Here is a 115,343-nt window from a genome sequence, read left to right as displayed (position 1 = left end):
GAGGAAAAGCTCGCCCGCGCCTTAATAATGAGTCACCTAGGAGCGATTTATATCAAGTCCCACTACCCACCACTTTCTGCATTCTGTGGTAACACTGTAACCAGTGCAGCGGCCTCTATGGCCATGGTATATATTGCTGGCGGCTCCTTCGAGCAATCCTGTTTTGCGATTCAAAACGTCATTAGTGATAGCTCGGGCATGGTCTGTGATGGTGCAAAAGCCTCCTGTGCCATGAAAGTCAGTACATCATCCAGTGCTGCGGTGCGGTCATTTTTAATGGCATTAAATAGTCAAAATGTTTCAGGCCAAGGCATCATCGCAACCGATGTGGAAAAAACCATAAAAAACATTGGTAAAATGATCCTTAATGGTATGTCATCCACTGATGTCACCATTATTGATATAATGTCAACGTAATAATTTTAACCTAATGATTTTAAATAAATTAATGATAAAAGGTTGAAATGGTGAAGCTGATAGATTTAACCCCAAATGATTGGGACATACTCAAATCCATCGAGAATATCGTTGATGGCATTGCCGCCATGTATGGCCAACATACTGAAGTGGTGCTGCACAGTTTGGATGCAAAACACCCGTCTGTAGTCAAAATTGCCAACGGCCATATTACTGGACGTGAAGTAGGTGCCCCCATTACCAATCTTGCTTTGCTTAAACTTAAAGCGGGTCAGGATATTTCCGATGCTTACCTAACAAAATGTGCCAATAGTAAGACGCTCAGATCCATCACCACGGTTATCCGTAACAGTAAAAATCAGCCAATAGGGCTTTTATGCATCAATACCGATATGGATGCCCCGCTGCAATCGGTACTACGCACTATGATGCCAGAACACTTGTTTAACCATGAACTCACCAGTTCACCCGAGGTATTTGCCCGTAATATTGATGAAGCACTCCATAGCACTATCGATAGTATTAACCATGAAGTACGTTCCAACCCTACCGTATCAACTTCACAAAAAAGTCGCGAAATTGTCAATCAACTCCATGAATTAGGGATTTTCGAGCTTAAGGACAGCGCCCAAGTCGCGGCCACTCGATTGGGTATTTCGGTGCATTCGATTTATCGCTATCTGCGGGAAATCAAAGCCAATCAAGCGGAAAGTGAGAAAAGCCTCGTCTAAATAGAAAGGGCTAAAGTGTAAATAACCTTAGCCCTTTAGTTTTATTGTGCTTGTTATTGGGTAGCTTGCTCGCTAAAGCCCATCATATTCCATGCCTGAACTGTGCCATCGGCCATTAAAGCAATGGCATCAAGCAAATTACTGCGAATATCGCGCATTTGGCTCAAATCAACGGCTTGCTTATCTAGCGTCACCGCAGAATCGTCCCCCATCCATACTGCAATCGAGCCATCTTGGTGTTTAACCGTAAATCCTAAACCCGTGGGAAAAATATCCGTTGCTTGAGTAATGTCAGTTTTGGGCCCAGAGTGACCATCAACCACAGTGCCATCCTGCTTTAAAAAGGCAAATTCCCGTTCGTAGGTCACCACTTTGCTCACCTGAGTGACCTCTTGATAACGTGGCTGCTTTTCTACCAATTCCCATCCTTCCCAAGCGATAGCCGTATTATCCCCACGTAGCGCGACAAATCCCTTATCAAAGGGATAAACCTGATGCACGCTTTGCAACTTATCCTTAAGAACTGACGTATCAGCACCATGGAATTTATTACCCCAAACGATAAGTTGTCGACTGATGGTTAAGGCGGCAAACGCGTCATGATTTGCAAAAATATCAATCACTTTATTGGCGCGATTTGGGTGAGATAAGCGAGCAGGAAATGGAACATGATATTCTGTTAAATCCCCCTCCCCCCATGTATAAACACTGCCATCCGCCAACAGCGCCGCAAAGCCATTATCAGTATTAACCACTTTTACGGCTGGCATTAATTGGCTAAGCTTTGCCACTTGCTCACGGCCTTTTTGATCCGCTCTTACCCTACCCCATGAGACCAACCTGCCCGTCGCTGTCATCGCGGTAAAAGCATTATTGTTAGCATAGAGTAGTTTCACATTGTTAAGCTCTGAGGCCACTTGGCGACTATCGCCACCATAATCAGCCTGCCCCCATGTCACTACTGTCCCATCCCGTTTTAAGGCGGCAAAAGCACGATAGTTAACAGATACAGACACGACATTCGTCATCGCTGGCGCGGCGTGTTTACCAGAGCTTAGCTCGGCAGTAGCTGCATCTTCAAAAGACCAACTTACGACACTTCCATCTTGCTTAATGGCTGCATATAGCCCCTTAGCCATAACAAAATCGCGCACATCATTCAGTACAGGTCTCACCCCTCGAGTCCAAGGCATAAATTCATCCCCCATTCCCCAAGGGATAAGTTTGTCGTCATGGGTTAATGCTGCAAAGCCGCAGGTATCCTCAGCCGCATACAACCGTTTTACATTAACCAGAGGCTCTTGGGCGTTATTGATATCGCCACCACAGTCTGCATCGCCCCATGCCACCACAGTGCCATCTTGTTTGAGCGCCGCAAATGCACTGAGATTACTGTAGATTTGACTCACTTGGGCTAACTTGGCGGGCATCCGGATTTTGGTCGAATCGTCAGCCACCTGAAGATTATCCGGAGTAGCAGTGAAGAAGTTATTCGCAGAGGATGGTGGTCTGTGAGCCAAGATCGTGTCGGAAATTTGCTGCTTTAATTCGGGCGATATCTCAGAATCTTGCTTATCGATGATTAAGTTAACCACATGACCTAAGGCAAAAATTGCCAACGCCACACCAACCCACGAGACCTGTTTTTTTTCCACAACTATATCCTTATCGTAACTGCAAACTCTCACTGAGTTTAAACTGGAGCATAACGTCGACTGAGTACGCTAACTATGAACTGCGGATTGTAACTAAAACAGGCCTAAAATAACATCGCTCTAAAGTCGAGATCTGACCTGATTCAAGTAAGATGGGCATATGCACAAAAAACAAAAGCAGCGTATCTCGCTGCTTTTGTTGAATATTAGGTTGCGACAAACAAAGAGTTAATCCCGTTTACCGACCTTTTCTAAGCCCCAGACCAAGGCGATAGCCGCTAACATACACCCAATGGCTAACATCAATTGTGAAGGCTGACCAGTTACCTGCTCAAAATTAAGCGGCGAAATATTTTGCTCCAGCAAAGGCACTTGTTCGCCATGGGAGTTGGTACGCCAAGTTAACGTTTGTTTCCAAGGCCAAATTTTGCCTAAAGTGCCAAGCATTAATCCGGTTAAAAACACGATAGTGGCATCATGGTATTTACGCAGTAGCGCCGACAATAAATGGCTAAATGTCAGTAATCCCATCACAGCACCCACAGCAAAACACGCCAGAATATCCAGTTGAATATTTTTCGCCGCTGCTAACACAACAGGATATAAGCCGAGCAATAATAAGATAAAACTGCCAGAGATCCCTGGTAACACCATGGCGCAAATCGCAATCGCACCACCAAAGAAGATATTAAGGTAACTGGCTTCCACTGACACAGGATTGAGCACGGTAATCGCCCACGCTGCCAACACGCCAAGCACAAATAAACCTACACGCGCCAGCGTAAAGCCACTGACCTGCTTAAGCATATGCACAACAGAGATAAGGATTAAGCCAAAGAAGAATGACCAAATGGGGATCGGATGCGCCACCAATAACCATGAAATCAGCTTAGCGAAGGTAAAAATACTGGTCAGGATGCCCGCCAATAAACTCACTAAAAACCCACCATTGATATGTATAAAGGCGCCTTTTAGCCCCTGCGACTTAATCACGCCCCAAAGGGATGGATTGATGCGCTTAACGCTTTCAAGCAAGGTATCGAGAATACCGGTAATAAAGGCGATGGTGCCGCCCGAAACCCCAGGCACCACATCGGCGGCCCCCATGGCCATTCCCTTAAAATAGGTCAGTAAATATTTCACTGTGAGTCCTTGTAATTAAATCAATATGGTTTGTCTTTAATGACAAATTTGCCGCGATTATACGGTGTTAGCCTAAAAACCGCGAAATGAAGTTTGCTTAATTCAGCCGACTGGCAATGATTGTTACCTCAATGTTACACTCATCCGACCAGAAAAAGATAACCACGCCATTAAGACCTAACATCGTCACTGGCCTAAGATTATCTTCCCTAGTTTGCACTCCGATGAAGGATAAACATGAGTACCTACGAAGAAACCCGCATCCAACCCAATAAGGTTCTTGCGCTTTACCACAAGACCCAAGGTTTACCCTTTGGCCAAAAAATCTTCTCTATGATGGTGTCACGCATGGCACCTTATTTTGGCACCATCAAACCACTGATCACTGAATTGCGCCTTAACTACTGTTCTTGCTTGATAAAAAAACGTCATGCCGTTCATAACCATATAAAAACTGTGCATGTGATTGCGATTTGTAATGGCCTCGAAATGGCGATGGGCGTGATGGCCGAAGCCTCGATACCCGCCCATTTACGTTGGATCCCTAAGGGCATGAGTGTGGATTACACCGCCAAAGCGGGCAGCGACATTTTATGTGTTGCCGAAGTGACGCCAGAGCAATGGACGCCTGGCGATATGCTGGTGCCCGTGACCGCCTACGACACCCAAGGAGTCGTGGTCGTGAAGGGACATATCAAATTGTGGATTTCAGAAAAGCCGCAAAAATAAGTTAACGCCAGCGAGCCAAGGTTAACCTTTAAGCAAGCAAAGATTAATCTTTAAGCAAGCAAAGGTTAATCTTTAAGCAAGATAGTAACTTAAGTTGTCTTGCTCAATGTTTGCAGGCTGCTATGCTAAGCCAAACAACCTAAATTGGGGTGCAAGATGGATGAATTTTTACAGGCCGCCATTGATGAAGCCAAACAAGGATTAGCCGAAGGCGGTATTCCCATTGGCTCGGTATTAGTGATTGACGGTAAAATTGTCGCTCGTGGCCACAATAAGCGCGTTCAGCAAGGCAGCGCCGTGTTACATGCGGAGATGGACTGCCTTGAAAACGCCGGCCGCCTAAGCGCCGCCGATTATCAAAAAGGCACCTTATATTCAACCCTCTCTCCCTGCGATATGTGTAGCGGTGCCATTTTACTCTACGGTATCCCCAAGGTAGTGGTGGGTGAAAATATCACCTTCCAAGGTCCTGAAGCCTATGTCCAGTCGCGCGGCGTTGATGTGACTGTGGTCGACAACCCTGAATGTAAGCAACTAATGCAGGACTTTATCGCCAATAATCCCAAACTCTGGAACGAAGATATCGGCGAATAATTAGTCTACAGTTTTCTCTGCCACTTTATATGTCACCTAATTGCACTTTCTACACTATCTATATTTCATTGAGGGTTAGTGTCAGCTAGCCTTCCTTAATCAGAATGACAAGCCGAACATATCTACTAGCGAAAGGAACTCAGCTAACGTGCAAGCAAACTTACCTAACGACACTTGGTCAAGATCAAACTCCACACAGCCTCTTAGCACAGTGGCGACATCCTCACCGCGTAACGCCAACCTTGATGCCATTCGTGGCTTAGCCGTCTTGGGGATATTTTTTATGAATATCTACTTTATGGGGATTAGTTTTTATGGCTATGCGCCCCATGAAATGCCGCCGCTGTCAGATCACATGATCAAAGTTTTTAATCATTTTTTTATCGAAGGTCGCTTTATCAGTTTGTTCTCTATCTTGTTTGGTGTCGGACTTTTTATTCAGTATCAGCGATTTAGCGCCAAAGGCTTAAACGCTTATCCCCTACTTCGCTCACGTTTAGGCTGGCTGATGGTATTTGGCCTAATTCATGGCATTATTATTTGGCCAGGTGACATTTTATTCACTTATGGGATCAGTGGTTTTTTAGCACTTTATTACAAAGACTTAAGTATTGGCGAACTTAAACGCAAAGCGAATATTTTTATTTTTGGTGCCTTAGTTATTATTACGCTGGTTAGCCTTGCAGGCAGCGATGAACCTTTCACTCGAGAATCGAGTTTATTTGCACTGCAATACAGTGCATGGACCTCAAGCTATGCAGACCAACTGTTCCTGCATTTGATGCAAGTCGGCTATATGGCGCTCGTGATCCCTTTTACCTTAATGTGGTTTACTGCGGGCTTGATGTTGCTCGGCATGGCGTTATATCAGCAAGGAACTTTTGAGCGCGGTTTTAGCAAATCGGTACTGGTGAAATTAGTGCTAGCAAGCGTAACGCTATCACTGCTCGATACCGTCTTAGGTTTAACAAAAAATACCATTCTCGTGGCGTTTTCAGATGTACTAATCATGCTAAGTGCTATCCCTATGGCACTGATTTACATTCATATAATGGTTATAATTTGCAAGAACAATCCTAACAGACTGACGTCACTACAAAATGTCGGCAAACTCGCTTTTAGTCTCTATATTCTGCAATCCATCGTTGGCGTGTTAGTATTTAGACATCTTGCCCCCGAATTGCTTTTAAGTTTGGACAGATGGGGCTATATGCTAATGGCAATAGTCTATTCCGTGGTACAGCTGCTATTAGCCAGCCTTTATTTACGCTATTTCAAGCAAGGACCGTTGGAGAAACTTTGGCGCCACCTCGCGTTTAAAAAGTACTTACAGCAACAAAAATAGACTAATGATATAAAACGACTAAATAAAATGACCAATAAACGACCATTTAAGCGAACAAACAACCGAGCCCCAAAGACCAACGTATCCAATACAAAGTTTAGCCTTATATCACTGTTATTAGTGATTATTTTCTTAACGCTAATGATAGGTGCCGCATTTTGGCATTTACTTCCCGTTGGAATAGTGGGTATGTACCTCACACTCAGTTTTCTCACCTTTATTGCCTATGCCATTGATAAATCCGCCGCAAAACGTAATAAATGGCGAACTAAAGAAAGCACATTACACCTGCTCGCCCTTATGGGCGGTTGGCCCGGCGCTCTATTTGCCCAAAACCTGCTAAGACACAAGTCCGTTAAAGCCTCATTTAGAAACGTCTTTTGGCTCACCGTTGTCGCTAACTTAGCCGTGCTGGGTTATGGCATAAAAACGGGTGCCGTAGATATGTTTATCTAAGTTCATTCATCCCCAATAAAAAAAGGGCAATTTTAAATTGCCCTACACTTTCTCTAAAATACAAAATTGGCTGTCACTTTGGCCTTTAGAACCAGCTCAACGCGATACTGATAATCACGCCAGTGATCATCAATTGCATTAAACAAAAGCCCATAATATCCCGCGCTTTTAAGCCTGCAATCGCCAGCACGGGCAGTGCCCAGAAAGGTTGAATCAAGTTAGTCCACGCATCTCCCCAAGCAACGGCCATTGCGACCCGAGCGACATCGGCGCCTAAAGCCTGTGCGGCGGGTAACATAATCGGTGCCTGCACGGCCCATTGGCCACCTCCCGATGGCACAAAAATATTCACAATTCCTGCACTGATAAAGCTCCAAAATGGCAGGCTCTCGGCGCTCGCGATGGCCACAAAACCTTCCGAAATACTTTGAGCTAAACCCGATTGCACCATCACAGCCATAATGCCCGCATAAAAGGGAAATTGGATAACAATACCTGCGCCGCCTTTAATGGCCTCGTTAAGACTGATCAGCAAACTGCGTGGTGTTTGATGTAACAATATGGCGAGAAACAGAAATAAGAAGTTCACTACGTTGAGGTTTAGGCTGCCCCCCTGTCCCCAAAAGTAATAACCTAAATATACAAGCCCAGCACCACCGACACTCCAGCCGAGTAATCGACTATTTTCTAACTTATCCGCAGGACGGCTGTCGTTCAAATTGGCGTTATGTATCTCCAGCGTTGTACTCGCAACCTCACCATCTTTTTCATTGAGAGTGCTTGGGTCGATATAAATACTGTCTTTTTCTCCTGGCAGCATAAAGCGATTCACTAATGGCATGGACACAAACAGAATCGCCACTAACAGTAAATTAAAGCCCGCGAAAATGGTGTCACTGGTGGGAATAATGCCAATTTGTGATTCGGAGAAATGTCCCGCTGTCGCTATGGTTAATGGGATCGAACCCGCAAGCCCACCATGCCAAACCACAAAGCCTGAATAGGCGCTGGCAACCAACAGCCGATAATCGACTTTCACTTTTCTCGCGAGGGCTTTAGCAAATAACGCCCCCACCACTAGCCCAAAACCCCAGTTAATCCAACTGGCAGCGAGGGAAACTAACGTCACTAAGATAATGGCCTGAGGGGCAGACTTGGCTAGTCCAGCAATGGCATCGAGCAATTTTTTAATCGGCGGCGAACTAGCCAACATAAATCCTGCCACCAGCACTAATAGCATTTGCATCGAAAAACTTAACAGGGTCCAAAAGCCATCGCCCCAATAATTGATGACTTCCAGCGGGGTTTTATGTTCAGCGACCACTGCAGCAATTAATACGACTAAGGTAAGTAAAAGCACGAAAATATAGGGATCGGGTAGATATCGGTCGACGAGTTTGACCAAAGGTTTTGCCGCTTTGTTTAACATAGACTTTCCTTGTTTATTATCTGAACGAAAGCGTCAAGACGCCCTAGTTCTTATTTGTTTTTATTGAATTTTTATAGAGTCTTAAGTCTACAGGTTAAGCGATCTCTAAAGCGGGATAAAGTCTTGATGGGATGTTTAGCTATGGCCAAATGTAACGCTAATCATCCACTTAGTTGCTGTAAGTAGCTTCGCAACCGAAAAAACTGCTAACATGGCCCAAATTAACTTAAGGTGTTTTTTATATGAAAATGTTACTTGCTGTTGTTGTCATTGCTGGGGTGATTTTTTACTTTTTTACCTCAATGAACGGCCAAAAAGCGGCGCAAGAAAATATCCGTTTAGGCAATGAGTTTTTAGCACAAAACAAGGCTCAAGAAGGCGTCATCACCACAGCTTCAGGTTTGCAATATCAAGTACTGACCAAGGGCGATGGCACTATTCATCCTAAAGCCAGCGATACGGTAACAGTGCATTACCATGGTACTTTGCTCGACGGTACTGTGTTTGATAGTTCGGTTGATCGCAGCGAACCCATCGCATTTCCACTTAATCGCGTGATAAAAGGGTGGACCGAGGGCGTACAGCTTATGGTTGTTGGTGATAAAGTGCGTTTCTTTATCCCCAGTGATCTCGCCTACGGGAACCGCAGCGCAGGCAAAATTAGTGGCGGGTCATTGTTAATATTTGATGTGGAATTACTTAAGATTAATTAAAACAAGACATATCCACGACAGTCACGATAGTTAAAGCCCAGCATTTACACTGGGCTTTTTATTTACAAGGTTAAGTAGGTGAAACATCCCGCGCTAAAATAACAGATAATCCTCGACAGACTAAGGTTTCCATATCATCGACTCGATGAATTTTCATTTCAGCTAAGGGGGCACTCAATGCCATTCGTTTTAAATTATCGATGCATCCTTTGTAGTAAGGAGTGCTATTCATCATACCGCCCGCTAACCATATACGATTAGGGTTTAGCAAATTAACCGCCCACGCCAACCCCATACCAAGATAACTGCCAGCACGATACAAATCTTCCTGAGAGGTGATGTTACGACTACGCACAGAATCACCGCTAGCAAGTTGCTCTAAACGAAACTCACCCGATTCAGACATGATACGGCAATGTCCTAACTCACCCGCAACGCCCGTTGCCCCAGAAAAGACCTGCCCATTGAAAGCGATAGACATACCAATCCCAGAGCCACACATAACCAACAATTCACAGGCATATTTTGCATCACAGAGAGCTTGCATACCTGCATCAATATCGTTGCTGATAATCTTAAGCGTTCCTTGGGTTTTTACGGTATCGATACTTAATCCATTAAGTCCGGGTAAGGATTTACAAGCAACCAAACGATGATGTTGTACCAGTCCAGGTACAGCTATCGCTAATTGGTAATCCTGTAAATCGTAATCGCGTTCAAGTGCAGCAATTTGGTTATTTAACTCTTCAATTTTAAAGCCTTCACCTGTGGGGATTTTATATTGTTCTGTATGCCCCGCGAGCTGAAGTTCGAACAGGGCTTTACTGCCGCCCACGTCTATTGTTAATGTTTGCATCGCCAACTCCACTGATACATATGCTCCCCTCTGACCCCGAGCGGAGATGGCGAATGCTAGCATAATGAGCAAATACTAGCGATTGAATAAAACTTAACTTGCTAATTTATAAGGATCAATCTTTAGACTTCCATCTCAACCATGAATGCATTTTCAACCAAGATCACACTCAATCTTGAAGTAGTTGATAATTCTCTAATATGGTTTATTCACGATTGTATACAAAATCCCTTATCTGGTGCCCTTGCATCCTTATCATTCAGCTTGCGATAATCCTCGCTCGTTAGCTCATCCATAACAACACAGAATTTAGGCGAGCCACGCCTAACCGACTCGCAGTGAATGCAGTCCAATTTGGAGCCCTTATGTCAAACAAGATAGCCAGCCGCCTAGATGCTATTCGTCGCGAACTCACCAACACCCATTTAGATGCGTTTATCATTCCACGTGCCGACGAATATTTAGGCGAATACGTACCAGAACATAACGAGCGTTTATACTGGGCGACGGACTTTACGGGTTCTGCTGGTATGGCCATCGTATTGAAAGATAAGGCCGCTATTTTTACTGATGGCCGTTATACCGTCCAAGTGCGTTTGCAGGTCGATGCAACGTTATTCAGTTATGAGAGCCTAACAGACACATCGCAAATTGAATGGTTATGCGACACGCTCCCAGCAGGTTCCCGTGTGGGGTTTGATGCCCGTTTACACACTCTAGCTTGGTATGAAAATGCCAAAGCCACCTTAGGCAAGGCGCAAATCGACTTAGTCGCAGTTGAGCAAAACCCAATCGACAAACATTGGCAAGAAAGACCCGCACCATCGAGCGCACCAATCACCCTGTTTAGCAACGAGAGTGCAGGCAAAACCAGTCTACAAAAACGCACCGAAATCGGTGCCTTAGTCAAAAAAGCAGGGGCCGATGTTGCGTTAATCGCCGCCTTAGATTCTTTCTGCTGGCTACTCAATATTCGCGGTAACGATGTACCTCGCCTCCCTGTCGTACTCGGCTGCGCCCTGCTACACGCTAATGGTGATATGCAACTATTTACCGATTTAAACAAACTCCCTGAAGGTATTGAGGCGCATGTCGGTGCTGGCGTGAGCTTTAAAGCTGAAACTGACCTTGCCGACACACTCGCCAGCTTAACAGGCGTAAAACTACTGGCCGATCCTCATTCAGCCAATGCTTGGGCACAAAATCTTGCCCGTAATGCGGGGGCTAACTTAATTGCCGGAATCGATCCGGTTTCGCTACCTAAAGCACAAAAGAATGCCGCGGAACTGGCAGGTATGCGTGCATGCCATATCCGCGATGGCGTTGCAGTAAGTCGATTCCTCGCATGGCTCGATGCCGAAGTTGCCGCCAATCGCCTGTACGATGAAGGTACACTTGCCGCTAAGTTGGAAAGTTTCCGCCTTGAGGATGCGCATTATCGCGAGCCAAGTTTTGATACCATTTCTGCAGCGGGCGCCAATGCCGCAATGTGTCATTACAATCACAACAATGGCACACCAGCCATGATGACGATGGACAGCATCTACTTAGTGGACTCTGGTGCTCAATATATTGATGGCACCACGGATGTCACCCGTACCATAGCCATAGGTAAAGTGACTGACGAACAAAAGAAAATGGTCACTTTAGTGCTTAAAGGCCATATTGCCTTAGATCAAGCTCGCTTCCCTAAAGGCACAACAGGTCAACAACTCGATGCCTTTGCCCGTCAATATCTATGGCAGCATGGATTTGATTACGACCATGGCACAGGCCATGGCGTGGGTCATTTCTTGAGTGTGCACGAAGGTCCACAGCGCATAGGTAAAAATGTCAACGCTATTGCACTTATGCCCGGCATGGTGCTTTCCAACGAGCCGGGTTACTACCGCGCAGATAGTTTTGGCATTAGGCTCGAAAACCTCGTCGTCGTCCAGCACTGTGAAGCGCTAAAAGGGGCTGAGCGTGAAATATATGAGTTCGACGCCCTAACCTTAATCCCTATGGATGCGCGCCTTATTGATAAGCGTTTGTTAACCCAAGGCGAAATTGATTGGTTTAATGCTTATCATCAGCGAGTGTTTAATACACTTTCCCCGTTAATGTCAGGTGATGAATTGGCTTGGTTAGCTCAAGTGACTACAGCCATTTAGCACTCCGCTGGTAAGTAGTAACTAACGTCATCATTTAAATCAGTTACATGCTACAAAACAAAACGTCCAAGGCAATTAGCATTGGGCGTTTTTTTAGCGCTATCAGTATGTTTAAAGCCCCCTTGATTTCAAAACACGATCTAAAATACCGCCATAAACCAAAGATCGGCGATGACACATAGATACACGCTGGTGATATACACAGGTACGCAAAGAAGCGCCAAAAAGCCAAATAAACGTTCAAAGATCAAACGTCGCCAATGTGGCAATGCAGCTCCAGTTCCCAATGACGCTGTAGCTAATTGAGTTACGCTACGTCTAAATGATATCGCCATGGGAAGTTCCTCTTATGTAGCATTCCCGCCTTAGCTAATGAACTAAAACGGTGAAATACAGATACACCATGGAGGCAAGGAAAAATAAGCTATATGCCCAATCAGCCATCTTTTGTTGCCCATTAAAGAATAGACTAAGCCCAATAAAGTGCTCGCATGAGTACCGTGATATCAAGCCTAATCAAAGACATTAGTCCAATATCACTGAACATGATTTACATTTAAGATAACCAAGGAAAACGCACTCAACAAACGTACTTCACATCTGAAAATAATAACCCTATATAAAATACTGAAATTAACCATTTAACAGGATAAACGCTCGTTTAACACTACATTCTCAGCACTTAAAAAGATTATATTTTGCAATAACTTACAAATAAGGAAAAGGATTGATTTTCACTAGTAAGCCATGAGAAACCGCTCTCCTATACCCACACAAAAATGATACCATTATCACATAACAAGCTCACTCCGATGAGAGTCAGCGCAAGAAAATTAGCGCCTAACACCGCGCCCTGAACCCCAATCAACCATATCGGCCCTGAATGGACACACTAAATGAGCCAGAGTAACCCAACTGCAAGTCAATTCATTAACATGGACAGTACAGTTCAAGAAATACGTTTAACGCCACAAGATGAACTCATTTCGACCACGGATACACGCGGTGTGATTACCTATGTTAATGAGCGCTTTGCCGAAGTTTCAGGCTATAGCACTCAAGAACTGATCGGTAGTCCCCACAATATGGTGCGCCATCCAGATATGCCAAGTGCTGCTTTTAAAGAAATGTGGGGAAAGCTTAAAGCTGGCCAGTCTTGGCGCGGTATTGTCAAAAATCGCTGTAAAAATGGAGGATTCTATTGGGTTGATGCGTTTGTCTCGCCGTTATTTGAAAACGGAAATATCGTAGGATACCAATCAGTTCGTATCCAACCTAAAGCGCCTTATATCACTAAAGCGACCCATATTTACCAAAGACTTAAACAAGATAGAGCGATTTATAAGCCCTTAAGTTTGATGCAAAAACGCTTAGTTTCTGCTGTGGTTGCCTCCACTGGCTTACTGATTGCAGGTTATTTTTGGGGCTGGGGCGTGATTATTGCTGGAGCCGTGTTGATGACACTCAATTTAGCCATCTTCTATGATGAGGCTTTTCGTATTCCAGCTAAGCTAATGGAAATGCAAGAAAAATATGACTCTATCAGCCGCTATATTTATTCTGGTGCAGATACTTCATCAATTCTCGATTTTCAGCTCATTATGTTGCAAGCCAAAATGAATGGTGTACTTGGCCGAACACAAGATCAAGCTAATCAGTTACATATCATTTCAGATCAATTAGTTGTCACAACAGAACAAACCTATGTGAGTTTAGATCAAGAGAAAAACCAACTAGAACAACTTGCCAGCGCGATGGAAGAGATGAGTTCAACCATCACCGAAGTTGCCCAAAATACCCATCTCACCTCTACCAGCATCAATACTGCCTACGATCTGTGCCTTAAAAGCAGTGCCAACATGAAGGCCAATACCCAAAAGGTGGAACTATTAGCGAAATCCGTCGCCGATGCAGCCAATAACGCCCATCAATTAAATAAAGAAGCTGAACAGGTTGCCAATGCCATGGGAGAAATTGACGCTATCGCAGAGCAAACTAATCTGCTCGCCCTCAATGCTGCAATTGAGGCCGCCCGCGCGGGTGATCAAGGCCGTGGTTTTGCCGTCGTTGCCGATGAAGTTCGCGCGCTATCAAGCCGAACACAATTATCAACCAACAGCATTTCTCGCAGTATCGATAAAATGTTTAACATGCTGAATACTTGGGCAAAAGAAATGGAACAAAGCCGTAAACAAGCTGAGCTTTGTGCCAACGACATCCAAATTTCAGCCGATAATGTCAACATTATTTATCAAGAGGTAAGCGAAATTCACAACTTTGCCCAACAAAATGCCGTTGCAGCCAATCAACAACGTCAAGTCGTGAATGAAATCACACGTAATATTCATTCAATCACCCAAACCAGCAGAGAAAATCTCGCGGCAACACATCAAATTAGTGATGCTGCGCATCATCTTAAACACAATGCTGAAAAAGCCCGTGGTCTACGCCGCGCCTTTGGTTAGGATGTGCAAGCGGCCCCAATATTTTGTCTGGAATATTGGGGCCATAACGATTAATAAATCAAATTGCATACTATTTTCGTAGCGATACTGGAACACTATAATTCCCCAACGACACGTCACAAAGCCACAAACATTTACAGATAAAATACCAACAGGTTAAAAAGTACAGGTTTTAGCCTAAAATTTTGCTATACTCCGCGCCCGCCATTTTTCTTATAAAATCTGTGTGGAAGAATGAGCCAGCCAGTGCGCCTCTCCTTAAATAAGTGATTAAAGAGGCTGCGGCGCTTAAGCGTTTGAATAAGTGAATGATAGGAATCCAAAATGAGATTTGAATCTTTTAGTTTTTCCCCCGAGATTTTGCGCGCTATCTCAGATTGCGGTTATCAACAAATGACGCCTATTCAGCAACAAGCGATACCCGCTATTCGCCGCGGCCAAGATGTGCTCGCCAGCGCCCAAACGGGTACAGGTAAAACTGCCGCCTTTGCCCTGCCCATTCTGCAAAAGATGGTTGAAAAACCAAGCGAAACTTTAAAGTCGAATGCAAGAGTATTAATTCTTACTCCAACCCGCGAGCTTGCGGCTCAAGTGGCTGACAACGTCACGGCTTACTGTAAATATTTAAATTTTAGCGTATTAACCATTTATGGCGGCGTAAAGATTGAGACTCAAGCGCAAAAGCTCAAACGCGGTGCCGATGTTATAGTCGCGACCCCAGGTCGTTTACTCGAACACTTAACCGCCTGTAATGTAAGTTTATCAAACGTCGATTTTTTAGTGCTCGATGAAGCCGATCGAATGCTCGATATGGGCTTTAGTGCCGACATCCAAAAAATTCTGCAAGCGGTAAATAAAAAGCGTCAAAACTTACTGTTTTCAGCAACCTTCTCCAGCGCAGTCAAAAAACTCGCCAACGATATGATGGTCAAACCGCAGGTGATCAGCGTCGACAAGCAAAACACGACAGCAGATACCGTAAGCCAAGTGGTTTACCCTGTGGAACAACGCCGTAAACGTGAATTACTATCAGAACTTATTGGCAAGAAAAACTGGCAACAGGTATTAGTATTTACCGCAACCCGTGAAGCCGCAGATACTTTAGTTAAAGAGTTAAATTTAGACGGTATCCCATCAGAAGTGGTCCACGGAGAAAAAGGCCAAGGAAGCCGTCGCCGCGCCCTGCGTGAATTTGTGGCGGGTGATGTGCGCGTACTGGTTGCTACTGAAGTTGCCGCCCGCGGCTTAGATATTCCAAGCCTTGAATACGTGGTTAACTATGATTTACCTTTCCTCGCGGAGGATTATGTTCACCGTATCGGTCGTACTGGCCGTGCAGGTAAAACAGGGGTTGCCATCTCATTTGTTAGCCGCGAAGAAGAACGTACCTTAGCCGATATCGAAAAATTGATCGGTCAAAAAATTCGCCGCGTCACAGTTCCTGGCTATGAAGTGGGTAGCCGCGAATTGCTATTAAAACAACTGCAAACCCGTCGCAGTTTTGCTAAAAAACAGCAAAGAACCGACAATGCTGGCGCCCAAGTTATTGCAGAAAAAAGCATGCAAGGTCGCCGCGTAAAAGTGAAGGTTGGCCAAGCACCAAGTAAAGCCAAAAAACTTAAATAATCACCTATTGATTTATACCATTAGTATTCATCAATATTGATAAAATAACTATTTTAAAAGCGTCCATTACTGGACGCTTTTTTATACTGACTCAATTATATCTTTGACCAATTTTATATCACCGCATAATGTTGCCAAATAATGCTTGAAGCCTAGTTTCATTTATACTCTTTTCCCCTCGCCAACCCGCTAAGGGAAGAATAATATCCGAGCGAGTACTCCCAGGATATTTCACGCTACAGATATCGGCAAAATGAGTAAAATCATCATATAAAGGTTTTACATAAGGATTTGGCATAACACCTAATTCAGCTAATACCATTAATTGTCCGCGAACATGATATTTTTCATAGTGAGGAATAATCTTAGCTTTTTTGATACGTTGTTCTAATTTTCCTGGTGTTTCATCTTGAGGTGCGTGGCGGATCATCTCGATCAAGGCTTTAAATATACTGATATCCTCAGGGGTAGGAGTACAGGGAGGAATAGTCATAAACTCTGCTAATTCAACAAGATTACCACACCATCTTTCATTCCATACATTCCCAGCATAGCAACTAAATATCTTATATCCTTTTTCTATCCAAACATTTCTTCTTATTGAGCAAACGGGACAAACATCCCCCTCTGCGTGCATGGTATGCTGTGGAACTGCTTGAGCAAATAAATAACTCAATATAGGTTGCCTTCCTCTCGGAAAACTTGAAAAACCGCATATATATGCCGAAAGCATATTTTCAATCGATAAATGAGGATGCTCAAGCAACGTTTTATATGCGCTGATGCATTCATCATGACTATATTTGACAATCTCATTGACAGGATAACCACTTTGCTCAATTGTCAATATTTCTGCACTAGACAAACCGTCATAAGAATAATGTGTTGTCCCTGAATCGTAATCAAACTTGTCCCCATTATCTATTCTTTGCATATATCCATTTTCATCTTTGATATATGCCTTTTTGAAATAGACTTTTTTCAAAATTTTAAATAGTCCCTTATCCATTTACAGCTCTCCAATCGAAATCATATTTGTGCAGTTCACTAAGCACTATTGTAAACATTTATGCGATCCAAGTTTAGTGGTTTCTACGTAATAAGTTGAGCCACCTGTAAGAATCATTATCGATTTAACGACTGCTTTGTTAAACTAGCGCCGCCGCAATCAATATCGCCCAAGTTCAATAAGATAAATCCCTTTAGCCTGCGGTGGAGTCATAATGAATTCTCAAACCTATAATCAAGCTGTGCTCGAACTCGCCCTTGCAGGTATTGCCGATTTAGCCACATCAGCGCAAACCAAAAAAGCACAACGCACAGCCGCACAGGAAAGCCATTTTTTGTGTAATTGGATGGTCGAGTCCTTAAAGGAAAAACGCTTTTCTAAACTGGTTGCAGATGACCTCACAACATGGATACGCTTGGCTCGCAGCCAAGGTGCGGGCGCCGAACTCAAGCGTTTACTAGAAAGAATAGTATTTCAATATCAATCGGTTGAAAAAACTGAACCTACTTTAGGCATCGCATTAAACGCAATGATAGATGAACTTAAACAGGACAATTGGCTGGTATTTACTGATACTGAAATCAGTGCCAAGCTAAAACTCGATGGTGATGGTCAATCTAGCTTAGTCATTGATGCCAAAGAGTTTAATCAACATATCAAGGATAATCAGATTATTAAACCAATCAACTTATATGTCCGCGCCGATGAACAGACACTAACGCGTATCGCCCTGTCCCATGGGTTATTGCTCAGCCAAGGCAACAAGAAAACCAGTTTGATTAAGCACCATAAAACCTATCAAATTTATCCTAATAATCAGCTGCCAGCATTGTGCCAACTATTAAATTAAGGTCATCAACCTTTTAAAAATAATCACTAAACTGTCATTACTGCTAACAATCCTGCATTGAGCTGAGCTATCAAGGCTTGAGGAGCCACCGTAGCTCCCTAAGTATTGCTCGGTTTGTTGGCTGAACTGACCATTTTAGGGTTCAACACTAATCGTTTTCCCTCATTTAAGTAAGTGGTACACGCCACTCTCAGCAAAGAGGCAAAATTAGCGACTCGCCCATGACGAGCTAACACCTCTCGATAGATACGGGTTAAAAAGACGGCAACACTGAGTTCGGCGTCATCGGCAATATCTTCGATTATTTGCCAGAAAATGGCCTCAAGACGCACACTGGTGACGACGCCATCAATTCGAATTGAGCGGGTTTTAAGCGCGAACAGTTCGGGTTCGGCGCCAGAATAAATTTCACACACCTTTATGCTCCCCTTTACATGTCTACCCGAACTGTTATGCCATAAAAGCACGCTAAATCCTATTACGTTAACAAGGATTACGTTAGCAAGGATGTGTTGATATTTCAGGATGCATTAATCTCGCAATATCACACACTACACTTAGACACATTACACACTAAGCAACTTATTAAATTGTGCGAGCCATGCAGGATGCGCAGGCCAAGCAGGTGCGGTGACAAGCTTGCCATCGGTAATCGCTGCCGTTACTGCAATCTCGCAATATTCAGCGCCCGCTTGACTCACTTCAGGAGCACATGCTGGGTAGGCTGAAACCTTTTTACCACGTACAACATCTGCCGCCGTCAGCAACTGCGCACCATGGCAAATAGCCGCCATGGGTTTATCTTGCACCGAAAACGCTTTCACTAAATTCAGCACTAACGGGTTTAAACGTAAATATTCTGGCGCTCGACCTCCAGGTAACAACAAAGCATCGAAATCACTGGCGCTCACCTTTGCAAAATCACCATTTAGAGCAAAGAGATGCCCTGGCTTTTCGCTATAGGTTTGGTCGCCTTCAAAATCATGAATTGCAGTTTTAATCGTTTGTCCTGCTATTTTATCGGGGCAAACAACAGTCACTTGATGCCCTACCATTTGCAACGCCTGAAATGGCACCATTAACTCGTAATCTTCGACAAAATCACCCGCGATGATCAAAATTTTTGCCATGGTAAACTCCTTTTATTGGGATAGTTTCTGAGAGAAAGTTTGGAATATCACTCCGATTAACCATTCCACTTTACTCCCCTCACAACGACAAAGGTAACAACCAAATACTACAGATTAACGCCAGTAAAAAAGCGCCCGTAGGCGCTTTATGAGATAAAGAGGAGTAAAACCAATTATCAGTATGACCACTCATAGGGATCGTAATTCGCTAACACTTCAGCATAACTGTGACTCAATCCTTGGGTAGAGTAATAATAACCTTTACCCTGATTATCCACGGCGTAAAAAATATCCTCGGTTCCAGCCTGCTGAGGCAACTGTTCTTGGATACTCGCCAGCTTAAGTTCATCATAATGGTAGGGTGCAAAGGTCAGTACACTTTCCTCAAACACCGCAGTATGACGGCAACTGTTACGCCTAATCTGAGCGGCAATGGCCTCAAGTTCCTCCCCACGATTGAGGGCTAGCCATTGTTCAGCATAGCGTTCAACGATGTACTTTTCGGAATAAAAGTAATGATCTTTACCCGATAATCGCATCTGAATATCCGCGTAATCCCTATTGAGGATTAAGCTGATATAACAGCTAACCGTTTGGCTACAATTCCACTCGAGTCCAGCCACGGCGGCAATTTGCTCCGCCGTGACTAAACGCCCGTGTTGACTGAATACTCTGATATATCCAACAAGCTCAATCATAGTGTTCAACTATTGTATTCAACTCGGTAATAAGCCCTTTGCAGCTAATCTATCTGCTACAAACCCTAAGCCAAACTTATTGAGCGTCGCTCGAGTCGGGGCTCCGGTTTGAATATCCCAGCCAAAGGCTTCATAGAACATATCCAGTGCTTTTTGCATATCAGCACGATCCATCTTGATGGTGCCCTGATCGCCAAAGTTTTTATCTGGATTCAAATCATAAACCCAATCACTGAGCACATCATGCTCTTCGCGCATATTGCTTTCATTCATTTGCAATACGGTTAAAGCACGGTGTAAATGCAGCACTCTTTCCGCTTTAAAGTCCAATTCAGCTTCAGTGGTTTCAATCCCTGTCACTAAACTAAACATCTGCGATTCGATAGTGCTGTCACCCTCATAGTTACGATTCTTATCCGGTGATGCCAACAATGGGAACATCCAGTTACACAGTGTCAGCGAATCGTGTAACACGTTTTTCACCAGCGACCATTTGGCAAAACGGATCTTGGCCGCATTGATTGGGGTATACCAATTCACCTTATCGAATGCACCTTCACCCCATTTTTTCTCGGCAATCGCCACTGTCATATCATGTGGCAAACCACTGTTAACGATATTGATGTGGGAATGGCACTGGGCATCACGGTTAAAGACCACGTTAATTAACGTACCAACCTGACCTGCGGTTTCACTGGCATGGTGCACGGCTGCATTGGTTTTCTTGTTAAATACTTTCGTTGCACTTTCTTTGTGGATATCCCAGTAACCTAATGCGGGGTTGGTTCCATCTAATCCCCAACGCTTAATCAAATCATATAAGCCGTCAGCCATGTGGGAGATTTCACCTTCTTTAAACGCCACTCGGCGATAAAAATCAAGTAAGAAAGCAGGATCTTGGTTATCCCAAAGTGCCCAAGGAATACTGTTAAATTCATCCTCAGGTAATAAATGCTTAAACATATCCTTTGTTTTTAAGAATTTAAATAGATGAGAAATAGATCCATAGTTACACCAAATACCATAGTCATCGAGAATATGTGCCCCTAAAGCGCCCGCCATCGCGTGTGCTTCTGTACCATTTTTGGTGCCCATTAAATACTGTGGTACAAGGAATCCCATACAGACGTTGGATATGTGTTCGGTTTTGCGGCCGTATTTACTCTTAAGTTCAGGGACTTTAAGTTCACAGAAACAGCGAATAGGGCATGAATGACAGCCACCAGTTCGCTTCATCCATTTATTGGCATATTCCACACCAATATAACTTTCAGCCATCGAAGTACGGAAACCGATACGGTTACGTTCGTTCCATGGCACTTCACCTAATTCAATTTCTTGATCGGCAGCGCCCCACTTGAGCCCTGGTCTAGCCTTCCAACGACTAATAGGCGCTGAGTACTCGGCCCACGATTGCGGTGTTGAAGGAACAACACCGTTATTATTGGCACCGATAATCCCTAAAATATGGTCATCTAATGCGCGCATTTTTTCATTGTTAGCGACAATTTTGACCGAACCAGTACCAATAATACCGATCCCTTTACAATTTTTAGACCCCATAACAGAGCCATGACCACCCGCTGAATGCCCGCCTTGCGTCATTATCACTGAAAGTGGTACTTGGTTTTCCCCTGCTTGACCAATCGCGGCAACCTGAGCATTAGGCCCCATCATTTGTGCTATCATCGCATGGGTATCAAATATGCCTTTACCCCATAGGGCATCGGCAGGTTCAATCGTGACCTTATCATCCACAATTTTAAGCCACACAGGGCTGCTGGCTTTGCCTTCAATGGCAATGGCATCGAAACCTGCAAATTTCATCGCAGGTGAAAAATGCCCACCAAAATGGCCATCAGCAATCAGATGTTTTTCAATTACGGGACTACGGGAAGTAATGGTTGTTCGTCCGGTACAAATAACACCTGAACCCGTTAATGGGCCTGCGGAAAATACAATAATATTATCAGGGTCAGTTGCCGTTATATTGTCTTTATGATTGTCCCATAGAATTTTATATCCTATGCCCATACCACCAATATAATCATAATATTTATTGATTGGCTCATACCATATATGATTAGTTGTTAAATTAACTCTTAGGACTTTACCAGCCCACCCGCCTATTTTATCACTCATATTACTTCTCCTGAATTTAAGAAACTAAGCCGGTATATTTTTCATATTGTTCTAATGCAGCTTCAGCCTCTTCCCAGTTATAAAATTTAATTGCACCTGTAGGACAAACTTGCGCGCATGCAGGTTTACCGTTACATAAATCACATTTCACTGCTTTCATTTTGCTGCGAACAACTTTAATGACTTGCTGAGGGCACTTATCTGCACAATAACCACATCCAACGCAACGCTCTTCATCAATGACTTTGGCGCCAGTTTGTTGATTTGTTGAAATAGCTTGCTGCGGGCACACTTCAGTACACACTTCACAGTGACGACAAGTTGAAGGAACAACGGTTCTGTCACCGCATTCACCTCGCTGTATTTCATAGTCAAATTGCACGCCATGTGGGCCATAGTTCATATTTTTTTCTACTTTGACACGAGCGAGTGTGGGACTGCTATCCCCTTCATGGTTCCAAGCACAGGCTATTTCACAGCGTCTACAACTCACACAAACTGTAGGGTTTACCACCATGAGTCCACCTGGCATGACTTCTACTTTTTCTTGGCTATTACTGTCACTGCCACAACCGGTAAGAAAACTCACCAATGTTCCGCTATAGACTGTACCGACAGCAACGCCCATACTGCCTTTAAGCATTCCTCTTCTGGTAATCATATTTGATCCTTTATTAGTCAAAGCAATATAATTAAAATATGCATACACTTTGATTCCCGACAATTTATACTAAAGTAATTATCTATTTGATTTTTAACCTGCGTCACATTTACCCATATTGACCATTTATTAAATCAATAAGCAAGACTTACATCAAAGTAGCTTATTTAAGAATTAAGAATATCGAAAAAACCAATAAAGCCTTAGTTCAAGTTATCAACATATAAAGCCCAAAATATTCATTAATTAATATTAATTAAGTGCAACTCCACTAATATCCGAGTTAATATTTAGAGCGCATACATTCCGATTAGAGTCCCGACAGAATCTAATTAAAAAGGAATGGAAAATGATGAAAACGAATACCCGTTCTCAGTGGATAGCGTTTACGCCGATCGCAATGGCAGTCTGTCTAATGACAGCCTGTTCCGATGGTGATGATGGTAAAGAAGGCCCACCAGGTACAGTGGGCATTACCATTGAACAAGCTAACTCCCTTAAAGCCACGATTGAAAATGTAACAATCGATAGCAAAACCCAAGTTCAAGTTGATTTCTTCTTGAGCAATGCCAATGGTATTGCCGTTACAGGCTTAGAAAACCTTAAAGATCTCGATACCTTAGGTGTAGGCATTGCTAAGCTGGCGCCTCCACAGGCTCACTATCAAGCCAAAACAGCCATAAGCACAGAGGCTACGAGCACGACAGATCCCGCACTGCAGTGGACAAGTTACATCAATAAACTGGTAGAACCCGCTACAAATGCTCAAGTAACGGCTGCGACACAATGGCAAGCAGGTATTGAAACGAGCTGTAAAAGTGACTGTTTAACCTCATTGGGTAATGGTCAATACCGTTACACTTTCAGTCAACCTTTAACGAGCTACCCTCAATTTTCAGGGTTAGATACTCAATATGCACCCGAACGAACTCATAGGATCTATCTTGAGTTAAAACCGCTTGCAACTAGTCCTATCGAAACTCACTTAATCAATACGGTATATGACTTTGTTCCGGCAACAGGACAAGCTGCAAAGGCAGATGAAGGACGAGTAGTTATCGCACCTGAACAAGCTTGTTTTCGCTGCCATAATGATGACCTAGCCAATGCGGATACCCGCTTGTTAATGCATGGAAGTAAGCGATTTGCCTATGAAGGCTGCGTTATGTGCCACACAAGCTATTCGGGCGATCCAGAAACCGCTAATAGTCTGGATATGGCAACGCTAACGCATCAGATCCATCAGGCAAAATATCAAGTAGTGGGTTATAAGGGACAGTTATATGACTTCTCAAATGTTACCTACCCAGGTGATATGAAACAGTGTCAGCAGTGCCATATTCCCGGTGCGACTGCCCAAACTGATAATTACAATATTCCGAGTAAAACAGCCTGTCTTGACTGCCATAAAGGGCAAATTCCCGCCGACTGGAATGGTACTGTTGCAGGCCTGTTCCACAATCGGGAAATTTTTGCAAACGCATGGGCATTGAGTTGCAGTGGTTGCCATCCTGATAGTAACAACCCTCAAGGTGTTGGCTTATTCCATAACGCGAAGACCAAGACTGCAGCAAAATTAGCAAGTGATTATCAAGTAAAACTATTGAGTTCAAAGATAAATACTGATGCTCAATCCCTTGAAGTCACATTGCAAGTGCAGCAACTGGATCAACTGCCTGCCACTCAGCCTATGATAAAATCCTTCTGGTTGATTGCGACAGGTCAAGCCGATAGCACCAATCTACCGGTAAACAACGGACAACGTAAAGTATGGAATCTGTTGGCAAATGACCCAAATGTTTCATTAAGCATCATGGGAGCCAATCAACTGAAAGTGACCGTTACTCAGCTTTCAACTGCAGATTTTGGTCATTTAACTCAATCCAAGCTCTACAGTAAGCTAGTGCTTTGTGCTGATAAAAATACCGGATATGCCGTTAATTGCGATATAGCTAATCAGGATGTCAGTCTCAGTGCTATTAACTCGCTGACATTGTCGGGTGATGCGGTTACCACTAAAGCCAAAGCTGACGAAAACGCTTGTCGCCAATGCCATGACAAAGGCTTAGAGGATAGAGTGCTTTCCGCACATCAGTTAGGCAGTATGTTTGAGCCTAATAGCCAATGTGGTACATGTCATGCGCCTCATACATCAACCGCATTAACCGATGGACAATGCCGTAGTTGCCATAATAGTGAGACAGTGATGTATCTCAATGCCAACTTAATGCATACACCAGGATTGGATCAAATCAAGCCGTATAGAACGCTTAATAACACCTTAAGCTATAGAGAAATGGTGCACTCACTACATGCAGGGACTCGGACTGTTGAAGGTTTTGGTAAACCACGTCCAGAACTGACCTATCCCAATGCTAAAAATGGTTGCAGCTCATGTCATAGTAAAGGTCAATTAGATCTTAGCGGACTGAATGAGCAACAATCACTCTTAGTTGCCACGCCAGGTGCCACTAACAAAGGGCAAATTGCAGAATACTCACCTACGTTAGCAACCTGTAGTGCATGTCATACTAAACTTGATAGTTTAGCCGTCCATGCACGAGGCTTTGGTGGTGTTTATCAAAGTGATGCCAGCGGTGGTCGAATTTATCAGCCAGGACAAGAATCATGCGCAGTTTGTCATGCCGAAGGCCGATCTTCTGGTGTTGATAAAGTACACAAGTAAAAGACGACATCTTAATCTAGTCAGTCACGGCGATTAACTTTGTCGTTATATTGCCAAGATTACCGCTAAAATTTATTGTTAATGAAAATAGCCGCTCACCATGTGAGCGGCTATTTTTTAGGACGATGATTTAATCATCAGACTAATCACGCTGTTGACTATCAACAACCAGTGTTTGGCTATAACCATTGAGTCCAGTGTTAGCTGACTTAACGACATTTAAGGCTTCAGTAGTAAGCGCATTATTGCCATTTAAGAGATCGTTTAACGTCCCTGATTCACCATTTACTAAGCCTAACTCTCTTAACATCGCATCCACAACGGGCGCATTTGCGCGATAATTTAACGCGGCACTAGTCACTTGTTCAGCGATACCGCCTTGATGTTGAACGCCTTCGCTACCGGCAGTAAATTGATTACCTGTACCATAACCTTGAAGAATTTTAATCCCTTCAATGTTTTCCAGCGGTTTAACGGCTTGTGCGACAATTTCTGGCAGAGCTTTAAGAATGGCAAGGGATTTTTGCAAGGCAATTTGTTCATCACGCAGCACGTTTTCTGCTTCATATAAGGCTTGTTTACCCGCAGCTTCAACGGCATACACTTTTTCATCCGCTTCTGCTTGCAGTTTTTTTGCATCGGCGCTGGCGCGTGCCTCAATCAAAATGGCACTCGATCTGTCTTCAGCGGCACGTTTTTCAGCTTCCGCTTGCACTGTCACACCTACCGCATCACGTTCAGCTTCTTTACGGGCATCAATCACTTCAATTTCTTTACGACGATTGGCTTCGGCTACTTGGCGCGCTGTAATTACCGCTTCTTCTTTCTCAACTTTCAGTTTTTCAGCTTCGGCAGCACGGGCACGGGCTGCGGATTCTTCTTCAGATTTAGCCGCCACAGCGATACGTTTTTCCTGCTCAGAAACTTCAATATCCCGTTGCTGTTGAATACGTGATTGCTCAATGAGCTTATATTTTTCAATCTCGCGGGTTTCGATATCTTTGGTTTTCTCGATTTCTGCGGTTTCGATAGCACGCTCTTTGGCAATCTCGGCTTCGCGTTCTTCACGGGCCTTATTTTCTTTCTGCTTGATGATTTCAGCTTTCTGATCGGCGCGTTTAAATTCTAAGGATTGCTGCTGGATCAAGCGGGCTTCTTCTTCCGACTTTTCAATTTCCAGCGACTCTTTTTCGGCCTCTAAATTACGCTGTTCAATCTTAATACGGTTTTCCTGCTGAATATCGTTGGTCTCTTTACGTTTTTCTTCGATAATCTTCGCCAAACGAGCACGACCTTCAGCATCGAATGCGTTGTTTTCATTAAAAAACTGTAGATCTGTTTGATCAAAACCCGTTAATGAAACCGATTCGAGTTCGAGACCGTTTTTCTCAAGATCGTTAGCCACGTTATTCTGTACACGCTGTACAAAATCGGCACGCTGCTCATGCATCTCTGTCATGGTCATTTCTGCAGCCACGGCACGCAGCACATCAACAAACTTTGATTCCATCAACTTTTTAAGCTCTTCCACTCGGGTAGTGCGCGTACCTAAGGTTTGCGCCGCCATGGAGATACCTTCTGAATTGGGCGCTACACGTAGATAGAAATCGGCTTTCACATCGACCCGCATTCTGTCCTTAGTGATAAGGGCATCTTTTTGGGTTTTCTCAACTTCAATACGCAAAGTATTCATATTGACGGCAATGGTTTCATGCAATACAGGAAGCACAATAGCACCGCCATCTTTTATAATTTTCTCACCACCAAAACCTGTACGTACAAAAGCCATTTCTTTCGTGGCACGCTTATACAGCTTGGCAAAAATCAGCCCGATCACTGTCAGACCGACCACAACCATGGCGGCAATCAGCAAGAAAAAGTAGCTTGAGTTCGTTACATCATTTAATACATCCATTTGATTTCCTTCTCGATTAAAATATGACTTTCAAGATTAATTATCAAAGCGTGTTGCAGACCATACTCGGCCTTCACATCTAAGGAGCACCACTTGGGTGCCTGAGGCAAACTCGATCCCTGAAGTTTCAGGTTCGACTAAAACATAATGTTTTTGTTGATGTTTATCGCGGACAACCGCTTCGGAGGGCATGCCTTTTATGGCACAGCCTAAAGTGATAGTGCCAACATAACCACTAAGATCATCTAGCGATATCGCACTTGATTCATTTTTAGGTAAATGGTCGGCAAGTAATCGCCCTAGATATCGGCAAGCAAAGGCACTTGCCACGACAGCAATTGGCAGTGTAAACAGTTGTGGCAGAAGAACGCCTACGACACTTAAACTGATAAAATTGACGAGATAGCCCGCAATGGCAAAACTGGTCAGTGCAAGCACAAACCAAATCAGCAAAGGGAGCCGATTGAGGCATAACCAACCAGCAATTCCTGTAAGGCCGCCACCCATATCGGGATGATAATCAACATCGGTAGGTACCCATTGATCCAAGGCGCTTAACATGCTTAAACCAATTAAGAGGGCTAAAGCTTCAAACACCCCCAGAAAAAGCACACAGGCAAAAGCAATGGTGTAAGGTAAATTTGGCTGCTCAACTAAAAACGCCCACATAATCATCTCCTTGAACAATACAGCATTCCATTTATGTCACTGTAATTATCAACTTGTGAACGACAGAATAGCAAGATGCGAATCGTTTCTAAATTAAAAATGAACGCTAAAATGGGTTTATTCCTTCCATTTTATGCACCAATGCTATTGCAATTATCCCTGTAAATTCTCAGTCATGTTGAACGAATACAATCAAAACTGACTTAGCCACTTGCTCTGCAAATCGTCGCAATGACCATAGGTTGCGTAGTTGTCATTTCGACAATAGCGATAAATGGCCTTATAAAGTACGTTAAATCCATACTCAATTCTGCAACTTAAGGTTGTTTGGGTATATAATGCCGAGCTTATTTTAATCGGGACACTTTGAACGGGATAAATATCGGCCATGTTACTGCGTGCAATCACCCCACAGGATTGGGATGCCATTTTAGCGATCCAAGATGAGTGTTACTCACAACTGGATCCTGAGCCACTGCATGTACTGCAAAGTAAATGGCAAGTATCACCCCAGTCCTGCTTTGTATTTGAAGTCAATGAGTCCGTTGTTGGTTATTGTTTGGCTCATCCTTGGACCACAAATATGCCACCGGCGTTATATGAGCCTATTACCCATTTACCTAAGGCTGATACCTTATATCTACACGATATTGCGATTTCAGCCAAAGCCCAAGGTTTAGGCGCGGGGACTAAGGCGCTCACCCGATTAAAACTATTAGCGGATCGTTTTAACCTCAACTCATTGTCCTTAGTTGCAGTGCAAGGCGCCGATAGCTACTGGCGAAAAATGGGGTTTAAACCTCACACCATTGATAAGTGTCTTGGCTCTTACACCCATGATGCCATGTACATGATTTATAAAATTAATCATAGAGATTAAAAATGAATCCCACCCTAACAACTATTGGCTTACTCTGTCTTAGCAATATCTTTATGACTTTTGCTTGGTATGGCCATTTAAAAACCCTAGGCTCAAAACCTTGGATTATTGCAGCCTTAGTGAGCTGGGGGATCGCCCTATTTGAATACTTACTACAAGTACCTGCTAACCGTATCGGTTACACGGTAATGAATGTCGGTCAGTTAAAAATTCTGCAAGAAGTCATCACCTTAAGTCTATTTGTGCCCTTTGCCTATTTCTATATGAAAGAACCCTTAAAACTCGATTATCTGTGGGCAGGCTTGTGTATTCTAGGCGCAGTGTATTTTATTTTTAGAAGTGAATTTAATTAATTTCAGGAGTTTTCCCCCATGGCTCGTCAAGTCACTTATACCTTCAAAGGTCAGACTAAAACTATCGCTTTTAGCTACGACAAACACCATGATTTATATGAAGCCGTCGCCGAAGCGGAAGGCATTGACCTTACGAAGTTTTTAGCCATGGAACAACAAATTGCCATGACCTCACGCAAAGGCGCAAAGGCGGAAAAGGATTTTAGAAAAGTTGAATTTGCCCGTTTTGGTTTTAGCAATATTCACTTTGTTCGTGATGAAGAGCCCGAAGCATAAGTATCATTATGCTCTAGTAACACCTTTTTGAGACTAGGATTTGCCAATGTTAAACAGTGAACACGCCAACTTTCCACGGGCAGGCTTTTTTCGCCGATTAGGTGCGGCCATCTATGATCTGTTATTAGCCCTTGCGGTCTATATGTTTGCGGGTGCTATTGGTTTTGGAATATTTTTCGGCCTAACATCTTCAGGGCTGGTCAGTATGAATGGCTTTGAGCATATTTCAGACGCCTTAAATGGTACGCCAATTTACCATGGTATTTATCAATTATGGCTCGCCCTGTGTGTTGGTACTTTCTATGCGCTATTTTGGAGTCGAGGTGGGCAAACCCTAGGTATGCGCGCCTGGCGCCTTAAAATCCAACATCCTAACGGCCAAAATTTAAGCCTGATCACTGCCTATGCTCGCATCATTTGGTCACTGCTTGGCGTTGGTAATTTATGGATTTTGATTAACACAGATAAATTAGCCTTGCAGGATATGATGACACGCTCCGAAGTGGTTGTACTATCAAAGGAAGCCAATCAAATGCGCAACTGGCACGGGGCTTAACCTCCCAGAATCTAGCCAAAATAGCCCATAAAAAACGACGCTTATGCGTCGTTTTTTATGGGCTAAATAGAGGTATCATCGCCGAATAAAGTAGAAGGCAATCCCGGTAAATAGCAAACTCGGCGCCATCGCCCCAACATACGCGGGTAGCTCATAAACAATACTCATAGGGCCAAAGATTTCATTGCTGATGTAAAAGCTAAAACCCGCGACAACACCTAATAATACCCTAGCGCCCATAGTCACAGTACGTAAGGGGCCAAACACAAACGACAGCGCCACTAACATCATGACCCCAACCGTGACAGGCTGCATCAGCTTACGCCCTAACGCTAACTCATAACGACTAGGATCTTGGCTATTGGTTTTAAGGTAGTCGAGATAACCGAGTAAACCTTGAATGGATAGTGCTTCGGGTTTAACAGATACAACACTGAGCTTATCGGGTGTTAAACTCGATTGCCATATATCTTCCTCAAGGTGCTCTAAGGTTACTTGATCATAGGTCAAATCGGTTCGCTTAACATCAAACAAACGCCAACTATCGCGAGTAAATACAGCCCGCTCAGCATGCACAACCTTAGTGAGTTTAAGTTCACTATTGAACTTATAGAGTGTGATATTGTTAAGTTTGGTGATATTTTCCACTTCACCTATATTGACAAACAAATCGCCATCCTTCGCCCATATACCACGGTGGGATTTAATCAAACTACCGCCGGATAGTTTTATCGCTTGCAGCTCGTTAGCCTTTTGCTCTGCAACTGGCGCACCCCACTCACCAAGAGCCATCACCATGAGCATCAGTGGCACAGCAGTCTTCATGGCAGAAAGGGTAATTTGTAAACGAGACAATCCAGATACCTGCATAACCACAAGCTCGGAGTTAGACGCTAACATTCCCATACCAATCAAGGCACCGAGCAGCACAGCCATGGGGAAAAACATTTCAATATCACGGGGGATTAAAAAAAGCACATAAATACCTGCGTCCATCATGGTATAAGTGCCACGTCCCACCAAGCGCAGTTGGTCAACCCACTTAATAATGCCAGACAACCCCGTCAGCACCAGTAAACACAAAGCAGATGTGCTTAAAATCACTCTGGCAATATAAAGGTCTAAGATCTTCATACGGCCACCTTCTTACGTGCCATAGCAGTAGATAAACGTGCAAATAAAGGTCTATCTTTACCCAATAAAAATATTCCCATAATCAGTGCCGATAAATGTATCCACCACATACCTAAATATTGTGGAATAACACCATCTTGTAATGCTTTACGACCTGCTACCATCAATCCAAAATACCCCAAATACAGCAGTACTGCGGGTAACATCTTAGCAAATTTGCCTTGACGCACATTGACCCTTGCTAAAGGCACGGCAATCAACGTCATAATGGGAATCGCAAGGGGAATAGCAAGCCGCCAGTGAAATTCAGCGACTGCTTCTGCGCTTTCAACTTTAAGCAAATCGGTAACGGTCAATGCCGATAATTTACGGCGCCGCTCATCCACCTGCTGCTCTTTAATCTGCATTTTATAGCCACCAAATTCGATCATTTGGTAGTCCTTTAATCTTGGGCTCCCCTGATAACGAACACCGTTATTAAGTTGTAATTGCTGAGCGCCCATATTGTCTTCTAATACGCGACCGTTTTTAGCCACGACAACATTTGTCACCCCCGTTTCATCGGAGGGATCAGGTAGCTGAGCCACAAACACTTTTTCTAATTCATTATCTTTGCCGATACGCTCGACAAACAGTACCGCGCGGCCGTTAGGACTTGCTTGAAAGCGTCCTTGAACTAACGCGGCAAGTCCAGCCTCAGATTGTGCTTTTTCAAGCACTTGATTTTGTTGTTCCTCTGCCCATGGCGTTACGTAAAGCGATAAGTACCCCGTAAACAACATATTCACTACAGCCAGAATTAACGTCACCCGAGTGACATACCATTCACTCACGCCTACGCCATGGAGGATCACCATTTCATTTTCAGAGTACATGCGGCCGTGAGCCACCAAAATACCCAAAAACAAACTTAAGGGTAAAACCAAAACGACTAAGGCGGGGATGTTAAGTCCAATCAGGGTCACAATTAATGAAGCAGGAAATTCGCCATCAGAGGCGTCGGCCAGTATGCGCACAAAATGCTGGCTAATAAAAATAGTTAACAGCACCAAAAGTACGGCAATTTGTGCCTTAAAAACTTCTCGAATAAGGTATCTAAATACAATCACAGGCAGGATCCGGTCTCTAAACTTATCTTTTTGCTGGTAACAGACTAACTTTCATGTAAACTGTCTACTTTTGATAGTTTTCTGACCAGCTTCAGGGGTTCTTGGTAAACTTAAGTTTAATTGCTGTTTAACAAAAACATGCGACTCAAGTACCGAGAATAAATCACCTTTGGAGTAATAACTTAGGCCCTTTTCGGGACAAGCAGACATTATCCAATAAATATAAAAATTTGTCTTTAAGAATCTAGGAGTGCCCATGGAGTTTAGCGTAAAGAGCGGTAGCCCCGAAAAACAACGCTCAGCCTGTATCGTTGTCGGTGTTTATGAACCCCGTCGTCTATCGGGTATCGCGGAGCAATTAGACAAAATTAGTGAGGGTTACATCAGTAACCTATTGCGTCGTGGAGACTTGGAAGGAAAGCCTGGGCAGATGTTATTACTGCACCACGTCCCTAACGTACTAAGCGAACGCGTATTATTAGTTGGCTGTGGCAAAGAACGAGAACTAGACGAACGCCAATATAAGCAGATCATCACTAAGACGATCAACACATTAAATGAAACTGGTTCAATGGAAGCAGTGTGCTTTTTAACTGAATTACACGTTAAAGGCCGAGATACCTATTGGAAAGTACGTCAAGCCGTTGAAACGACAAACAGTAGTTTATATAGCTTCGATGCCCTAAAAACCCGTAAAGGTGAAACGCGCCGCCCTCTACGTAAACTCGTTTTCAATGTCCCTACTCGCCGAGAATTGACTTTAGGCGAACGCGCCATTGAACACGGTATGGCAGTATCTGCCGGTATGCACTTGTGTCGCGATGTCGCAAACATGCCCCCTAATATTTGTAATCCTGCTTATTTGGCCTCTCAAGCTCGTCAACTGGCCGAAGTGCACGAAAATCTACATGTTACTACTATCGGCGAAGAGCAAATGGCCAAACTGGGGATGAACTCATACCTCGCAGTTGGTCGTGCGAGTGCGAATGAATCCATCATGACAGTGATGGAATATAAAGGCGCAATCGACAGCACTGAAAAGCCGATCGTATTGGTTGGAAAGGGGTTAACGTTTGACTCTGGCGGCATTTCATTAAAACCTGGCGAAGCTATGGATGAGATGAAATACGATATGGGTGGTGCAGCGGGTGTTATTGGCACCATGAAAGCCATTTGTGAAATGAATTTACCCATCAACGTCGTGGGCGTACTCGCAGGCTGTGAAAATATGCCTTCGGGGAATGCTTATCGCCCAGGTGATATTCTGACCACAATGTCAGGCCAAACCGTTGAAGTGCTCAATACCGATGCTGAAGGTCGTTTAGTACTATGTGACGTATTAACCTATGTTGAGCGTTTTGAACCTGAGCTGGTTATTGATACAGCGACCCTTACAGGGGCTTGCGTGATAGCCTTAGGTAAGCATGCTTCTGGCCTATTCTCATCGCACAACCCATTGGCACACGAGCTGCTAAATGCAGGTGAACAAAGCGGTGATCGCGCTTGGCGCATGCCTCTTTGGGATGAATATCAAGATATGCTCGACAGCCCATTTGCGGATATGACCAACTTAGGCGGTCGTCCTGCGGGAGCCATTACTGCAGCTTGCTTCCTATCGCGCTTTGCTAAAAAGTACAATTGGGCCCATTTAGATGTGGCGGGCACAGCATGGAATAGTGGCGCCAATAAAGGCTCGACGGGTCGTCCTGTCCCTCTTTTGACTCAATTTTTGATCAATCGTGCTGGCGTTGAATTAGGCGAATAAACTTAATTCAAAGCTAACATATAAACAGGCGAAGATAATCCTCTTCGCCTTTTTTATCTCCTTGAAAATAGAGTTTTTATGATTACTCCTAAGGAACATTAAGCTATCCCTGATTGTTATTTGACAATCCCTCATATTAAACAAGTTTTGATTGACAGCCGCGCCCTAGCCCTTTAGTTTTAACCCCATGAAAACAATGACAGCAACTTTTTTTACTTTCTTTTTTACACCCCCACTCTAGGAGGCGGATTTACTGTGTAAAAACGAAAGTAAAAATCCAAAGCCTCCCAAATGGGAGGCTTTTTTGTCTTAAACGATTGATTAATACACGGCGGCAATTGAGGTCATCATGCATAAACCACAGCCTTTAAATCAAACTCGAGAGCAAATCACCCATCTCGATAATGAACTTCTCTCATTACTCGCCGAGCGCCGCCGCTTAAGTTTAGAAGTTGCCCGCAGTAAAGAGGTTGATGTCAGACCGATTAGGGATACACAAAGAGAAAAAGAACTCCTCGCTAGGCTGGTCAAAGCAGGGAGAGAAAAAGGCCTCGATGCCCATTATGTGATCTCACTTTACCAAAGCATCATTGAAGATTCAGTATTAAATCAACAAGCATATCTGCACGGCCGTGCCAATCCAGAGACACAAAAACAGCAATATTGTATCGCCTACTTGGGTGCTCGAGGCTCCTATTCTTACCTTGCCGCAACGCGTTATTGCCAGCGCCGTCAAGTCGATATGCTGGACTTAGGTTGCCAAAGCTTCGATGAAATAGTGCAAGCAGTAGAATCAGGGCATGCAGATTACGGTTTCCTACCGATTGAAAACACCTCATCGGGTTCCATTAATGAAGTTTATGATGTACTGCAACACACTAGCCTTTCCATCGTCGGCGAAACGACTATCGAAGTCAGCCACTGTCTGTTAGCTAAAGCCGGCAGTAAAATAAGCGACATTAAAACCGTTTACGCCCACCCTCAACCAATTAGTCAATGTAGCAGATACCTAAGCCAGCATAAGGACTTAAGGCTAGAATACTGTTCAAGCAGTGCTGAAGCGATGGAGAGGGTCAATCAGAGCCCAGACAATAGCGCCGCAGCTATTGGTAGCGTCGAAGGTGGTGCGTTATACCAGTTAGAATCCATAGAAGCGGGACTTGCAAATCAGAAGATTAACCAGAGCCGCTTTATTGTTGTCGCCCGAAAAGCCGTTGCCGTGCCAGAACAACTGCCTGCAAAAACCACTTTAATTATGGCAACGGGTCAAAAGGCGGGGGCATTAGTGGAAGCCCTGTTGGTATTGAAAGCTCATCAGCTAAATATGAGTAAACTCGAATCAAGACCGATTCCCGGAACCCCTTGGGAGGAAATGTTTTACCTTGATATTGATGCCAATATTTCTAGTGAAGCGATGCAAGCAGGATTAAAACAATTAGAGCGGATCACTCGATTTATCAAAGTATTAGGTTGTTATCCATGCGAGACGGTAAAACCAACCCAACTGAGCAACAGCCAGCTATTAATTGAACCTAGCACCTCGAAAACCCAAGTGATTAGCGATACCGTTCCCGATGCTAATCCATTTAGATACAGTAAGGCCTACAAAGCACAGGCAAGCGAGATTAACTGCGGCCCTTTCTGCATTGGTGCGGGTAATATCGGCGCAATAGCTAAGATAGTGCTCACACACGAGCAGTCTCACTTAGCATTAACGCAGTTTGAACATAAAATAAAACAGCTTAAAGAAGCGGGATTTCAAGCCGTTATTTTGGACAACATTAACCAGCTTGTCAGTCCAGAACTTATCTTGCCAAAGCTTCGCCAAACGCTGCATCAATACGATCTGTTATGCATTATCGCCATTGAGCAAGCAATTGATATGGTCCTAGCAACTCAGCAGGGCGATATGCTGTTTTTGACAGGTAAACATATGTTTAATCAATCCTTACTCACTCAAGCAGGGACTCTGCCTATCCCACTATTACTTGAACGTAACGATATGGCGAGCTATGAGGAGTTTTTAGCGGCAACGGAAGTCATTTTAAGCCAAGGGAATCAACAGTTGATCCTCTGTGACTCGGGCGTTCGCACCTTCAATAACGCTAATCTTCCTACATTGGATTTAACGAGCCTTATTCAGATAAAAGCCACCAGTCATCTTCCTATCGTCATCAATCCTTGTTACGCCATCGCGGATGAAGCATTGATCTTACAAACCAAAGGTATTAAACAATTAAAAGCCGATGGTTTAGTGCTTAACTGCAACCTAAATGACAATGATTCACTTAAGCTGATGAGTTCAGTTGTAAGAGAACTGTACAACTGACAGGGAAATGTCCCTCTGATAAAGCGTAAATGACCAACTCGTTTGCTGGTCATTTACAGCTATCAAAGCATAAAGCTAACAAAAAAGTGAACCAAACTCGAAAGTGCAAGTAGACAGGAGAGTACAACTAAACTTCGATGCCATCGATAAGGCCCAGCCAGCCTTTAATAATACGATGGCAAAACCAAATAATACCAAACAGATAAATCGAAAGACTGAGCCAAGTTATCGGCACCCAATAGCCAAGCACTAATAAGCCAATAAAGATAAGATTAGAATGTCGCTGCCAACGCAAATGCGATACCAAAAGTGCATTCCCATGAGATTGGCGTTGAGAGAGATTAATAAATAGGCTCAGTAATACAGGCAGTAAAAGTAAGGGAAAGCCCGACATCAATGCATAAAGCAAATGCCCAAGGCTGCGATCTTCAATTTTTGCGGCATAAGTGGTTGTCGTTGTCATTGAGAGACTCCAGCCAGACGAATAGACTAGGCGCAAACAACTACGCCCTTGTCTTTAACCTTACGTTCTCACAGCAAGAATCGCAACTCAGGAGTTAAAATATTTCTGTGTGATGAAAATATATCCTTGGTATTTTTGCGTTCAGAGAACGAGCGTCACATCCGATGTTAGTTTCGTTGAACAGGCCAAAACATAACCCGCTTCAATTTCTGCAGGTGTTAGGGTCATGGTACTACTCGACTCAGTCGTTCCTTCTACCACTTGGCATTTACAAGCCCCACAAACGCCTGAGCGACAAGCGGCAATAATAGGCAAACCTTCGGCTTCAATACCTTCAAGCAAGGTTTGCTCAGGTAATAAGGCTCGCGTTTTATCGCCGATTGATAACATAAAAGACGAACTGGCATTTGCGTGTTCTATGCCCAGTATTTCAGCTTGTTTGACTCGGCTTTGTGCCTCTTTAACCGCAGTAGCAAAACTCTCATGGTGCAATTGGCTCATATCAAACTGAAGCTCGTTAAGGATGCTTTTTACCGATTGCATATAAGGTTCTGGACCACACAAGAATATCGTTCGCTCAGCAAAATCGGGCACTAAATTGCGTAAACTTTCGGCATCTAATCGGCCTGTATCATAGAATATAGGCTCGTTATGCCAAGGTTTGGTGGTAGTGACAGATTCCAACATATAACGAAGTTTAAAACTGCGGTGACGCAGAGCCATGGTTTCTAAGGAGGATTTAAAAATGATATCAACTTCTGTTCGGGCGCTGTGTAAAAAAGCGATATCTGCATCCATTTGACTGTCAGTTAAATATCGCGACATAGAGTACATGGGCGTAATGCCACAACCTGCACTCAAAAAAAGATATTTCTGTGCAGGAATATCAAACAGATTAAACTGACCTGTAGGTGGTAACACTCTGACACTCTGACCAGGCAAAAGATGGTCGATAAGATAGTTAGATACAAGCCCACCAGGGACACGTTTTATCGTTACCATTAAGGAATAAGGCCGCGAAGGCGAAGATGACAAGGTATAACTACGGCAAGCCTGTTCCCCATTAATCTCAAGCACAAAGGTCATAAACTGCCCCGGCTTGTAATCAAACTTCATTGGCTCACCCGCCTGAAAACGAAAACTCACCACATCAGCAGTTTCTTCCCAACGCTCAACACACACTAAATGATTGAAGCTCCCCTTTAGCTTGGGAGCAATAGATAAAGCCTCTGCTTTCGATATTACACTCATATTCATAGCAATTTTACCCACGAAAAACTGCGGTTTTACCCATTCAGCTAAAACCGCAACTAACCAATAGTTCTAGGCTGAGTTAAGCCACGTTTAGCATGGTCTTTAAGTCCGCCTCAACGGTGGTAGTGTTTCTTAAACCAAACTTATCTTCTAAAATTTTGGCTAAGTTTGCCGTTAAGAAAGCAGGAGGTGTTGGCCCTGTCCGGATATTTTTAACGCCAAGAGAAAGCAAGGTCAGCAATACAACAATGGCTTTTTGCTCAAACCAAGAAAGCACTAAGCTCAGAGGTAATTCATTGATATCACATTCAAACACTTCAGCTAATGCAATCGCTAACTGGATCGCAGAATAAGCATCGTTACATTGACCCACATCGAGCAAACGCGGAATACCGTTAATATCACCAAATTCGAGTTTATTGAACTTATACTTACCACAACCTAGCGTCAGGATTATTGAATCCTTAGGTGTAGATTTAGCAAGTTCAGTAAAGTAGCTTCTGTCGGCTTTATCACCGTCACAACCACCCACAAGGAAAAAGTGTTTTATTGAACCATTTTTCACATTTTCAACCACAGCAGGGGCTGCCGCCATTAACGCATTGCGAGCAAAACCTATGGTGATTTTGTGCGGAATTTCATCGTAATTAAAACCCTCTAAAGCAAGTGCTTTATCAATTACTGCCGAGAAGTCATCACCGATGATGTGCATAACGCCAGGCCAGCCAACGATGCTGCGAGTAAAAATACGATCGCTATAACTGCCCACATTTGGATCAATAATGCAGTTTGATGTCATTACCACAGCGCCAGGAAAATTGGCAAATTCCTTCTGTTGGTTCTGCCAAGCACTGCCATAGTTACCAACCAGGTGAGGATATTTTTTAAACGCGGGATATGCCAGTGCTGGTAACATTTCACCATGGGTATAGACATTAATGCCCTTACCTACAGTTTGTTCAAGAATAAGCTCTAAGTCCTTCATATCATGGCCTGAGACTAAAATCGCCTTGCCTTTAACTGACTTAGTATTCACCACCGTTGGTTCGGGGTGACCGAAGGATTGGGTTTCACCCGCATCGAGCATCGCCATAATACGGTAATTTAATTGACCAATTTCCATCGCTGTGGCAAATAACTTATCCCCATCGACACTCGACTCACCTAAGAATGCCATGATTTCGTGAAATCGGCCCGCAACCTCAGCGTCTGTTTGGTCAAGCACTCGAGCATGCTCCATATAGGCTGCGGCGCCTTTAAGGCCATATAAGCAGAGTAATCTTAAACCAAGAATATCTTCATGGATTTCATGCTTGTCTTTATTCAATAACGCGATAGGTGCCTGAGAGAGCATTTCAACTTTACTGGTGCCCAACACTAACTGTGCCACTTCTGGCACTTGCTCTGCCACTTTTCCCGCTCTTTCACAGGCTAATTCATAAGCCGCTTTCAAACTAGCGCGGTATTTAGCAGCCTGCTGTGCATAAGCGACTATGCGCTCATCATCAAAGTTAACGTTAGTCAGAGTAGAAAAGAATGCTTTAGGTACGAAACTATCGATTTCGGCATCGACAATACCTAACTCACGGGCCTTAACCGCATACACTGAAACCCCTTGCAGCATATAAATCAATAAATCCTGCAAGTCAGATGTCGCGGCCAACTTGCCACACATACCTTGAGAATAGCTACAACCATTACCTGCTGGTGTACGAATAGTTTGCTCACACTGAATACAAAACATGGATAGACTCCTAATTTAAATTCATGCTTTATTTATGCATGTTTAAACTTAGTCTACCGAAACCCTGTACAAGCGATAGATATTTTTAAAATCCTCTCTCAAATTTGCGAGGGTCATCACCTTAAGCGATCACTAATATTAAATGTGACAACGTCGAACTTGACATAACAAAACGCCCATCAATGATGGGCGTTTTTATGGCGTAACATATTATTAATTAATTGGTTTTCATATCATTGACCGATTGCAGCATAATACGACTTTCGCGCTGAAATTGCGGTGCAAAATCCCCAAACCACTGAGCAACAGCTTGGAACTGCTTAATAAACTCGTTCCTGTCACCCCGTTTGAGCAGCTCTAGGGCTTCACGGTAGTTATCTAAATAATCGCCAATTGCATGCTGACTATCTTGCTGAGCAAAAATAATATCAGCGTAAAGCTCTGGGCTTTGGGCAAATAAACGCCCTACCATAGCGAGCTCTAAACGATAAATTGGCGAACTAAATTGCAACAGCGTCTCAATATCCGCCTCTTCCTTGCAAAGATTTAACCCATATACAAAGGTTGAGAAATGGCGCATCGCCTGTACCAATTGCATCGCACTGTCGTGACGCGCTGGCTCAGCTTCGACAATCCGAGCCCCCCAAATGGCGATCTGTTCGAGTAGCCATTGATATTTTTCCGGCGAGCGGCCATGACAAACAACAACAACTTGTTTCGCCAAACTGCCCACATCAGGACCAAACATAGGATGAAAACCAACGACGGGACCAGAATGCGCCTCAAGCATGGCTTTAACTGGCTCAGTCTTGATAGAGGTCAAATCGGCCAAAATGCAATCTGCTGGTAACTGAGTCAGTTTTTCACGAATAAGCTCGCAGGTAATCGCTATCGGCACAGTCACTAATACCATACCCGCATCGGCAAATAAGCTATCCGCTTGTTGCCAATCGTCTTTATCGAGCAGGTTTACTTGGTAGCCAGATAAGGTCAGCATTTGTGAAAATAGTCCACCAAGCTGGCCTTTACCACCGATAATCACCACAGTTCCTAGATCTTTTTTCACTTGTTTAAAGCCAACATCTTTCTCATTAAGATAAGACTCACGCATCAAACGACGCAAAATATCTTCGATCAACTGCGGCTCAATTCCTAGGGCTTTTGCTTCATCACGGCGTTTAGCTAGCATGGCAGCTTCACGCTGCGGTGCATAAATGGGTAAACCAGCGCCGTGTTTCACCGTGCCCACTTGTGCAACGAGATCCAAGCGCTTACGCAGTAAATGCAGTAATTGCTGATCGACACCATCAATTAAGCTTCGAAGATGTTCTAATTCGGCCGTTGTTTTTTCATTCATACATAGGATCCATTAGGCACTGGCGATATTAAGCATTCGCCACTTTGAGCATATCGAAACGAGTCGGGAGTACTGAAGATAACTTCGATGCACCCTCCCGTAAAATGGTTTCTGTTTTTTCCCAATTAATACAAGAATCTGTCACAGAAACGCCATATGCCAATTCATTTAATGGCCTGTCACAGCTTTGATTACCTTCATTTAAATGACTTTCTAGCATGACGCCAATGATCGACTTATTGCCGTTATAAATTTGCTCGAATACATTTTCACATACGGGTATCTGCCGGGTGTAATCCTTCGATGAATTACCATGGCTGCAATCGATGATCAAACGTGCATTGAGTTTCGCTTTGTGAAGCTGCGCCTCACACTCTGCCACACTCGTCGCATCATAGTTGGGCGTTGCACCACCGCGTAAAATCACATGTCCATCTGGATTACCTGCGGTTTGCAGCAAAGCAACTTGACCCTGTTGGTTAATGCCCATAAATCTGTGGCTACTGGCCGCCGATTTTAGCGCATTAATCGCTACATCGAGCTTACCATCGGTGCCATTTTTAAAGCCCACCGGCATAGACAGACCCGATGCCATTTCCCTATGGGTTTGCGATTCAGTGGTGCGAGCGCCAATAGCAGACCAAGTGACTAATTCAGAAATGTATTGTGGGCTAATAGGATCGAGTGCTTCAGTGGCGACGGGCAGCTCAAGCTCGGCGAGCCAAATCATCAGTTCACGCGCCATCTTTAAGCCTTTTTCGACATCGAAGGATTCGTCCATATCGGGGTCGTTAATCATGCCCTTCCAACCGACCGTAGTACGCGGCTTTTCAAAGTAGACTCGCATTAAGATGTAAAACTCATCACTGAGTTCATCGTGCAGAGTTTTAAGCCTTAAAGCGTATTCTTTTGCAGCGGCGATATCATGTATGGAGCAAGGTCCTGCCACAATCAACACACGGTTATCACGTTTATGGACAATATCAGCCACAGTTTTACGGGCATTAAGAATATAACGATAGGCATGCTCAGACAGTGGCAAGGCATTTTTAAGCTCTTGCGGCGTGATTAAGACTTTCTCTGAACTGATGTGTACGTTGTTAATCGTATCCTGCTGCATGCTTACCACCTGAGGCTATTAATTCGGAATAATTTGGAGCACAAGTTCAAATCACTCAATGTCCATGAGGAATAAGGAAAAGTATTCCCTACCCAGTTGCAATACCGTAACGCTACACCATTACAACAAGGCGACAACTATGCCTGCAAACAAAATTAAGATCAAGGAAGAATTAAACAGTAAAAACAAAAAACCGCCACTAGGGCGGTTTTCTGTGCGAACACTACGTCTTGTTTTCTGTAACTGGAACTATTATTTAGTTGCCAATTTCTCACGGATACGTGCAGATTTACCTGAACGATCACGTAAGTAGTACAGTTTGGCGCGACGAACGCGGCCACGACGCTTAACTTCAATGCTTGCGATCAGAGGGCTGTGCGTTTGGAATGCACGCTCAACACCTTCACCATTAGAGATTTTACGTACTGTGAATGCAGAGTGCAGACCACGGTTACGTTTAGCAATTACAACGCCTTCGAAAGCCTGTAAACGCTCTTTGTCACCTTCTTTAACACGAACCTGAACGACTACTGTATCACCAGCACCAAACGCAGGAACGTCTTGTTTCATTTGCTCATCGTTGAGCATTTTAATGATGTTGTTCATAACTTACTCCGTTCTAGAATTAACTGAGCTACGACTAAGCATGCTTGTCCATTGCTTCAACGAACTGCGCTAAAAGAGTCGATTGTTCGTCAGTCAGAGCTAGATTTTGCAATAATTCTGGTCGTCGCAGTAAAGTCCTACTAAGGCTTTGCTGTAAACGCCAGAGTCTAATTTGTTCGTGGTTGCCACTTAGCAGCACTGCGGGTACATCGAGTCCATCAAGGCTTTCAGGGCGAGTGTAATGAGGACAATCCAGTAAACCGTCGGAGAAAGAATCTTGCTCCGCCGAAGCTTGTTTTCCTAGCACACCAGGAACCAATCTCGATACTGCATCTATCATGGTCATCGCAGGTAATTCGCCGCCCGAAAGCACGTAATCCCCAACCGACCATTCTTCATCCACTTCCGTTTGAATGATGCGCTCATCAATACCTTCGTACCGACCACACACCAAAATCAACCGGGATGATTTAGCCAACTCAGTCACGCCTTGCTGATCCAGCTTGCGTCCTTGAGGTGACAAATAAATCACCTTTGCCTCTTCGCCTGCAGCAGCTTTCGCAGCATGAATGGCATCGCGTAAGGGTTGCACCATCATCAACATGCCGGGACCACCGCCGTAAGGCCTGTCATCTACCGTATTATGTCTATCATGGGTGAAATCACGGGGATTCCACGTGTGCAACTCAAGCAGGCCGTTTTTCACGGCTCGACCCGTAACACCAAAGTCTGTAACGGCACGAAACATCTCTGGGAACAGGGTTATTACCCCTAACCACATCTGTTGTACCTCGACTTAGAAGTCAGGATCCCAATCCACTAAAATCTGTTTACCTTGCACATCCACCGTTTTGATGAATTGCTCAGGGACAAAGGGGATCATACGTTCCACTTTGCCGAAACTATCTTTAGCGTTGGCTTTAACCAGTAATACGTCATTCGATCCTGTTTCCACGATCTGATCGACGATCCCCATGTTATAACCTGTTGTATTGACCACTTCGCAACCGATAAGATCACGCCAATAGAATTCATCTTCTGGCAATGCATCCATCTGTTCCGGTAAAATCGCTATCTCACAATTTGTGAGCATTTGCGCTTGCTCCCGGGTATTGACACCTTCAAGCTCGGCAACAACTGCCTTACCTTGGTATCGCCACTGAGTGACCTTTACTTCCCGCCATTCACCATTTTCTTTAATAAGCCAAGGTGAATAATCAAAGATACCTTCAACAGAATCGGTATAGGCGGTGATTCTCAGCCAACCTTTAATGCCATGACAGGAGCCTAATTTCCCCAGTACGACTGGCTGTTGGTTACTGCTCATCAATCTATACCTTAACGCTATTAAGCAGTTGCTTTACGAGCGTCTTTGATCAATTTTGCTACACGTTCTGTTGTAGCAGCACCGTTAGAAACCCAGTGCTCAACGCGTGCTAGATCTAAACGTAAAGTTTCTTCTTGGCCACGGGCCAATGGGTTGAAGAAACCAACACGCTCAATGAAACGACCGTCACGAGCGTTACGGCTGTCAGCAACAACGATGTTGTAAAATGGACGCTTTTTAGCGCCGCCACGAGCTAAACGAATGGTAACCATGCGTTTTCAATCCTCTAATGATTTGCTTGAAGCAAAAATAAAAACTGGAACCCCGTGTTCGCGAAGAGTCCCAGATAGAAAGCCGGAAGATTTTACCTGACTTTTCAACGAATGCAACCCAATCTGGCGATTATTAAGCCTGCCCCTTTGATGCCTTCGTCATCATAGTCAGAATCAACCAACTGATAATGCATTAACTTTAGTAAAAATAGATAGGATTAGCGTCCTGGAAATTTCATACCGCCCGGCATCATGCCACGCATTCCGCGCATCATTTTTTGCATGCCGCCCTTGGCCGACATTTTTTTCATCATCTTTTGCATTTGAGTAAACTGTTTCAATAAACGGTTTACGTCTTGAATTTGCGTGCCAGAACCCGCTGCAATACGACGCTTGCGTGAGCCCTTGATTAAATCAGGGTTTTTACGCTCCTTGGAAGTCATCGAATTAATGATAGCTTCCATTTGGCCGGTCATCTTGCCATCTTGAATTTGCGCGAGGGCTTCAGGCGGCAACTGACCAACACCTGGCAGTTTTTCCAGCATGTTCATCATACCGCCCATGTTTTTCATTTGCTGTAACTGTTCACGGAAATCCTCTAAATCGAAACTGCCACCTTGCTTCACTTTCGATGCGAGTTTCATGGCCTTTTCTTTATCGACGCCACGTTCAACTTCTTCGATAAGCGATAACACATCGCCCATACCCAAAATGCGTGAAGCGATACGGTCTGGGTGGAATGGCTCTAACGCGTCTGTCTTTTCACCCACACCAAGGAATTTAATCGGCTTGCCCGTAATGTGGCGAATCGATAACGCCGCACCACCGCGGGCATCGCCATCGACTTTGGTTAAGATAACCCCAGTCAATGGCAAAGCTTCATTAAAGGCCTTAGCGGTGTTTGCCGCATCTTGCCCTGTCATCGCATCGACAACAAATAGTGTTTCGATAGGTTTAACCGCAGCATGAAGTGCCTTGATTTCATCCATCATGGCTTCGTCGACGTGTAGACGACCCGCCGTATCGATGATCACTACATCAATAAATTTCAGTTTTGCGTGGGCAATAGCCGCTTTCGCAATATCTATCGGTTTTTGACTCACATCCGATGGGAAAAACTCGACATCGACCTCAGCGGCTAAGGTTTCAAGCTGCTTAATCGCTGCTGGACGATATACGTCTGCACTAACGACTAATACGGATTTCTTATGGCGAGTGCGCAGCAATTTACCAAGCTTGGCGACGCTAGTCGTTTTACCGGCACCTTGCAGACCCGCCATCATTAATACGGCTGGCGGTTGAGTGGCTAAATCGAGGGCTTCGTTCGCTTCGCCCATGGATTTTTCAAGTTCGCTTTGAACAATCTTAATAAAGGCTTGACCAGGGCTTAAGCTTTTAGCCACTTCTTGGCCAACGGCACGTTCTTTCACATTGTTAACAAATTCACGCACCACAGGCAGGGCAACATCCGCCTCCAGCAGTGCCATACGCACTTCGCGCAGGGTTTCCTTAACGTTTTCTTCGGTTAAGCGACCACGGCCACTGATATTTTTCAGCGTGCGTGACAGTCTGTCGGTTAGGTTCTCAAACATCGTCCTGTTCTATACCTTTAAGAATCTCGATTAATGCCTGTATTATAACGATGCGGGCGCATTATGCTACTGCCACAAAAATCTTGATGGCACTTGCGTATTTTACTCGCACAGACTCATGTTTTAGTGGTAATTACGAATTATTTATGATTAACAACAAGAATCTGCTAAATTTTGCAACTCAAGTCACTGCCCATTTACTGGCAGCCCATGTTATTCTAAATAAAATTTTGATCTGTCTGCCCAGTTAATACCCAAACAACCTGAAGATGCAAGATTCAGCGGGAATTTAAGGCACCTTTAACAACACAAAATAGGTTAATTACCCATGGTCATCTTTTCTGCCTCAGCCATGTTTTTTTATTGCATTGCGTTGGTATTAGTGACAAGCCGACTTTTTCATCCCGAAGGTCCAAATCGTAGGGCCGTTGCGGGTGTCGCATCGATTGCCGTGATATTACATGCTGCAGCCCTTTCACAGGGAATTTTCACTACAGACGGCCAAAATTTTAGCCTGACGAATGTCATCTCACTCGTAAACTGGATTATCGCCTTCACTTTCACTGTGTTGATGTTTAGGCTTAAAGTGATTGTTGTCGTCCCCGTGGTCTATGCCTGTTCTGTGTTATCTGTAGCCCTACTTTGGCTATTACCGCCTAAATTTATCATCCATTTTGAACTCTATCCCGAAGTGTTAGCTCACGTTGTCTTGTCACTTATGGCCTATAGCGCATTAATGATTGCCGCTTTGTATGCAATACAACTCGCCATGATCCAAAACAAGCTCAAGAAAAAACAATTGATGCTAAGTCCCGGTATTCCCCCACTAATGACAGTTGAGAAACAGCTTTATCATCTCGTGATTATTGGGGTGATTTTGCTCAGTTTATCGCTAGCGACAGGGTTCATCTTCCTCGATGATATGTTTGCCGATGGCAAAGGCCACAAAGCCATACTGTCAATAATGGCGTGGTTTGTGTATATCACTATGCTGTGGCAACAATACTGGGTCGGTTGTAAAATTCGTACTGCTGTCATTTATACCCTTACAGGTGCAGGCCTGCTGACGCTCGCTTATTTTGGAGCACGAATTGTCAAAGAGTTGATCCTCAGTTAATAATGTTAAGTCAGCTGAGATCGTAAAGGTCTTAACTGACTTGACACTTTTTTAAATATCGGTATCTACTTAAGTTTACTGGCCATATTGGAGCCTATTTTTGGACGCTATATCGACAAGCGCACTCCTTATTTTCCTACTAGTGCTCATCATGTTCTCCGCCTATTTTTCAGGCTCAGAAACCGCCATGATGACCCTCAATCGTTATCGTTTAAGACACCTCGCCTCCAATGGCCATAAAGGCGCTATACGGGCATTAAAATTGTTAGAACGACCAGATCGACTTATCGGCCTTATTCTGATCGGCAATAACTTAGTCAATATATTAGCTTCTGCTATTGCGACTATCATCGGAATGCGACTTTGGGGAGATTTAGGTGTTGCCATTGCAACAGGGGTGCTCACCTTAGTCGTGTTAGTCTTTGCCGAAGTTACGCCTAAAACTATCGCCGCCTTGAATCCTGAGCGGATTGCCTTCCCATCCAGTGTACTCTTACGTTGGTTGTTAGTCTTATTAGCACCATTGGTAAAGGGAGTTAATTTAATCACTTCCGGCTTTTTACGTTTAATGGGCATTAAAACCGTTAATAGCAGCGATGCCTTAAGCCAAGAAGAATTACGTACTGTCGTACATGAGGCCGGAGCACTTATCCCCCAACGTCACCAAGAAATGTTGTTATCTATTTTGGACTTAGAGAAAGTCACCGTTGAAGATATTATGGTGCCACGCTCTGATCTCTATGCGATCAATGTGAATGATGAGTTTAAGGTTATCAATCGCCAAGTTATCCAAAGTCCCCATACTCGAGTATTGGTGTACCGCGATACGATTGACGATGCGGTGGGTTTTATCCATTTACGCGATGCATTACGCCTACAATCAAAAAAACAATTTAGTAAATCATCACTGCTCCGCGCAGTAAAAGAGCTTTATTTTATTCCAGAAGGGACACCGCTTAATGTCCAACTAGCTAATTTTCAACAAAATAAAGAACGGATTGGTTTGGTGGTTGACGAATATGGCGATATTCAAGGCTTAGTAACGCTGGAAGATATCCTAGAAGAAATTGTAGGCGATTTCACCACTTCAATGGTTACAGCACCAAGTGAAGATATTACTGTGCAGCAGGATGGCAGCTATTTAGTGGATGCTAGCATTACAATTCGTGATTTAAATAAAGAAATGAAGTGGGATTTTCCAACAGATGGGCCTAAGACACTTAATGGGTTAATTTTAGAATACCTAGAAGATATTCCTTCAGAAAACACCAGCTTACGCCTCGCCGGCTATCCGATAGAAGTCATAGAAGTTGCCGATAACATGGTAAAAACAGTGCGAGTTATTCCTATACATTACCATCCACCTCGTTAGCTTAGCTTTCATCAATTAAACAAAATCGGCTTAATGGTTTAGCCGATTTTGTGCACCACGAAATTTATTTGCTTTTTTGCGCCTCAAGCATACGACGCTTTTCAATTGCGACTGCCGTGATTTGCTCATTAAGTGACTTTTCTAGTCCAAGCATAAAGTAAACTTCTGCCATTAAAAAAAACGGCCCAATTAATAACTGATTTAAGTCATCCACAAATGCAGGCTTAGCTTTTTCATATCGATGACCAATTAATTGAAATATCCATCCGACAATAAAGAGGGCTAAGGCTAACCAAACGGCATAGGAAAAATGAGCAACAAGCTCAGTAGTATAAAGCACTGGGATCAAAAAAAGAGTCAAGCCTAGTGCCAACTTAACATGTAGACGCACATAATAAACCAGCACGAGTCCCCCTAAAACGAGACCTAAACTGATGTCACCCAAACTCCCCAATGGTATGCGGATTGTCGCCAGTAATAAAAAAGCAGACCAAATAATCAGTGGGATACCCACAAAATGGGTCTGAATATTACGATGATTTAGATGCACACTTTTGTAGGTTGATAACTGCTCTGCGGCGGATTTCATCTTGGGCTCCTTTTGCTCTGTCCCTATACGTTTCTGGTTCCTATAAATTTGCGCCATACATGACGCCTAGACCATAAACTAGCCCAAAAATAATCGACTGAACAGCATAAGTAACAAAAATATTACAATCAAACACAAAGCAGTAAAAAGGGAGCATAAAGCTCCCTGCATCATCAAACATAAGATATCAGCACGATTCGAGGATCACAGTCGCAATGGCATAAGACTTTTCATCCGCGATCGAAATATGTCCAAAGACACCATTGAGGAAAGCCAAACGCTGCTGCGCTCCATCGGTAAAGCGAATAGTGGGCGCACCATCTGGCGTATTACCAATATGAATGTGTTGAAAAGACACTCCACGGCCAATACCTGTCCCTAACGCTTTAGCGGCTGCTTCTTTTGCCGCAAATCGTTTAGCAAGATAGCGATTCGGCTGACTATGGGCGATATAAATCGCCAATTCAGCCTCAGTCAGCACGCGTCTAGCCAGCTTGTCGCCAGAACGCGCAACATGGGCCTCAATACGCTCAATCTCGACAATATCAGTGCCTAGGCCGACTATCGCCATTATTCGCCTCGGCGACCTTCAAGCATTAACGCTTTCATGTCTTTCACTGCCGTCGCTAAACCGTCAATGGCAGCACGTGCGACAATCGCATGACCGATATTGAGCTCATATAACTCAGGAATCGCCGCGATGGGTTTAACGTTGTGATAATGCAAACCATGACCCGCGTTAACCACTAAGCCTTTGCCATGGGCGTATTTTGCCATTTCGCTAATACGCGCTAACTCAATAGCTTCTTCCGCTTCAGTTTTAGCATCGGCATAACAGCCCGTATGAATTTCAATAAGCGGTGCGCCAGAGGCAACAGCGGCATCAATTTGAGTTTTATCCGCATCGATAAATAAGGAAACTTGAATGCCCTCTGCGGCTAAACGAGTCACTGCAGCAGTGATTTTATCTAACTGCCCTGCCACATCTAAGCCGCCTTCAGTGGTGACTTCTTGGCGTTTTTCTGGCACTAAACAGACATAGGTCGGCTTAATTTCACAGGCGATGTTAAGCATTTCTTCGGTCACAGCACATTCAAAATTCATGCGGGTTTTCAAGGTTTTTGCCAACAGATATACATCGCGGTCTATGATATGGCGTCGGTCTTCACGCAAATGGATAGTGATGCCATCGGCGCCAGCATGTTCAGCAACGGCAGCTGCATGCACAGGATCGGGATAACTGGTGCCACGGGCTTGGCGCAGAGTAGCAATATGGTCGATATTCACGCCCAATAAGATACGGCTCATCGGGAACTCCTTAATGTTTAACGCTGATATTGCGGCCTATTGTACTTAGCCTCACACAAAAAAACACTGAAGCTCACGCTAAAAACAGGTGCTATGGCGAATTATTCCCATCAATCTTAGTTGGCGTAGCAGAATTAACGAACAATTGCCGACTGAGCAAAGGTTTAGTCCCGAGTAATGGCTTTAATAGCGAGCGCATTAATAACTTAGCACTCAAAAATTGTGCTTCAGTCAATTGATTATCGTTAAGCGCCATCAACATGGCACCTTGATAGGCATTACGAGCACGGGAGTTGAGCACAAATTGAAAGCCTAATTCAGGCACGAGTTGGTAATAATCGTCAGGAACCAGTGTCTCCCCCAAAGTATCGCGGCTAAGGGATGGCATTGCGCCTAACTCTTGCAGTAAGGCGAGTTCAATATAACGCAACTGGGATTGGCAAAACTTCGCGGCAAGACCGACTAAGGCTCGGTGATAAATGAGAAATAACGCTTCGGCGTGGTGCTGCACAGACAGAGTGCGAACCAGTAACTCATTGATATACATGCCAGCAAACAAACTTTGGCCAGAAAGAGGTACCGCAGGCGCAGCCGCTTCGATTTGGGTTAATGTTTTTAACTCAGACTTACCGCTAAATTCAAAGATCAGCGGTTGAAAAGGTTGGAGAATGCTCTTGATAGAGCGCTTACCGCTGCCCGTTCGGGCAACCACATCAACCCGACCAATGCCATCAACTAAAAGGTTAACTAAGACACTGGACTCTCGATACGGACGATGATGCAGAACATAGCCACGTTTCATCGATAAGCGCACTCAAAGATAAATAAATTAATCGTCACCGTAACCTAAGCTACGTAGGGCACGTTCATCATCGGCCCAACCGGATTTCACTTTTACCCACACTTCGAGGAAAACTTTGTTATCAAATAAGGTTTCCATATCGAGGCGAGCTTGAGTCGCAATAGTGCGAATGCGTTCGCCTTTGCTACCGATCACCATACGCTTTTGACCTTCGCGCTCAACAAGGATCAAGGCATTAATCTGATAAACGCCATTTTCCATCATCTTAAACTGCTCAATTTCAACTGTCGCATCATAGGGTAATTCATCCCCTAAGAAGCGCATCAGTTTTTCACGCACAATTTCCGATGCCATAAATCGTTGCGAGCGATCTGTAACATAGTCTTCAGGAAAGAAGAACGGGTTTTGTGGCAAAGATGCCGCAGCTAATTCTAAAATGCGCTGTACATTGGTGCCTTTACTGGCAGAAATCGGTAAAATTTCATCGAAAGGATACTTCTTTGCCACTTCTTCCAAATAGGGAAAAAGCGCTTCTTTATCTTTGATATTATCCACTTTATTAATGGCTAAAATAGTTTTACGTTCTTCACCGCCACGGCGCAGTTTACTTAAAACCATTTCATCATCGGCGGTCCACGTCATGCCGTCGACCACGAAGATCACCATAGCCACATCGGCAAGCGAACTTGCTGCGGCGCGGTTCATCAGACGGTTAATCGCCCGCTGTTCTTCGATATGCAAACCTGGCGTATCGATAAACACGATTTGCTTAGGACCATCGGTATGAATACCCATAATACGGTGACGGGTCGTTTGTGGCTTTTTAGAGGTAATGCTTATCTTTTGGCCAAGCAAACGATTGAGCAAAGTTGATTTACCCACGTTAGGGCGACCAATAATCGCCACCATGCCACAATAAGTGACATCGTATTGGGCCGACGGCGTTGGCGCAGCCGCATTCATCCTTGCCAGTAATTCATCTAAACTCGGCTCAGTTGCCGCATTCGCAGCATCGATACCTGACAAGTCTGTTTTTTTTGTCATTTCTTTAGTAACTCCAATACTTGAGCGGCCGCGATTTGTTCGGCTTTGCGACGTGAACTCGCCACACCAATCACGCTTTGACTCAAGTCTTCAATACGACACTCAACGGTAAATGTCTGATCGTGAGCATCGCCTTCTATGTTGATAACTTGATAGTCAGGCAAGGGCTTTTTCAACCCTTGTAAATATTCTTGCAGTAAGGTTTTGGCATCCTTTTGGCTCACACCCGGTTGAATCTCAGCTAAACGCTCGGCATACCAAGTTAGCAGTAATTTTCGGCACACTTCGAGATCAGAATCGAGATAAATTGCACCAATAATGGCCTCTACCGCATCGGCAAGAATCGATTCACGGCGAAATCCACCGCTTTTTAATTCACCGGGGCCGAGATATAAATAATCGCCGAGTTTAAACTCCTGGGCAATGATCGTTAAAGTATCACCACGTACTAAAGTTGCACGCATGCGGCTTAAATCGCCCTCAGTCGCCTTAGGAAACTGATGATAAAGTGCGTCGGATATTACGATAGATAAAATCGAATCACCTAAAAACTCTAAACGTTCATTGTGCTTATTTGCCGCACTTCTATGGGTCAAAGCTTGAGTTAAGAGTTCAATTTGAGTGAACTCATAGCCCAAAGTACGACACAAACGAGGCAAATTTTTAATCGGTTCCATGCTATTTAATTCCACCTACACGCTCAAAACGAACGCCGCTTGGCACCCAAGTAGGCAGCAAGCCAGCCTGTGAACGGTCAAATTCAAAACTGATCCAAATCGCTACCGCTTTACCTACTAGGTTTTCTTCAGGCACAAAACCCCAGAAACGACTGTCGGTACTGTTATCACGGTTATCACCCATTGTGAAATAATGGCCTTCTGGCACGACAAATTCACCTGCGGGTAAATTACCTTCACGCTTAAAATATCCCAGCATGTCAGGACGGGTAGGATTAATTAAAATATCGTGGGCAACATCACCAAGTTGCTCGGTATAACGCAATAAAGGCACACCGTCTTGACTAAAATCACCACGGCTAACCTCGGTGCGAGCCACGACTTCGGGTTCAGGACAATTAACTTGCTCTGCGCCACAGACTTTTTGAAGCATTAACTGCTTATTGCGGTAAATGATGCGATCACCCGGTAAACCAATTACACGCTTGATGTAATCAATTTGCGGATTTTCAGGATATTTAAACACCACCACATCACCACGCTTTGGCTCGCCTGTTTCGACTAATTTAGTGCGCCATACAGGATCTTTAAGACCATAGCTAAATTTTTCCACCAAAATGAAATCACCCACCAAGAGGGTTGGCATCATAGAACCCGATGGAATTTGAAATGGCTCATAAATGAATGAACGCAGGATCAACACAAAGGCAATCACAGGGAAGATAGAATGCGCAGTTTCGACTATGGTCGACTCACGAATAATTTGGTACTCAGCTTCTTCAGTTAAATTGGCCTGAGAAACCTTTGCTAACGCTAAATTATCGCGGCGCTTAGGGGCAAAAACCAACACATCTACTAACCAGATAAGCCCCGAAATAAGGGTTACCAATACTAAAATAATCGAAAAATAGGCTGCCATTGCTTATTGAACTCCTGCCTGAAAAATTAAAGGTTCCTAACTCAGCGAATATCGAACTTTAGTTAACTTACCGCATTTATCTAAAAACGTCACAGAATCATGCAATAACCTAACTAAAGCGCCGCAAACTGCGGCGCAATAGTCAACTAAATTATACTGCTCACGGCCACGATTACTCGTTGAGCTTAAGTACCGCTAAAAATGCCTCCTGTGGCACTTCAACGTTACCGACTTGTTTCATCCGTTTTTTACCCTCTTTTTGTTTATTTAAGAGTTTTTTCTTACGGGAAACGTCGCCACCATAACATTTTGCCGTTACGTCTTTACGTAGGGCTTTAACGGTTGAACGAGCAATAATTTGGCTGCCCACCGCTGCTTGAATCGCAATATCAAACATTTGACGGGGAATTAGCTCTTTCATCTTTTCAACTAAAGCTAAACCACGGTGACGAATATTGGATCTATGGATAACCATTGCAAGCGCATCAACACGGTCGCCGTTGATAAGGATATCTAAGCGCACCATGTCCGCGGGATCAAAACGAATAAAGTTATATTCGAGTGATGCATAACCACGACTGGTTGATTTCAGACGATCAAAAAAGTCCATGACCACTTCTGCCATTGGCAAATGGTAAGTCACAGCTACTTGGTTACCGTGGTAAACCATATTGACTTGAGTACCACGCTTTTCAATACAAAGGGTAATCACGTTACCTAAGTATTCTTTTGGCACTAAAATATTGGCCTCAACAATCGGCTCACGCATTTCTTCAATATTGTTGATCGCGGGCAAATCAGACGGGTTATCGACGTAAATCGTTTCACCGTTGGTCATCACCACTTCATACACTACGGTTGGCGCAGTCGTGATCAACTCTAGATTGTATTCACGTTCTAAGCGCTCTTGCACGATCTCCATGTGGAGCAGGCCTAAATAGCCAATACGGAAACCAAAACCGAGTGCAGATGAACTTTCTGGTTCGAAGAATAATGATGCATCATTCAAACTGAGTTTGTTCAGCGCATCGCGGAAGTTCTCATATTCATCGGTCGAAATCGGGAATACACCCGCGTATACCTGTGGTTTAACCTTTTTAAAACCAGGCAAAGGCTTATCCGCGCCATTTTTTGCTAAGGTCAAAGTATCACCCACGGGTGCACCGTGAATTTCCTTCAGACCCGCAATCACAAAGCCAACTTCACCAGTTTTAAGTTCAGTCTTATCGGTCTGTTTTGGCGTGAAAATACCCACGCGATCCGCAGTATGGTTTTGCCCGGTGGACATCACCTTAAACTTGTCACCTTTTTTCAGGCTACCGTGTTTAATCCGCACTAAAGAGACTACGCCTAGGTAGTTATCAAACCAAGAATCAATGATTAAGGCTTGTAGTGGTGCATCAGGATCGCCTTCTGGCGGTGGAATTTTGGCAACAATGACTTCTAAAACATCATCGACACCGACACCCGTTTTAGCCGAACAACGCACCGCATCCATAGCATCAATGCCAACAATATCTTCAATCTCGGCGGCAACACGTTCTGGATCGGCTTGTGGTAAGTCAATTTTGTTTAAAATAGGTACCACATCCAGATTCATATCCAGCGCGGTATAACAGTTTGCCAATGTCTGAGCTTCTACGCCCTGACCCGCATCAACCACCAGCAAAGCGCCTTCACAAGCAGCTAAGGACCGTGACACCTCATATGAAAAGTCAACGTGGCCTGGGGTATCAATAAAATTGAGTTGATAGACTTGGCCATCTTTGGCTTTATAATCCAAAGTGACACTTTGTGCCTTAATCGTGATACCACGCTCACGCTCAAGATCCATAGAATCGAGCACTTGAGAATCCATTTCACGGTCGGTTAAACCGCCACAAACCTGAATAAGACGATCTGATAGCGTCGATTTACCGTGGTCGATATGGGCAATAATTGAGAAGTTTCTAATGTGTTTCATTATGCTGCAATGACTAATACTGAAAATGGATACGGTTCAAAGGAGCGAAATTGTACCTGATTGCGGTTTTAATACCAATCAGATTCACTCCTCGTTATATTTATGCCAAAAAATGGCAATTAACACGAATGATAATTGCCATAAATAAAACTTTAATCAATTGAAATTAATCGGATAATTTATCTAAACTAACACCTACACCTAAATAAGCCAAAATCACAGGATGGGCATCAACTTCAAGCTGTTTAGCTTTATTTCTACCAAATGACCACGCAAGTAACGCGCCAAGTGTGGCTAATGCTATTGCAAAAAGATTAGAATCAACATCAAAAAGATGGCCTAAAAACTGCCCTAAAGCAGCGCCAATGAATAATCCAAATAGTGGAATAAGGTATATCAATGCTGCTGCTTTTAGGATAACACTCTCTGGAAGCCCTAGCTTCAATAGCTCGCCGGGCTCACAAACACGCTCACTTTGAATAGAGAATTGCTGTGTTTTTGATGAAAATGCCTGAGCAATTGCTGAAGTACCACAGGATTCACTGCCACTACAACTTTTACAGGTACTCTTAAGCTCTACTTCTACGGTCAACCAACCATGCTTATCAGCACTAACGACTCTCGCCACTTCTTCCATCATAGCCAAGCCCCTATTGCAATGTTAGGCTTTTAGCAATGCGAGCGAGTGTCGCGGTAGGAACTTTACCGACGGCAACAACTTCTGCATTACCTACCTTTTCAGAAACAAGCGATAGGCCATTACGGGTAATCAACTCCTCCGGCAATGGGCTTGTCCCTGCTCGAGCAACGTAAACTGAAATATTGGCAAGCCCATCAGTCAATGCGATATATTCAACCGCCTCATGGCTACCAATTAAGCGATGATGATCTCGAACAACCACTGTAAATCCTGCCGGTAACCAAGAAAATTGCCAATTCTGACCATCTTGACGTTCTGCTTGATCAATAACCGCGGGCCACTCTTGCTTATAAGCTTCCTGTAAGATAGAGGGAGGCTCACTAAACTCAATCAATTCAATCACCATAATCTGCTCAAGTAATTGTTTATCTTGAGTCAGCATGTCGTATCTCAAAGGGAGAAATGTATCCATGTCGAGCCAAACTTGAAAACCATAACGATATTCATCATTAGGTAATAAACGGATCATTTGTCCAGGACGCCCAGCAATCCGAGTTCGACCACCCAAAACAAACTGGTAACCGACTTCTAAATCTCCCGTATTGGCAGAAAATACGGCGGGCCAAACACCCTGAATATGGTTAGATATGATGCTATAGGCAGGTTGGTCATGCTCAATAAAAGTGACTCTATTACCCACTCGAACGGCATTTTTAGGTGGGCCATTAAGGTACTCTAGAAAAGCAACTTCTTGATTATTAACCTTACCATGGATATAAACCAAAGGCCGAATATGATCGGCCTGAAGTTGAATAATTGATGCTTTAAACTCTTTTTCTTTTAAAGCCTGACTCATTTTTTCGAGCCAGACTTTGGCGGGCATATCTTCCTGCGCAATTGCAGGAAATACCAAGGCTAATAAAGCCAACAGGATTAGACGCAAGCTAACTCCTTACTACTTATTAACAGAAACGGGGGTAACCTCGTTATTGTCCTCTAGAACTACACCTGTGTTCAATCGTTGTTGCAACATATGATCTTGGATATAAGTATTAATTCTGCGACGTTGTTCATTCATCTGCTCATTAGTATAGCCTTGACTCTGTTGCACAGGGCCAGTTTGCAAGCTCACAGGCGATGCACTGCCAACTAATGGGCGAGTCATTAATACCGGAGATGGTGATGCCATATCATCAACATTTTGATTGTAATTTTGTACCCCCACAATCGCAAACATCGCAACGGCTGCGGCAATAGCATACTGCCCAAATTGCTTGAATAATGGTACAACGCGACTACTACCTGTATCTACCGAGACTTGCGCAGGCGAGCCGATTTCAGGAGCCGTAATTCGAGGGGCGACAATCGCAGGTTCAAGCTCAATTGCCGCAGCAATGTTAGCGGAAAGATCTAACACAATAGTCTGAGGTAACTCACCTCGCATAGCATCCCCTATCATATGATAGTTATGCCACTTACTATGCGAATGCGTATCGGCAACTAATTCTGCCATGGTATGCGCATCAGTCTCTCCATCGACCGCGGCAGATACCCATTCTTGACCTAATTTGTCCATTGTTCACCTGTCTAAATATAAGGGTGTTACTCTTCCAGTAGAGGCTGGAGTTTTTTATCGATAGCCTCTCGGGCACGGAAGATACGCGATCTTACGGTCCCAACGGGGCAATCCATGACTATGGCAATATCTTCGTAACTCATACCATCGAGTTCACGCAACGAGATAGCCATTCGCAATTCTTCTGGCAGTGTTTCTAAGGTATCGAAGATCACTTTTTTGATTTCATCCGATAACATTAGCCGTTCTGGGGAGGCGAACTCCTTCAGTGCATCACTACCTTCATAATATTCGGCATCTTCTGCATCAACGTCATTTGCAGGCGCTCTACGTCCCTGTGATACGAGATAATTTTTTGCAGTGTTTACTGCAATACGGTACAACCAGGTATAAAACGCACTTTCTCCACGAAAGTTTGGCAAAGCTCTATAGGCTTTGATAAACGCTTCCTGTGCTACATCGGCAACGTCTGCTTGATTACGTACGTATCGCGAAATCAAGCTGATAACTTTACTTTGATATTTAAGCACTAACAGGTTAAAAGCGTTTTTATCTCCCCGTTGTACGCGCTCAACTAATTGTTGATCACTTATTTGTCCACTCATCCGAGCCGACTTCTCCCAAATCTAAAATGCTGATTTCTCAGTCGCTCGAATCATATTCACTTATGTAGACTCGCGGGCTTTGAAAAAGTTCTTAAAATTATACAAAAAAAGTAAGGATAAAAGGAAAGTACCCATAATCCGTCAGTTGGTTTACCATAGGTGGTACTCTCAGTCACATCATGATACCCGATGAAACAAGTAGTTGAACACCAATCTGACATATTAGTCATAGGTAGCGGTGCCGCAGGTCTGACACTAGCTTTGCATCTTGCTGAAAAAGCGAAAGTAATTCTGCTCTCAAAAGGCCCACTCTCTGAAGGGTCGACCTACTACGCTCAAGGCGGTATCGCTTCCGTCTTCGATGAAGGCGACACTATCGAATCCCATGTCGCTGATACTTTGATCGCTGGAGCAGGCTTGTGCGATAAAGACGTTGTGACTTTTACCGCTGAAAATGCCAAAAGTGCTATGCAATGGCTTATCCAATGCGGTGTTGCCTTTGATAAAGAAGAAACAAACGGTGGCAACGCTGCGGACGCTCCCTATCACCTCACCCGTGAAGGTGGTCACAGTCACAGACGTATTTTGCATGCTGCCGATGCCACAGGTAAGGAAGTGCAAACAACCTTGCAAGCTCGTGCACTAGCCCACCCTAATATTCAAGTATTAGAACGCTATAACGCCATTGATTTAATTACGACTCGTAAACTAAATCGCCCAGGGAATCGCGTTCTAGGGGCTTATGTGTGGAATCGTAATGAAGAGCATGTTGAAACTGTAAAAGCTAAATTTGTCGCTTTGGCAACTGGTGGCTGTTCAAAAGTTTATCAGTATACATCTAACCCGGATGTTGCCAGTGGTGACGGAATAGCCATGGCATGGCGTGCCGGTTGCCGAGTGGCAAATATGGAGTTTAATCAATTTCACCCCACTTGTTTATACCATGCCGATGCTCGTAACTTTTTGTTGACCGAAGCCCTTCGCGGCGAAGGCGCTTATCTACGCCGTCCTGATGGTAGCCGTTTTATGCCAGATTTTGATGAACGTGCCGAACTCGCCCCCCGCGATATTGTTGCTCGGGCTATCGATTACGAAATGAAACGTCTCGGGGTTGACTGCGTATACCTAGATATCAGCCACAAAGACGCTGATTTTATTGTTAAGCACTTCCCAACCATTTATAGCCGTTGCTTAGAATTAGGTATTGATATTACTCAAGATGCAATTCCGGTTGTTCCTGCAGCACACTATACCTGTGGCGGTGTGATGACCGATTTGCATGGCCAAACTGATCTCAATGGTCTTTACGCGATAGGAGAAGTCGCCTATACAGGTCTTCATGGAGCCAATCGCCTTGCGAGTAACTCGCTTCTCGAATGTTTAGTGTTTGCCCGTGCAGCATCCCATGATATTGAAAGCCAATTACATAAAATTCAATTGCCTGGGCAAATTCCTCCTTGGGATGAGAGTAAAGTCTCTAACTCGGATGAAGAAGTCGTTATCGCCCATAACTGGCATGAGCTGCGGCTATTCATGTGGGACTACGTAGGAATTGTTCGCTCAGATAAACGCTTAGAGCGGGCACTGCGTCGCTGTTTAATGTTACAACAGGAAATTCAAGAGTATTACAGTAACTTTAGAGTGAGTAATAACTTGTTAGAACTGCGAAATTTAGTGCAAGTAGCAGAGCTTATAATCCGTTGTGCCATGGAACGTAAAGAAAGCCGAGGACTGCATTACAATATTGATCATCCAGAGAAACTCGACTCACCTCGTCCAACTATTTTACAACCTATTAAGTAAGCGAAAATTTGTCCGTTCAGACATTCATTATGCAAGCTAAATTTCAACCTGAGATTTAGCTTGCAGCATTTTAGCCTTAAGCAATAATCGGCATAAATGTCTATAGTCAACACCCGTAAACATATCGGCCCAAAGCAATACTAAACGCGTATTTTCTTCAACATCGATGTATATCATACATACAAATGGGGTAACCCATGTGCGCCTTAAAATTCTGAAATGTTCTCCCGTGGATAATCGACCGTCACCTTTACCATTAAGCATAAAGCTTAAACGCCAGTCCTTAAGCCTCCACAATTGCCATATCAAAAAGCTAACGGATAACAAAAACAATCCAAGCCGTAGCAGCGCCACTAACCAATGTTCTGTATAAGGCCAAATAAGGAATGATGAGGAACAAACGCACATAAAAACGACCAACGAGAGCCGTTGGTCGAAGGAGGCTTTTACGCTGAAACTATGGTGCTGCTCTTCCACGAACTTTAACAACCATGCGAGCTAGCTCTGCATCAGGACAGGCTTCATGCCCCATAAACCAAGCAAACAACTCAGGATCTTCACATTCTAATAATCGAATAAACGATGCTTTATCTATATCTGACAAATCTTGATAAATATTCTCGACGAAAGGTTGAAACAGCACATCCAATTCCAACATTCCACGACGACATGCCCAACGAACCCGTGCAATATTCATTAATTCCAAGGTATTTCTCCCAAAGTAGAGTTCGCATTAGTTTATCAGTAGCAGTGTTGGAGTGTCGATGAAACCAGTCTGAATTACACAAAAATTAGCATTGCTGAACTTGTGCATCTAGACCAGCAAACAAATCACTAAAATCCGTTTCGAGCAATCGCTTAACTGCGGGATGTTGGATCATACGCTCAGCAAACATCACGTGATACTCCTCCTTCACATCATGGGTTTCACCAAGCAGATTCATACCGTGGGAGATAACTTCTTGGCGATAAATAGACGGTGTGACAAATATACCGCGTTTAAGGTAGCCAAAAGCCTTCATCATCGCAGCATCATCAAATTCCCCGAGAATTTTTACATTAAGATTTTGCTCGTCAAACCAGCGATATAACTGCTGTCCAAGGGAGGTTTTACGTCCAGGAATCAATAGGCGACCTTGTTCTAAACATGCAGGAAAGTCGGCGCTGTAAGTGTCTGCTGAAAAAAAACTGACGCCACACTCTCCCAATTTTTTAGATAAAATCTCTGGGTACTTTAGCGACTCTCCAGCACAATCCGATAGAATCATATCCAGTTTATGTTCACGTAAACGTGCCATTAAACTCTCATGTGTCGCCTCATAACAGGCTAAATGCATTGAGCTATCACTAGGTACTACAGATAATAAAACTCGACTAACCAACGCTTTAGATAGAGCATCAGCAATACCCACTTCAAAGAGAATGGCATTATCTTTTTGGTAGTTCAGTAGGTCGAGCATTTCATAGCTTAAGCTAAACATCTTATCTGCATAGCGAAAGACAAGCTCCCCGAGTTCAGTCGCCTCAAGACTACGCCCCACACGCTTGAATAAGCTACCATTAAGCCGGTCTTCTAAGGCTCTGATCTGACCTGTGATTGTTTGTGGTGTCAAGAAAAGGGCCTCAGCCGCCTTAGCAACAGAGCCCTTTTTTTTGATCATCCAGAAATAATATAAATGGTTATAATTGAGATGCAGCATAGCCGCTTGTTTTCCCTTATCGCTAAACGTGATCTCGATACAACGAGAATCATTACCGTCACAAAAGCGCCACCATAGCATTCACCATGGTGGTTCATTCATAGAGGTTATTTTAAACGTTGGCAATCTAATAAGTTAACGACAATACCCTGTAACTGTTCTAAATCAGCAGCGGTACCAGTACTGACTGCCTCTGTGACACCTAAAACTAGGCTATTACGGTCAGGAATACGACTAGCGCAATAAGTTCGATTAGCTTCTTGGAAACGCTTACCTCCGCGGTATTTAAGTGCTCTGGACTCGTAACCGTTAGTTTCAAGTCTTGCACCTAATGATTCAGGCTTAAACATCAGAGCACCATCAACAATCCCCTCAAGATAGCTTTGGCAAGTCAATGATGTGACGTCCTTATTACAAGCCTCTATTTGCGTCGCCATTGCAGTTGATGATAAAGAAAAGAATATGGCCATTCCCAACAGCTTAATTTTTATCATAGTAATACTCCTTTTTTAGGTAATACTTTCGACAGCCAGAAATATCCAACCAATGCCGCAATAAACGAACCAATTAGAGTTCCTAGGCGAGCCAAATCACCGTACATAGGATCAGCTTGCTCAAAAGCTAAGGATGCAATAAACATCGACATGGTAAATCCAATACCACACATAGCCGCCACAGGTGCAATTTGCATCCACCCAACATTATCGGGTAATCGAGCTAACTTTAACTTAACCGCAATAAAGCTAAATAACATGACACCGATGGGCTTACCTAATATCAAGCCTAATGCAATACCGATAGGAACAGGCGAGAGCAAGGTATCTAAACTCATATTTCCTAGAGCAACCCCCGCATTCGCAAAAGCAAACACGGGTAAAATGAGAAAATTACTCCATGGATGTAAACTGTGCTCAAGATGTTCAGAAGGTGAACTTCCATCTTTAGCACGCAGTGGTATACAAAAGGCAATAATGACACCCGCTAGAGTGGCATGAACACCAGATTTAAGCACCGCAACCCAAAGGATCAGGCCTAAAATCCCGTAAGGCGTCAATGCTGTAATGCCTTTACGGTTTAACCCCACAAGACCAAGAATCGCGACACTAGCAATCGCTAAACTAATGGTTGATAAGTCACTACTATAAAATAGGGCAATAATCACAATAACACCCAGATCATCGATAATCGCGAGTGCTAAAAGAAAAACTTTTAATGCAACAGGGACTCTATTACCGAGTAAGGCCATAATCCCCAAAGCAAAAGCAATATCAGTTGCAGCAGGAATTGCCCATCCCGCTTGAGTCACTGGGTCGCCATAGTTAAATAACAAATAAATACCAGCAGGAACTAACATCCCACCAATAGCAGCAAAACTAGGCAGCGATGCTTGGGCAACACTTGATAACGCCCCTTCGAGTAACTCACGCTTCACTTCTAACCCAATCAGCAGGAAGAATAATGCCATTAGGCCATCATTAATCCAGAGTAATAAAGGTTTATGAATATCTAACGCACCCACGCGAACTTGGACATCAGTCCCTAAAAAACCTTGATAAAGTCCTGATAAAGGAGAATTAGCCATCAGCATAGCAAAGACAACAGCAACCAATAATAGGATGCCGCCCGCTGACTCTTGGCTTAGAAAATTTCTAATTGCTTTTTCCATCTTACACTCCGAAAAACCATAATGTATTGAGTGTAGACGAATAGTAACAACTAGTATAATCGTAAGTTTCGACAAAACACCTCGGCTATTCCGAGGTGTTTGCTCGAAAAATGTACCTAAACGGCGACAGGAGCTTTGATGTGAGGATGAGGATTGTAATTTGTCAGTTCAAAATCTTCGAATTGATAGTCGAAAATAGATTCAGGTTTACGCAGAATCGTCATTAAAGGTAACGGTTTGGGTTCCCGGCTCAATTGCAGCACTGTTTGTTCCATATGATTGGAATACAAATGCGTATCCCCCCCTGTCCACACAAAATCACCAAGCGCTAAATCACACTGCTGGGCAACCATCATCGTTAGTAGTGCGTAACTAGCAATATTAAATGGTAAGCCGAGGAAAACATCACAACTGCGTTGATAGAGCTGACAGGATAACTTGCCATCAGCCACATAGAACTGAAAAAAAGCATGGCAAGGCGCTAAAGCCATTTTATCGAGTTCACCAACATTCCATGCAGAAACGATTAAACGACGAGAGTCTGGTTGAGCTTTAATCTGAGCGATAACTTGTGATATTTGGTCAATAGCATCACCACTCTGAGTTGGCCAGCTCCGCCATTGGGCGCCATAAACCGGGCCTAAATCGCCATTATCATCGGCCCATTCATCCCAAATACTCACTTTATTTTCACGAAGGTAAGCAATGTTAGTCTCACCTTTCAGGAACCACAGTAACTCATGAATAATAGAGCGCATATGGCATTTTTTAGTCGTTACTAAGGGAAATCCTTTACTTAAATCAAAACGCATTTGATATCCAAATACTGAACGAGTTCCAGTACCGGTACGATCCGATTTATCCACACCCTCAGCTAAAATGTGCTTCATTAAGTCTAAATACTGTTGCATTACTGCTTATCCTGTGGACGAAAAATTAAATATAAACCGAACAAAATCATTGGTACAGATAGGATCTGCCCCATGGTCATCATGCCCCAATAAAGCCCCAGTTGCTCATCAGGCTGCCTTACCGTTTCAACGACAACCCGGAAAATACCGTAGCCCAATAGAAACATACCTGACACTGCACCCACTTTTGTTGTGCGTTTGCTAAACCAATAAAGAATAATAAATAACGCAACGCCTTCTAAGGCAAACTGGTATAGCTGTGAAGGATGGCGCGGTGCTGAGCCGCCCGAAGGAAATACCATCCCCCAAGGCACGTCGGTCACCCGCCCCCAAAGTTCACCATTGATAAAATTACCAATGCGCCCTGCTCCCAAACCAATAGGGACGACAGGTGCGACCATATCCGCAACAGCAAAAAAAGGACGATGTTGCTTCCAAGCGATATAGAACATGGCACTAATAACGCCGATTAGTCCACCATGAAAAGACATTCCGCCTTCGGAAATCTTAAACAAATACATTGGACTTTCGAGAAAATAATCAAAATGATAGAAGAGCACATATCCAACGCGTCCTCCTAAAATCACGCCTAAAAAACCATAAAATAAAAGATCGGATACTTGTTCTTTTGTCCAAACACCCTTAGAACGCTCTGCATAACGGTTTAACAGCCACATTGCAGCCACAAAGCCGATTAAATAAGTAAAACCATACCAACGTAAGGCAGGCTCAAAAGTTTGTCCTAAAATATCAAACGGGCCAAATTGTACGATCACCGGATCGATATCGGGAAAACTTAATGCCATAAAACATCCATAAACATCGTCAAAAAAGTGGCTCTGCTACTAGGCCAAAATTAACTTAAGACCAACACACAAAAGTAAGAGTGCAAATATTTTTTTTAATACAGGTGTCGGCAAAGTACTCGCGGCTTTTACGCCTACTGGCGCCATAAAAATAGAAGTGATAATTAAACCAAACAGGGCGGGTAAGTAGATAAAACCAACGGTACCATAAGGTAATTCAGGAGCGTCCATCCCTGCGATAATATATCCAAAACTGCCAGAAAGAGAGATTAAGAAGCCCATCGCAGCAGAAAAACCAACAGCTTGACGCATCTGTAAACCATAAAAAGTCAAAAATGGTACAACCAGAATACCGCCGCCGATTCCCGTTAATCCTGCCAATACCGCAATAAAAGCAGATGCAACAAAAAGCACAAAAGCATTAGGTAACTGACGATTCGACTCAGTCTTAAACGGATAAACCATCTGAATTGTCATTAAAATCACAAAGATTGCAAAACCTCGCTGCAGGGTATCAGCGGGAATGCGTTCAGCAATAAACCCAGAAGCAAGCGCTCCAAGCACAAGCCCTGGCAGCATAGATTTAAATAGAGACCAAGGTATATTGCCACGCTTATGATGGGCTCTAGCAGAGGAAATGGAGGTCAGAATAATTGCGGCCAATGAAGTCGCAATAGCGATATGTGGCAATTGAGATGAGCTAATCCCAACTGATGGCAAAATATAAAGTAGCGCTGGCACAACAATTAAACCGCCACCGATCCCTAATAACCCCGCCATAAAACCGACAAATGCACCTAAAGCTAAGCAAATAAAGAACACTGTTAACAAACTATCCACACGAATACCTACAGCGCGATAAATTGAGGTCTTAGCTTAAAGCAAAAAACGCTATTAGTTAATTAAGAATTGTGACTAAACCTTGCTCATTCAAATATTCTTTAACCAGCTCACGTACTTGAAAACCATTTGATAAACTTAACGCCTGCGACAGTAACTGATCTAAATCAGCACGAGCAACACGGCGAAGTAAATAGTTTATCCGTGCTAAGCTACCTTGATTCATACTCAATTGGTCATATCCCATCGCCACCAGCAAAATCGCCCCCATCGGCTCACCAGCCAACTCGCCACAAATGCTAATATCGAGTTTATGATAGAGACAATCGAGGTGAGCTTGATGTAGCGCGCGTAAAATGCCCGGGTGGTAGCTATCAAAGAGAGAACTAACCCGTGGATTATTACGATCAACCGCGAGCAAATATTGGGTAAGATCGTTACTTCCTACAGAAACAAAATCGACCCGTCTAGCCACTTCATCTAATTGATATAACAATGCAGGTACTTCGAGCATAATGCCAATTCGCGGCATCACAATCTTGTTATTAACATCATGTTTTAGCTCAATATATGCCTGATGTAAATATTCTAAAGCTTGATCAATCTCATCCAAGTTACTGACCATTGGAAGTAAAATACTTAACTGCTTACCTTCACCACCAGCCTGTAACATCGCCCGTAACTGGACTAAAAAAAGCTCTGGATGATCAAGGGATAAACGAATACCACGCCAACCGAGGAAAGGGTTATCCTCTTTAATTGGAAAATATGGCAGAGGTTTATCCCCTCCCACATCTAGAGTTCGCATCACCACGGGACGATTTGAGGCTGCCAATAAAACTTGCTGATAGACTTTAACTTGCTCAGATTCACTCGGGAAGCGCTGTTGTAACATAAAAGGAATTTCTGTTCGATAAAGCCCAATACCATCAGCACCCTCGGCTATTTCAGAGGCGACACCACTGAGTAATCCTGCGTTTAAATACAAACGAATACGTGAACCATCTATGGTTACCGAAGGTAAAGACAACTCTTGGGCATACTGACGTTGTAATGCTTTTTGCGCTGAAATCAAACTGCGATACTCGCTGACAACGGCTGGAGATGGCGATACCATCAGTTGTCCACGGCTCGCATTCACGACTAATAGCTTTTGATCTATATCCGCAGACAGTAATTGCTCAACCCCCGTAATCGCTGGGACGCCAAGAGCGCGGGCTAAAATTGCCGCATGGGAGTTTACACCACCAAGCTCCGTGACTATTCCTGCAAGTTTTTGCCTTGGAAATTCGGCTAACATAGTGGCGTCAGCTTCGCGGGTCACCAGAATGACGGGCTTATCGGGTTCAAGTTCAAGACGCTCAGGCTCGATTAGCTGACGTAATACCTTTTGACCGAGATCGCGAATATCACTGGCGCGTTCTTTAAGATAGGGATCTTCCATTGCAAAAAACTGTTGGATATAACGCAAGGATACTCGACTTACCGCCGACTCAGCAGCCCACCCTAATTGCACTTCACGGGTGTACTCACCACCCAAACTAGCATCATCGAGTAATAATAGTAACGCATTGAAAATAGAGACGACTTCGTCATCTTGCTCACGATCAAATCGTTGAGATAAGGCACCAATCGCGTCTTTACAACGTCCCATCGCAGCCGCTAATCGGCTAGATTCAATGGCGATATCCTCACAATGCACATCGGGCTGCTCAAGGGCAATTTCACCACCAAGTACGAATGCATGAGCAATGGCAATACCATTAGATGCAGAAGTCCCTTGAAACAAAATCTGTTGGTTGTGCGAACTCACCTGAGCTTTTTGCTTCAACCCGCGTATAGCCATAGCAAGTTGGGCGGCAAGCGTCATTAAAAACGCCTCTTCTCCCTCGCTAAACTGACGAGCACTGGCCTGCTGTACCACTATCACACCAACAACAGCTTTCTGATAGATAATAGGTACAGCTAAAAATGCACGGTATTCTTCTTCTGCAACCTCGGGGAAGAGTTTAAACCTTGGATGAAGCCTAGCATCTGCTAAATTGACGGCCTCCTCACGTTGGGCGGCAAGTCCAACTAATCCCTCTGTCAGCGGCATACGCACCCGACCAACAGCACTTTTTTCAAGGCCATCGGTTGCCGACAACACAAGTTCTTGCTCTTCTAATATGTAGATGGAGCAACATTGAGTATCCATTGCCGCTTTAGTGGATGAAACTAAGACTGCTAATGCGGTTTCTAAACTGTGGGCAGATGCCACGGCCTGCGTAATATCCCTAAGCGTATTTAACACTGTTTTCAATCCTCTTTGAAAATCAGCCTGTCGTTTTTTGCCTTCCCCGCTTCCTCGGAATTTCCTGGGTTTGGAATGACAATGCCGTTGCCGCAAACTCTTTCATCACTTTTCGATATACATCACGCTTAAATGAAACGACTTGTCGCACGGGATACCAATAACTTACCCAACGCCAATCGTCAAATTCAGGATGCCCTGAAGAACTTAAATTAATCGCACTATCTTGGCTTTTCAATTGTAACAGAAACCATTTTTGCTTTTGCCCAATGCAGACTGGTTTACTGTCTTGCCTCACTAAACGCTTAGGTAGACGATACCTTAACCAAGAACGAGTCGAGGTTAATATATGTACGTGTTCGGGTCTTAGGCCGACTTCTTCATATAACTCACGGTACATAGCCTCCTCTGCTGACTCACCATCGTCAACACCACCTTGAGGGAATTGCCAAGAATGTTGGCCAAAACGTCTAGCCCACATAACTTGACCATATCTGTTACAAATTATTATGCCCACATTTGCGCGAAAGCCGTCGCTATCAATCACATGGACTCCGAATAAGGATAATTTTAATAATCCGATTGTTTCATAAAGCCAGTCTCTCAGCAAACCTCTATTTTAAGTGGTACATGGGATAAATTCCTCTATATGGATTATTTATCAACAAACAGAAGAAGGCATTCTCAAGGATATCCACATTTTCTGTGGATATCCCTGTTTGAAACTCCCTTGAACTTGTTATAACGTCCAAAAAACAGAAGTTCCAAGGTTCAGCACACTGTTGAAGCAGAACTAAAAAGCTAATATATATCAGCATGATAAAAAATAATTTTAAAACCATCAGTAAAACAAACAATTTAAGGTTAATTTTTAACCTTAAAACTTAATAGTGATTCTAGACTAAATTACAATAAAGGTTATGCACAGGACACTCTGAAAACTATCCACATTTCGATAAAAAACACCGAATTTTTGCATTGACTTGCATTTTTCATTAGGTTAAAGGCATTCACTTTAGGAGTTATCCATAATATCTGTGGATAAGTATGTGAGGAACGTAAGGGAAAGCCGAGTGTAACTTTTAGCGCCTTTAAAAAGATATCTAAATACTGAAGATATAAACATTAAAATCATTAACTTAGCAGTTACCCTTTATAAATGTTATCACCGCCAATCCCCAGTGCATTTTTTAACCACTGTTGCTAACGAACTATTTTTAAGTAAAATTCGCCCATGAAAGCAATTATCCCTCCAGAAAATCTCACCGAATTACTCGAGCGCGCCAATATGATGGCTGGCGTAAGTTTGGCACAAATTGCTGCTAATAGAGGAATAACCGTCCCCAAAAATCTTAAGCGAGATAAGGGCTGGGTTGGCCAACTCATCGAAATGGAATTGGGTGCAACAGCGGGCTCTAAACCTGAACAAGACTTTTTACATCTAGGTGTCGAGCTCAAAACCATTCCCATAAATGCACAAGGAAAACCGTTAGAAACAACCTATGTATGTGTCGCGCCGCTCTCGCAAATTGAAGGACTTACTTGGGAAAACAGCCTAGTCTGCCACAAACTACAGCGCGTGCTTTGGGTTCCCGTCGAGGGTGAAAGACAAATATCTGTCGGTGCTCGCCGTATTGGCACGCCTATTTTATGGCAACCAGATCCCGATGAATTACGTCTATTACAACAAGATTGGGAAGAAATAATGGAGCTTATTGCACTAGGAAAAGTTGAGAAACTCACAGCCCGTCACGGCGAAGTATTACAGCTACGGCCAAAAGCAGCCAATAGCAGAGCATTAACGCAAAGCATTGCCGAAAATGGTAGCCTCAAAATGACCAATCCTCGTGGCTTTTATTTAAAGACCGCTTTTACCGCCATGATACTAAATAAAGCTTTTGGTTAAATTTTAGTAACGATATGGACTTGTATTGATCCAGATCACAAATTTCACTAGCACTTTGGTGATGATTTTCTATAAACTACGGCATCCTGAAATAACGGTCGTATTCGGATAAAAATCGAGTCGTGAGAGCACGTAGACAAGCGAAAAAACTTCTTTTTGCGATATTAGCTTGGGCTATTGCCATGGCTGCTTTCGTGTTTTTTCGATATGCACAATCACCAGAACTGCCCCAGTGGGCGGTGAGCTCAGCCGATCTTGCGACCCTCGCGGTTTATATGGGGATTATCTTTGGTAGCCTACATTGGATGTCAAACTTAATTGCCGATTTTAGCGCAATCAATCGCCTTCCCTATGTGTTTTCAGTTATTTTCAAAGGGTTGTTCCTATTACTAGGTGCAACAACCTTGGCCTACATTACTCAATTTTTAAATATGTGGGCAATAGAAAACCATATGTCTACGCTAAGGCAAATGCTCACAGCGCATATTTTGTACAGCCCTTCTTTTCAAGCACTCATTGTCTACCTTGTTGTTGTTCGAGTCAGTTTAGCCTTTGTTGAGCAAATGGCATTATTAGTAGGCCCACGTATTTTACTCAATATCGGTATGGGTAAATACCATAAACCGAGATATGAACAGCGTTTGTTTCTTTACTTGGATATGGTTGCCTCCACCACACACGCTGAATCACTCGGTGATTATCGTTTTAGCCGTTTAATCCAAGATAGCTTTAGCTTATTGTCAGACACAGTAACGAATAATGAAGCCGAAATATATCGTTACATGGGTGATGCCGTCCTTATCCATTGGCCGTTAGAAGAAGGCGTTGTGCATGATCGTTGTATGAATATCTATTTTGAATTTAGCCAACAGCTTAGCTGGCAAAGACACTACTTTGAGGAACACTACGGTTTTGTGCCTAAATTTAAAGCCGCAGCACATTGTGGGCAGGTAGTAGCAGCGGTTGTTGGGGTACAAAAACAAGAAATTAGCTTCTTTAGTGACGTACTCAATACGTTAGCAAGGCTGCAAGATCAGTGTAACCCCCTTGGACAACGTATGTTAGTGTCTGGGGCTTTAGCTGGACGCTTAGATAATCCCAATAGTGAATATCGCCTAACCAACCTAGGCCCAATCAAACTAAAAGGGAAACAACACTCAATAGAAGTATTTGGTGTTTCCCCACTCTGATCTTGACTCAATTTAAGCTGTAACTAGACGTCACACTTTGCTGCTGTTGCCGTAAGTTTAATCTTCGTCTTTAGTGAGTAACTTTTGGATCATTAAACCTAACGTGCGGAAAGTTAAAATTCGGCTGGTAGTTTGTCGCCAAACGAGCCCTATATCTCGGTAAGGAGCCTCACCCGGTGGTGTCATTACCACTAAATCGGTATCGTTTAGAATGCCAGCATCAATTGCCATTTGTGGTAAGAAGGTCGTCCCTAATTTACTGTTTACCATTTGTACTAAGGTATGCAAACTGGTCGCGGCAAATGGGTTTACCTTGGCACTATCCCCCAACTGACAGGCTGTGATTGCATGGCCTGTTATGCAATGTTCACTTTGCAATAAAAAAATACTCTCATCCGGTAAGGCTTGATAGTCGATCGGTTGATGAATTTCTCCAGCTAAATCCTTATGGATGACCATTTTGAATGGGTCAATGCCAACCTTCATACTGTGATAACCACTAGTATCAACTGGTAAGGCAAGGATCAATAGATCTAACTCTCCTTTCCCTAAAGCATCTAACAAACGGTCAGTTGTATCTTCTTTCAGCAACAAACTCATCGCAGGATAAGCTTGCTGGCATTGGCGCACAACGCGACTCAATAGGAAAGGGGCAATCGTAGGAATACAGCCTAGGCGAATATCACCCGTCATTGGCTCGCCTTGATTTTTAACTAGCTCAACTAAGTCGTCGACATCGGTGAGGATCTTACGGGAACGTTGTACAACTTCTTCACCAATAGCAGTAAACATAAATGATTTGTGATCACGTTCGATCAATTGATGACCTAGTTGCTCTTCTAAATTTTGGATCCCACTGGATAACGTCGACTGACTAACAAAACACACCTTAGCAGCGCGGTTAAAATTTTGCTCTTGATGGAGATTCACCAAATAAAATAAATTCTTGAGGCTAGGTAAACTTTTCATTTTATCGATTGCCAATAAGGTTATGCATTAATAAATTAAATCTACTCTAGCATAAAGTATCAACAATAACGCGGCATTAGTTATCAAGAGTGTGAGCCGAATCGCCATTCCGTGGATTGTACAACGGCTCAATAGGTCAAACTGAAGTGTTACGATATTTTGAGGTTACATTTTGTTCGTGACGGCAAGTTCGAACAGTGTTTCTGCTGCGTTTTCATCTATTGATAAAAACTGGCTCAAGTTTGCACTGGTGACTCAGCGTGCTCGAAAACATCAAACACGCTCTCGCTTATCAATAAATAATATTATCTAGTCAATGCTGCAGCCATCTCTTTTGAACAGACACGCCATAGTTATAACTGAGGTTATATTTTTGCCTGAAGAAACAGCTTTAGCTGTTGTAAATCTGCGCTCGCAAACTCAACAATCTGAGCAACCCAAATACCATGCTCTACTGCCCAGCGATCTTCTTCACCATGTTGCAATAATTGAGCAATTTGCTGAATACGTTTCAAACCAACAGAGCCTGCGGCCCCCTTAAACTTATGAGCCTCAGAACACAGGGTATCTTTATCTTCAGCATCGTTAGCCTTTACTAGATTACCCACATATTCAGGCATGAGTTGCTCAAATAGTACAACACTCTTCAAGAGGGTAGCTGCACCAATAGCACTACAGTACTGTTCCAAAGTATTGAGATCTAGGATTGCTTCTAATTCAACTGTGGCCATCGAGGCCTCCCTTAAGTAGTTCAATGCGTAAATCAAATTCAGGACATGATACCCTCAAAAATTGACAGTGCAACTTATAGCAGTATTTACAGTCCAAAACAAATTTATCTATAACAAATCAAAAGCTTGCTATTAACACCATCCAACATTTACCACTATGGATGGTATCTAAACCGTGCTGATATTGCGACTATCGTCCCTCTAATGCTTCCCCTTGTCCACCATAAAGCGCCAAATTATCGACAATCGCCACTAATCCATCCCAACGATAAGCACACCAATTGGGCGCTAGTAGCATAGGTTTTTTCGCATAAGCGGTGACCCGATGGAAAATCACTTCCTGTGGCGTATGGCGGATCATCTCTCCGACACTGCGGGCATAATCCTCAAGACTCAATAAAGGTAGGCGACCACTTCGCCACGCTTTGGCCATAGTGCTACCTTCGACAATATGTAAAGGATGCAGCTTCAAACCATCAACGCCCTGCTGCAATACAGCTGCTAAAGTCGCCATATAATCGCCGTGAGTTTCATTGGGTAAGCCAAGAATAAGATGAGTGCATACCTTTAGACCACGGGCTCTTGCCCTAGAAACAGTATCACAATAGCAGGCGAAATCATGGCCACGGTTAATTCTACGCAGCGTTTCATCGTTGGCAGTTTGTAGTCCAAGTTCTAACCAAACATCGACACCATCGGCCTGATAACGCGCCAACAAATCCAATACATTATCCGGCACACAATCGGGGCGAGTTCCTACACATAAACCGACTATCTCACCATCTTTAACTGCTTCATCGTATTTAGCCATCAACACTTGATACTCATCGTAAGTGCTGGTGTAAGCCTGAAAATAAGCAATAAATTTATCGGCTTGAGCCTGAGGTTTCGCCTCACGATAGCGACTCTTTCCCTGTTCGAGTTGCTCAGTAATACTCAATACATCAGCAGTTTGATGGCTAAATGACGCCACATTACAGAAAGTACAGCCTCCTCGCCCCAAAGTGCCATCACGGTTAGGGCAAGTAAACTTGGCATCTCTTGTCAGTTTACGCAATCTTGTGCCGTATTTTGCCTTACAAACTGCGCCGAATGTGTTGACGTATGCATCAAGCCCCATTACAACACCTGCCTAACGTGATATGGCTTCATTTTTAATAACCAAGATAAAATTACAGTAGAAAAGAAAAAAGTGATTGGACGAAAGGAAAAAGCTTATTGTAAACAAAGTTAGCCTGTTTTTCTTTGCCGTAAATAAAACTCCGAATAGATAGTCACAACTATTGTCAAAAATGTGCACTCCCCCTTGCATTTAACTTACATTTAGCGATCCACCTCACAAATGTAGAGAATAAAAATTCACTTATTATAATTTTTTATACCTTCACTGTATTTGCAATAAAAATCACTATTTGTAAATCAAAAACAATCCCACCCCATGTTACACTTTAGTAAACCATCAGTTTTATCCTTTTTAAAATTCTTTTTATTCATAATGTTATACAACGTATTTTACTGTTGACGTTAACGTAACGCCATTGTGTTTTGTGTATGAAATATGAATTAATACCCATATTTTATGCAAATTTTTGGTTTGACCTTTAGTGAATCTCAGGCTAATTTGGGTGGTTCGGGTGCATATATAGAAAGTCTTTACATTTTCTCCCCGAGAAGTAATCAGTTGAGGTCTAGGGAGGTTTTTGTATGAGCTTATATCATCCCAGTTTTGAGCGGGACAATTGTGGTTTTGGGTTGATAGCACAAATGGATGGCGAAGCCAGTCATCGTATCGTGCGTACGGCTATTCATGGCCTTGATCGAATGAAACATCGTGGTGGCATAGCTTCCGACGGTCGCACTGGCGATGGCTGCGGTTTATTAATGCAATTACCCGTGCAATTTTTTGAAGCAATTGCCGCAGAAAATGATTGGCATTTAAGCCGCAAGTTTGCCGTAGGTATGCTGTTTTTAAGTCAAGACAATGAATTGGCCGACCAAGCTAAGTTTATCCTTGAGCGTGAACTCGAACGCGAAACCTTAAGCATTGCTGGCTGGCGCAAAGTACCAGTCAATCCCGATGTGTTAGGTGAAATTGGCAAGGCTAGCCTGCCACAAATCTACCAAGTACTGATCAACGCCCCCATTGGCTGGCGTGAAAAAGACTTGGAACGTCGCCTTTATATGGCGCGTCGCCGCTTAGAACAGCAGATCATTGATGACAAAGACTTCTATGTCGCGAGTTTGTCTGGCCAAGTTATCGTCTATAAAGGCTTGATGATGCCTGTAGATTTGCCCGCGTTTTATCCCGATCTCGCGGACATTCGCTTAAAAAGCTCTATCTGCCTATTCCACCAGCGTTTTTCAACGAACACATCCCCTAAATGGCCATTAGCTCAGCCCTTTAGATATTTAGCCCATAATGGTGAAATCAATACTATTACGGGTAACCGTCAATGGGCCCGTGCCCGTGCCTATAAATTTAATTCACCGCTACTGCCAGATTTGCAGCAAGCCGCTCCCTTTGTGAATGAAACAGGCTCAGACTCTTCATCTTTAGATAATATGCTGGAAATGCTGTTATCCGGTGGCATGGACTTATACCGTGCCATGCGTCTATTGATCCCGCCTGCTTGGCAAAGTAATCCAGAAATGGATGATGAATTAAAAGCCTTCTACGACTTTAACTCTATGCATATGGAGCCTTGGGATGGTCCGGCCGGTATTGTGATGACCAACGGTCGCCATGCCGCCTGCGCCGTTGACCGTAATGGTCTGCGTCCATCACGTTATGTGATCACAAAAGATCGTATTTTGACCTTAGCTTCCGAAGTTGGAATTTGGGATTACGCCGCAGATGAAGTGATCGAAAAAGGCCGTGTTGGGCCTGGTGAATTGCTGGTACTCGATACGTTAAATGGTCGCCTATACCAATCCTTTGAAATCGATAACGATCTTAAACGCCGCCACCCTTATAAAGAATGGATGGCAAAAAACAGCCGCACTTTGATCCCAGCAGAGCAACTCACCACAGAGCAACATGGTGCTAGCGAATTAAATCCAGAACAATTGCTGCAATATCAAAAGCAATTTGGTTATACCCGCGAAGAGCTAGAACAAGTTATTTGGGTATTAGCAAAACAAGGTGAAGAAGCCACAGGGTCAATGGGTGATGATACACCGATGGCGGTGCTGTCGAAAAAGTCACGTTCGCTGTATGACTATTTTAGGCAGAAATTTGCTCAAGTAACGAATCCCCCCATAGATCCATTACGTGAAAAGCATGTCATGTCCTTGGCGACCTGTATTGGTCGCGAGCAGAACCTGTTTAATGAAACCACAGGGCACGCTTACCGGGTGATGTTCAACTCGCCAATTCTATTATTCAGTGATTTTAACCAATTACTGGGATTAGATAGCACTTACTATCGCGCTAATATCGTCGATTTAAATTACGATCCTAATGAAGGACTCGAAAACGCCATCCGCCGCATCACAGCCGAAGCGGAACGTTTAGCTCGTAGTGGCACCACCTTACTCATTTTATCCGATCGCGCCGTTGATAAATCTGCACAAGTGATCCCCGCTGCCATGGCGGTCGGATCTGTGCAACAAATGCTGGTGAATAAAAGCCTGCGCTGCGACACCAACATCATTGTTGAAACTGCATCCGCACGGGATCCACACCACTTTGCCGTACTACTTGGCTTTGGTGCCACTGCCATTTATCCATACCTAGTATACGAATCAATCTCCGAACTGGCGAAACGCCATGGCTTAACCGATACGATTGCATTAATGCTGAACTTCCGTTACGGCATCGAAAAGGGCTTGCGTAAAATCATGTCCAAAATGGGCATCAGTACTGTCGGCTCTTACCGTTGTAGTCAACAATTTGAAGCCATAGGCATTGCCAGCGAAGTCATCGACTTATGCTTTAAAGGTGTAGTTAGCCGTATCGAGGGCGCCGGTTTTGCAGAAATCGCCCAAGACCAAGCAATACTGCACAAAGCGGCCTACCGTGCCCATGTGCCATTGCCGCAAGGTGGACTGCTAAAATACGTTGAAGGCGGTGAATATCACTGCTTTAACCCTGATGTAGTCAACACCCTACAGGCATCACTGATCGATAAAAACTTTGCTACCTATAAAAAGTTTGCCGAACTGGTCGACAATCGCCCTATTGCCACACTGCGCGATTTAATCGGTATTAAGGGGGCTCAAACCTCGATTGATATCACCGATGTAGAAGCGGCATCAAATCTATTCTCACGTTTTGACAGCGCTGCTATGAGTATTGGCGCATTAAGCCCTGAAGCCCATGAAGCGCTGGCTATCGCAATGAACCGCTTAGGCGGCCGCTCAAACTCAGGTGAAGGTGGTGAGGATGCTCGCCGCTTTAATACTGAACGAAATTCTGCAATTAAACAGATTGCCTCGGCCCGCTTTGGTGTCACTGCGCATTATTTAGTTAATGCTGATGTATTGCAGATTAAAGTCGCCCAAGGCGCAAAACCCGGTGAAGGTGGTCAGTTACCCGGCCATAAGGTGAGTGTTGAAATCGCCGGACTGCGGCATGCTCGTCCTGGTGTAACGCTGATTTCACCGCCACCACACCACGATATTTACTCCATCGAAGATTTAGCCCAGCTAATTTTCGATTTAAAACAAATCAACACTAAAGCACTGATTTCAGTTAAATTAGTGTCAGAGCCAGGTGTCGGCACTATCGCCACGGGCGTAGCCAAAGCCTATGCGGATATGATCACCATTTCAGGGTATGACGGCGGCACAGGTGCCAGCCCAATCACCTCAGTGAAATATGCGGGTAGCCCATGGGAGCTAGGTTTAGCCGAAGTGCATCAATCTCTCGTGGAAAATGGTCTACGCCATAAAATTCGCCTGCAAGTCGATGGTGGCTTAAAAACCGGTACTGATGTCATTAAAGCCGCGCTCTTAGGTGCTGAGAGCTTTGGTTTTGGCACTGTGCCTATGATCGCCCTAGGTTGTAAATACCTGCGTATTTGCCACTTGAACAACTGCGCGACGGGCGTTGCGACTCAAGACAAAAACCTGCGCGATAACCATTACCACGGTCTGCCAGAGCGAGTGATGACTTACTTTGAGTTTGTGGCAGAGGAAGTGCGCGAATGGATGGCGACCCTTGGGGTCAGTAAATTTGAGGACTTAGTTGGCCGCAGTGAGTGGTTGTATACCCTTGAAGGACAAACCGCTAAACAACAGGGCTTAGATCTTTCACCGATTTTGTATCAACCCAAAGTGCCAGCGACCTCGTCACGTACTTGGCAAGAAACCAATCCACCGGCAGATTTAGGGCTACTTAACCAGCATTTATTAAACGAATGCCAAAGCGCCGTCGATAAGGGCGAGAGTTTCGACGCCGCTTATAGCATCAATAACACTGACCGCTCCGTTGGCGCAACCTTGTCAGGCTATATAGCGAGCACGCTCGGCGTGAAAGGCACTAAAGCGCCCATCAAACTGAGCTTTAACGGCAGCGCAGGCCAAAGTTTTGGCGTGTGGAACAGCCCAGGACTTGAGTTAAAGCTCTGTGGCGATGCCAACGACTATGTGGGTAAAGGGATGTCTGGCGGTAAGATTGTGATTTATCCACCACTGGGCAGTCCATTCCAAAGCGAGCGCAGCGCCATTGTCGGGAACACGTGCCTTTATGGTGCGACAGGCGGCAAGTTCTTCGCCGCGGGTCAAGCGGGCGAGCGTTTTGCAGTACGTAACTCAGGAGCGATTGCTGTGGTCGAAGGGCTTGGCGATAACGGCTGCGAATACATGACTAGCGGTATCGTGGTTGTCCTTGGTAAAACCGGGGTGAACTTCGGCGCGGGTATGACAGGCGGCTTTGCCTATGTGTTCGACCAATTTGGCCGCTTCAATCGCCGTGTGAATACTGAACTTGTCGACACTCAAAAACTGGAATCACCGATCCATCAACAACATTTAAAAGGCTTAATTGAAGCCCACGTGGCCGAAACGGGCAGCGAACATGCCAAGATGATCTTAAGTGATTTTGGTAACTGGTTAGATTGCTTCGTATTAGTGAAACCTAAAAATATTGCCGTGGCCGATCTGCTCAAACTCGAGCAATCGAGCCCAGAATTAGTTGTAAAAGCGGGGTAATGGCGCATGAGTAACGATTTTCAATTTATTGAAGTGGGTCGTAAAGACCCCGCTAAACACCCTGCAGCTAAACGTGCGACTCAGTTTATTGAGATTTATCAGCCTTTTGCTCAGCCTCAAGTAGCCGAGCAAGCGGACCGCTGTTTAGATTGCGGCAATCCTTATTGTGAGTGGAAATGCCCGCTACACAATTATATTCCTAACTGGCTCAAGCTAGCGGAACAAGGCCGCATCATGGAAGCGGCAGATTTAGTGCATGAGACCAACACTCTGCCCGAAATCTGCGGCCGTGTTTGTCCACAGGACAGACTCTGTGAAGGTGCTTGTACTCTGAACGACGACTTTGGCGCTGTCACTATCGGTAATGTCGAAAAATACATTACCGATACCGCTATCGCCCAAGGCTGGCGCCCCGATATGAGCAAGGTCACGCCACGCCCTGAACGAGTGGCGATTGTTGGCGCCGGTCCTGCGGGTTTAGGCTGCGCGGATATTCTGTCTCGCAACGGTGTTAAAGCTGTGGTCTTTGATAAATATCCACAAATTGGTGGGCTACTCACCTACGGTATTCCGTCTTTTAAACTCGACAAAGCCGTTATGGCGACCCGTCGCAGTGTATTAGAAGGCATGGGCATTGAGTTCAAACTCGGGGTCACTGTCGGTAAGGATATCCCATTTACTCAACTGCTCGAAGAATACGATGCCGTCTTCCTCGGTATGGGCACTTATACTGCCATGAAAGCGGGTCTTGAGGGTGAAGATGCCCAAGGCGTATACCAAGCCCTGCCCTATTTGATTGGTAACACCCATCATTTAATGGGCACTCAAGATGCGCAAACGCCCTACCTGAACCTTGAAGGTAAACGTGTGGTGGTATTAGGCGGTGGTGATACTGCGATGGATTGCGTGCGCACCGCCGTCAGACAAGGTGCCAGCAGCGTAGTCTGTGCTTACCGCCGAGACGAGGCCAACATGCCAGGTTCACGCCGCGAAGTGCAAAATGCGCGCGAGGAAGGGGTTAACTTCCTGTTTAACCGTCAACCTGTGGCGATTAAAACCCAAGATGGCAAAGTGATCGGCATTGAATGCGTCGAAACCGCCATGGGCAAGGCCGATGCAAGCGGTCGTCAACGCGCAGAAGCGATTGCAGGTAGCGAGCAGTTGCTCGAAGCCGATGCCATTATTATCGCCTTTGGTTTTCAACCAAGCCCTGCACCTTGGTTTGCCGAACACGGTATCGAGCTCGATCAATGGGGCCGAGTCAAAGCAAATAAGTTAGATGAAAACCCATTCCAAACTACCAACCCGAAAGTGTTTGCCGGAGGTGATATGGTGCGCGGTTCAGACTTAGTCGTGACAGCCATTGCCGAAGGTCGCGATGCAGCCCAAGGTATTCTTAACTACTTAGACTAAGCACTATAAATTAAGCGCCAACGTATTTTTATCACTAAAAACTGTTTTACCACTGTCGTTTAACAAGCACTCCAATGGCTGGACTCATGCAAACGAGTTCAGCCATTATCAAGCAATCCCAATCTCGCCATAACGACTGCATAAAACTGTGTGGTATATTAGCCAGCATTCCCGTGTCCCACTCTTTAAGTGTTGAATCAAAAAGGTCTCCCATGAAAATTGGAATTATTGGCGCAATGGAGCCAGAAGTCGCTCACCTGATCGCCGCCATGACAAACGCAACATCGCAAACCATTGCTGGTATTGAATTTATTGCGGGTACTCTCGCGGGTAAAGACGTAGTAGTAACTCGCTCTGGCATAGGTAAGGTGGCTGCAAGTATTGCGACCACGCTGCTCATCGAGAAATATGCGCCGGATGCGGTGATCAACACAGGTTCTGCCGGTGGTTTTGTTGATACGCTGGCCATTGGCGATATCGTGATTTCTTCTGAAGTGCGTCACCATGATGTGGATGTCACGGCTTTTGGTTATGAAATTGGCCAAATGGCACAGCAACCTGCTGCGTTTATTCCTGCCGCACATTTAGTTGAAGCTGCCAATAAAGCGATTGCTCAACTGGGTGAAGTCAAAGCAATTGAAGGTTTGATTTGTACTGGCGATAGCTTTATTTGCGATCCTGTTCGCACCCAAGCCATGCTCAAAAACTTCCCGACTATGGCTGCCTGTGAGATGGAAGGCGCTGCCATTGCCCAAGTATGTCACCAGTTTGGTGTGCCATTTGTGGTAATCCGCTCTTTATCGGATAACGCCAACAATGACTCGCCAGTGGATTTCGACTCTTATATTGTCAAAGCGGGTTACCATTCAGCGCTAATGGTAATGCTGTTACTTGAGCAGCTAAAATAGTCAATCTTGAGTAGCACCTTAAGCGGAAAAGTATCAAATGCATAGTTCTTTTTATCAACGACTTGTTGAGATTGATGGTGCTTTGTTTGAAGGTTTTTTGATACTTTTTTGCGCTTTATTGCTCGCACGTTTAGCCCCTTTACCGCGAGAAATGCAGCCGCTAATTTGGTTTACCCATTTAGCAAAACAGCTCGCCGCAAAAGTGAATCGTTCAGAACGTCCAGCAAGCCAACAAGCCACCGCAGGCTTGCTAGCAATGTTATTATTGGTATTTCCATTTTGGGCCATTATTACTTTTTTACTCGAACTAGCTGCTTTTCCTTGGTTTTTTGAGTTTTTAGTGCTTTATCTCTGCCTGAGTGATGCAGGTTTCAACCAAGTGGCTGCTGAAATCGCTCAGGCTCTCAAGCGCCAAGATAATGCAAACGCCAAAAAACTGCTTCAGCCTTGGGTTGTCCGTGATACCGATAATCTATCTGAAGTCGGACTGGCCAAAGCCACCATAGAAAAACTCGCCACAGCGCCTATTTACGGGACGGCTGCAACCATTTTCTTTTTTGCCATCGCTGGAGCGCCCATGGTGCTTGCAGTGCGAATGATTAAGCAACTTGAACTCAGTTGGCCACCAATACAACCGAAATACCAACATTTTTGTAGCACAGTCAATAGCCTATCAACTGTATTATTAGCTATTCCCGGGTGGCTTTGGAGCCTATCCATTGCTATTCAGGGTGGACCTAAGGCAATGACAAGCCTTTTTCGATTACCTAAACATCATCCTGCTTTACGGGGTTATATTCTCAGTGTGGATTTGGTGGCCAGAATTTTACATATTGAATTAGGCGGTCCACAAAAATTTTCAGGTCAACGTATCGATGTGGCCAAAATCAGTTACGGCCCACAACCCACTAGCAACAATATAGCCTCAGCGATTCAACTCACCTCCCGCGCGAGTGCTATATGGTTTAGTTTTGTTATTGTACTTCCCCTGTTATGGGCAGGTTTACGTTGGCTACAAAGCCTGTGATATGATGCAATTTCCCTTAGCACTTGGTTAAAGGCAGGCCCTCTTGTTTGAAAATATGCATGTTTCATTAACAACCCCAGCGTTGTTATTTCCAGCAATTTCCCTGCTATTACTCGCGTATACCAACCGATTTTTTGCACTGGCCGCACTGATCCGTCAGTTGAGTAACGGCGACAAACCCGTACATAAGGATCAAATTAAAAACCTCAGCCAGCGGATCCGCATCATACGAAGAATGCAAGAAGCAGGTGTTTCCAGTTTTGCGCTGTGTGTTTTATGTATGATTTTTATCTATATTGGTTTAAATAAAACGGGCTCTGTTATCTTCGGTGCCAGCTTATTACTACTGCTGTATTCACTGATTTTATCTGTGATTGAAATTCGTATCTCCGTGGATGCCTTAAATATCCATATCAAAGAGATGAGTAAATGATTCATTGGATCTACTTTTTTGACTTATGTGGCACAGCCGTTTTTGCCTTATCCGGCGCACTCGCCGCCGGGCGCCATAGAATGGATCCATTTGGCGTCATTGTCCTTGCCTCTGTCACCGCTATTGGTGGCGGCAGCATCCGCGATGCGCTCATAGGTGCAACACCCGTATTTTGGATCCGCGACCCAAACTACATCATAGTGATCCTCGCGACCGTGCTCGCCTGTTTGCTATTGGTCCGTCGGCCTCGCAAGGTGCCCGAGTACATTTTACCCGTCGCAGATGCTTTTGGATTAGCCCTGTTTACTGTGATTGGTGCCGAAAAAGCCCTCAATATGGGTTTGAGTGGCATGATTGCCGTGGTAATGGGCTTGATCACAGGCGTGGGAGGAGGCATTATTCGAGACTTACTCTGTAGGCAAATACCCATGGTGTTACGCACAGAAATATATGCTACGGCTTCAATCATTGGTGGCATAGGTTATACCGTCAGTTTAACCTACGGTATGAATGAAAAAACGGCGCTGTTTTTGGCGATGACCAGTGCCTTGATTATCCGCTTAAGCGCCATCAAATGGCATCTATCTCTACCAGCCTTTGATCTCAAAACTAAGAGGGAATAGTTTGCGAATATTGTGTCTTATTTTATGTCTTATGTTTGCTTCTCTCGTGATTCCTGTATCGGCACAAGCCAACTCGGGAGAAATGCCACAGGAGCAGCAACTCGCCGTAAAGTACATGGATGCACTAACCGAGCACGACTACAAAACTCTTATCACATTTTATAATCGCGACAGTATTTTCTTCGATAAAACAGCTAACCGTAAATATACCGGAGGGCGATTTATCATCGACTTTCTAGAACGAGCTCATCAAGGTGTACTCGAATATGATTTTAATATCGAGCATATGTATAACGCAGGCTCTTTAGTGGTCATGATAGGTAACTACCATTTTAAAGGACCCGGTGAACAATTCGGCAAACCCGGTAAAATTATTGATGTGGCAATTCCTGCAGTCACCAGTCTAAAACTCGATATGCTCAACCGTAGAGTGACTGAACATGTCGATCTAATTGATTACCAAACCATGTCAGACCAATTGGCGATGCAGTAATCACAAAATTTGTGCCTCCTTGAAACTTGAGACCAAGACACAGGTCGAAGCTAACAATGAATCAATTTCCAGAATGTTATGCATTCACCAGATTTACAGCATTGTTGCAATGAGGTTTGTATGAAATTTTTTGGATTATGTGCCCTAGTCGCCTTTTATAGCCTAATGCTGTCGCCCCAAGCACAAGCACAGCAACCCATTATTGTTTCTTATGCAGTTCAACCTGTTAATCACTTCAATCAACAATTACGCATTGCGCAGGCGCAACAACAAGATTGGGCAAAAGATCCTAGCAAAATCAGTAGCCAATATGCAGGTAATAAATTTACCTTAGTGCGCACTCAATCGCATAAAGGCAGCATTTTAACCTATCAAGTGAGCGAGTTTTCCAAGCAACATCCACAGATGCTGTTGATTATCTCCCTAAAACAAAATGCCAAACAGTGGCAGGTCAGTTCGGCTCAGTTGGCGTGGAAATGCAGTGGTGGACAACACTTTGGTACCGACAGATGTAATATCGCCGAGCATGAGCTAAACACAGCGCCTTAATCTTGCTGTGTAGAAAGTATAAAAAAAGAGCGCCCTAAGGCGCTCTTTTTATTCGTTTAAACTTCTTGAAGTTTAAACGAATAAATTAAAATGACTTAACCTAAACCCACTGACCAACGTCACTATACCAAAGTCACTTTGGCAAACTTACGTTTACCGACTTGGAATACAGCAACAGTACCCGCGAACAAAGTCATACGGCTATCTTCTAACTTTTCGCCGTCCATCTTCACCGCACCTTGCTTAATCATCCGCATCGCTTCTGAAGTCGATGCCACTAAATCAGCATCCTTCAACAGATTGGCAATCGCAATACCTTCACCCGCTGCTAACTCGATTGCTTCGATATCGTCAGGGATCATTCCCTTAGCACGATCGACAAAGGCTTGATGTGCGCTTTCGGCAGACGCTGCATCATGGAAACGGGTGATAATTTCCTTCGCTAAAGCAATTTTAATGTCACGTGGGTTAGCGCCATTAACCACATCTTGTTTGAATTGTTCAATTTCAGCCAGAGGGCGGAATGACAGCAACTCAAAGTAGCGCCACATCAAATCGTCCGAAATTGACATCAGCTTACCAAACATTTCGTTGGCGGGTTCACTCACACCAATGTAGTTGTGTGCCGATTTAGACATTTTCTTCACACCGTCTAAACCCTCAAGCAGTGGCATCATAATCACAGCTTGTGGTTTTTGACCTTCGGCTTTCTGTAACTCACGCCCCATTAACAGGTTGAACTTCTGGTCAGTACCGCCTAATTCAACGTCGGCCTTAAGGGCTACTGAGTCATAACCTTGCAGCAGTGGATACATAAACTCATGGATAGCAATCGATTGACCCGAGGCATAACGCTTTTTAAAGTCATCACGCTCCATCATACGCGCAACGGTTTGTTGTGATGCTAAGCGGATCATTCCCGCTGCACCTAAAGGCTCTAACCAACTTGAGTTAAACTCGATGCGCGTTTTTGCTGGGTCAAGGATTTTATAGACCTGCTCTTTATAGGTTTCAGCGTTGGCTAATACTTGCTCACGAGTCAGTGGTGGACGGGTACTGTTTTTACCACTCGGATCACCCACCATACCGGTAAAGTCACCAATTAAGAAAATGACTTCATGACCTAACTCTTGGAATAATCGTAATTTATTTAAAATTACTGTGTGTCCAAGATGGATATCCGGTGCAGTAGGATCTGCGCCTAACTTAATACGAAGTGGACGTCCTTCTTTGAGTTTTTCCAGCAGATCCGATTCGAGTAAAATCTCATCGGTACCACGTCTAATTTCTGCTAATACTTGGTCTAAATCAGCCATCTCGGCAGGGACTCCTAAGGCCATGATCATAAAATGAGGAGACTTATGTTACTTGTTAGCCAGCACAATTGAAAGTGTGTACACTAACGGGATTATTCAAGCCTCAGGTTATCGGTATCGGCGTCAATGGGAAAGGTTATTACGTTATTTAAATTGTTGCCTAAAAAGCATCAAATTCTCCTCAGCATTCTTTCTGTTATCACTATGATAACCATGCTCCTACCTTCTGAAGAAGCCCAAGCTTCAAGGCAAACCGCAGGCATAAGTGAGCAAACACAAATTAACACCCGTTATGATGTTCCTCTCGCCTTTCGCTCACCACAACGCCCAGAGTCAATAGAGGGTGAATCGAGTGATGTTCCAGCAAATGCAGAGCCATTATCCTCAACAGATGCGCTAGCCGCAGGAAATGCCAATAATCAAGCTGTCGAGTCCATTGAAAGTGCACTCCATAGGGATGTAGAGCACTTTAATGTTAAAAATGGCGATACCTTAGCAGCGGTATTTGACCGCGCAGGTTTAACGAGTAAAGATGTTTATGAAATCACCCAGTTGCCTTTAGCTAAGCAAAATTTACTTAAGATAATGCCTGGCGAAGAAATTGTGATATCAAAAGATGTCAAGGGTGATTTAACTGAAGTACGCTATCGAATTAATGCTATTTCTACGCTCGTGATCAGTAAAAACCAAGAACAATATCACGAAAAAATATCTGAGAAGGATGTAGAAATTCGCACGCATTTTACCAGCGCGAAGATTAAAAGTAATTTTTGGAACTCTGCGGTTGATGCGGGCTTAAATGCGAACCAAATCATGCAACTATCTACAGTGTTTGGTTGGGATATCGACTTTGCATTGGATTTGCGTGAGGGCGACAGTTTCGCGATTATCTATGAACAAGAATATGCAGAAGGTGAGTTTTTACGTAACGGTAATATCTTAGCTGCTGAGTTTATTAACCAAGATGAGCGTTATACGGCGATTCGCTATACGGACGGTAACTACTACTCAGAAAATGGTACTAGCATGCGTAAAGCCTTTTTGCGCTCACCGGTTGATTTTAAATATGTCAGTTCCAACTTTAACCCAAAGCGTTTGCACCCAGTCACTGGTCAAATAAAAGCCCATCGAGGTGTTGATTATGTTGCCGCCATAGGCACGCCAATTAAAGCCGCGGGTAGTGGCCGTGTGATCGAGTCGGGCTATAATCAATTCAACGGTAACTATGTGTTTATTAAACACAACGATACTTACACGACTAAATACCTACACCTCACCAAACGTAATGTCAGCAAAGGGGCAAACGTTAAGCAAGGGCAAATCATCGGCACTTTAGGAAAAACAGGACGAGTTACCGGGGCGCATCTACACTACGAATTCATCGTTAATGGTGTACATCGCAATCCAAGAACGATCACTTTACCTAAAGCCGAATCCATTGCACGTAAAGAAAAACCGCAATTCGATGCCTTGAGTAGACAATTAATGGCGACCATTTCACAGAACAAGCAAACACAATTAGCAATGCAATAACGACTGGACGGACTCCTCCCGATGAAAAACGCTTATTATATTGGACTTATGTCTGGCACTAGCATGGATGGTGTTGATGCGGTATTAGTCGACTTTTCGGGCCCACAACCGCAGCTGATTTGCAGCCATACAGAAGCCATTCCGAGCCATTTACTCAAAGGGCTACAGCGTTTATGTTTGCCCGGTGCCGATGAAATAAACCGCCTTGGACGATTAGATCGCAATGTAGGACAATTATTTGCTTTGGCGGTCAATAATCTACTGGCAAAGTGCAATATTGCGAAGGAAGATATCCTCGCCATTGGTAGCCATGGCCAAACGGTGCGCCACATGCCAAACCTTGAAGTGGGTTTTACCCTCCAAATAGGCGATCCTAATACTATTGCGACGGAAACAGGCATAGATGTTATTGCCGATTTTCGCCGTAAAGATATTGCCCTCGGCGGCCAAGGCGCCCCCTTAGTGCCCGCATTCCACCAGCAAACCTTTGCCGAAATCGGCAAAAAACGCATTATTTTGAATATCGGTGGTATCGCCAATGTCACTTACCTTCCTGGAACAAGTGAACATGTACTGGGTTTCGATACCGGTCCAGGCAATACGCTTATCGACGCTTGGATCCAGCATGTAAAAAGTGAACCTTTTGATAAGAATGGCGAATGGGCTGCGTCCGGCAAAACCAACCCAGACCTATTAGCTCAGCTATTATCTCATCCTTATTTTTCGCTTGCTTATCCTAAAAGTACAGGCCGTGAATTATTTAACCAAGCGTGGTTAGAACAGCAACTATCGCCCTTTAATCATTTAGATGAAGAAGATATCCAATCGACACTTTTAGATATGACTTGCCATAGTATCGCGAGGGATGTCATCAAATTATCGCCGGAGGGAGAGCTATTTGTCTGCGGTGGCGGCGCGTTTAATACCCAACTAATGCAACGTCTCGCCGCCTTATTGCCGGGTTATAAACTGGATACTACCTCGGCTCTTGGCGTTGATCCTAAATGGGCCGAAGGTATCGCCTTTGCGTGGCTCGCCATGCGTAACCACTTAGGTTTACCCGCAAACCTTCCTGCTGTTACGGGCGCCTCCCGCGAAGCCGTACTCGGCGGACGATTTAGCGCTAAATAATAACGGTTTAAATTACCTGAATAAAAGCTTCATACTTTGAGGCTTTTATTCTAAATAATACTTGGCAACCTCAGATTGGCATTCATGTATAGAGATGAACAGCACGCCATAAATGTATCCTACTGTACTGTTGTTCTTTTTCTCATCCCACTCTAATGTTACCATTTGACTAACTGGTGATTTTTGCTTTGCCCTCATTTTTTACATTGGGACACAACAAACATCACCCTATTCCAGCAAAAGAGATATTTTCATGAGCAAGACTGTTAAAACCCTCGCTGAAACAGCAGCGATGACACCTGAAGGTCGTTACGATTACCTTGTTGAACAAGTTAAAGAACATAAGGTTCTTTGGACCTTGCAGGATCAAGACGGTTGCGTAATGCTGACCACGGAAGAAGAAGATTGTATTCCTATGTGGCCAACGGAAGATGCCGCTGAATCTTGGGCTGTGGATGAGTGGAGCGACTGTCAAACATTAGCCATTCCCTATGATGAATGGCATGAAAGATGGGTTCCAGGCATGGAAGATGATGATCTGTTTGTTGCTGTATTTCCTGTACAGGATGACTTAGGCGTGGTTATTCCCCCTTACGAGTTAGATCAGCGTTTATTGCCTAAACAAAGCCACTAATCGCCTTAACCCTGATGCGAGAATCTCGATGAGTGAGCAAGGATCTCCTTCACTAACGCCTGCAATAGCGCAAGACACGCGTTTGCCAAAACGCTTAATTGTCCTGCTGTTACTTTATGTTGTGGCTTCAATAAGTGGCTTAATGGCAAAGCAAGGCGTGTTATTTTGCCTATTAACACTCTTTATGGTGATTGCAATTATTGGTCGTCAGAAAGCAGGGCTTATTATGTTGCGCGGTTATACTCTGGTGCAATTAGCTTTGGTCAGTATGTTGCCAGTAATACTATACGATCCTGATAATCTCATTGTTGGCCCAACAACGGTATATTTAGGTGAATGGCAGGAAAAACTCCCTGACTATGTGATTTTTATCGCCTTGATAGCCTTATCATTACTGCAAGTGTGGATTGCATTTAATGGTAAAGTTAAAGCATGGTTTAAACCTAAATTAAACCTAAACATTATGAACTAGCTCATTGTTATTATAGTGAAAATAATAAAAAGCCGTCATTACGACGGCTTTTTTAATCTCATTTAAGACTCAATATGCTCGCGAAAAATAAGCAAAGATTAAACGGAGAAACTGGCTCCACAACCACAGGTCGTAGTCGCATTGGGGTTTTTCACAAAGAAGCGAGAGCCCTCGAGCCCAGAGGTATAGTCGACTTCACCGCCAACAAGATATTGTAAACTCATTGGATCGACGACTAATTGGACACCTTGTTTTTCAACTGTAAAATCGCCTTCGTTGACCTTTTCATCAAAGGTAAAGCCGTACTGAAATCCAGAACATCCGCCACCAGTTACATAAACACGCAACTTAAGTGCTGGATTTTGCTCTTCTTCTAGCAAGCCTTTTACCTTTGCTGCAGCCGCATCGGTAAATTGGATTGGCATTGCTGCATCAGCTTGTTCAGTCATTACTACCTCTTACATCAGTTTTCTGGGGCAAATTATCCGTTACCTGACTATTTTGTTCAAGTATTACCCGTGGTTCTTTTTCACCCTGCAATAATTCAGGGACACTATAAACACGTTCTGTCTGTGAATTCTTCGTCCAACGGCTTGATGGGACAACCACTTTCACTTTGACTTGCAATAAATTAAAGCCTGCTGGCACTGTCACTTTGGTATCTATGACCTGAAAATAGCGAAAATCAAATTCGAGCTTAGAACCCGTGAGTTTGTTCACACTTAACTCAACAGATTTCCCCTCTTGCACACCGATAAGGGTTAATTCGGCTCGACCTTGAATGGCTTGTTTACGCTTTTGTAACTGAGTCAAGATAAGCTTTAAGTTATATTCATCAGCTAAGGCGCCAGGCGTCATCTCAAGTCCGTGAATGGCAATACCTTCAGCATTATCATCAGGCGACATAATACTGCGATAAAACGCTAACTCATACTCAAGATCTTTTTGCTTTTTGATTTGCTGACCAAACATCTCCTGCATTTGAGCATTTGCTTCGCGCTCAATTGATAGCTCTAAATTTCGCGTTGCAAGCAATTGGGTCTGCTCTTCCAATTCTGCGGTTAATCTTTGAGATTTGTTACTGCCAATGTGTTTAACTACGGACTCATCGCTACTTAAGATGCAAAAACTTATCCAAGCACCTAAAAGAAAAGCAACTAACACTAAAAGTAATAAATACACTGAGGATGAACGGTACTTGCTGTCAATTCCTTGCAGCCAATCTAGCCAACGATGATAATTTGGCATTAGGTAACAGCCCCTTATATAAAATACAATCAACTCTAGACGAGTTCGATACAATACAACTCAGGCCAATGCAGTGCAATTAACGATAAAGAAAGTTGCTATTCAACATGCCATAGTCACAGCCAAAAAGTATTTAACCAATGAGTTACGTGACCATTTATCCCAAGCCCGCATCAGTGCACAACTGTGCATACTGGCACTGTTATTTGCTATTTTTGCATCCTGCGTGATCTTACTGTTTCGACTCTTGCTCGTTTGGGCTAATCATTACACCCAAATACAAGCGCTGGATTTTACGGGGAACGTCGCCGACTGGCGAGCCTTGTTACCCCTTTTAGGCGCAATATTAATTTGGATTGTGGCGAAGTTGGGTTCCAAACGCTACAAACGTATGGGAATAGCCTATGTGTTACATAGAGTTAAACTGCACTACGGTAAAATTCCGCTGCAATCCGCCGCTGGGCAGTTTTTTCAAGCACTCTTTGCCCTAGGCACCAATTTCTCCGTCGGCCGTGAAGGTCCTGCCATTCATCTGGGTGCTGTCAGCGCCAGTTTTCTCGCCGAAAAATTCAATCTTCCCGATAACAGTGTGCGCATCATGTGCGCCAGTGGTATTGCCGCAGGGATTGCCGCCACTTTTAACGCGCCCTTGGCGGCGGTGATTTTTGTACTCGAAGTGATAGTGCGTGAATATAAAATCCATTACTTTTTCCCGATTATGCTATCAGCAATTTGTGGCGCAGTTTCAAGCCAACTGGTGTTTGGTAATGTGCACGAATTTGACCGTATTCAAGTGTTCCACATTCCCCTAGATCACTACCCGATTCTCGCCATTGGCGGCTTAGTATTAGGCTGTGTTGCCGCTTTTTTTAACTACTCACTCATAAAAGTCACCACTACGAGCCAAAAATGGCCACTGATTTTCCGACTATTATTGGCAGCTGTTATCACGACGTTGATCGGCTTAGTCTTACCCCAGGCGCTTGGCACTGGTGATTTAGCTATCAGCGAAGCCATCAGTGAACACCCAAGTTTATTACTCTTAATCGCCCTGCTGGTAGCTAAAATCATCGCAACCATTGCGGCGATAGGCCTTGGCATTCCAGGAGGATTAATTGGACCACTCTACGGCATAGGTGCCTTGATTGGGGCTATTTTAGCCCTCGTGAGCGCAATACTATTTCCGTCCATAGCCCCTTATGTAGGGCTTTACACAGTGATCGGCATGACGGCCATGATGGGCGTGTGTTTAAGTGCGCCGCTGGCCGCCTTGGTCGCCCTATTAGAAATGACTAATGACGCCAGCATTATTTTACCGGCAATGTTTGTAACTGTTCCGGCTTTTTTAATTGCTTATCAGGGTTTTAAGACTGACTCCATTTTCTTTAAGCAATTAGAAATTATGGGACTAGGTTATAAGGTCGCCCCCGTGAATTTAGCACTACAGAAAAAAGGCGTGCGAGCCTTAATGGATAAACGCTTTGTTATCGTCAATAACAACGATGAATTGTTGCTCGAAGTGCTAAAACGCGCCGAAGGTCGACCCGTGCTAGTCCGCAATGCCGATGGCATTATCGAAATGCTTCGTCTTGAAATGCAGTCCTATGATGACAGTACCACGCTATCGCGCCATCCCATGCAAGGGCTAAGCGACAGCACCACCCTCAATGAAGTCTATTCACTATTGTCGCCCAAACGTAAGGGTGAAGTGTTTATCTATCAAGATTCGCCAGACAATGTGGTCGGGGTAATCAGTTGGTCGAACCTGCAACAGGAGATTCGTTCAGGCCAAGCCTAATATCGCTTCAAAACCTAGTTGCTATTAAAAGATTCAAAACCTGAGACGGCAGATTAAAAGCTTTGGGCTTCATCGCAAAAATCTAACACAGTGACAATGGGCTATTTCGTTGTAACTGTGCTTCTGCTACAATCGCGCCTCAGCCACCCTACATAACATCAGGGCAGATAAGCGCGATACCGCAGCTTAAAATGCCCCCTAGCAAATTGGAAAACAGGCTGATGAATCAGTTCGAAGGATCCCATATCCTCTCCGTAAACCAGTTAGATCTTGACTCAATCCAAACTATTTTTAATGTCGCTAGCCGCATGATGCCCTATGCACTTCGAGAGAAGCGCAATAATGTGCTCGATGGCGCCATTTTAGGTAACCTGTTTTTCGAACCCAGTACTCGTACCCGCGTCAGTTTTGGTTGCGCCTTTAATTTACTTGGCGGCCATGTGCGTGAAACTACAGGTATGGCTTCATCGTCTTTATCTAAGGGTGAGTCCCTGTACGATACGGCGCGGGTGTTATCCACCTATTCCGATGTGATTGCGATGCGTCATCCCGACTCTTACTCGGTAAAAGAGTTTGCCGAAGGCAGCCGCGTCCCAGTGATCAACGGCGGCGATGGTTCGAACGAACATCCGACTCAAGCCCTGCTCGATTTATTTACTATTCAAAAAGAACTTAAGTGTGCTGGCCGCGGTATCGATGGCATGCACATCGCTATGGTGGGCGACTTGAAATTTGGCCGTACAGTGCATTCTCTATCGCGCTTACTCTGCATGTATAAGAACATTAGCTTCACACTGATTTCGCCTGCTGAATTAGCCATGCCTGATTATGTGATCTCTGACATTGAAAATGCTGGCCATAGCATCAAAATAACCGACCAACTTGAAGGCCATTTAGATAACGCAGATATTCTGTATCTTACTCGCATTCAAGAAGAACGCTTCCCTTCACAGGAAGAAGCGAATAAGTATCGCGGCAAGTTCCGCTTAAATCGCAGTATTTACACTCAGCATTGCAAATCTAACACTGTCATTATGCATCCGCTTCCAAGGGATTCACGTGCGCAAGCCAATGAGTTAGATAATGATTTAAACAGCCATCCTAATCTTGCTATCTTCAGACAGGCGGACAATGGGTTGTTAATTCGCATGGCTTTGTTTGCATTGACACTCGGCGTTGATAATCAACTCGAAAAATATGAGTGTCCAGTTAATTGGTATTCACGTAAAGCCGATCGCTAATTGGCTACAGACTTTAAGGACTAAACATGACCCGTTCCGAAGCACTATTTGAACAGGCTAAAAAAACCATCCCCGGCGGTGTTAACTCTCCGGTTCGTGCATTTAATGGTGTAGGCGGTTCACCCCTGTTTATTGAAAAAGCTAACGGCGCTTATATTTACGATGCCGATGGCAAAGCTTATATCGACTATGTCGGTTCTTGGGGCCCGATGATCCTTGGCCACAACCATCCTAAAATCCGTGCGGCGGTATTAGCGGCGGTGGAAAATGGCTTGTCTTTTGGTGCGCCAACTGAGCTTGAAGTGCAAATGGCCGAGAAAGTCATCTCTATGGTGCCTTCTATTGAGCAAGTACGCATGGTGAGTTCAGGCACGGAAGCTACTATGAGTGCTATCCGTTTAGCGCGTGGTTTTACCAATCGTGACAAGATCTTAAAATTTGAAGGCTGTTACCACGGCCACGCAGATTGCCTGTTAGTGAAAGCTGGTTCTGGCGCATTAACTTTAGGTCAACCTAGCTCACCCGGTATTCCTGAAGATTTCGCCAAGCACACCCTCACCGCTGTGTATAACGATTTAGATTCAGTTAGAACCCTGTTCGAACGGTATCCAACTGAGATTTCTTGCATCATCATCGAACCCGTTGCCGGCAACATGAACTGTATTCCACCTGTCCCAGGTTTCCTCCAAGGTCTGCGTGATATGTGTGATGAGTTTGGCGCGCTACTGATCATCGATGAAGTAATGACGGGTTTTCGCGTATCACAAAGTGGCGCGCAGGGGTATTACGGCGTCACACCAGACCTAACCACACTCGGTAAAGTGATTGGTGGCGGTATGCCAGTGGGCGCTTTCGGTGGCCGTAAAGATGTAATGCAATTTATCGCACCGACTGGCCCAGTGTATCAAGCGGGTACTCTATCAGGTAACCCCATTGCGATGTCAGCGGGTCTGGCACAAATGGACGCCCTGTGTGAAGAAGGTTTGTACGAAGCACTGAGTGCAAAAACCAAACGTATTGCAGAAGGCTTTAAAGCCGCGGCGGATAAGCACGGTATTCCAATGGCGATCAACTATGTTGGCGGCATGTTCGGCTTCTTCTTTACCGAACAGGAGCAGATCACTCGCTTCGATCAAGTGACCAAGTGCAATATTGAGCACTTCCGCACTTTCTACCACGGAATGTTAGACGAAGGTGTTTACTTAGCACCTAGCGCCTATGAAGCAGGCTTCCTGTCTATGGCCCATGGTGAAGAAGAACTGCGCCTAACCTTAGAAGCCGCAGATCGTGTTTTAGCGAGTATGAAAACCGAAAGTTAATTTGCTGAGCATGTTATACAGCAGTAAAAAGAGACGCATTAGCGTCTCTTTTTTATGACATTTGAAAAATCGCACCCGTTAAATAGGATTAATTAAAGAATCGCACGCTAATCGCTTAGACTTTAATCGTAGATTTCACTTTACACTCAAACCCATTCCAGCATAAAAAACCAAAACAACATTATTAGAAATAATAAAACCAGCATAAAACACCACATCAAAAACAAATTCACCGAGATATACATCACAAAACAATACAAAAACGAGTTACACCTAACAGTTGCGTTATTCATATCATTATGTTTTGATCCGCACGCGTTAACACAGCAAGCTTAATTTAGCCTTGAAAACGCCAATCTATAGTATGCCTCTAGCCTGCTATTACACTAAAAACAGCCGTTGGAATTGCAGTTATGTTATATACCTTTCTGATCATATTGGCCGTGCTCGCCCTGCTCAGTATTATTTTCGAAGAAGTGACCCACCTTAATAAAGCAAAAACCACCTTATTTTTTGGCTGCATTTCTTGGGTAGCGCTGTTTATGGCAGCAGGCGATCCTGAGCATGAGAAAATTATTGCCCATCAACTCAATGAAAACTTGCTCGAAATTGCCACTCTTTGGCTGTTTCTGATGTCAACGATGACCTTTGTCGCGTACCTCAACGCAAAAGGCATGATCCAAATCATGGTGCAAAAGCTGTTTCCACAACAAGTTTCTGTACGAATGTTGATGCTCCAAGTGGCTTTGTTTGCACTGGTTTTATCGGCATTCTGCGATAACGTTACCGCCACATTAGTGTCTTTAGGCCTATTAACCACCTTTAAGCTTGATAAACAAATGCGTCGTAGGATGGCAGTATTAATTATTTTCGCCGTTAACTCTGGCGGTGTTGCATTAATCACTGGTGACGTTACTACCCTGATGATTTTCTTAGGCGGGCATGTTCATATGTCCGAGCTATTAATACTGTTTATTCCCTCTGCCCTTAGCGTTATTTTACTCGCGACCTTGTTTTCACTTAAAGCAGAAGGTGTTGTCGCCACAACACCTATCAAACATACCTATCAAACAGTTGATGTGCTGATTGCTCTAGTATTCTTCTGCACTATTTTAATGACTATGTTATTCAACATTCTCTTTGGGATCCCACCAGTGCTGACATTCCTAACGGGTCTATCTGTTATGTTCCTCATTGGTCACACTACACGTAGCGATAAAGAGGAAATTAAAATTCTTGAATATATTCGACAAGTTGAATATGATACTTTATTGTTTTTCTTAGGTATTTTATTACTCGTTGGTATGCTAAAAGAAATCGGCACCTTAGATATGCTGACGAAAGCATATGCTATGTTCAACCCAAACATTTCTAACTTCGTCACGGGGATGGGCTCAGCCTTAATTGATAACGTGCCATTAACGGCGGCGTTATTAAAAGCAGAACCCGTACTCAGTACACCAGAATGGCTTGGCTTAACTTATAGCGTCGGTGTGGGAGGTTCCTTACTCATCATAGGTTCTGCAGCGGGGATAGTCGCGATGAGTAAAGTGAAAGAATTGACATTCGTCAGTTACTTAAAATATGTACCGGCTTTATTCTTATGTTATAGCTTGGGCTATTGCCTCACGTTATTACTCGCTTACAAGCTGTTTGCTTAAAGTAAAGGGGACTAAACAAAAGGCGCCTACTAGAGCGCCTTTTGTTTTATTCAAATTAGGTCAAATTGCTGGCACCTTAAATTGCGTTCCTTGAATTTCTAACACCACATCCCTTGGACGAATAGAAATAATTGTCAGTTTTCCACTAATCTTATCGCCTTCCTGCAATTCCGCGCCGTCCACATTTAACCAGCGTTTGTTAGGATCAGTAGAATAGACATGAGCAACGATATTAAATTCAGGAACTTGTAGCTGTAACCCCGCTGGTAACTGACCATATTTAGGGATGTCATCGCTCTCTTGTTTGGGGATAGGATCTAACTTAGGTTGAGTTACGGGAGTTTTTGCCGAATTACCATATTCAACCTTTTTCAGCGCATCTTGAAATGTAGAAACTAATTTATCATCCTCACGACTTTGGTTCGTCTCCAACCCAACATCGACGGCTGCCGCGCTCACCTGTTGGCGTAATGCCTCAAGCTGTGCCAATCCCTGACGATTCGGATTAGCACCTAATATAATCGGCTCTTGCTCTGGCATCTCTTGATATTCAGGCTGTTCAAATTGATTTAACACATTGCTTTCGTCAGTATTGAGTTGTTGTACTGTGCGAGTGTTAGCATCAACCTGCGCCGAGGTTGCAAGATAGTCATCATAGCTTGGATCACGCTGCGGATTGTTTACATATCCAGTTGTCACAGCTAAAACTTGCCCTGCCTGCATGTTACCAACTTGCGGTAACTCTTGTGTCCTTGGCAACGCGACTTTGCCCGCTAAGCGGACTCCGCTCGAATTCGCATCAACAATTTGACTCTCCGTTACTTCAGTGGCTGATGCAGTTTGTGGTGGATTTACGGGCGACAAATTAGCTGCTGGAGCATTTTGCTTTATAGGTGTTGCGAGTCCTGCCATTACAGATAACGACTTCTCACTTTGCTCTAACACACTTACCCCCCAAGCAATCCCAACCCCAATAGCAACTGCCAACGCTAATAGCGATAGCTTAACCAGAGGGATACTGGCTTTACGGGACTCAGGATAATTTGTCCGTGGTGTTAACACGGCATCAGGTAAAGGAGATAACTGTTGTTGCTTATTACGCGTTACCGCATCGAGTAGAATGGACATTAGCCATGTGCTCCATTATCGGTTAAACGCGGGCCTTGCTCACTTAAATACAAATTCAGTCTCACTAATGTTTGGTTGCCAGCAATACCATCAGCTTTCAAGCCATGTTGGCTTTGAAAAGCTTTGAGATCATTTTCTAATTTAAGATCAAAGTGCGTTACCCTTCTCGCATTACGATTACTCACATGGGCAAGCGCATTCTCCAACCACTGAAGTTGTCCTACGCTCGACTTCTGGCTGATCTCCATCATAGGTAGGCTAGGTGCCTGCCATAAAATCTCAAAGGTACCGCTAAAATGTTGATTAAACCATGCCCTATCAACCCAAAGTTGCTGCTCACCCAATTGCATAAGTAATTGTTCACCATCAACAGCAAGCACTGCACCGTAAAAATCTTGTTGATTATCATCTACTAAATATACTACTGCAGGATAATTTAACCGTGTAAGGGACATCCAATTTCCCTGTTGTTGATAACAGGAAAGCCCTTGTTCAATGGCTGATTGGCAGGCTGTTAGCCCTTTAAAAGGCACTTTCCCCCAAACACTGAACAATCCAGCAAAGGCAGTATCAATTTGACGACTTTGGTTTATTGCCTCATTTAAGACTCGTTGGCTGGGATCAGGTTTTACGATTGTAGCTTGGGTACTCGGTTGTTTGATTAAAGCCTGAGTTAACTGGGTTTCACTATTTACATCTTTTATGTCTTTAGCAGCAATACTAACATTTTGAGAAGGTTGACTCTCTGCGGTGGAAGCTTGAACGCTCATAGTGCTTTGATTGAGGGTAAACAACCAATAGGATACGCCAAAGGCAATGGCGAGAGTCGCAACAATAGCCGTTGGCCAGAGGTATGGATTCTGTTGTTTTTCTTCCTCACCTAACACTTCAGCCGCAGCTTGCCTCACCATACGATGATCAATTGGCACTCGGGATTGTGCATAACCAGCCATTAACGCACGTTCACAGAGCAAGTTAATTAAGCGTGGAATCCCCCCGCTATATTTCTGTAATACCTTAATCGCTTTACGGGTAAACAGTGGTTCAAATCGTCCGGCGACCTGTAAGCGGTGCAACACATAAAGTGCAATTTCATCTTCATTTAGCGGTAATAAATGATAACGAGCAGTAATTCGCTGTGCCAGCTGTCGTAATTCTTGACGTTTTAGTAACAATTGCAGCTCAGGTTGACCAATCAAAATCACCTGCAATAATTTTTTGGTATCTGTCTCCAGATTTGTGAGCAACCGTAATTGTTCTAACACTTCAGGTCGTAGGTGCTGAGCCTCATCAATAATGAGTACCGTATTACGACCTTTCTCATGGTTCGCGAGTAAAAAATGGCTTAAATGATCGGTCAACTGCTTAAGTGTTGGATTTTCTCCATAACGGATCTTCAACTCATCGCAAAGAGTGGCGAGTAACTCCAATTCAGTCAGTGAGGGATTCAGGATAAATGCTGTGTCGGTGTTATCGGGTAACTGCCCGAGTAAACAACGGGATACCGTTGTTTTCCCTGTTCCTACCTCACCTGTTAACAGCACAAAACCACCGGTTTCACCCAAACCGTAGGTAAGATGTGCTAGGGCTTCTCGGTGCCTATCACTCAAAAATAAATAATGGGGATTGGGTGCAATTGAAAAAGGGTTATCGCTGAGTCCATAAAAGGCCTTGTACATACCACCAATCATCCTTATCAAAAAATAACGCTCACGTTAAAGCGTCCTAGTGTACTTGTCAAAACATCTGCAACATCAATGTGACATCTAAATGTTAGATAAATTTCTGGGTTAGATTTATCTCTGCCCGCTACGGGCATGTTAAGCTACTACTATGACACATAGGCGAAGTAAATCCGTGAAAATATACTTAGTCGGCGGCGCTGTACGTGACAGCCTGCTCAATCTTCCCATTAAAGATAAAGACTATATGGTGGTTGGCGCGACACCAGAGCAAATGCTACAACTGGGTTACCGCCAAGTGGGTAAAGATTTTCCCGTATTCCTACACCCAATAACACAGCAAGAATATGCACTCGCCCGTACTGAACGTAAAGTTGGGTTAGGCTATGGTGGTTTTAGTTGCTATGCCAGTCCCGATGTCACACTTGAGCAAGACTTGCTCAGACGAGATCTGACTATCAATGCAATTGCACAAGATGAAGAAGGCAACCTACATGATCCTTTCAATGGTATTGGAGATCTTAACGCTCGCCTCTTGCGCCATGTCTCCGATGCATTTATTGAAGATCCACTCAGAGTATTACGTGTTGCAAGATTTGCCGCGCGGTTTCATCACATAGGCTTTCAAATAGCTGACAGCACACTTCAGCTTATGCAGCAGATCGCCCAAAGTGGAGAGTTAAACGCCTTAACACCTGAACGAGTCTGGCAGGAAGTTGATAAAACCTTAAGTGGTTCAAACCCCGAGGTTTTTTTTGAGGTATTACGTCAATGTGGCGCACTGAAAGTACTTTTCCCAGAACTTGATGCCTTATTTGGTATCCCACAACCAGAAAAATGGCATCCAGAAATCGATACAGGCCTGCACACCTTGATGGTACTCGCCCAAGCCGCAATACTCACGCAGGATAAAGCCGTTCGTTTTGCTGCACTCGTTCACGACCTAGGGAAGGCGGTCACGCCCATAGAACATTTACCTAAACATCATGGCCACGGACAAAAAGGATTACCAATAATCAAAGCTCTGTGTGAACGTTTACGTATTCCGAATGAGTTCAGAGATCTTGCATTAATTGTCAGTGATCAACATCAAAATGTGCATCAAGCCTTCAAACTCAGACCAGAAACAATTATCAAGATATTTGATAAAGCCGATTTTTGGCGCAAACCTGAGCGTCTAAAACAACTCGTACAGGCCTGTATTGCAGATATGCGCGGTCGTACAGGATTTGAACATCAGGATTACCCGCAAGGTGAATACTTTAGCCAATGCTTTGCAGTCGCGAGTAATGTCAATATTAAGGCAATTATTCAAGCTGGCTTTAAAGGGGAGGAAATAAAGCAAATCCTCCACATGCATAGAATCGATGCCGTTGGTCAGTTAAAACGTGATAAACAAAATGCAGTGGATTAGAACGCACAGTCAAAAAGTAATAATTTTGTAAACACAGTATCGTTTTACGGTAAATTCGGAGCCATTTTTCACTCAAAAATGATGATATAACCAATAAAAAAACCTTTTAAAAAAAATTTATATGTCTATAGTGGATAAACCCATTAATATTCGTAGCAAATTAAAATAGCTATGTCATAATTAGGCAGTTTCGATTACAAAGTGACGAAACATTCAAATCCAACCTATTTTAAGGGATTTTTTACAATGAACAAAAAAGTACTGATGATTGCTGGTTTAGCAATGACTGCCCTACTAGGTGGTTGTGCAAACACTACTGCTCTGGAAGAAAGCGTTGCTACTCTGGGCAACAAAGTTGATCAATTGTCAGCTGATGTCGGCTCTCTGAAATCTGAGCAAGGCAAATTGTCTGCAGACGTTAAAGATGCTAAAGCAGCAGCTATGGACGCACAAGCAGAAGCTAAGCGTGCTAACGACCGTCTAGACAACGTTGCTACTCGTTACAAAAAGTAATGATAAGTAATTAACCTATAATTTAATAGGTTAGCATAAAAGGCTTGTGAGTGATGAAAGCGAATAGCCCATCTATCCAAGCCTTTTTTTATATCTATTCTTTAAGTGATTTCATTTGTAACAGCTTAACACCTGCAACCTAGAAACCAGTGTTATTGGTAAGCATACTGTACAGACTCTGCATTTTTCCCTTACATTTTTATTATTATGTACAACTCACTTGTGCCTCTCCGCTTAAGCATTTTCGCGCTAATACTAATATAAAATCAATTTCAAGGGACTCAAAATAATTGGATTGGATATTATGTTTCATCCTATCCGTTGCCCGCCAAGCATAGGGGGTCATATCCAGTAATGTTAAAGCCTGCTCACCCGTCACTGACAAGGTAAAATGCAGGGTTTGAGTTTCTATTATCAATAATCCAGACGGCAAATTTATTTGCACCGTCTTTTCGGCTAAATCAGGATAGATATATTCTTTCAATTGCCATAAATGTCTAGCTCCCGGCAACACTAACAACATGAGCCCATCTTCTTTGAGCACACGCACAGACTCCTTACCCTTAAGCGGTTTATCTATCACTGTAATAACATCAATACAATTGTCGCTAAAAGGTAATACTTTGGAGGTACTCAAACATAAGATCCCTGGTGTTTGTGCCTTAGCAGCAGAAAATATTGTATTTTCAGCATCTGCAACGCCCACGTATTGAATCGTTAATCCCTTTGCAATATCAGTCAACTTGGATGATAAAGCGCGTAAATAGAAACCTTCAGCACACTCATAATCCAACAAACTTATATCATCTTGCAATGAACCGACGAGCATTTCGGCCATTTTATCAATTAACGGCGCAAAAATACCTGACTCTAACAGAAAGCGTTTAGCCCGCACCTGCTGACGAGAATCGCCTGTTGGCTTTTGTCTTTGCGGCTTAGTAAAAACCCAATAGCCTTGTTCACTTTTATCGAAATGATGTTTATTTGTACAGTGAAAACCCTGCGATGATTGATGCTGCTGTAATGACAGACCACATGTCGGACATTGAAATTTAAGACTCATGGTTAGCTCCAAAAAAGGGCAATACTTAAAAATGTAAAAATCGGGTACTTAGACCCGATTCTTCAAAAGGTTCGCAAAAAGAAATTACAGAAATATAAATCCACATAACACCGCGCCAAGTATAAGGCGGTAAATAACGAAAGGTGTCATCCCCATGCGACTGATTATTTTTAAGAAATAATGAATACAAAGGTATGCGGCAACAAAAGAGACCAAAGTTCCTAAAGTAAGCGCCTGATAATCAATAGGAAGTGAACTTTCAGATAGATCTTTACCCACTAAAATGGCTGCGCCTAAACTCACAGGAACAGACATTAAGAATGAAAATCGGGCGGCAGCATCACGACTTAAACCCAGCATGAGCGCAGCAGTCATTGTAGCGCCAGAGCGTGAAGTTCCAGGAATTAATGCCAGTGCCTGTGCAAAACCAATCAATAATGCCTTACGCCATCCGGTTTGATAAACAGTTAAATCTTGATGTGACATCTTATCTGCCCACCAAAGCAATAAGCCAAAAACGATAGTGGTAACAGCAATCACTTCAGCACTGCGTAGATGCGTTTCAATAAAATCTTTTGCCATAAAACCAAAAAAAACTGCAGGTAGTGTTGCAAGAATTATCCACCAAGCCAGTTTACTGTCATCTGACTGTTTACCTTTAAAAATACTGGCAATCCAAGCTGTAAACATGTTCCACAATTCATGTCTAAAATAAATCACCACCGCAAGTAACGAGCCAGTGTTTACAGCCACATCAAAGGATAATCCTTGATCTTCCCAGCCTAACAGCTCAGCGGGTAAAATTAAGTGTGCAGAACTTGATATAGGAAGAAACTCAGTTAACCCTTGAATTAACGCTAAAATAATTACCTGAAACGTATCCATGACAACCCTATCAATAAATTAAAACGTCAGCCCACAGGGCCATTCAAACGTCACAGGCCAAAGTCGCTGTGAATCTTTGTCGTAGTCATTCCACAATTTTGCATAGGTTTGGTGGACTAAGGGGTGAACGAGATTTGGAGCTAACTCCGCTAAAGGCCACAATACAAAAGCGTTATTAACTATCTCGGCCCGGGGTAACACCACTGGAATTTGACATACAATGTCATCATAAAGTAACAAATCTAAATCTAATGTTCTTGGGCTGAACTTCTTTGCACCAACAAGACGGCCGTGATTTTGCTCGATTTGCTTAAACTGCGCAACTACCGTAGCAATATTCAAATCGGTTTCAGCGCTTGCCACCATATTTAAAAAATTTGTGCCACTAAACCCAACCGCTTCACTCTCATACATAGAAGAAAGCCTGAGTGGACCAAAGCATTCTCTGAGTGACAGTAACCCTGCCTGCAAATGCTGAACGGGCTCAATATTACTACCTAAACTAATGTAAATACGTGCCATGCTGTTGTCCGAACCGTCTTTAAACGACTATACACTCGTCACTATTATTCATTGAACATTACTACATAGACGCAGTAATAAACGTTAACGTGAACGCTCAATTTCAACGCCAACAGAAGCTGCTGTAGCAACTGCACCGGGTTTCATCACCACCACTTTGACCCAAACCACGTTAAACTCGCTAATTAAACAGTCGGCAACACGTTCTGCAACGGTTTCAATAAGTTCAATGGGTCGCTCGGTAATAAGCTGAGTAATCCGTGTAGACACTGTTTCATAACAGAGCGCAAACTGATAATCATCACTTGCAGCGGCGGGTTTGTTATCCCAAGCCATATCTAAATCTAAAAATAAGCTCTGTTGGATTGTCTTCTCCCAATCATAGACACCAATCACAGTATCGACTCGTAATTGTCTTATAAGTACCTTATCCATATTGTCTCCAACTAACCTATTACTAAGAGGTCTGATAAGCTAAGCGTGATTGAGTCGGTATAATTCGCAATATTCTGAGAGATAACTAATTTACTTTCTACTCGAGCCAATCCGAAGTAGGATAACCTCCTAAAAGGATTTGTTCGTTCAGAAATGCTATCTACTTTCGACTGCGGAGTTATCGCTTTAGCCCATGACTGAATATACAAGCCAAACAGGCTTTTAAATTGTTGCGCGATAATACCTTAAGACGCGTAAGGAAACCAATGTGAGTCAATTAACACTGACACTTTTGATGATTGTGTCCGCCTATTTGGCAGGTTCTATCTCAAGTGCTGTGCTGGTCTGTAGGATGAGAGGTCTACCCGATCCAAGATCCGAAGGTTCGGGGAACCCTGGAGCGACGAATGTACTGCGGATCGGCGGTGCCAGTTCGGCCGCCATGGTGCTATTTTTTGATATGCTTAAAGGTGCGCTGCCCACTTATCTTGCTTATTTAATGGGTATCGATGCCATTTCCCTTGGGCTGATTGCCATTGCGGCATGTCTTGGTCATATCTATCCCATTTTTTTTGGTTTTAAAGGGGGAAAAGGAGTCGCAACAGCCTTTGGAGCCATGGCACCGATTGGAGATGATCTTGCTATCTGCCTTATGGCTTCATGGGTAGTGTTATTGCTAATCAGTCGCTACTCATCCCTCGCCGCTATTATTACGGCCTTACTAGCTCCTCTTTATACTTGGTGGTTAGACGAACGATTTACCATTCCCGTTGCCATGCTATCGACGCTTATCATTATTCGTCATAAAGACAATATCCAACGGCTACTTAAAGGTGAAGAGTCAAAGGTATCGCGTAAAAAACGTCCTAAAAATCCTTAATCAACATCGTAAATTTATCAACGAAAACTGCGCCTTAAGCGCAGTTTTTATCGACTATAAGATGTTTAATTAAAATGATTAGAACAGCGGTGGCAAAGTGTCTAGCGGCCACCTTGGTTGACCTTTTACCGCAAGATCTTCACGCTGCCCAGCCTTTAAACGCTGCAACCCTGCATAGGCAATCATTGCACCATTGTCGGTGCAAAACTCTCCTCTAGGATAATAAACTTTCCCACCAATTGAAGTCATCACTTCAGCTAGCGTTGCCCGTAAACGGGTATTGGCACTGACACCACCGGCGATCACTAAACGGTTATAGCCTGTTAGCTTTAAGGCTCTGCGGCACTTAATTGCTAAAGTATCAACCACCGCTTCTTCAAAGGCTCTAGCGATATTGGCGCGGGTCTGCTCATCATCAGGCTCTGCGGCTATCGTATTTGCCGTAAATGTCTTTAGGCCTGAAAAGCTAAAATCCAGACCAGGCCTATCCGTCATTGGACGGGGAAACTGATAGCCAGCGGGAACTCCTGTAGCGGCTAACTTAGCAAGTCTTGGGCCTCCTGGATAATCTAAGCCCATCAATTTAGCCGTTTTGTCAAAAGCTTCACCTGCAGCATCATCCACAGACTCACCTAAGACTTCATAAAGGCCAATGCCATCGACTTTAACCAGCATGGAATGGCCACCTGAAACCAACAAGGCAACAAAGGGAAACTCAGGTGCATCCTCTTCAAGCATAGGTGCGAGCAGATGCCCTTCCATATGGTGCACACCAATAGCAGGCTTATTCCAAGCAAAGGCAAGCGAACGTCCAACGCAAGCTCCAACTAAGAGCGCACCAATTAAACCTGGGCCTTTAGTGTAAGCAATACCATCTAAATCGGCGATTTTAGTATCAGCATTTTTTAAGGCTTGGCGAATAAGCGGCACAATTTTACGAACATGGTCGCGGGAGGCTAACTCAGGCACCACACCACCGTAATCTGCATGCAACTTCACCTGACTATATAGAGCATGGGATAACAACCCTAGCTTATCGTCATAGACGGCAATACCTGTCTCATCACAGGATGTTTCAATACCTAAAACCCGCATGGTGCCTCATCAAAAATAACCAAAGGGCGCTAATTCTACCTGCATGTCAATAATTACTCCAGCCATAGAGGCCTTATCTTACCCAGCAACCCAAAAGCTGAACTCAGTATTAGGGCTTTACAAGCCCTATGGTCTCGGTATAAAATTCCGCACCATTTTAAATAGACTTGGTTCGAGCAATTGAACCAGAACAACCTACACCTAAGGGGTGATGGCGTATGCCAATTATTAAAGTACGTGAAAACGAACCATTCGACGTAGCTCTACGTCGTTTCAAGCGCTCTTGTGAAAAAGCAGGTATTTTAGCTGACGTGCGTGCTCGTGAATTCTACGAGAAGCCAACTACTGCACGTAAGCGCGCAAAAGCGGCTGCAGTTAAACGTTTAGCTAAAAAGCTTTCTCGCGAAAACGCACGTCGCGTACGTTTATACTAATCTCTTATGAGCCTAATTGATCAGCTAAAAGACCATATGAAACAAGCCATGATCGCCAAAGAGAAGGTGAGATTGGGTACTATTCGTATGGCATTAGCCGCCATCAAACAGATTGAAGTGGATACCCGCGAATCTCTGACTGATGAGCAGGTTATAGCGGTCTTAACCAAAATGGTGAAACAACGTCGCGATTCGATTGCTCAATTTGAAGCAGCGGGACGTAACGAGTTGGCCGAAGCGGAAGCAGCAGAGATTCAAGTTATTGAAACTTTCCTGCCAACTCCCCTCTCAGAGGCGGAAATCGCAGCGTTCATCGATGCAGCTATTGTTGAAATAGGTGCATCCTCCATGGCGGATATGGGCAAAGTAATGGGAGCATTAAAACCTAAAGTTCAAGGACGTGCAGACATGGGCGCTATCGGCGCTATGATCCGCGCAAAATTGCAATAATTAGCGTTTCAATGTATGAACAAGCCGTGCCTATGCGCGGCTTGTTTGTTTAAATTCGCTTTAGGCTAGATTTTAAGCACTTAATGGCAATACCTCGTGATTTTATCAATGAGCTGATCGCTCGCACCGACATAGTCGAGCTAATCGATCGTAAGGTGCCCTTGAAAAAGGCGGGTAAGAACTACTCTGCCTGTTGCCCTTTTCATAGCGAAAAATCACCTTCTTTCACCGTTAGCCGGGATAAACAGTTCTATCATTGCTTTGGCTGCGGTGCCCATGGCAATGCTATCGATTTTGTAATGGAATACGATCGACTCGATTTTATTGATGCCATAGAAGATCTGGCTGGACAACTTGGCTTAGAAGTCCCAAGAGAACAAGGTACCGGCAAACGCCATGATGATGGTTTAAGCCGAGACTTATACCAATTAATGGAAGAAGCGAGCCGCTACTTTCAAAACCAGCTTAGACAACACCAAGATAAACAAAAAGTTATCGATTACCTCGCCTATCGCGGCTTATCCGATGATGTAGTAGAACATTTTGGTATTGGCTTTGCACCCGATGGCTGGGACGGTTTATTGGGACGCTATCGTCAGAATCAAGATGCGCAGGATAAGTTACTGACCGCTGGCATGTTAATAGCCAACGACAATGGCAAGCGTTACGACCGATTTCGCGATCGTCTTATGTTCCCGATCCGAGATAGGCGTGGGCGAGTTATTGGTTTTGGTGGCAGAGTTTTAGGTGATGGCACCCCAAAATACTTGAATTCGCCAGAAACGCCCATATTTCATAAGGGCAATGAACTCTATGGTTTATACGAGCTAAAACAGCGCCATCGCGATCCAGATAAAGTGCTGATTGCTGAAGGCTATATGGATGTGGTCGCATTGGCGCAATTTGGCGTCGATTATGCGGTCGCCTCATTAGGCACTTCGACCACAGCAGAGCAATTTCAGTTATTACTGCGCAGTGCTAAAGAAGTGGTCTGCTGTTACGACGGTGACCGAGCAGGTACAGAAGCCGCATGGCGCGCCTTAGAGACCGCATTGCCGCTATTAAAACCGGGGGATCAAGTCCGATTTATGTTCCTGCCTCAGGCCGAAGATCCTGATTCTATGGTGCGTAAAATTGGTAAAGAAGCATTTGAAACCTTAATGGGCAGTGCAATAGCACTACCCGAGTTTCTATTTGATACCTTAGCGACTAAATATGGTACTGATAAAAGTAATTTAGCGAAACAAGCCTTTATTTTGATTGAGAAGATTCAAGATACTGTGCTGCAAAACTTACTGCTTGAGAACTTAGCTCACAAGCTGGGTATGAATAGCTCTGAAGATATGAAAAAAAAGCTAGGTTTTAGTGTCAAACAAACTAAAACAGTAGCAAAACAAGGATTAAAAGGACGTGGTACACCATTGCGCCTCGCCATCGCACTGTTAGTACAACATCCTCAGCTGGGACTGGGTTTACCCCCACAACCCGCACTTAACCATCTGCAGATGCCAGGCATTGATTTGCTGCCACTGCTGTTGGATTTAACTCGAGAGCAAAGGTTAAACAGCGCACAACTACTTGAACAATTCAGAGACAATCCCCACAGTGGGGCGCTCCATAAATTGGCCCAATGGGACCATCAAGTGGCGGATGAAAACCTGCTCGAAAAGTTTAAACAAACCCTAGTTTGGTTGAACAATCAATATATTGAACAACGATACCAGGAATTGAGTCTCAAACAGACTCATACTAAAGAAGAAAAGATACAGCTACAGAAGCTGATCTCAGTCATGAAAGGATTAAACTGAGGCAAAAATGTCCTCATTCACTATCCCAGTGACTAGCACAGATATGTGCACACGGCTATAATTGACGATTTGCGCGGCACTTAAGCTTATTTAGCTAATTGTCCGTCGTTGTAACAGTTTCCCAACTTGGATGATATCTATGGATCATACTCCGCAGTCGCAACTCAAGCTGTTGCTTGCCAAAGGTAAAGAGCAAGGTTACTTAACCTATGCAGAAGTGAACGATCACTTACCTGCAGACATGGTCGATTCTGACCAGATCGAAGATATTATCCAGATGATAAATGACATGGGTATTCGGGTATTTGAAGAAGCTCCCGATGCCGATGACATGATGATGTCGGAAGACAACACAGACGAAGATGCAGCAGAAGAAGCCGCGGCTGCCCTAGCCACAGTTGAAAGTGAGCTTGGCCGCACAACGGATCCAGTACGCATGTATATGCGTGAAATGGGTACGGTTGAGCTTCTGACTCGTGAAGGCGAAATTGTGATCGCCAAACGCATTGAAGAAGGCATTAATACCGTTCAAAGCTCTGTCGCCGAATACCCACAAGCGATCGCGATGATCCTTGAACAATTCGACCAATTCGAAGCCGATGAACTGCGCCTGTCTGATATTATCTCTGGATTTGTCAACCCGGATGAAGAAGACGTAGCACCCACTGCAACACATATTGGCTCTGAACTGTCAGATGAAGACCTCGATGATGAGGACGATGAAGATGAAGACGATGAAGACGCAGATGAAGAAGATGATGCCAACAAAGGCCCAGATCCTGAAGAAGCCCGCGAACGCTTTAGTCAACTAAGAGCCGCCTATGAAAATGCGCTGAAAATCATCGAAGCTAAAGGACGTGAACATCCAGAGTCTGTCAAAGCGCTTTTTGAAATCGGTGAAATCTTCAAAGAATTCCGTTTAGTCCCTAAACAATTTGATCGTTTAGTGAAAAGCATGCGTTCTATGATGGATCGCGTACGCGTACAAGAACGCTTGGCGATGAAGCTTTGTGTTGAACAAGCTAAAATGCCAAAGAAAAACTTTGTGAAGTTTTTCACTGGAAATGAAACTAATCTCGATTGGTTCCATGCAGAAAAAGCCTCAAACAAACCTTATGCCGAAGGCCTAAGAATGGTTGAGGAAGACGTACTACGTTGCCGTAGCAAGCTTGCCGCCGTTGAAGAAGAAACCGGCTTAGCTATTTCAGCAATCAAAGATATCAACCGTCGCATGTCAATTGGTGAAGCTAAAGCACGCCGTGCGAAGAAAGAAATGGTTGAGGCCAACTTACGTCTGGTTATTTCTATCGCGAAGAAATACACCAACCGCGGTCTGCAATTCTTAGATCTTATCCAAGAAGGTAATATCGGCTTGATGAAAGCCGTGGATAAGTTCGAATACCGTCGTGGTTACAAGTTCTCGACCTATGCCACTTGGTGGATCCGTCAGGCGATTACCCGTTCTATCGCTGACCAAGCGCGTACCATCCGTATTCCGGTGCATATGATCGAAACGATCAACAAGCTAAACCGTATTTCTCGTCAAATGCTACAGGAAATGGGCCGTGAGCCGTCCCCTGAAGAACTGGCAGAACGTATGATGATGCCGGAAGACAAGATCCGTAAAGTGCTTAAAATCGCTAAAGAACCTATCTCCATGGAAACCCCTATTGGTGACGATGAAGATTCGCATTTAGGTGATTTTATCGAGGATACCACCCTCGAATTACCGCTTGATAGCGCCACCAGCGAAAGTTTGAAGAGTGCAACCCATGAAGTGCTCGCAGGCTTAACAGCCCGTGAAGCCAAAGTATTGCGCATGCGTTTTGGTATCGATATGAACACTGACCACACGCTTGAAGAGGTGGGTAAACAGTTTGACGTTACCCGTGAACGTATTCGTCAAATTGAAGCTAAAGCATTACGTAAGTTACGCCACCCTTCACGTTCAGAGATCTTGAAATCTTTCTTAGATGAATAGATAACCTGTCTGACAAACAAGCCCTGCCCTGTGCAGGGCTTTTTATTACATAACCATATGTCGTTAAAATATAGATTAAAAACAAGCAAATATTCACTGTATTGACTGATATGATCGCGATTTAAAGCCTGATTGACCTCTAATACTCATCTGATCTGATTAACAGATAACCAATTGAATCAATTGCGTGAATTTCACCCTAAAACACGGGTGACAAGCGCAAATAAGCTTAGTATACTTCCACCCGCTTTAGGTAATGACGATTACCTTAAGTCGGCCCCTTAGCTCAGTTGGTTAGAGCACACGACTCATAATCGTTAGGTCCACGGTTCAAGTCCGTGAGGGGCCACCACCCAATTCAACAAAAAAGCCCATTAATTCAATGGGCTTTTTTGTATCTAAATATTATCTCACGCCATAAAAGCAACCCTTCGACCGATGCTTAACGATCAACACATATCAAAGGGTCTACTGCTATTCAAAGAGTCCTCTATAAATACCTAGGTTTTTAACTTACCTAACTGTTCATGCTGTTGTTTCACTAAGTCAGCTAAGACCACACTGCTTTGCTGTGCTTCGCCCGCAAGGCGGGCAAGCTCGGATGCTGAATCTGAGATCCCTGTGATATTTCGGTTTACTTCTTCCGTGACAGCACTTTGCTCTTCTGCAGCGGCAGCAATATGGGTGATCTGTCCTGATATTTCTTCGATTTGGCTGACCATTGAGTTTAGTGAAGCAAGCGCCTGTTCAGTTTGCAATACTGCCATTTGTGCGCGCTCAGCACCTTTATCTATAATACCCGATGCACTATGTACTTCTTTTTGCAGTGCATCAATAAGCACACTGATATCATCAGTTGAGCTTTGCGTCTTAGATGCTAATGCCCTAACCTCGTCAGCGACAACCGCAAAACCTCGGCCTTGCTCCCCAGCTCTCGCTGCCTCAATCGCTGCGTTTAAAGCGAGTAAATTAGTTTGCGCGGCAATAGAGCTAATGACCTCAAGGATACGGCTGATATTTGTGCTGCTTTCGGCCACTTTACTCACAGCCATTTTGGCTTGCATAGACTCCTGCGACATGGTTGCCACAAAATCCATCGCCTTAGTTAAACTCTCTTCACTTAAGCGAATATTACGTGACATAGCCTCGGTTTCAGATGCCGTTTGCTCCGAAGCTTTAGCGACTTCGAGCGCCGTGGCACTCATTTCGTTAACGGCTGTCACCACACTCTCAATTTCACCATACTGGCGATGGACACTATCACGGGTCAGTTGGGCAATTTGAGCCGATGATTGACTCTCTTGCTGGGTGCGACTTGCAAGAATTTTTAACTCAGCAATAAGATTTTTTAACTTATAGATAAAGGAGTTAAATCCTTTGCCTAATGCAATAAGCTCTGCGTGCGCATCCACCTCAATCGATTGAGTCAAATCACCTTCAGCACTGGCTAAATGTTCAACACGACCTTGGATCATTTTAAGTGGAGAGATAATGCTACGAATGACAAGGCTGATTGTGATTACTGAAACCACAGAAACCACTAATCCCACAATCAACAGTAAACTACCAAGAGAAGTAGCCATTTCATCCATATTTTTATCTAGTTCAATTGACGCTTTAAAGGCTTGTGCCTTAGGTACTTGAATGACAAGTGACCATTCCGCGTTAGCTAGGGGAATTTTGATAGGATAAGCAACGATAATTTCATCGTCATTCATTATGTACTTAGTATTTTTATGGAGCGAAATAATTTGTGCCGCCAGTGTAGGATCAATTGATTCTGATAAAGGTCGGGCTTTCTTACTATAATGACTCGCTGCCACAACTAAACCTCGATGACTCAATAAGGTCACCTTAGCTTGCCCGTCGTAAAGGCTTCTAGATAAAGTGTCAATCAAAGACTGGAATACGGGTAAATTAACGTCAACACCAACGACCCCGATAAACTGTTTATGCTTAAGCACAGGGACAGTGAGTGATGTCATTAACATATTATTACCAGGAGTAATTTCGTCTAAATAGGGCTCCATCAAACACGGTTTTAAGGTTTCTTTCGCACAGAGATACCATTCTGCATCACGGATCCCAAACTCGTTCACGGTAGTGAGGTATTTTTCTGATGAATCATCGACTTGTTGGTGAACAACGCTACCATCATCATTACGAATATAATAAATTTCTAACACACCAGATGAAGCAACACTGTGACTTATCGGCACATTTAAAAATTCACTATCCAGCCCATCATATCCATTAGGTTCAAATTGAGCATACATGGAAGATGTTTGTGCATTTTTCTTCAAAACAGCAGCAACTGAAAGTTCTAAGCGATCACGCTTTAACGGTAACTCCTCAGCAGTACTTTCAAGCATTCCCGCAAAAGAATAGGGAATACGATAAGACTCATTAATAAAGCCCGCGACCATTGCCCCATACTCCCCCGCGCGCCCTTCCAGCTTATCGCGAGTTTCATTCTGAAGGGATGTTTGTACTTGGTCAGATAATTGAGAATTTTGCTCTGATAAGGTCCACCAGAGACTCAGGGACAAGATAGCAACAATTGATAAAAACAGCGCAGATGTGATCCATAACAACTTAGTACTGATGGACAAATACTTCATCGAGTAAACTCCCAAGAAAACGACTGTAGGGTAATAATTTTGATCTGATTAATTTTTATATTGGCTTACCTGCCTTAAAAATAGCACTCCATCTAGGTATTACCAGTGATCAAGATAGATATTTGTTAATCATAAGTAAAATATTTGAAAGGCAACCGCCTAATAATGCGGCAAAGCTCGATAAGCTTCGTTAAATCCGCCCCTCTATTTATTAATCTCAACTTAAAATACATAAATTGATTTGTAACAAAGTCTTTTATGCCGCTTAGCACCATTGGTTTGCAATCCTTATCGCCTTATACTCTTGCCCTCAAACACAAAACAACAAAAATGGAAGCAAGCTATATGACTCTTGGTACCAATCAGGTAAGCAAGACACATTCATTTATGACTGTGTCTCTTATTGAATTATGGGAACGCTTTGGTTATTACGGCATGCAAGCGCTGATTGTCTACTTTATGGTGCAGCGCCTTGGCTTTGATGACTCACGTGCAAACTTAGTCTGGAGTGCTTGTGCGGCACTCATTTATGTATCACCGGCCATCGGCGGTTGGGTTGGGGATAAAATTCTCGGCACCAAACGCACTATGCTGCTCGGAGCGGGGATCCTCTCTCTGGGTTATGCGCTAATGGCCGTACCCACTGAAAATACGTGGTTTATGTTCTCTGCGCTCGGCGTGATTGTGGTCGGTAACGGCCTATTCAAACCGAACGCGGGCAACTTAGTCCGTAAAATCTATGAAGGTGACGATTCTAAAATCGACAGTGCTTTTACCATCTATTATATGGCGGTAAACGTAGGTTCAACCTTCTCCATGTTACTCACGCCTTGGATTAAAGATT

At 43.9% G+C, this 115,343-nt stretch carries 107 protein-coding genes, 1 tRNA gene, 1 pseudogene and 1 other annotated feature (2 of these 110 cut by a window edge); of the genes and pseudogenes, 48 read left to right on the top strand and 61 right to left on the bottom strand.

Features of this window, described 5'->3' with window-relative positions; translation table 11 throughout:
• A protein-coding gene (locus tag MZ182_RS05765) for a serine dehydratase subunit alpha family protein (protein WP_011790226.1) crosses the window boundary here: on the top strand, window positions 1-417 show its end. It extends 858 nt beyond the left edge of the window; 417 of the gene's 1,275 nt are visible here — the last part of the coding sequence; the start codon falls outside the window, past its left edge; its stop codon occupies window positions 415-417.
• A gap of 50 nt (window positions 418-467) precedes the next feature.
• Window positions 468-1,148 carry a transcriptional regulator gene (locus MZ182_RS05760; RefSeq protein ID WP_248065703.1) on the top strand — a complete coding sequence of 227 codons (681 nt, stop codon included), beginning with the start codon at window positions 468-470 and terminating at the stop codon, window positions 1,146-1,148.
• 53 nt (window positions 1,149-1,201) lie between these two features.
• Here the strand turns inward: MZ182_RS05760 and MZ182_RS05755 are convergent, their stop codons facing one another.
• Window positions 1,202-2,803, bottom strand: coding sequence for a hypothetical protein (locus MZ182_RS05755; RefSeq protein WP_248065623.1), 1,602 nt, complete (start codon window positions 2,801-2,803; stop codon window positions 1,202-1,204).
• Window positions 2,804-3,031: 228 nt separating this feature from the next.
• The gene (locus MZ182_RS05750; RefSeq protein WP_011790229.1) at window positions 3,032-3,946 is read right to left on the bottom strand and encodes a DUF368 domain-containing protein; all 915 of its coding nucleotides are present in this window, start codon (window positions 3,944-3,946) and stop codon (window positions 3,032-3,034) included.
• A 237-nt stretch (window positions 3,947-4,183) separates the two neighbouring features.
• Here MZ182_RS05750 and MZ182_RS05745 point away from each other — a divergent pair, with 237 nt between their 5' ends.
• The 4 genes from MZ182_RS05745 (at window position 4,184) to MZ182_RS05730 (ending at window position 7,070) form a co-directional block, all read left to right on the top strand.
• Window positions 4,184-4,675 (top strand): hotdog fold domain-containing protein, encoded by a 492-nt coding sequence (locus MZ182_RS05745; RefSeq protein WP_248065622.1) that lies wholly within the window; start codon window positions 4,184-4,186, stop codon window positions 4,673-4,675.
• Window positions 4,676-4,831: 156 nt separating this feature from the next.
• A complete protein-coding gene (locus MZ182_RS05740; RefSeq protein WP_248065621.1) occupies window positions 4,832-5,269 on the top strand; it encodes a nucleoside deaminase in 438 nt (145 codons plus the stop codon).
• A 148-nt stretch (window positions 5,270-5,417) separates the two neighbouring features.
• The gene (locus MZ182_RS05735) at window positions 5,418-6,614 is read left to right on the top strand and encodes a DUF418 domain-containing protein (protein ID WP_248065620.1); all 1,197 of its coding nucleotides are present in this window, start codon (window positions 5,418-5,420) and stop codon (window positions 6,612-6,614) included.
• A 27-nt stretch (window positions 6,615-6,641) separates the two neighbouring features.
• A complete protein-coding gene (locus tag MZ182_RS05730) occupies window positions 6,642-7,070 on the top strand; it encodes a DUF1294 domain-containing protein (RefSeq protein WP_248065619.1) in 429 nt (142 codons plus the stop codon).
• Window positions 7,071-7,155: 85 nt separating this feature from the next.
• Here MZ182_RS05730 and MZ182_RS05725 read toward each other — a convergent pair whose 3' ends face one another.
• On the bottom strand, window positions 7,156-8,499 hold the full coding sequence (locus tag MZ182_RS05725; protein WP_248065618.1) for a short-chain fatty acid transporter: 1,344 nt from the start codon (window positions 8,497-8,499) through the stop codon (window positions 7,156-7,158).
• Between the two features lie 242 nt (window positions 8,500-8,741).
• Between MZ182_RS05725 and MZ182_RS05720 the strand changes: the two genes are divergently transcribed.
• The gene (locus tag MZ182_RS05720) at window positions 8,742-9,212 is read left to right on the top strand and encodes an FKBP-type peptidyl-prolyl cis-trans isomerase (RefSeq protein ID WP_248065617.1); all 471 of its coding nucleotides are present in this window, start codon (window positions 8,742-8,744) and stop codon (window positions 9,210-9,212) included.
• Between the two features lie 70 nt (window positions 9,213-9,282).
• Here MZ182_RS05720 and MZ182_RS05715 read toward each other — a convergent pair whose 3' ends face one another.
• Window positions 9,283-10,068, bottom strand: a complete 786-nt coding sequence (locus tag MZ182_RS05715) for an ROK family protein (RefSeq protein WP_248065616.1) — start codon at window positions 10,066-10,068, stop codon at window positions 9,283-9,285.
• A gap of 365 nt (window positions 10,069-10,433) precedes the next feature.
• On the opposite strand from MZ182_RS05715, the gene MZ182_RS05710 reads away from it, so the two are divergent.
• Window positions 10,434-12,221, top strand: coding sequence for an aminopeptidase P family protein (locus MZ182_RS05710; protein ID WP_248065615.1), 1,788 nt, complete (start codon window positions 10,434-10,436; stop codon window positions 12,219-12,221).
• A gap of 143 nt (window positions 12,222-12,364) precedes the next feature.
• Here the strand turns inward: MZ182_RS05710 and MZ182_RS05705 are convergent.
• A pseudogene (locus tag MZ182_RS05705) lies at window positions 12,365-12,556 on the bottom strand (phosphohydrolase); the annotation flags it as partial.
• Window positions 12,557-13,117: 561 nt separating this feature from the next.
• On the opposite strand from MZ182_RS05705, the gene MZ182_RS05700 reads away from it, so the two are divergent.
• The gene (locus MZ182_RS05700) at window positions 13,118-14,686 is read left to right on the top strand and encodes a methyl-accepting chemotaxis protein (RefSeq protein ID WP_011790239.1); all 1,569 of its coding nucleotides are present in this window, start codon (window positions 13,118-13,120) and stop codon (window positions 14,684-14,686) included.
• Between the two features lie 324 nt (window positions 14,687-15,010).
• Window positions 15,011-16,312: a DEAD/DEAH box helicase gene (locus MZ182_RS05695; protein WP_011918902.1), complete on the top strand. Its 1,302-nt coding sequence runs from the start codon at window positions 15,011-15,013 to the stop codon at window positions 16,310-16,312.
• A gap of 118 nt (window positions 16,313-16,430) precedes the next feature.
• On the opposite strand, the gene MZ182_RS05690 is transcribed toward MZ182_RS05695, so the two are convergent.
• Window positions 16,431-17,321 carry a hypothetical protein gene (locus MZ182_RS05690; RefSeq protein WP_248065614.1) on the bottom strand — a complete coding sequence of 297 codons (891 nt, stop codon included), beginning with the start codon at window positions 17,319-17,321 and terminating at the stop codon, window positions 16,431-16,433.
• Between the two features lie 214 nt (window positions 17,322-17,535).
• Here MZ182_RS05690 and MZ182_RS05685 point away from each other — a divergent pair, with 214 nt between their 5' ends.
• Window positions 17,536-18,171 carry a DUF2913 family protein gene (locus MZ182_RS05685; protein ID WP_248065613.1) on the top strand — a complete coding sequence of 212 codons (636 nt, stop codon included), beginning with the start codon at window positions 17,536-17,538 and terminating at the stop codon, window positions 18,169-18,171.
• A gap of 98 nt (window positions 18,172-18,269) precedes the next feature.
• Here the strand turns inward: MZ182_RS05685 and MZ182_RS05680 are convergent, their stop codons facing one another.
• The 5 genes from MZ182_RS05680 to MZ182_RS05660 form a co-directional block, all read right to left on the bottom strand.
• A complete protein-coding gene (locus MZ182_RS05680) occupies window positions 18,270-18,587 on the bottom strand; it encodes a ribbon-helix-helix domain-containing protein (protein ID WP_115015804.1) in 318 nt (105 codons plus the stop codon).
• A gap of 150 nt (window positions 18,588-18,737) precedes the next feature.
• Complete coding sequence (locus MZ182_RS05675) at window positions 18,738-19,301, bottom strand: DJ-1/PfpI family protein (RefSeq protein WP_011790244.1); 564 nt, start codon at window positions 19,299-19,301, stop codon at window positions 18,738-18,740.
• A gap of 176 nt (window positions 19,302-19,477) precedes the next feature.
• On the bottom strand, window positions 19,478-19,999 hold the full coding sequence (locus MZ182_RS05670) for a hypothetical protein (protein ID WP_248065612.1): 522 nt from the start codon (window positions 19,997-19,999) through the stop codon (window positions 19,478-19,480).
• An 18-nt stretch (window positions 20,000-20,017) separates the two neighbouring features.
• Window positions 20,018-22,141 carry an aldehyde ferredoxin oxidoreductase gene (locus MZ182_RS05665; RefSeq protein WP_011790246.1) on the bottom strand — a complete coding sequence of 708 codons (2,124 nt, stop codon included), beginning with the start codon at window positions 22,139-22,141 and terminating at the stop codon, window positions 20,018-20,020.
• A 16-nt stretch (window positions 22,142-22,157) separates the two neighbouring features.
• On the bottom strand, window positions 22,158-22,802 hold the full coding sequence (locus MZ182_RS05660; protein WP_248065611.1) for a 4Fe-4S dicluster domain-containing protein: 645 nt from the start codon (window positions 22,800-22,802) through the stop codon (window positions 22,158-22,160).
• A 349-nt stretch (window positions 22,803-23,151) separates the two neighbouring features.
• Between MZ182_RS05660 and MZ182_RS05655 the strand changes: the two genes are divergently transcribed.
• Window positions 23,152-25,488: an OmcA/MtrC family decaheme c-type cytochrome gene (locus MZ182_RS05655; RefSeq protein WP_248065610.1), complete on the top strand. Its 2,337-nt coding sequence runs from the start codon at window positions 23,152-23,154 to the stop codon at window positions 25,486-25,488.
• A gap of 142 nt (window positions 25,489-25,630) precedes the next feature.
• On the opposite strand, the gene MZ182_RS05650 is transcribed toward MZ182_RS05655, so the two are convergent.
• Both MZ182_RS05650 and MZ182_RS05645 read right to left on the bottom strand, forming a co-directional pair.
• On the bottom strand, window positions 25,631-27,403 hold the full coding sequence (locus MZ182_RS05650) for a flotillin family protein (protein ID WP_248065609.1): 1,773 nt from the start codon (window positions 27,401-27,403) through the stop codon (window positions 25,631-25,633).
• Between the two features lie 36 nt (window positions 27,404-27,439).
• Window positions 27,440-28,072 (bottom strand): YqiJ family protein, encoded by a 633-nt coding sequence (locus MZ182_RS05645; protein WP_248065608.1) that lies wholly within the window; start codon window positions 28,070-28,072, stop codon window positions 27,440-27,442.
• A 388-nt stretch (window positions 28,073-28,460) separates the two neighbouring features.
• On the opposite strand from MZ182_RS05645, the gene MZ182_RS05640 reads away from it, so the two are divergent.
• From MZ182_RS05640 to MZ182_RS05625, 4 genes are read left to right on the top strand one after another with little or no spacing between them, the layout of a single operon-like run.
• Window positions 28,461-28,952 (top strand): GNAT family N-acetyltransferase, encoded by a 492-nt coding sequence (locus MZ182_RS05640; protein ID WP_011790251.1) that lies wholly within the window; start codon window positions 28,461-28,463, stop codon window positions 28,950-28,952.
• Between the two features lie 2 nt (window positions 28,953-28,954).
• Window positions 28,955-29,305, top strand: a complete 351-nt coding sequence (locus tag MZ182_RS05635) for a DMT family protein (RefSeq protein ID WP_006082592.1) — start codon at window positions 28,955-28,957, stop codon at window positions 29,303-29,305.
• Between the two features lie 18 nt (window positions 29,306-29,323).
• Window positions 29,324-29,581, top strand: a complete 258-nt coding sequence (locus MZ182_RS05630) for a DUF2960 domain-containing protein (protein ID WP_007646407.1) — start codon at window positions 29,324-29,326, stop codon at window positions 29,579-29,581.
• A 46-nt stretch (window positions 29,582-29,627) separates the two neighbouring features.
• Complete coding sequence (locus MZ182_RS05625) at window positions 29,628-30,137, top strand: RDD family protein (protein WP_011790253.1); 510 nt, start codon at window positions 29,628-29,630, stop codon at window positions 30,135-30,137.
• Window positions 30,138-30,212: 75 nt separating this feature from the next.
• On the opposite strand, the gene lptG is transcribed toward MZ182_RS05625, so the two are convergent.
• Together lptG and lptF are read right to left on the bottom strand one after the other, a co-directional pair.
• Window positions 30,213-31,271, bottom strand: coding sequence for an LPS export ABC transporter permease LptG (gene lptG / locus MZ182_RS05620; protein WP_011790254.1), 1,059 nt, complete (start codon window positions 31,269-31,271; stop codon window positions 30,213-30,215).
• On the bottom strand, window positions 31,268-32,380 hold the full coding sequence (gene lptF / locus MZ182_RS05615; protein WP_011918898.1) for an LPS export ABC transporter permease LptF: 1,113 nt from the start codon (window positions 32,378-32,380) through the stop codon (window positions 31,268-31,270). The genes lptG and lptF overlap by 4 nt, the downstream gene beginning before the upstream one ends.
• Window positions 32,381-32,636: 256 nt before the next feature.
• Between lptF and pepA the strand changes: the two genes are divergently transcribed.
• Window positions 32,637-34,145, top strand: a complete 1,509-nt coding sequence (gene pepA / locus MZ182_RS05610) for a leucyl aminopeptidase (protein WP_011790256.1) — start codon at window positions 32,637-32,639, stop codon at window positions 34,143-34,145.
• Between the two features lie 189 nt (window positions 34,146-34,334).
• Window positions 34,335-34,454: a sequence feature (Phe leader region), on the top strand.
• A gap of 40 nt (window positions 34,455-34,494) precedes the next feature.
• The gene (locus MZ182_RS05605) at window positions 34,495-36,474 is read left to right on the top strand and encodes a chorismate mutase (RefSeq protein WP_248065607.1); all 1,980 of its coding nucleotides are present in this window, start codon (window positions 34,495-34,497) and stop codon (window positions 36,472-36,474) included.
• Between the two features lie 127 nt (window positions 36,475-36,601).
• Here the strand turns inward: MZ182_RS05605 and MZ182_RS05600 are convergent, their stop codons facing one another.
• The 10 genes from MZ182_RS05600 to ffh all read right to left on the bottom strand — a co-directional run bounded on the left by MZ182_RS05600 (window position 36,602) and on the right by ffh (window position 46,209).
• On the bottom strand, window positions 36,602-36,937 hold the full coding sequence (locus MZ182_RS05600; protein WP_011790258.1) for a hypothetical protein: 336 nt from the start codon (window positions 36,935-36,937) through the stop codon (window positions 36,602-36,604).
• Window positions 36,938-37,078: 141 nt separating this feature from the next.
• Window positions 37,079-38,194 carry a hybrid-cluster NAD(P)-dependent oxidoreductase gene (locus MZ182_RS05595; protein WP_014610128.1) on the bottom strand — a complete coding sequence of 372 codons (1,116 nt, stop codon included), beginning with the start codon at window positions 38,192-38,194 and terminating at the stop codon, window positions 37,079-37,081.
• A 76-nt stretch (window positions 38,195-38,270) separates the two neighbouring features.
• Window positions 38,271-39,935: a hydroxylamine reductase gene (hcp, locus tag MZ182_RS05590; RefSeq protein ID WP_011790260.1), complete on the bottom strand. Its 1,665-nt coding sequence runs from the start codon at window positions 39,933-39,935 to the stop codon at window positions 38,271-38,273.
• Between the two features lie 217 nt (window positions 39,936-40,152).
• Window positions 40,153-41,292 (bottom strand): bifunctional chorismate mutase/prephenate dehydrogenase, encoded by a 1,140-nt coding sequence (tyrA, locus tag MZ182_RS05585; RefSeq protein ID WP_014610126.1) that lies wholly within the window; start codon window positions 41,290-41,292, stop codon window positions 40,153-40,155.
• 28 nt (window positions 41,293-41,320) lie between these two features.
• Complete coding sequence (locus MZ182_RS05580; RefSeq protein ID WP_248065606.1) at window positions 41,321-42,412, bottom strand: 3-deoxy-7-phosphoheptulonate synthase; 1,092 nt, start codon at window positions 42,410-42,412, stop codon at window positions 41,321-41,323.
• 252 nt (window positions 42,413-42,664) lie between these two features.
• Window positions 42,665-43,018 carry a 50S ribosomal protein L19 gene (gene rplS / locus MZ182_RS05575; RefSeq protein WP_006080791.1) on the bottom strand — a complete coding sequence of 118 codons (354 nt, stop codon included), beginning with the start codon at window positions 43,016-43,018 and terminating at the stop codon, window positions 42,665-42,667.
• A gap of 34 nt (window positions 43,019-43,052) precedes the next feature.
• The gene (gene trmD / locus MZ182_RS05570; RefSeq protein WP_248065605.1) at window positions 43,053-43,799 is read right to left on the bottom strand and encodes a tRNA (guanosine(37)-N1)-methyltransferase TrmD; all 747 of its coding nucleotides are present in this window, start codon (window positions 43,797-43,799) and stop codon (window positions 43,053-43,055) included.
• Between the two features lie 15 nt (window positions 43,800-43,814).
• Entirely contained in the window at window positions 43,815-44,345 is a 531-nt protein-coding gene (gene rimM / locus MZ182_RS05565; protein WP_011790264.1) for a ribosome maturation factor RimM, read from the bottom strand.
• A 20-nt stretch (window positions 44,346-44,365) separates the two neighbouring features.
• A complete protein-coding gene (rpsP, locus tag MZ182_RS05560) occupies window positions 44,366-44,617 on the bottom strand; it encodes a 30S ribosomal protein S16 (RefSeq protein ID WP_011790265.1) in 252 nt (83 codons plus the stop codon).
• Between the two features lie 218 nt (window positions 44,618-44,835).
• Complete coding sequence (gene ffh / locus MZ182_RS05555) at window positions 44,836-46,209, bottom strand: signal recognition particle protein (protein WP_011790266.1); 1,374 nt, start codon at window positions 46,207-46,209, stop codon at window positions 44,836-44,838.
• A 328-nt stretch (window positions 46,210-46,537) separates the two neighbouring features.
• On the opposite strand from ffh, the gene MZ182_RS05550 reads away from it, so the two are divergent.
• Together MZ182_RS05550 and MZ182_RS05545 are read left to right on the top strand one after the other, a co-directional pair.
• Window positions 46,538-47,326, top strand: a complete 789-nt coding sequence (locus MZ182_RS05550; RefSeq protein ID WP_011790267.1) for an inner membrane protein YpjD — start codon at window positions 46,538-46,540, stop codon at window positions 47,324-47,326.
• 100 nt (window positions 47,327-47,426) lie between these two features.
• Window positions 47,427-48,698 (top strand): HlyC/CorC family transporter, encoded by a 1,272-nt coding sequence (locus MZ182_RS05545; protein ID WP_248065604.1) that lies wholly within the window; start codon window positions 47,427-47,429, stop codon window positions 48,696-48,698.
• A 64-nt stretch (window positions 48,699-48,762) separates the two neighbouring features.
• On the opposite strand, the gene MZ182_RS05540 is transcribed toward MZ182_RS05545, so the two are convergent.
• The 12 genes from MZ182_RS05540 to rpoE all read right to left on the bottom strand — a co-directional run bounded on the left by MZ182_RS05540 (window position 48,763) and on the right by rpoE (window position 58,821).
• A complete protein-coding gene (locus MZ182_RS05540) occupies window positions 48,763-49,287 on the bottom strand; it encodes a DUF962 domain-containing protein (RefSeq protein ID WP_014610123.1) in 525 nt (174 codons plus the stop codon).
• A gap of 187 nt (window positions 49,288-49,474) precedes the next feature.
• Window positions 49,475-49,858 (bottom strand): holo-ACP synthase, encoded by a 384-nt coding sequence (acpS, locus tag MZ182_RS05535; protein ID WP_025007382.1) that lies wholly within the window; start codon window positions 49,856-49,858, stop codon window positions 49,475-49,477.
• Complete coding sequence (gene pdxJ / locus MZ182_RS05530) at window positions 49,858-50,595, bottom strand: pyridoxine 5'-phosphate synthase (protein ID WP_011918893.1); 738 nt, start codon at window positions 50,593-50,595, stop codon at window positions 49,858-49,860. The genes acpS and pdxJ overlap by 1 nt, the downstream gene beginning before the upstream one ends.
• Before the next feature lie 91 nt (window positions 50,596-50,686).
• Window positions 50,687-51,397 carry a DNA repair protein RecO gene (gene recO, locus MZ182_RS05525; RefSeq protein ID WP_248065603.1) on the bottom strand — a complete coding sequence of 237 codons (711 nt, stop codon included), beginning with the start codon at window positions 51,395-51,397 and terminating at the stop codon, window positions 50,687-50,689.
• 27 nt (window positions 51,398-51,424) lie between these two features.
• The gene (era, locus tag MZ182_RS05520) at window positions 51,425-52,441 is read right to left on the bottom strand and encodes a GTPase Era (protein WP_011790273.1); all 1,017 of its coding nucleotides are present in this window, start codon (window positions 52,439-52,441) and stop codon (window positions 51,425-51,427) included.
• A complete protein-coding gene (gene rnc, locus MZ182_RS05515) occupies window positions 52,438-53,118 on the bottom strand; it encodes a ribonuclease III (protein ID WP_011790274.1) in 681 nt (226 codons plus the stop codon). The genes era and rnc overlap by 4 nt, the downstream gene beginning before the upstream one ends.
• A gap of 1 nt (window position 53,119) precedes the next feature.
• Window positions 53,120-54,037, bottom strand: coding sequence for a signal peptidase I (gene lepB / locus MZ182_RS05510; protein ID WP_248065602.1), 918 nt, complete (start codon window positions 54,035-54,037; stop codon window positions 53,120-53,122).
• Between the two features lie 172 nt (window positions 54,038-54,209).
• Window positions 54,210-56,000 carry a translation elongation factor 4 gene (lepA, locus tag MZ182_RS05505; RefSeq protein WP_011918889.1) on the bottom strand — a complete coding sequence of 597 codons (1,791 nt, stop codon included), beginning with the start codon at window positions 55,998-56,000 and terminating at the stop codon, window positions 54,210-54,212.
• 166 nt (window positions 56,001-56,166) lie between these two features.
• Entirely contained in the window at window positions 56,167-56,640 is a 474-nt protein-coding gene (locus tag MZ182_RS05500) for a SoxR reducing system RseC family protein (RefSeq protein ID WP_011918888.1), read from the bottom strand.
• A 10-nt stretch (window positions 56,641-56,650) separates the two neighbouring features.
• Complete coding sequence (locus MZ182_RS05495) at window positions 56,651-57,583, bottom strand: MucB/RseB C-terminal domain-containing protein (protein ID WP_011790278.1); 933 nt, start codon at window positions 57,581-57,583, stop codon at window positions 56,651-56,653.
• A gap of 12 nt (window positions 57,584-57,595) precedes the next feature.
• Complete coding sequence (locus MZ182_RS05490; protein WP_248065601.1) at window positions 57,596-58,216, bottom strand: sigma-E factor negative regulatory protein; 621 nt, start codon at window positions 58,214-58,216, stop codon at window positions 57,596-57,598.
• A 26-nt stretch (window positions 58,217-58,242) separates the two neighbouring features.
• Complete coding sequence (rpoE, locus tag MZ182_RS05485; protein WP_011790280.1) at window positions 58,243-58,821, bottom strand: RNA polymerase sigma factor RpoE; 579 nt, start codon at window positions 58,819-58,821, stop codon at window positions 58,243-58,245.
• 189 nt (window positions 58,822-59,010) lie between these two features.
• Between rpoE and nadB the strand changes: the two genes are divergently transcribed.
• On the top strand, window positions 59,011-60,624 hold the full coding sequence (nadB, locus tag MZ182_RS05480) for an L-aspartate oxidase (protein ID WP_248065600.1): 1,614 nt from the start codon (window positions 59,011-59,013) through the stop codon (window positions 60,622-60,624).
• A 36-nt stretch (window positions 60,625-60,660) separates the two neighbouring features.
• Here nadB and MZ182_RS05475 read toward each other — a convergent pair whose 3' ends face one another.
• The 10 genes from MZ182_RS05475 to rppH form a co-directional block, all read right to left on the bottom strand.
• Entirely contained in the window at window positions 60,661-61,101 is a 441-nt protein-coding gene (locus MZ182_RS05475) for a protein YgfX (RefSeq protein ID WP_041420529.1), read from the bottom strand.
• Window positions 61,082-61,330, bottom strand: coding sequence for a succinate dehydrogenase assembly factor 2 (locus MZ182_RS05470; RefSeq protein WP_014610118.1), 249 nt, complete (start codon window positions 61,328-61,330; stop codon window positions 61,082-61,084). The genes MZ182_RS05475 and MZ182_RS05470 overlap by 20 nt, the downstream gene beginning before the upstream one ends.
• Window positions 61,331-61,415: 85 nt before the next feature.
• On the bottom strand, window positions 61,416-62,324 hold the full coding sequence (nhaR, locus tag MZ182_RS05465) for a transcriptional activator NhaR (RefSeq protein WP_011790284.1): 909 nt from the start codon (window positions 62,322-62,324) through the stop codon (window positions 61,416-61,418).
• 107 nt (window positions 62,325-62,431) lie between these two features.
• On the bottom strand, window positions 62,432-62,818 hold the full coding sequence (locus MZ182_RS05460) for a hypothetical protein (protein WP_011790285.1): 387 nt from the start codon (window positions 62,816-62,818) through the stop codon (window positions 62,432-62,434).
• Window positions 62,815-63,990: a Na+/H+ antiporter NhaA gene (gene nhaA, locus MZ182_RS05455; protein WP_011918885.1), complete on the bottom strand. Its 1,176-nt coding sequence runs from the start codon at window positions 63,988-63,990 to the stop codon at window positions 62,815-62,817. Before nhaA ends, MZ182_RS05460 begins: the two co-directional genes overlap by 4 nt.
• A gap of 116 nt (window positions 63,991-64,106) precedes the next feature.
• Window positions 64,107-64,901, bottom strand: coding sequence for a thymidylate synthase (gene thyA, locus MZ182_RS05450; protein WP_011790287.1), 795 nt, complete (start codon window positions 64,899-64,901; stop codon window positions 64,107-64,109).
• On the bottom strand, window positions 64,901-65,707 hold the full coding sequence (gene lgt, locus MZ182_RS05445) for a prolipoprotein diacylglyceryl transferase (RefSeq protein WP_011790288.1): 807 nt from the start codon (window positions 65,705-65,707) through the stop codon (window positions 64,901-64,903). The genes thyA and lgt overlap by 1 nt, the downstream gene beginning before the upstream one ends.
• A gap of 39 nt (window positions 65,708-65,746) precedes the next feature.
• Window positions 65,747-66,547, bottom strand: coding sequence for a sulfite exporter TauE/SafE family protein (locus MZ182_RS05440; RefSeq protein ID WP_011790289.1), 801 nt, complete (start codon window positions 66,545-66,547; stop codon window positions 65,747-65,749).
• A 58-nt stretch (window positions 66,548-66,605) separates the two neighbouring features.
• On the bottom strand, window positions 66,606-68,840 hold the full coding sequence (gene ptsP, locus MZ182_RS05435) for a phosphoenolpyruvate--protein phosphotransferase (RefSeq protein ID WP_014610115.1): 2,235 nt from the start codon (window positions 68,838-68,840) through the stop codon (window positions 66,606-66,608).
• A gap of 22 nt (window positions 68,841-68,862) precedes the next feature.
• Window positions 68,863-69,387 carry an RNA pyrophosphohydrolase gene (rppH, locus tag MZ182_RS05430; protein ID WP_011790291.1) on the bottom strand — a complete coding sequence of 175 codons (525 nt, stop codon included), beginning with the start codon at window positions 69,385-69,387 and terminating at the stop codon, window positions 68,863-68,865.
• Window positions 69,388-70,074: 687 nt separating this feature from the next.
• Between rppH and mutH the strand changes: the two genes are divergently transcribed.
• Both mutH and MZ182_RS05420 read left to right on the top strand, forming a co-directional pair.
• Window positions 70,075-70,746 (top strand): DNA mismatch repair endonuclease MutH, encoded by a 672-nt coding sequence (gene mutH / locus MZ182_RS05425; RefSeq protein ID WP_014610113.1) that lies wholly within the window; start codon window positions 70,075-70,077, stop codon window positions 70,744-70,746.
• Window positions 70,747-70,868: 122 nt separating this feature from the next.
• Window positions 70,869-71,936: an adenylate/guanylate cyclase domain-containing protein gene (locus MZ182_RS05420; protein WP_011790293.1), complete on the top strand. Its 1,068-nt coding sequence runs from the start codon at window positions 70,869-70,871 to the stop codon at window positions 71,934-71,936.
• A gap of 57 nt (window positions 71,937-71,993) precedes the next feature.
• Here MZ182_RS05420 and oxyR read toward each other — a convergent pair whose 3' ends face one another.
• From oxyR to MZ182_RS05405, 3 genes are all read right to left on the bottom strand, one after another.
• Window positions 71,994-72,905, bottom strand: coding sequence for a hydrogen peroxide-inducible genes transcriptional activator OxyR (oxyR, locus tag MZ182_RS05415; RefSeq protein WP_011790294.1), 912 nt, complete (start codon window positions 72,903-72,905; stop codon window positions 71,994-71,996).
• Between the two features lie 365 nt (window positions 72,906-73,270).
• Window positions 73,271-73,636, bottom strand: coding sequence for an Hpt domain-containing protein (locus MZ182_RS05410; RefSeq protein ID WP_011790295.1), 366 nt, complete (start codon window positions 73,634-73,636; stop codon window positions 73,271-73,273).
• Window positions 73,637-73,826: 190 nt separating this feature from the next.
• On the bottom strand, window positions 73,827-74,756 hold the full coding sequence (locus MZ182_RS05405) for a TIGR01212 family radical SAM protein (RefSeq protein WP_248065599.1): 930 nt from the start codon (window positions 74,754-74,756) through the stop codon (window positions 73,827-73,829).
• A gap of 584 nt (window positions 74,757-75,340) precedes the next feature.
• Between MZ182_RS05405 and gltB the strand changes: the two genes are divergently transcribed.
• The 8 genes from gltB to MZ182_RS05365 all read left to right on the top strand — a co-directional run bounded on the left by gltB (window position 75,341) and on the right by MZ182_RS05365 (window position 85,235).
• Window positions 75,341-79,789, top strand: coding sequence for a glutamate synthase large subunit (gltB, locus tag MZ182_RS05400; protein ID WP_248065598.1), 4,449 nt, complete (start codon window positions 75,341-75,343; stop codon window positions 79,787-79,789).
• A gap of 6 nt (window positions 79,790-79,795) precedes the next feature.
• On the top strand, window positions 79,796-81,202 hold the full coding sequence (locus MZ182_RS05395; protein ID WP_011918882.1) for an FAD-dependent oxidoreductase: 1,407 nt from the start codon (window positions 79,796-79,798) through the stop codon (window positions 81,200-81,202).
• A 212-nt stretch (window positions 81,203-81,414) separates the two neighbouring features.
• The gene (locus MZ182_RS05390) at window positions 81,415-82,110 is read left to right on the top strand and encodes a 5'-methylthioadenosine/adenosylhomocysteine nucleosidase (protein ID WP_011918881.1); all 696 of its coding nucleotides are present in this window, start codon (window positions 81,415-81,417) and stop codon (window positions 82,108-82,110) included.
• Window positions 82,111-82,147: 37 nt separating this feature from the next.
• A complete protein-coding gene (locus MZ182_RS05385; RefSeq protein ID WP_115015849.1) occupies window positions 82,148-83,137 on the top strand; it encodes a cobalamin biosynthesis protein in 990 nt (329 codons plus the stop codon).
• 55 nt (window positions 83,138-83,192) lie between these two features.
• Window positions 83,193-83,570, top strand: a complete 378-nt coding sequence (locus tag MZ182_RS05380) for a DUF2721 domain-containing protein (RefSeq protein WP_011790301.1) — start codon at window positions 83,193-83,195, stop codon at window positions 83,568-83,570.
• A complete protein-coding gene (locus tag MZ182_RS05375; RefSeq protein WP_014610108.1) occupies window positions 83,567-84,193 on the top strand; it encodes a trimeric intracellular cation channel family protein in 627 nt (208 codons plus the stop codon). Before MZ182_RS05380 ends, MZ182_RS05375 begins: the two co-directional genes overlap by 4 nt.
• Before the next feature lies 1 nt (window position 84,194).
• The gene (locus MZ182_RS05370) at window positions 84,195-84,686 is read left to right on the top strand and encodes a nuclear transport factor 2 family protein (RefSeq protein WP_014610107.1); all 492 of its coding nucleotides are present in this window, start codon (window positions 84,195-84,197) and stop codon (window positions 84,684-84,686) included.
• 120 nt (window positions 84,687-84,806) lie between these two features.
• Entirely contained in the window at window positions 84,807-85,235 is a 429-nt protein-coding gene (locus MZ182_RS05365; protein WP_011918878.1) for a hypothetical protein, read from the top strand.
• 122 nt (window positions 85,236-85,357) lie between these two features.
• Here MZ182_RS05365 and tyrS read toward each other — a convergent pair whose 3' ends face one another.
• A complete protein-coding gene (gene tyrS / locus MZ182_RS05360; protein ID WP_011790305.1) occupies window positions 85,358-86,551 on the bottom strand; it encodes a tyrosine--tRNA ligase in 1,194 nt (397 codons plus the stop codon).
• Window positions 86,552-86,677: 126 nt separating this feature from the next.
• Here tyrS and MZ182_RS05355 point away from each other — a divergent pair, with 126 nt between their 5' ends.
• The 4 genes from MZ182_RS05355 (at window position 86,678) to MZ182_RS05340 (ending at window position 90,321) form a co-directional block, all read left to right on the top strand.
• Window positions 86,678-88,084, top strand: coding sequence for a peptidoglycan DD-metalloendopeptidase family protein (locus MZ182_RS05355; protein ID WP_248065597.1), 1,407 nt, complete (start codon window positions 86,678-86,680; stop codon window positions 88,082-88,084).
• Between the two features lie 21 nt (window positions 88,085-88,105).
• The gene (locus MZ182_RS05350) at window positions 88,106-89,215 is read left to right on the top strand and encodes an anhydro-N-acetylmuramic acid kinase (RefSeq protein ID WP_248065596.1); all 1,110 of its coding nucleotides are present in this window, start codon (window positions 88,106-88,108) and stop codon (window positions 89,213-89,215) included.
• A gap of 253 nt (window positions 89,216-89,468) precedes the next feature.
• Window positions 89,469-89,849: a DUF2750 domain-containing protein gene (locus MZ182_RS05345; protein ID WP_011790308.1), complete on the top strand. Its 381-nt coding sequence runs from the start codon at window positions 89,469-89,471 to the stop codon at window positions 89,847-89,849.
• A gap of 28 nt (window positions 89,850-89,877) precedes the next feature.
• Window positions 89,878-90,321, top strand: a complete 444-nt coding sequence (locus MZ182_RS05340) for a hypothetical protein (protein WP_011790309.1) — start codon at window positions 89,878-89,880, stop codon at window positions 90,319-90,321.
• Between the two features lie 98 nt (window positions 90,322-90,419).
• Here the strand turns inward: MZ182_RS05340 and erpA are convergent, their stop codons facing one another.
• Together erpA and MZ182_RS05330 are read right to left on the bottom strand one after the other, a co-directional pair.
• Window positions 90,420-90,770 (bottom strand): iron-sulfur cluster insertion protein ErpA, encoded by a 351-nt coding sequence (gene erpA / locus MZ182_RS05335; protein ID WP_011790310.1) that lies wholly within the window; start codon window positions 90,768-90,770, stop codon window positions 90,420-90,422.
• Window positions 90,763-91,569, bottom strand: coding sequence for a DUF6776 family protein (locus MZ182_RS05330; protein WP_011790311.1), 807 nt, complete (start codon window positions 91,567-91,569; stop codon window positions 90,763-90,765). The genes erpA and MZ182_RS05330 overlap by 8 nt, the downstream gene beginning before the upstream one ends.
• A 73-nt stretch (window positions 91,570-91,642) precedes the next feature.
• Here MZ182_RS05330 and MZ182_RS05325 point away from each other — a divergent pair, with 73 nt between their 5' ends.
• The 4 genes from MZ182_RS05325 (at window position 91,643) to nhaD (ending at window position 97,588) form a co-directional block, all read left to right on the top strand.
• Window positions 91,643-93,367: a chloride channel protein gene (locus tag MZ182_RS05325; RefSeq protein ID WP_248065595.1), complete on the top strand. Its 1,725-nt coding sequence runs from the start codon at window positions 91,643-91,645 to the stop codon at window positions 93,365-93,367.
• 221 nt (window positions 93,368-93,588) lie between these two features.
• Window positions 93,589-94,608, top strand: coding sequence for an aspartate carbamoyltransferase (locus MZ182_RS05320; RefSeq protein ID WP_011790313.1), 1,020 nt, complete (start codon window positions 93,589-93,591; stop codon window positions 94,606-94,608).
• Between the two features lie 26 nt (window positions 94,609-94,634).
• Window positions 94,635-95,927 carry a glutamate-1-semialdehyde 2,1-aminomutase gene (hemL, locus tag MZ182_RS05315; RefSeq protein WP_248065594.1) on the top strand — a complete coding sequence of 431 codons (1,293 nt, stop codon included), beginning with the start codon at window positions 94,635-94,637 and terminating at the stop codon, window positions 95,925-95,927.
• 413 nt (window positions 95,928-96,340) lie between these two features.
• Entirely contained in the window at window positions 96,341-97,588 is a 1,248-nt protein-coding gene (gene nhaD, locus MZ182_RS05310; protein WP_248065593.1) for a sodium:proton antiporter NhaD, read from the top strand.
• A gap of 60 nt (window positions 97,589-97,648) precedes the next feature.
• Here nhaD and MZ182_RS05305 read toward each other — a convergent pair whose 3' ends face one another.
• Window positions 97,649-98,716: a general secretion pathway protein GspB gene (locus MZ182_RS05305; protein ID WP_011918873.1), complete on the bottom strand. Its 1,068-nt coding sequence runs from the start codon at window positions 98,714-98,716 to the stop codon at window positions 97,649-97,651.
• A complete protein-coding gene (locus tag MZ182_RS05300) occupies window positions 98,716-100,395 on the bottom strand; it encodes an ExeA family protein (protein WP_248065592.1) in 1,680 nt (559 codons plus the stop codon). The genes MZ182_RS05305 and MZ182_RS05300 overlap by 1 nt, the downstream gene beginning before the upstream one ends.
• A gap of 178 nt (window positions 100,396-100,573) precedes the next feature.
• Here MZ182_RS05300 and MZ182_RS05295 point away from each other — a divergent pair, with 178 nt between their 5' ends.
• Together MZ182_RS05295 and MZ182_RS05290 are read left to right on the top strand one after the other, a co-directional pair.
• Entirely contained in the window at window positions 100,574-101,812 is a 1,239-nt protein-coding gene (locus tag MZ182_RS05295; RefSeq protein WP_014610098.1) for a multifunctional CCA addition/repair protein, read from the top strand.
• A 246-nt stretch (window positions 101,813-102,058) separates the two neighbouring features.
• Window positions 102,059-102,325 carry an Lpp/OprI family alanine-zipper lipoprotein gene (locus MZ182_RS05290; RefSeq protein WP_248065591.1) on the top strand — a complete coding sequence of 89 codons (267 nt, stop codon included), beginning with the start codon at window positions 102,059-102,061 and terminating at the stop codon, window positions 102,323-102,325.
• A 205-nt stretch (window positions 102,326-102,530) separates the two neighbouring features.
• On the opposite strand, the gene MZ182_RS05285 is transcribed toward MZ182_RS05290, so the two are convergent.
• The 4 genes from MZ182_RS05285 to folB all read right to left on the bottom strand — a co-directional run bounded on the left by MZ182_RS05285 (window position 102,531) and on the right by folB (window position 105,230).
• On the bottom strand, window positions 102,531-103,388 hold the full coding sequence (locus MZ182_RS05285; protein ID WP_011918870.1) for a putative RNA methyltransferase: 858 nt from the start codon (window positions 103,386-103,388) through the stop codon (window positions 102,531-102,533).
• A gap of 84 nt (window positions 103,389-103,472) precedes the next feature.
• On the bottom strand, window positions 103,473-104,273 hold the full coding sequence (locus MZ182_RS05280) for an undecaprenyl-diphosphate phosphatase (RefSeq protein WP_011790321.1): 801 nt from the start codon (window positions 104,271-104,273) through the stop codon (window positions 103,473-103,475).
• Window positions 104,274-104,291: 18 nt separating this feature from the next.
• Entirely contained in the window at window positions 104,292-104,795 is a 504-nt protein-coding gene (folK, locus tag MZ182_RS05275; protein WP_248065590.1) for a 2-amino-4-hydroxy-6-hydroxymethyldihydropteridine diphosphokinase, read from the bottom strand.
• A gap of 84 nt (window positions 104,796-104,879) precedes the next feature.
• Window positions 104,880-105,230: a dihydroneopterin aldolase gene (folB, locus tag MZ182_RS05270; RefSeq protein WP_011790323.1), complete on the bottom strand. Its 351-nt coding sequence runs from the start codon at window positions 105,228-105,230 to the stop codon at window positions 104,880-104,882.
• A gap of 268 nt (window positions 105,231-105,498) precedes the next feature.
• Here folB and plsY point away from each other — a divergent pair, with 268 nt between their 5' ends.
• Window positions 105,499-106,110, top strand: a complete 612-nt coding sequence (plsY, locus tag MZ182_RS05265) for a glycerol-3-phosphate 1-O-acyltransferase PlsY (RefSeq protein ID WP_011790324.1) — start codon at window positions 105,499-105,501, stop codon at window positions 106,108-106,110.
• 78 nt (window positions 106,111-106,188) lie between these two features.
• Here the strand turns inward: plsY and tsaD are convergent, their stop codons facing one another.
• A complete protein-coding gene (gene tsaD / locus MZ182_RS05260) occupies window positions 106,189-107,205 on the bottom strand; it encodes a tRNA (adenosine(37)-N6)-threonylcarbamoyltransferase complex transferase subunit TsaD (RefSeq protein ID WP_011790325.1) in 1,017 nt (338 codons plus the stop codon).
• A 218-nt stretch (window positions 107,206-107,423) separates the two neighbouring features.
• Between tsaD and rpsU the strand changes: the two genes are divergently transcribed.
• The 5 genes from rpsU (at window position 107,424) to MZ182_RS05235 (ending at window position 112,230) form a co-directional block, all read left to right on the top strand.
• Window positions 107,424-107,639, top strand: coding sequence for a 30S ribosomal protein S21 (rpsU, locus tag MZ182_RS05255; protein ID WP_006080725.1), 216 nt, complete (start codon window positions 107,424-107,426; stop codon window positions 107,637-107,639).
• A 6-nt stretch (window positions 107,640-107,645) separates the two neighbouring features.
• The gene (locus MZ182_RS05250) at window positions 107,646-108,089 is read left to right on the top strand and encodes a GatB/YqeY domain-containing protein (RefSeq protein WP_011790326.1); all 444 of its coding nucleotides are present in this window, start codon (window positions 107,646-107,648) and stop codon (window positions 108,087-108,089) included.
• Window positions 108,090-108,172: 83 nt separating this feature from the next.
• On the top strand, window positions 108,173-109,897 hold the full coding sequence (gene dnaG, locus MZ182_RS05245) for a DNA primase (protein ID WP_248065589.1): 1,725 nt from the start codon (window positions 108,173-108,175) through the stop codon (window positions 109,895-109,897).
• Between the two features lie 139 nt (window positions 109,898-110,036).
• Entirely contained in the window at window positions 110,037-111,878 is a 1,842-nt protein-coding gene (gene rpoD / locus MZ182_RS05240; RefSeq protein WP_014610094.1) for an RNA polymerase sigma factor RpoD, read from the top strand.
• Between the two features lie 275 nt (window positions 111,879-112,153).
• Window positions 112,154-112,230: transfer RNA gene (locus MZ182_RS05235), tRNA-Ile, on the top strand.
• A 148-nt stretch (window positions 112,231-112,378) separates the two neighbouring features.
• Here MZ182_RS05235 and MZ182_RS05230 read toward each other — a convergent pair.
• A complete protein-coding gene (locus MZ182_RS05230; protein ID WP_248065588.1) occupies window positions 112,379-114,499 on the bottom strand; it encodes a methyl-accepting chemotaxis protein in 2,121 nt (706 codons plus the stop codon).
• Window positions 114,500-114,844: 345 nt separating this feature from the next.
• Between MZ182_RS05230 and MZ182_RS05225 the strand changes: the two genes are divergently transcribed.
• A protein-coding gene (locus MZ182_RS05225) for a peptide MFS transporter (RefSeq protein ID WP_014610092.1) crosses the window boundary here: on the top strand, window positions 114,845-115,343 show its start. 1,055 nt of this gene lie beyond the right edge of the window; 499 of the gene's 1,554 nt are visible here — the first part of the coding sequence; it begins with the start codon at window positions 114,845-114,847; its stop codon lies beyond the right edge, outside the window.

The sequence above is a fragment of the Shewanella sp. JNE2 genome (assembly GCF_023159115.1).
Lineage (GTDB): Bacteria > Pseudomonadota > Gammaproteobacteria > Enterobacterales > Shewanellaceae > Shewanella > Shewanella putrefaciens.
Note: the sequence above shows the minus strand (reverse complement) of the source record. Positions and strands in the feature narration are given on the sequence as shown.

What these genes read in the sequence shown, in the direction of transcription:
- MZ182_RS05745 (WP_248065622.1), top strand. Translation starts at nt 4,184, where the DNA reads ATGAGTACCTACGAAGAAACCCGCATCCAACCCAATAAGGTTCTTGCG.
- MZ182_RS05740 (WP_248065621.1), top strand. Translation starts at nt 4,832, where the DNA reads ATGGATGAATTTTTACAGGCCGCCATTGATGAAGCCAAACAAGGATTA.
- MZ182_RS05730 (WP_248065619.1), top strand. Translation starts at nt 6,642, where the DNA reads ATGACCAATAAACGACCATTTAAGCGAACAAACAACCGAGCCCCAAAG.
- MZ182_RS05725 (WP_248065618.1), bottom strand. Translation starts at nt 8,499, where the DNA reads ATGTTAAACAAAGCGGCAAAACCTTTGGTCAAACTCGTCGACCGATAT.
- MZ182_RS05720 (WP_248065617.1), top strand. Translation starts at nt 8,742, where the DNA reads ATGAAAATGTTACTTGCTGTTGTTGTCATTGCTGGGGTGATTTTTTAC.
- MZ182_RS05715 (WP_248065616.1), bottom strand. Translation starts at nt 10,068, where the DNA reads ATGCAAACATTAACAATAGACGTGGGCGGCAGTAAAGCCCTGTTCGAA.
- MZ182_RS05710 (WP_248065615.1), top strand. Translation starts at nt 10,434, where the DNA reads ATGTCAAACAAGATAGCCAGCCGCCTAGATGCTATTCGTCGCGAACTC.
- MZ182_RS05700 (WP_011790239.1), top strand. Translation starts at nt 13,118, where the DNA reads ATGAGCCAGAGTAACCCAACTGCAAGTCAATTCATTAACATGGACAGT.
- MZ182_RS05695 (WP_011918902.1), top strand. Translation starts at nt 15,011, where the DNA reads ATGAGATTTGAATCTTTTAGTTTTTCCCCCGAGATTTTGCGCGCTATC.
- MZ182_RS05690 (WP_248065614.1), bottom strand. Translation starts at nt 17,321, where the DNA reads ATGGATAAGGGACTATTTAAAATTTTGAAAAAAGTCTATTTCAAAAAG.
- MZ182_RS05685 (WP_248065613.1), top strand. Translation starts at nt 17,536, where the DNA reads ATGAATTCTCAAACCTATAATCAAGCTGTGCTCGAACTCGCCCTTGCA.
- MZ182_RS05675 (WP_011790244.1), bottom strand. Translation starts at nt 19,301, where the DNA reads ATGGCAAAAATTTTGATCATCGCGGGTGATTTTGTCGAAGATTACGAG.
- MZ182_RS05670 (WP_248065612.1), bottom strand. Translation starts at nt 19,999, where the DNA reads ATGATTGAGCTTGTTGGATATATCAGAGTATTCAGTCAACACGGGCGT.
- MZ182_RS05665 (WP_011790246.1), bottom strand. Translation starts at nt 22,141, where the DNA reads ATGAGTGATAAAATAGGCGGGTGGGCTGGTAAAGTCCTAAGAGTTAAT.
- MZ182_RS05660 (WP_248065611.1), bottom strand. Translation starts at nt 22,802, where the DNA reads ATGATTACCAGAAGAGGAATGCTTAAAGGCAGTATGGGCGTTGCTGTC.
- MZ182_RS05655 (WP_248065610.1), top strand. Translation starts at nt 23,152, where the DNA reads ATGATGAAAACGAATACCCGTTCTCAGTGGATAGCGTTTACGCCGATC.
- MZ182_RS05650 (WP_248065609.1), bottom strand. Translation starts at nt 27,403, where the DNA reads ATGGATGTATTAAATGATGTAACGAACTCAAGCTACTTTTTCTTGCTG.
- MZ182_RS05645 (WP_248065608.1), bottom strand. Translation starts at nt 28,072, where the DNA reads ATGTGGGCGTTTTTAGTTGAGCAGCCAAATTTACCTTACACCATTGCT.
- MZ182_RS05640 (WP_011790251.1), top strand. Translation starts at nt 28,461, where the DNA reads ATGTTACTGCGTGCAATCACCCCACAGGATTGGGATGCCATTTTAGCG.
- MZ182_RS05635 (WP_006082592.1), top strand. Translation starts at nt 28,955, where the DNA reads ATGAATCCCACCCTAACAACTATTGGCTTACTCTGTCTTAGCAATATC.
- MZ182_RS05630 (WP_007646407.1), top strand. Translation starts at nt 29,324, where the DNA reads ATGGCTCGTCAAGTCACTTATACCTTCAAAGGTCAGACTAAAACTATC.
- MZ182_RS05625 (WP_011790253.1), top strand. Translation starts at nt 29,628, where the DNA reads ATGTTAAACAGTGAACACGCCAACTTTCCACGGGCAGGCTTTTTTCGC.
- lptG (WP_011790254.1), bottom strand. Translation starts at nt 31,271, where the DNA reads ATGAAGATCTTAGACCTTTATATTGCCAGAGTGATTTTAAGCACATCT.
- pepA (WP_011790256.1), top strand. Translation starts at nt 32,637, where the DNA reads ATGGAGTTTAGCGTAAAGAGCGGTAGCCCCGAAAAACAACGCTCAGCC.
- MZ182_RS05605 (WP_248065607.1), top strand. Translation starts at nt 34,495, where the DNA reads ATGCATAAACCACAGCCTTTAAATCAAACTCGAGAGCAAATCACCCAT.
- MZ182_RS05600 (WP_011790258.1), bottom strand. Translation starts at nt 36,937, where the DNA reads ATGACAACGACAACCACTTATGCCGCAAAAATTGAAGATCGCAGCCTT.
- MZ182_RS05595 (WP_014610128.1), bottom strand. Translation starts at nt 38,194, where the DNA reads ATGAATATGAGTGTAATATCGAAAGCAGAGGCTTTATCTATTGCTCCC.
- hcp (WP_011790260.1), bottom strand. Translation starts at nt 39,935, where the DNA reads ATGTTTTGTATTCAGTGTGAGCAAACTATTCGTACACCAGCAGGTAAT.
- tyrA (WP_014610126.1), bottom strand. Translation starts at nt 41,292, where the DNA reads ATGAATGAAAAAACAACGGCCGAATTAGAACATCTTCGAAGCTTAATT.
- MZ182_RS05580 (WP_248065606.1), bottom strand. Translation starts at nt 42,412, where the DNA reads ATGCAGCAGGATACGATTAACAACGTACACATCAGTTCAGAGAAAGTC.
- rplS (WP_006080791.1), bottom strand. Translation starts at nt 43,018, where the DNA reads ATGAACAACATCATTAAAATGCTCAACGATGAGCAAATGAAACAAGAC.
- trmD (WP_248065605.1), bottom strand. Translation starts at nt 43,799, where the DNA reads ATGTGGTTAGGGGTAATAACCCTGTTCCCAGAGATGTTTCGTGCCGTT.
- rimM (WP_011790264.1), bottom strand. Translation starts at nt 44,345, where the DNA reads ATGAGCAGTAACCAACAGCCAGTCGTACTGGGGAAATTAGGCTCCTGT.
- rpsP (WP_011790265.1), bottom strand. Translation starts at nt 44,617, where the DNA reads ATGGTTACCATTCGTTTAGCTCGTGGCGGCGCTAAAAAGCGTCCATTT.
- ffh (WP_011790266.1), bottom strand. Translation starts at nt 46,209, where the DNA reads ATGTTTGAGAACCTAACCGACAGACTGTCACGCACGCTGAAAAATATC.
- MZ182_RS05550 (WP_011790267.1), top strand. Translation starts at nt 46,538, where the DNA reads ATGGTCATCTTTTCTGCCTCAGCCATGTTTTTTTATTGCATTGCGTTG.
- MZ182_RS05540 (WP_014610123.1), bottom strand. Translation starts at nt 49,287, where the DNA reads ATGAAATCCGCCGCAGAGCAGTTATCAACCTACAAAAGTGTGCATCTA.
- acpS (WP_025007382.1), bottom strand. Translation starts at nt 49,858, where the DNA reads ATGGCGATAGTCGGCCTAGGCACTGATATTGTCGAGATTGAGCGTATT.
- pdxJ (WP_011918893.1), bottom strand. Translation starts at nt 50,595, where the DNA reads ATGAGCCGTATCTTATTGGGCGTGAATATCGACCATATTGCTACTCTG.
- recO (WP_248065603.1), bottom strand. Translation starts at nt 51,397, where the DNA reads ATGAAACGTGGCTATGTTCTGCATCATCGTCCGTATCGAGAGTCCAGT.
- era (WP_011790273.1), bottom strand. Translation starts at nt 52,441, where the DNA reads ATGACAAAAAAAACAGACTTGTCAGGTATCGATGCTGCGAATGCGGCA.
- rnc (WP_011790274.1), bottom strand. Translation starts at nt 53,118, where the DNA reads ATGGAACCGATTAAAAATTTGCCTCGTTTGTGTCGTACTTTGGGCTAT.
- lepB (WP_248065602.1), bottom strand. Translation starts at nt 54,037, where the DNA reads ATGGCAGCCTATTTTTCGATTATTTTAGTATTGGTAACCCTTATTTCG.
- lepA (WP_011918889.1), bottom strand. Translation starts at nt 56,000, where the DNA reads ATGAAACACATTAGAAACTTCTCAATTATTGCCCATATCGACCACGGT.
- MZ182_RS05500 (WP_011918888.1), bottom strand. Translation starts at nt 56,640, where the DNA reads ATGATGGAAGAAGTGGCGAGAGTCGTTAGTGCTGATAAGCATGGTTGG.
- MZ182_RS05490 (WP_248065601.1), bottom strand. Translation starts at nt 58,216, where the DNA reads ATGGACAAATTAGGTCAAGAATGGGTATCTGCCGCGGTCGATGGAGAG.
- rpoE (WP_011790280.1), bottom strand. Translation starts at nt 58,821, where the DNA reads ATGAGTGGACAAATAAGTGATCAACAATTAGTTGAGCGCGTACAACGG.
- nadB (WP_248065600.1), top strand. Translation starts at nt 59,011, where the DNA reads ATGAAACAAGTAGTTGAACACCAATCTGACATATTAGTCATAGGTAGC.
- nhaR (WP_011790284.1), bottom strand. Translation starts at nt 62,324, where the DNA reads ATGCTGCATCTCAATTATAACCATTTATATTATTTCTGGATGATCAAA.
- MZ182_RS05460 (WP_011790285.1), bottom strand. Translation starts at nt 62,818, where the DNA reads ATGATAAAAATTAAGCTGTTGGGAATGGCCATATTCTTTTCTTTATCA.
- nhaA (WP_011918885.1), bottom strand. Translation starts at nt 63,990, where the DNA reads ATGGAAAAAGCAATTAGAAATTTTCTAAGCCAAGAGTCAGCGGGCGGC.
- thyA (WP_011790287.1), bottom strand. Translation starts at nt 64,901, where the DNA reads ATGCAACAGTATTTAGACTTAATGAAGCACATTTTAGCTGAGGGTGTG.
- lgt (WP_011790288.1), bottom strand. Translation starts at nt 65,707, where the DNA reads ATGGCATTAAGTTTTCCCGATATCGATCCGGTGATCGTACAATTTGGC.
- mutH (WP_014610113.1), top strand. Translation starts at nt 70,075, where the DNA reads ATGAAAGCAATTATCCCTCCAGAAAATCTCACCGAATTACTCGAGCGC.
- oxyR (WP_011790294.1), bottom strand. Translation starts at nt 72,905, where the DNA reads ATGAAAAGTTTACCTAGCCTCAAGAATTTATTTTATTTGGTGAATCTC.
- MZ182_RS05410 (WP_011790295.1), bottom strand. Translation starts at nt 73,636, where the DNA reads ATGGCCACAGTTGAATTAGAAGCAATCCTAGATCTCAATACTTTGGAA.
- MZ182_RS05405 (WP_248065599.1), bottom strand. Translation starts at nt 74,756, where the DNA reads ATGGGGCTTGATGCATACGTCAACACATTCGGCGCAGTTTGTAAGGCA.
- gltB (WP_248065598.1), top strand. Translation starts at nt 75,341, where the DNA reads ATGAGCTTATATCATCCCAGTTTTGAGCGGGACAATTGTGGTTTTGGG.
- MZ182_RS05395 (WP_011918882.1), top strand. Translation starts at nt 79,796, where the DNA reads ATGAGTAACGATTTTCAATTTATTGAAGTGGGTCGTAAAGACCCCGCT.
- MZ182_RS05390 (WP_011918881.1), top strand. Translation starts at nt 81,415, where the DNA reads ATGAAAATTGGAATTATTGGCGCAATGGAGCCAGAAGTCGCTCACCTG.
- MZ182_RS05385 (WP_115015849.1), top strand. Translation starts at nt 82,148, where the DNA reads ATGCATAGTTCTTTTTATCAACGACTTGTTGAGATTGATGGTGCTTTG.
- MZ182_RS05380 (WP_011790301.1), top strand. Translation starts at nt 83,193, where the DNA reads ATGCATGTTTCATTAACAACCCCAGCGTTGTTATTTCCAGCAATTTCC.
- MZ182_RS05375 (WP_014610108.1), top strand. Translation starts at nt 83,567, where the DNA reads ATGATTCATTGGATCTACTTTTTTGACTTATGTGGCACAGCCGTTTTT.
- MZ182_RS05365 (WP_011918878.1), top strand. Translation starts at nt 84,807, where the DNA reads ATGAAATTTTTTGGATTATGTGCCCTAGTCGCCTTTTATAGCCTAATG.
- tyrS (WP_011790305.1), bottom strand. Translation starts at nt 86,551, where the DNA reads ATGGCTGATTTAGACCAAGTATTAGCAGAAATTAGACGTGGTACCGAT.
- MZ182_RS05355 (WP_248065597.1), top strand. Translation starts at nt 86,678, where the DNA reads ATGGGAAAGGTTATTACGTTATTTAAATTGTTGCCTAAAAAGCATCAA.
- MZ182_RS05350 (WP_248065596.1), top strand. Translation starts at nt 88,106, where the DNA reads ATGAAAAACGCTTATTATATTGGACTTATGTCTGGCACTAGCATGGAT.
- MZ182_RS05345 (WP_011790308.1), top strand. Translation starts at nt 89,469, where the DNA reads ATGAGCAAGACTGTTAAAACCCTCGCTGAAACAGCAGCGATGACACCT.
- MZ182_RS05340 (WP_011790309.1), top strand. Translation starts at nt 89,878, where the DNA reads ATGAGTGAGCAAGGATCTCCTTCACTAACGCCTGCAATAGCGCAAGAC.
- erpA (WP_011790310.1), bottom strand. Translation starts at nt 90,770, where the DNA reads ATGACTGAACAAGCTGATGCAGCAATGCCAATCCAATTTACCGATGCG.
- MZ182_RS05330 (WP_011790311.1), bottom strand. Translation starts at nt 91,569, where the DNA reads ATGCCAAATTATCATCGTTGGCTAGATTGGCTGCAAGGAATTGACAGC.
- MZ182_RS05320 (WP_011790313.1), top strand. Translation starts at nt 93,589, where the DNA reads ATGAATCAGTTCGAAGGATCCCATATCCTCTCCGTAAACCAGTTAGAT.
- hemL (WP_248065594.1), top strand. Translation starts at nt 94,635, where the DNA reads ATGACCCGTTCCGAAGCACTATTTGAACAGGCTAAAAAAACCATCCCC.
- nhaD (WP_248065593.1), top strand. Translation starts at nt 96,341, where the DNA reads ATGTTATATACCTTTCTGATCATATTGGCCGTGCTCGCCCTGCTCAGT.
- MZ182_RS05305 (WP_011918873.1), bottom strand. Translation starts at nt 98,716, where the DNA reads ATGTCCATTCTACTCGATGCGGTAACGCGTAATAAGCAACAACAGTTA.
- MZ182_RS05300 (WP_248065592.1), bottom strand. Translation starts at nt 100,395, where the DNA reads ATGTACAAGGCCTTTTATGGACTCAGCGATAACCCTTTTTCAATTGCA.
- MZ182_RS05290 (WP_248065591.1), top strand. Translation starts at nt 102,059, where the DNA reads ATGAACAAAAAAGTACTGATGATTGCTGGTTTAGCAATGACTGCCCTA.
- MZ182_RS05285 (WP_011918870.1), bottom strand. Translation starts at nt 103,388, where the DNA reads ATGAGTCTTAAATTTCAATGTCCGACATGTGGTCTGTCATTACAGCAG.
- MZ182_RS05280 (WP_011790321.1), bottom strand. Translation starts at nt 104,273, where the DNA reads ATGGATACGTTTCAGGTAATTATTTTAGCGTTAATTCAAGGGTTAACT.
- folK (WP_248065590.1), bottom strand. Translation starts at nt 104,795, where the DNA reads ATGGCACGTATTTACATTAGTTTAGGTAGTAATATTGAGCCCGTTCAG.
- folB (WP_011790323.1), bottom strand. Translation starts at nt 105,230, where the DNA reads ATGGATAAGGTACTTATAAGACAATTACGAGTCGATACTGTGATTGGT.
- tsaD (WP_011790325.1), bottom strand. Translation starts at nt 107,205, where the DNA reads ATGCGGGTTTTAGGTATTGAAACATCCTGTGATGAGACAGGTATTGCC.
- rpsU (WP_006080725.1), top strand. Translation starts at nt 107,424, where the DNA reads ATGCCAATTATTAAAGTACGTGAAAACGAACCATTCGACGTAGCTCTA.
- MZ182_RS05250 (WP_011790326.1), top strand. Translation starts at nt 107,646, where the DNA reads ATGAGCCTAATTGATCAGCTAAAAGACCATATGAAACAAGCCATGATC.
- dnaG (WP_248065589.1), top strand. Translation starts at nt 108,173, where the DNA reads ATGGCAATACCTCGTGATTTTATCAATGAGCTGATCGCTCGCACCGAC.
- rpoD (WP_014610094.1), top strand. Translation starts at nt 110,037, where the DNA reads ATGGATCATACTCCGCAGTCGCAACTCAAGCTGTTGCTTGCCAAAGGT.
- MZ182_RS05230 (WP_248065588.1), bottom strand. Translation starts at nt 114,499, where the DNA reads ATGAAGTATTTGTCCATCAGTACTAAGTTGTTATGGATCACATCTGCG.